We start from the raw sequence: 115343 nt of genomic DNA, 5'->3' as shown, positions 1-115343 counted from the left end.
TATACGGAGGATCATCCAGGGCTGGCTGCTGGCACAGTTTAAGATCATGTTTGTCGTCTTCCTCGTGCTGGCGATCGGCTTCCTCCTGCTGCGTGTGCGCTATGCACTTCCGCTTGCTGCATTGACCGCTTTTCTGGACTTCCTGCCGATGCTTGGGGTCGGCTTCATCTTGTGGCCATGGATCGTGCTCGACCTCTTCAGCGAGAATCTGGTGCAGGCGCTCTGGCTCGTCGTGATCTATGTCGCGACCCAGATCGTGCGCCAGTTCATGCAGCCGAAGATCATGGGTGATACGATGGGGCTCTCCCCGTTCCTGACGATTCTGTTCATGTACCTCGGTTACCGCTTCTATGGCTTCGTCGGGCTGATTTTCGCGGTTCCGGTCGGTATGCTCGTGATGTGCTTTTACCGCTATGGCGCCTTTAAGAAGATGACGGCCTCGATCCAGGCACTCTATCGGGACCTGATCTCCTTCCTGTAAACGCATCTCCGGGTATCCGTGTGCAGTGATTTATTCATGGAAAACGTGAGAGAAGTTTTACAGGCAGATCGCGGGATTCATACACGCTTCCCGGCGAATACATTGACAAATCAGATGGTACGAAATATAATTCTTAAAAATTAAATATTTTTTTATAGTTATTTTAGAAGGAGATAATCAAATGGAGAAGAAGACAAAGGCTACAGAAGCAAAGAAGGACGCAGCTCTGAAGGAGTCTTTCACTGAGATCAAGAAGGCTGTAGCAGAGACTGCGAAGGCTGCTGAGAAGAAGGCCGCTCCTGCAAAGGAAGCAGTTAAGGAAGAGGCTCCGAAGAAGGAAGCCGCTCCGAAGAAGACCGCTCCAGTGAAGAAGACAGCTCCAGCAAAGAAGACAGAAGAGAAGAAGCCGGCAGAGAAGACCGCTCCGGCGAAGGCAGAAGTGAAGACAGCTGTTACATTACAGATCGATGGCAGAGATTTCGATCCTGCAAAGATCGTTGCAGACGCACAGAAGGCGGCTGAGAAGATCAAGAAGGATGTCAAGGATGTACATATCTACATCAATGTAAACGATCAGGCTGCATACTTCACCGTCGATGGTGAGGGTAAGCCGGAGTACAGAGTAAACCTGTAATTCAGCATTTCGATCATAGAGAACGATTCATCGAAGGGTGAATCGTTCTTTTTTATATACACAGGATGCCGTTATCTGATAAAATACGAGCGTTGCAACAGGCTGTGATCACAGGAACGAATCATGAGTGAGAGGTGAATATGAAGCAATTACCGGCGGAGTTCTGTACCCGCATGAAAGCCCTTCTTTCCGAAGGGGAATATGACGCATTTCTCGAGAGCTTCGAAAAGCCGGCCGTCCGCGGGCTGAGGCTCAATCTTCATAAGCTGATGGAGCTCGAGGAGAGCGGGAATCCGGAGGCGATCCGCTACGCGAAGCTCGTCGCGGACTGGCATCTCGAGCCCATGCCGGAGAGCAGCAGTATCTCCTTCCGTGGACAGACGATGTATGCGTCCTTCTATCTCGACGACCATTATCTCGAGTCCATCGGTATCCGTCCGGGAAAGCATCCCTATCATGAGGCCGGACTCTACTATATCCAGGGACCGGAGGCGATGCAGGTCGTACAGCATATGCAGATCCGTCCCTTCGACCGGGTGATTGACCTCTGTGCGAGCCCTGGCGGAAAATCAACCCAGGCTGCGGATCTGCTGTCGGGTGATGCCGGTGGCTTCCTGATTTCCAACGAATACGTCGCCCTGCGCGCCCGGACACTGAGCTCAAACATCGAACGTATGGGTATACGCAATGCGGCCGTACTGAACGAGGATACAGGGAAAATTGCAGATCATTTTCCTGAGTTTTTCACGAGGGTGCTCGTGGATGCGCCGTGCTCCGGAGAAGGTATGTTCCGAAAGGATGATACGGCGATCACAGAGTGGTCACCGGAGAATGTCCACATGTGTGCAGAGCGTCAGCGGGAGATCACGGCTAATGCATATCGCATGCTGGCACCGGGCGGTATCCTCGCCTACAGTACCTGTACCTTCGAAAAGGAAGAGGATGAGGATATACGGGATTACCTCCTCAGCTCCTTCCCGGAGTTGAGCCTTCTCTACGAGAAGCGTGTGTGGCCGCACCGTGAGCCTGGGGAGGGACACTATATGGCGATCTTCCGTAAGTCCGGCAGCGATCCGCTGGCCGCACTGGAGAAGACGTATGGTACGTGCATTTCGGGACCGGATCGAGCATTCGAGGAGAAGGACTACCGAAGGCAGCAGGTGAAGGATCAGGGGTACCTCGTACCATCGATGCTGCCGGAGCTTCGTGGCCTGCGCTGTCTCCGTGCCGGCATCCAGTCGGAAATGAGTCTGAAAAACCGAACAGAGCCGGCGCATGCGCTGAGCCATGTGCTGAATCCGGCGGATGTCGCCGGGCTTCGGCAGTTTGATCTCGAGCGTTGCAGCTATCCGGCGACCGATCCGCGCATCGACCAGTATCTTCGCGGACTGCAGATCACGGCACCGGAGGGCGTCGACGGAAAGGGCTGGTGCATCGTCTGTGCAGACGGCGTTGCCCTCGGACTCGGGAAGCTGGTGAACGGACAGGTGAAGAATCATTTCCCGAAGGGACTGCGCTTCGTATAAAAAGACACAGCGGGCAGAAAGGAAGCGGCATCTTGCTGCTTCCTTTCTGCCTGGGATTCAGGATAAAAAATAGAACGGTAAAAGCCGCTGAAAATGAAAATAAATTCCATTTCAAAACGTCAAAAATATGTGCATGTGTTTTGCGAAAAGCCATAATTGTATAAGGAAATCCTTATAAACCCTATATTCTCGGGCTTATCATGTCAGCATTATACCTGATATTACTTTCACGAAGTTTGAAAAAAGCACCCATTTCGGGTTGAATTATAAATGTGCTTCATATACAATATAGACGTCATAAACCGGGGATTTTTCCCCTTGTTTAGATACGAAATGGAGGATAAAAAATGGATAATCAGTCAACATCATCCGCTCTGACGAGAATTCAGTCACTGCTCGATGAATTCAGCTTCGTTGAAGTTGGCCGTCTTGTAGAAGCAAGATCAACAGACTTTAACATGGCTGAGAAGAAGGCACCATCTGACGGTGTTGTTACCGGTTATGGAACCATCGACGGCAACCTCGTGTATGTATATGCACAGGACGCTGCAGTTCTGGGTGGTTCGATCGGTGAGATGCATGCGAGAAAGATCGCCAGCATCTATTCTATGGCCATGAAGAATCAGGCTCCGGTCATCGCTCTTCTCGATTGCACCGGCGTACGTCTCGAGGAGGCAAACGACGCACTTTTCGGTCTCGGCCGTATCTACAAGAAGCAGACGCTCGCCAGTGGTCAGATCCCACAGATCACAGCCATCTTCGGAAACTGTGGTGGCGGACTTACGGTTCTCGCTGGTCTTTCCGATTACGTACTGATGGCAGAGGGCGCAAAGGCATATGTCAATGCTCCGGATGCCGTTCTTGGTAACAAGGACGACGCGATCGCACAGGCTGCAAAGCGCGAGGAGTATGGTCTCGTAGACTTCGATGGCACAGAGGATGAGGTATTCGCTCAGATCCGTAAGGTCGTTTCCGTACTTCCGGGCAACTGTGAGGACGGCGGCGTACTCGACGAGTGCACCGATGATCTGAACCGTGCCGTAACCGGCTTCGATACCCTGTCTGCAGACGAGGCTGTACAGCAGCTCGCAGATAACGGTGTATTTATCGAGACCAAGAAGGGCTATTCCCATGATGTCGTAACCGGCTTTGCACAGATCGGTGGCGAGACCGTTGCGATCGTTGCAAACAAGGAGAAGGCACTTACATGGAAGGGCGCAGAGAAGGCAGCCAAGCTGGTTACTTTCGCCAATGCTTATGACCTTCCGGTCATCACGGTCGTTGACGTGACTTCCTATAAGAATACAGAGTGCACAGAGAGCCATATGCCGACCTCTGCTGCCAAGCTTGCATATGCATATGCAAATGCAGATGTTCCGATGATCACCGTTGTAAAGAACGCACTCGGTACAGCAGGCCTCAGCTTCGGTGCAAAGGCACTCGGCGCGGACGTGGTTTATGCATTTAACAGCTCAAAGATCGGTGTTATGGACGCTACACAGGCTGCAAAGGTAGTCGCTGACGGCGATGCAGAGGCAGAGAAGAAGTTCGCCTCTGAGAATACGGCACTCGCTGCTGCAAAGCGTGGTTATGTCGATGAGATCATCGCTCCGGAGGAGACCAGACAGAGAATCGCAGCTGCTCTTCAGATGCTCGGCTATAAGAGTGTATACAGACCTGACAAGAAGAGTGGCACCGTTTAATGAGAGGAGACAGAATGAAACAGTGGTTTAGAAAAGCTGCTCTCTGTTTTGCTCTTGCACTTTCCGTTCTTACACTGGCAGCTTGCGGAAACTCATCGAAGGACACGGTTGAGCCGATCGAGCCATCCGTAAAGTCCGCACTTGAGGAGCAGGCAAAGCAGTATGCGGAGCAGAGCATCTATGCTCTGAGCGATGCTGAGATCGAGTCTCAGATCAAGTCCGCATACAAGACAAAGGATGAAATCACCTATAACGGCCTTACCAATTATCTGAATGATAAGGATCGTCTCGGTGCTTTCGTCAGTGTAGACGATGCAGTTGCATCCAAGACAGAAGATGGCTATTCCATCGTAATTAATTCAACTTTTGAGAAGAGAACCCTGAAGCTTACCCTCGGTCTCAATGAGCTGACCGGTAAGACGACGGAGATGACCTTCGAGCCGCACTACTCACTCGCTGAGCAGATGGAGGATGCAGGCGCGAACCTTGCGGTAGGTATGGGTACCGTCTTCGTAGTTCTCATTTTCATCGCCTGGGTGATCTCCATGTTCAAGTACATCAGTGTATTTGAGAAGAAGATGAAGGGCAAGAAGGCACCGGCAGAGGCACCAAAGGCTGCCGCACCGGCACCGAAGGCCGCAGCTCCAGCTCCGGCTGCAAAGCAGGACGATGTGATGCAGGCGGTTATCGCCGCAGCGATCGCCGCTTATGAGGCAGATACCGCCGGCGCGCAGAATGAGAACGGCTTCGTACCAGGACCGACACTTCAGAATGGTCTCTTCGTACGTCCGCTTCGTTCACGCAGCTTCGCACCAGCCGCTTCCGAAGCCGCAGTTTCCGCACCGGTTGTCACTTCCGTGGCTCCAGCGGCTGCACCAGTCGCAGCTGCCGCTCCGGCTCCGGCCGCAGCACCTGCAGGCGCACAGGGATCCGTAAAGGTGGAGTCCCCGATGCCAGGTAAGATCCTCGCAGTAAAGAAGAGTGTCGGCGACACGGTGAAGAGCGGTGACGTCATCCTCATCCTTGAGGCGATGAAGATGGAGAACGAGATCGTGGCTCCACAGGATGGTACCGTAGCATCGATCAATGTTTCCGTCGGTGATTCCGTAGAGTCCGGCGCAACACTTGCAACATTAAACTGAGATGGGCGATAGCCCTTTAGAATTCGAGAGGTATTAAGATGAAGAAATATACTATTACCGTAAATGGCGTCGCTTATGACGTAACCGTAGAAGAGGGTGGCAGCGTAGCATCTGCACCGAAGGCAGCTGCTCCAGCAGCACCAGCAGCAGCTCCGGCTCCAGCCGCAGCACCTGCAGGCGCACAGGGATCCGTAAAGGTAGAGTCCCCGATGCCAGGTAAGATCCTCGCAGTTAAGAAGAACGTCGGCGATGTTGTAAAGAGCGGTGATGTGATCCTCGTTCTTGAGGCGATGAAGATGGAGAACGATATCGTAGCACCTCAGGATGGCACCGTAGCTTCCATCAACGTTTCTGTTGGTGATTCAGTAGAGTCAGGTGCAACCCTTGCAACTCTGAACTGATCTTTGATCAGATCGTGTCAAGTGTTGATTTGATTTTGCTGTACTGGAGGTTATAAAAACATATGAATATATTAGAAACCTTAACAAACCTGCTCCAGCAGACAGCATTCGTAAGCATGACATGGGGAAATGTGCTGATGATCATCGTCGCATTCGTCTTCCTGTATCTTGCCATCGCTAAGGGCTTCGAGCCACTTCTTCTGGTTCCGATCGCCTTCGGTATGCTGCTCGTCAATATCTATCCGGACATCATGCTGAGCCCGGAGGATTCGATCAATGGAACAGGCGGACTGCTTTGGTACTTCTTCCATCTGGATGAGTGGACGATTCTTCCGTCCCTGATCTTCATGGGTGTAGGCGCACAGACCGACTTCTCCCCGCTGATTGCAAACCCGATCACCTTCCTGCTCGGTGCTGCTGCTCAGTTTGGTATTTATGCCGCTTATTTCATGGCGATTTTTATGGGCTTCAACGGAGCCGCTGCGGCAGCCATCTCCATCATCGGTGGAGCCGATGGACCTACCTCCATCTTCCTGTGCAACAAGCTCGGACAGACCTCTCTGCTCGGACCGATCGCCGTAGCGGCATATTCCTATATGTCCCTCGTTCCGATCATTCAGCCGCCGATCATGAAGGCGCTGACCACCGAGGAGGAGAGAAAGACCAGAATGCCACAGCTTCGTCCGGTATCGAAGCTCGAGCGTATTCTCTTCCCGATCATCGTTACGACCATCGTATGTATCCTTCTTCCGACCACGGCTCCGCTCGTAGGTATGCTGATGCTCGGTAACCTGTTCAAGGAGTCCGGTGTCGTAAAGCAGCTTACAGAGACCGCATCGAACGCGATGATGTATATCGTCGTTATCATGCTCGGTACGTCTGTCGGCGGTGCAACTTCTGCGGAGGCCTTCCTGAACCTGGATACCCTGAAGATCGTTGCACTCGGACTGATTGCCTTCGCATTCGGTACCGCTGCTGGTGTTGTGCTCGGTAAGATCATGTATGTCGTTTCCGGTCATAAGATCAACCCGCTCATCGGTTCTGCCGGTGTATCTGCCGTCCCGATGGCAGCGCGTGTATCCCAGAAGGTGGCTTCTGAGGCGGATCCTACAAACTTCCTGCTTATGCAGGCCATGGGCCCGAACGTAGCAGGTGTTATCGGTACTGCTGTAGCAGCCGGTACCTTCATGGCTGTTTACGGCGTGAAGTAATGAAAGAGGAGATAAAATGGCTAAAGTAAAAATCACTGAGACTGTGCTGCGTGATGCACATCAGTCATTAATTGCAACCCGTATGCCGAGCTCCGAGATGGAGCCGATTCTGGACACCATGGATCAGATCGGTTACAACGCCGTAGAGTGCTGGGGCGGTGCGACCTTCGATTCCTGCCTTCGTTTCCTGAAGGAGGATCCATGGGAGAGACTTCGTATGCTTCGTAAGCACTTCAAGAACACGAAGCTTCAGATGCTCTTCAGAGGTCAGAACATCCTCGGCTACAATCACTATGCAGATGATGTCGTAGAGAACTTCGTAGAGCGTTCCATCGCAAACGGTATCGATATCATCCGTATCTTCGACTGCTTAAACGATATTCGTAACCTCGAGACGGCTGTAAAGGCAACCAAGAAGGAGGGCGGTCACGCGCAGATCGCACTCTGCTATACACTGGGTGATGCGTATACCCTCGAGTACTGGGAGAACCTCGCACGTGATGTTGAGTCTCTCGGCGCAGATTCCCTCTGCATCAAGGATATGGCAGGCCTTCTGCTTCCGCAGGCAGGCTATGACCTCGTGAAGGCACTCAAGAAGGGGACCTCCCTTCCGATCGAGATCCACACCCATTACACCTCCGGTATGGCTTCCATGACCTACCTCAAGTGCGTAGAGGCGGGTGCAGATATCATCGATACCGCTTCCACTCCGTTCGCTCTTGGTACTTCTCAGCCTTCTACCGACGTTATGGTAAAGGCGTTTGAGGGTACAGAGTACGATACTGGTATCGATGTAAACAAGCTCATCGAGGTTTCCAAGTACTTCGAGCCGTATCGTGAGGAGTGCCTGAAGTCTGGGCTTATGTCCACGAAGGTGCTTGGCGTTAATGTCAACACCCTTCGTTATCAGGTTCCGGGCGGTATGCTCAGTAACCTCATCTCTCAGCTTGACAAGGCTGGCCAGATCGATAAGCTGAACGCCGTTCTCGAGGAAGTTCCGAGAGTTCGTAAGGACTTCGGTGAGCCACCTCTCGTAACCCCGTCTTCTCAGATCGTGGGTACACAGGCGGTGATGAACGTCCTGACCGGCGAGCGCTATAAGATGGTTCCGAAGGAGTCTCATAAGCTCGTTGCCGGTGAGTTCGGCCGTACCGTAAAGCCGATGGATCCGGAGATGATGAAGAAGGTTCTGAAGCCAGGTGAGACCCAGATGACCGACCGTCCTGCAGATCATATCGCTCCGCAGATGGCTCAGTTCACCGAGGAGACCAAGAAGCTCGTGAAGAACCCGACACCGGAGGACGTACTTGATTATGCTCTGTTCCCGGCTGTAGCGAAGGATTTCTTTGCTTACCGTGACGCACAGCAGACCGGCTTCGCCGCAACCGCTGGTGACAAGGAGAACAAGGCGTATCCAGTTTGATCTGAACTGATTTATCCTTTCCATATCGAAGCCCCGGACCTTTCGGTCCGGGGCTTCTTTGGCTACTGTTCTGACGGCGGGGCCCGAAACGCTTACGGATCCCTACGGCGACGGGGCAGATTTCCTGACAAATTCTTTACAAAAACTGATCGCTTATATTAATAATTCGTTTTGCGATTGAAGCATGCTGCAGAAATCGATATACTGTAGAGGTGATTTTGGGCGTTTTCGTCCGTTTTTCGAACGCCTCGAAGTACGAGACTGGATCGAAAAGCCTGGAAGTGATGCCTACGTGCGGACAGAAGAACATCCGCCTAGCACTTCTTTTTACGTAATCTATAGTAATGGAGCATATATTCATGAAAAAACATAAAACGAAATCCCTTCAGCACAGCGTCGGTACGGCACTGCTTTCGCTCTGCCTTCTGCTGACACCGGCCGGCACTGCGCTGAATGCACTTCCTTCTGCCTATGCGGCACAGGCGGCGGTCATCCGCGGGACGAACGTCAATGTCCGTGCGTCCGCCAGTACCTCGAGCCAGCTGCTGACCTCCCTCGGAAACAACACAACGGTCTCGATTCTGAATCAGACGACGGGCAGTGATGGCAAGGTCTGGTATCAGATTTCAGCCGGCGGAGTGACCGGTTACGTTCGTTCGGATCTCGTGTCTACGCAGAGCGTGGCCTATACCACGGATGCAAATTTCGAGGCGTACCTCGCACAGCAGGGCTTCCCGGAAAGCTACAAGGCTGGACTTCGGACGCTGCATGCACAGCATCCGACCTGGATCTTTAATGCCGTACAGACCGGTCTCGACTGGAATACCGCCGTCGCTTCCGAGCTGCAGGGTACCTCGAGTCTGGTCGAAACCGGATCGAAATCCTCCTGGAAGTCGACCGACGCCGGGAAGTTTGACTGGACGAGCTCGACCTGGCCTGGCTTCGATGGCGCGACCTGGGTCGGCGCATCGCGGGAAATCGTCGCCTATTTTATGGATCCACGTAATTTCCTGGATGACAGCTATGTCTTCCAGTTCGCGGTGCATGATTACAATGCAGAGCTTCAGACGATCGATGGACTCCGATCCATGCTGCAGGGTACCTTCCTCAGTGGGCAGGTCGCGATCGATGCTTCGAGTCCGCTCTATGCGGCGGCGGTCGCAGCACAGGGACTGAGTGCGTCCACGAACGCGGTGGGTGGTCAGACGGTGACGGACGCCGGCAGTGGCACAACGACACAGACGGGCAGCGGAGAGTCCCTGCTCGGCTATGAAGGACCGGGGGCCACGAGCGCGGCCAATGCCTCCAGCGATACACAGGCGCCAGCCGGGACAACAGCCATTACCGCCACGAATGTGCTCGAGGGCACGGATTCGATGTCGACGAGCGTGATGCCAGGCACCAGCGGTCCGGGTATGGGGAACGCCGCGATGGGGACGACGAACGCAACGAACATGATGGGCGGCACCGTGACCGTTTCGTATGCCGACATCCTCATGGAGGCAGCGGAGCAGTCGAAGGTGAGCCCGTACATGCTCGCAGCGATGATCCTCCAGGAGCAGGGCAGTAAGGGTACATCCGGCTCGATCTCCGGAGCGACCGGCTACTATAATTATTTCAATGTCGGTGCCTATGCGGCGAACGGTATGACCGCGGTCGAGCGCGGCCTCTGGTATGCTGCGCAGTCCGGCAGCTATAACCGTCCATGGAATACACCGGAGAAGGCCATCGTGGGTGGTGCGCTCTTCTATGCACAGAACTACCTCTCAGCCGGACAGAATACGCTGTATCTCAAGCGCTTCAACGTCCAGGGCTCCAATATGTTCAAGCATCAGTACATGACGAACACCGCCGGAGCCGCTGAGGAGGGCAAGAACCTCGGGAAGGCCTACACCGACACGATGCGTGCCGGGATCCTCGTTTTCAACATCCCGGTTTATAACGGCATGCCGGAGACTCCGTGTCCGATGCCGACGAAGGATGGCAACCCGAACAACAAGCTGCAGTATCTCGCGGTCGATGGCTTCACCCTGACCCCGAGCTTCAACCTCGATACGACATCCTATACGCTCGTCGTCGATCCGTCCGTACAGATGGTCAATGTCTCTGCCGTGGCTTATCACAGCGCTGCACAGATCAGCGGTGCCGGACAGATCCTGCTGGATACGCCGACGAAGGTCGTGACGATCACCGTGACCGCACAGAACGGGGATCAGCGGAACTATCAGATCACGATCAGCCAGTCCGCAGGCGGACAGCTTGGAAATACGCTGCAGATGGGCATGACCGGCAGCAGCGATGTCAGCCTCCAGACGGGTACGTCGATGCCGGGGATGACGACGACCGTAACGGGTGCACAGACACCGGCGGTCGGCGTGAGCCCGACCGGAACCGTCGTGACGGATGTGGTTGCGGGAACAAACGGCCCGATGTAAAATAAAAGCATGTGGTAAACAGCTGGGCAGCGGAGGATGCTGCCCGGCTTCGCCATATGTTCCGTCCGCCGCTGTGAAGGCGGCATGATCTACGATGATAATCCACTTAAGATAGAGGTACGCATGAAACGTTTTTCATATTTCATAACAACCGTTCTTTTCACACTGCTTTTGTCGATGCAGGCACTTGCGTCGAGCGCGGCCATCACCTTCTCGGACCCGAGCGTCACGGTCGGGTCGGATGTCAATGTCACGATGAAGGTGTCGAGTGGCGAGACGACGCTGGCCCGTGCCGACGTGACCCTCGCCTATGATGCGAATCTGCTTGAGTTTGTCAGTGGTACAGACGCATCGGGAGGCGCCGGCACCGTACGTATCAATGGCGGCACCAATGGCAGCGGCACCGGAACCCTCGAGTATAATCTGAAGTTCCATACCCTGTCTGCCGGCACCGCTACCCTGACGATTCAGAATTACAACATCTACGATGCCGATGAGAGCTTCGCAGAGCTCGAGCACCAGGGCTCGTCCACCGTGACGATCAGCTCGGCAGCCGCCGCATCGACGAATACACAGCTGTCGTCGCTCGTGGTTTCACCAGGCACCCTGAGCCCGGCATTTTCAGCCGATACGACCAGCTATTCACTGATCGTCGGTACAGAGGTTGATACCCTGGCAATCAATGCGATCGCCGCAGACAGCACCGCCTCCGTTCAGGTGAGTGGCAATGAGCAGTTAAGCATGGGCGAGAATACCGTGACGATCACAGTGACGGCCGCCGATGGTACGAGCCAGGCGGTTTATACACTGGACGTTACGAAGCAGGAGGGTGGACCGAATGTCGGTGATACGACGACCGCAACGACGAACGAGGGTGTAAAGCTCAGCGCAAAGGATAAGACCATCACCATCATGAATCCGGGCTCCGATGTCGAGATTCCGGAGGGCTTCGCAGAAAGCACGATCGACATCGACGGGCATCAGGTGAAGGGCTGGGTATGGAAGCTCGATACCGATCACCAGTACTGCATCGTGTATGGCATGAACGAGGCGGGCGAGCTGAATTTCTACCGCTATGACCTGACGGAGAAGACCATCCAGCGCTATTTCGAGGATCCGGTCGAGCAGCAGCTGAAGGCGGATGCAGAACAGTACCCTGAGCTGGTATCCCGCTATGACGCACTGGTTCGTCAGTATAATCATATGTTCATCCTGACCTGTATCCTGGCGGTGGCTGTCCTGGGCCTGCTGGTATTTGTGATCGTACTCGTCACCAGACGTCATGATGGTCAGGGAAGCAGCACGGTTCGACGCATGAATGCGTCTGAAAAGAACCGTGTGAAGCCGGTCTCCATCGAGGATGAGGGTATGGATGCCGTCGGAGCTGAGACTACCTCACTGGAGGAGACGATCCCGCTTCATAAGCTCGGAGAGCTTCCGAAGCGAAGCACAGACCTTCCGGACGACCGTGATACGGAGGAAAGCGAGCTCGATGCAACACGCGTCCTGAAGCCGGAAGACCGTGCTGCGATCTCGGACAGCGATGCTTCCGAGCGCACGCATGGCCTCGATATCGAGGACCTCGACGACGTCGATGAGCCGACGATCGCACTCCATGATCTCGGTGGCGTGCAGCACGCACCGACGGAGCCGGAGGAGGAGAAGGAGGATCTCGAGCACACAAGAGCCTTCCAGATGCCGAAGGATCCCGGACTGGATATCGAGGATCTTTAAATCATAAGAGCAGAAGGAGAGCCTGCAGCTGAAGCTGCAGGCTCTCCTTCTTAAATCAAGATTGATTCAAATCCTGAAATGCACTAGAATATCCTTCATGAAAGGTGGTAAAGCATGAATCAGTTTACGATACAGGCACAGCGTGCGCTGCAGCTCGCGATCGAAGCGGCAGAGGAGCTGGGCCATCAGTACATAGGAACCGAACACATCCTTCTCGGTCTTCGTCGTGAGGGCACGGCGGTGGCCGCGAAGGTCCTGCAGTCCAATGGCATCGATGATCAGAAGATCCTCGATATGATCGCGAAGTTCATCTCTTCGGATACGAAGGTGACGATCCGTGAGCGTGCAGGCTATACGCCATCGGCGAAGCGTCTCATGCAGAATGCGATGCAGGAATCGCTGCGCGCCGGGGCCCGTCTCGTCGGGACAGAGCACATCCTGATCGCGATGCTGAAGGATACAAACTGCGTCGCTTCACGTATCATCGCGACACTCGGCGCGAACGCGCAGCGTATGTACCAGCAGATCATGGCGGTCATCGGGGACGATGTCGTGATCGATGATCAGAGCCGCCCGCAGGCAGCACAGCAGCCGGTATCGGATACACCGACGCTGGATCAGTATGCGCGGGATCTCACGGCGATGGCAGCGGAAGGAAGGCTCGACCCGGTGATCGGTCGGGAGCGGGAGATCATGCGTGTCGTCCAGATCCTGTCCAGACGCACGAAAAACAATCCATGTCTGATCGGTGAGCCGGGTGTCGGCAAGACCGCCGTGGTTGAGGGACTGGCGGAGCGTATCGTCGCCGGTGATGTCCCGGATACCATCCTGCAGAAGCGTGTCATGTCTCTCGATATCTCCAGCATGGTCGCGGGCTCGAAGTACCGCGGTGAGTTTGAGGAGCGCATCAAGCGCGTCATCGCCGAAACCGTGAAGAACGGACAGGTTCTGCTCTTTATCGATGAGCTGCATACCATCATCGGTGCTGGCGGTGCTGAGGGTGCACTCGATGCGGCGAATATCCTGAAGCCGGCCCTGGCCCGTGGTGAGCTCCAGATCATCGGTGCGACGACCCTCGATGAGTACCGGAGGCACATCGAAAAGGATGCAGCGCTCGAACGTCGTTTCCAGCCGGTGACGATCGATGAACCGAGTGAAGAGGAGAGCTATGCGATCCTGCAGGGCATCGTATCGAAGTACGAGGAGCACCATCAAGTGCTGATCGACGAAGCAGCGCTGAAGGCAGCCGTCACCCTTTCGGTCCGCTATATCAATGACCGTTATCTGCCGGATAAGGCCATCGACCTCATCGATGAGGCAGCGTCGAAAATCCGGATCCTTCACTCCGGCGAACCGGAGAACATAAAGAAGCTCCGTGCGAAGATCGACGCGATGGATGCGGAGAAGGAAGACTGTATCCGCCGTGAGGATTTCGAAGCGGCTTCCCAGATCAAGAAGAAGCAGCAGCGGGAGAAGGCAAAGCTGGAGCGTGCACTACAGAGCTGGCAGTCGGAGAAGGAGGAGCATAAACTTCACGTCACCGAGGCCGACATCGCGCGTGTGGTCTCCGAGTGGACCCGTATCCCGGTAGAGAAGCTCACGGAGGGTGAGGCAGAACGCCTCATGCGTCTCGAGGAGACGCTGCATAAACGCGTCATCGGACAGACTGAAGCGGTGTCTGCCGTTGCGAAGGCGATCCGTCGCGGACGTGTGGGTCTCAAGGATCCGAAGCGTCCGATCGGCTCCTTCATGTTCCTCGGACCGACCGGTGTCGGTAAGACGGAGCTCAGTAAGGCACTGGCCGAGGCGATGTTCGGCTCCGAGGCGGATCTCATCCGCGTCGACATGTCTGAGTACATGGAGAAGTACAGCGTTTCTAAGATGATCGGATCGCCGCCAGGCTATGTCGGCTACGATGAGGGTGGTCAGCTCAGTGAGAAGGTGCGCCGGAACCCATATTCCGTCATCCTCTTCGACGAGATCGAGAAGGCACATCCGGATGTACTGAACGTGCTTCTCCAGTTGCTCGATGACGGTCACATCACCGATGCCCAGGGCCGGAAGGTTTCCTTTAAGAATACGATCATCATCATGACGTCAAACGCCGGCGCCGAGCAGATCGTGAGCCCGAAGCGGCTCGGCTTCGACACCGGTGGGGATGAGAAGGCGAAGAACTACCAGATCATCCGATCCCGTGTGATGGAAGAGGTGCATCGTCTTTTCCGCCCGGAGTTTCTGAACCGTGTCGATGACATCATCGTCTTCCAGCCGATCACGAAGGAGGACCTCCGTGCGATCCTCGACATCATGATGAGGGATATGGTGAAGAACGCACTCGAGGAGCTCAATATCCGGCTTCACCTCGATGCGGATGCAGCGAACCTCCTCATCGAGCGTGGCTACGATCCGAAGTACGGTGCACGTCCGCTGCGCCGGGTGCTTCAGACTGAGCTTGAGGATAAGCTCGCAGAGGAGATCCTGAGTGGACACATCGCGAAGAATTCCAGTGTTCGGATCGGCGTCGATAAGGATGGCAAGACCCTGAAGTTTCAGGGGCGTCGTCTGCCATCTGCCGGCGCTCGTCATGCGAAGAAGGAATCGACGACTGCTGTGAAGGATCAGGCTATGGAAACGCAACCGATCGATGCGACGCAGATCGCGGCGGAACAGGCAGAAAACAAGTAAATCTGTATCATATGCACAGCTACGCACGAACATCTCGATGTCCGTGCGTGCTGTTTATAAGAGGAAATACTATGGCGAAAAGTACATCGCGCTACTTCTGTAAGGAATGTGGCTATGAATCTGCGAAGTGGCTCGGTCAGTGTCCGAGCTGCCGCGCATGGAATACCTTCGTGGAGGAACCGGTCGTAAAAGCATCTCCGGCTTCCGGCTTCAGCCGAAACACCGGCACGCGTCCGCCTCGGCAGCGACCGGTGCGTGTCGATGAAATCGCCCTCGAAAAGGAGGATCGTATCTCGACCGGTTTCCAGGAGCTCGATCGTGTGCTCGGCGGTGGTATCGTCGTGGGCTCGATGGTATTGCTCGGTGGTGACCCGGGCATCGGAAAATCGACGATCCTGCTCGAGGTATCGCGAAATCTGGCAGCGGACGATGGAAAATCGGTTCTCTATGTCTCCGGTGAGGAGAGCCTCAAGCAGATCAAGCTGCGTGCAGAGCGCATTCGGCCGATCTCCGGAGATCTTCACTTCATGACGGAAACGAATATCGAGAACATCATCGAGACCATCCGGGAGGAAAAACCGGACTTCGTCGTCATCGACTCAATCCAGACGATGTATACCGAGAGCGTCACGGCGGCTCCGGGCTCGGTCAGTCAGGTGCGTGAGTCGGCCGCTCAGCTGCTGCGCACCGCGAAGGAGTGCGGCATCGCCATCTTCCTCGTCGGTCATGTGACGAAGGACGGGACCGTCGCCGGTCCGAAGATCCTCGAGCATATGGTTGACGTCGTCCTCTTTTTCGAGGGCGAGTCCGGAAGCAGCCTCCGCATCCTGCATGGGCAGAAGAACCGTTTCGGTTCGACGAACGAGATCGCGGTGTTCGAGATGGATGGTGCCGGGCTGCATGAGGTGCTGAACCCGTCCGAGCTACTGCTTTCCGGTCGACCGATCGGCGCCAGCGGTTCGGTCGTCACCTGTGGCATGGAGGGCACGCGCCCGCTGCTGATCGAGATTCAGGGCCTGCTCGTACCGAGTGCCTTTAATCTGCCGCGACGTACGGCGAACGGCATCGATTATAATCGCCTGAACCTGCTGATCGCCATCGTCGAAAAGCGGCTGAATCTCGAGATCGGGAAGTACGATGCCTATGTCAATATCACCGGCGGACTGCGTATCGCCGAGCCGTCCATGGACCTCGCCGTTATCATGGCGCTGATTTCTTCTTATATGAATATCGAGATCCCGGAGGATGTGATGATCTTCGGTGAGGTCGGACTGAGTGGCGAGGTACGTGCCGTATCGAACGCCGACCAGCGGATCGAAGAGGCGGCCCGTCTTGGCTTCCATAAGATCGTGCTTCCGGCCTTTCATATGAAGAAGCTGCGTCAGCCGAACCTGTCGGCCTGCGAGCTCGTCCCGGTGCGCAGCATCCGGGAAGCGGTAAAAATTCTCAAGAAATAGTGCTTGACTTACAGGTGCAAAATGAGTATTATAAACGAGTCGTCAAAACGACGGCTCATACAGGGGTTTCATCCAATGGTAAGATATCGGTCTCCAAAACCGCTCATGGGGGTTCGAATCCCTCAACCCCTGCGAAGGAGAAGGAATCAGACGTTGGTCTGGTTCCTTTTTTTTATATGGTCTGCTCGTGTTGTAGCTGCAGTACGAGCGGGCGAACACAGCAGGGATTCTGAAACAACGGATGTTTCAGAATCATCATTTCCATCCGGATATCGGATCACCTCTTTACGACGGAGTGTAGCATGACGAACAAAGCAGAGCTTTATACGGAAATTCTTCCTGGCATTTATCGTGTGAGCCTTCAAGATATGACGGTTCAGCAGGGCGTAAATCGAGTTCAGATTTTTATCATCAAGGGATCACCGACTGTCCATGACGGCCGCAGCCTGATGATCGACGCGGGCTTCAAGGACCCGGGCTGCTATCAGAAGCTGAAAAAGGCACTGGCGGAGCTGGAGATTCCGGTGGATCAGCTGGATCTCTACCTCACACATCGTCACCATGATCACTCCGGTCTCGCCGAGACCTTTGCTGCCGATGGTGTCCATCTGTTCATGAATCCGGCGGAGGAGCGTCATCCGTACGACTGTCTGTCCTATCGTGTCAGTGGCGACAGCCAGCGTGCACAGACGAAGGTCATGCGATGGGTCGGTATCACGCCGGATCACACGCCGTATGCCTGGGAGAATTTTCTGCGCTTTTCGAAACGGGTAAAGGACCATGGCGAGTGGGCGCTGTCGATCAGCGGCTTCCCATATACGCCGGTGAAGGAAGGGGATGTCTTCTGTTATGGCGACTACCGTTTCCGTAGTATCCCGCTGAAGGGACATACCTATGGGCAGATCGGACTGATCGAGGAAGAGAAGCACATCCTCTTTACCGCGGATCAGCTGATTCACGGTATCTCTCCGATCGTGGTCACGACCTATCCGGATGAACACCTTCTGGAGGGGATGTTCGCATCGCTTCGAAAGATCAAGGAGGAGCATGCCGACTGGACGATCATCCCATCCCATGGTGAGATCATTCAGGATGTCCCTGCAGATGTCGACAGCATCGTCTACAGCTATCTCAATAAGAGCACGGTGGCACTCGAGTATTTAAGAGCCAGGGCGACTGCCTGCCGGACGGAGACATCGGCCGAAGGAAAGAGTGGAAGCGAGCTCAGTCAGGCGAAGGACGAAATCGATGACGGGCATCAGCCGCAGGAGCGGACGGTACGCCAGGTTGCGAAGGCCATCTACCGGATGGAGGACCATCCGGAGGACGAGGAGGTCTTTTTCTCCTATAAGATGCTGATCACGAAAACCTTCAGCCTGCTGGAGTACCTCCATGATGAGGGCTTCGTCCGGCGGATCGACCGGAATGGTGTGCTCTACTGGAGTGCGGTGGAACCGACGGAATAAGAATCTCCGAGAGCGGCAGTTTCAGAACAGTTCAGATACAGAATTGTGTGCACAGCGGTCTCCCGAAAGGGAGGGTGTGCGCACCGACAGGATCCCCGGTTCGTCCGGGTGAAGTAAGGAAGGGTATGGCACAGAACAACATCGTTACGATCGAACATCTCAGCAAGGTCTATACCGAGCGGCAGATCTTTCAGGATACAGATTTTTCCATCAACGAGGGCGAGAAGGTCGCGCTGATCGGCGTGAACGGCACCGGTAAGTCGACACTTCTCCGCATCATCGCGGGGCTCGAGGAGCCGGATGAGGGCAGCATGGCGATGCGCCGCGAGCTCGAGATCCGCTTTCTTCCGCAGACGCCGTCCTTCGACCCGGAGGATACCATCCTGGAGGCGATCCTGCATGATAACGAGGGGCACCAGCATGTATGGGACCTGGAGACAGAAGCGAAGAAGTTCCTGTCAAAGCTCGGTGAGAACGACTTCAGTCGGAAGATCAAGGAGCTCTCGGGCGGACAGAAGAAGCGTGTGGCGCTCGCGAGTACACTGCTCAGTACCGCTGATCTGCTGATCCTCGACGAGCCGACGAACCATCTCGACGGCGCGATGTCCGAGTGGCTCGAGGAGTACCTGAAGCGCTATAAGGGGACACTGCTGATGGTCACCCATGACCGTTATTTCCTCGATGAGATCTGCGACCGCATCGTCGAGCTCGATCAGGGCAAGCTCTACAGCTATAAGGCGAACTACGCCGGCTACCTCGAGCTGAAGGCCGAGCGTATGGACATCGCCCGTGCGAAGGAGCGGACACGTCAGAATATTCTTAGGAACGAGCTGAAGTGGGTGATGCGCGGTGCGAAGGCACGTACCACGAAGCAGAAGGGACGCCTCCAGCGCTATGAAAAGCTCTCAGCGATGCACGGACCGACGGAGGAAGAGGAGCTGAAGCTGAGCTCCATCCGGACCCGCCTCGGCAAGTCGACGATCGAGCTCGTCGATGTCTCGAAGGCGTACGACGGGCATGTGCTGCTCGATCACTTCAACTATAATTTCCTGCGCAACGACCGCGTCGGCATCATCGGGCCGAACGGCGCGGGCAAGTCGACCCTCGTCAAGATGATCACCGGCTGGGAAACACCAGACAGTGGTGAGATCAACGTCGGACAGACCGTGCGCATCGGTTATTTCAGTCAGGAGAACGAGGCGCTCGATGGAAATCAGCGCGTCATCGATGCGATGACCTCCATCGGCGAGTACGTGCACACCGTGGACGGTCTCATCAGTGCGAGCAACATGCTCGACCGTTTCCTGTTCCCACCTTCCGTGCAGTATATGAAGGTCGAGAAGCTGAGCGGCGGCGAGAAGCGTCGCCTCTATCTGCTCCGCGTCCTCATGTCCGAGCCGAATGTCCTCATCCTCGATGAGCCGACGAACGACCTCGATATCCGTACGATGACGATCCTCGAGGATTATCTCGATCACTTCGACGGGATCGTCATCACGGTATCCCATGATCGCTACTTCCTCGACCGTGTCGTGAACCGCATCTTCGCCTTCGAGGGCGATGGCCGGATCAGCCAGTATGAGGGTGGTTACACCGATTATCAGGTCGAGTATCTGCGTCGCCACCCGGAGGAGGACCCGAGCTTTGCGAAGGCCGGCTCGATCGGAGGTACCGGCGGGAACAGCCTGGCGTCTTCGAAATCGTCAGTCAATGCCGGCGACCGCGGTGTCGTCACTGCTCAGGACGGAACGACCAGCAGCGCCTCCGGTGATACCGCAGCTGCGGCGTCCGGCGACAGCAGCCCGTCAAGCTCCAATCGTGACCGTCACCAGCTCCGCATGTCCTACAAGGAGAAGAAGGAGTGGGAAACCATCGAGGCCGACATCGACGCTCTCGAAACCCGCATCGCCGCCATCGACGACGAAATGATGAAGTACGCCCAGGACTTCATCAAGCTCCACGAACTCACACAGGAGAAAGAAGAAAAAGAAAATCTCCTGGATGAAAAGATGGAACGCTGGGCATATCTCTCTGATCTTCAGGAACAGATCGATAAAAACTGATTGTAAAATGTTAAGGAATTTAAATGGCTGGTATCGAGTGCTGTTTGGTTGACAGACCCGAAATGCGTAATCAATAAACAGCACCGGTACCAGCTTTTTCAGTGGTAACGTGGGACGTCACTAGCTGCCTTGTGGGGACAGACATCGAAATGCTCTACAGTAAAAAGCACTCGACGCCTGTTTTCTTATGAATCCAAGATGAATAAATAAATTTTATGTATTGCATTACTATTGTAAAAATATATTTATAGACATACAAAAATGTGTCTAATAACTCGTTTTTGATATAACTTAATTGATTACTATTCATATGCGTTATATTTGCTTTTACTAATCGCTATGCTTTTACGAATTCATGCGCTGGACTTTAACGGTGTAAAGTTATATACTTTCATCATCGCGCAATGGAGTGCTAGTTTTTGACCGGTGAAGCCATTGCGTTTTCTACTTTTTAAGGAGGAGTAAGTTATGAAAAAGACAAGAGCACTTGTTGCGACCGTAACTGCTGGTGCGATGGTCCTCAGCATGGCGGCTTGTGGATCTTCTGCATACCAGGAGACGACCGCCGCTGCTGCGACTGAGGCTGCCGGCACTGCAGCAGCTGGTGAAACCGCTGCCGCTCAAGAGGCGACCGGAACCGTTTCTTCATCTGACCTGAAGGTTATGCTGGAGACCCCGGTTATGTCCCTCGATCCGCAGCAGGCAACCGATGGAACCTCTTTTGAGGTGATGGCCAACTACACCGACGGTCTGACACAGATGGACGACAGTGGTGCAGCTGTAGCTGCCATCGCAGAGAGCTGGGAGACCTCCGACGATGGTCTCACCTGGACCTTCCACCTTCGTAAGGATGCGAAGTGGTCCAATGGCACACCGGTCACTGCGAAGGATTTCGTATTCGGCTGGCAGAGAGCCGTGGATCCGGATGTTGCTTCCGAGTATGCATACATGCTTTCCGACATCGGCCAGGTAAAGAATGCCGCTGAGATCATCGACGGCACGAAGGACAAGTCTGAGCTCGGTGTAACTGCGGTCGATGACAACACCTTACAGGTGGAGCTGAACGCGCCGGTTTCCTACTTCCTGTCCCTGATGTACTTCCCGACCTACTATCCGGTCAACGAAGAGTTCTTCAACACCTGCCCGGATACCTACGGTACATCTCCGGAGACCACCCTTTCGAACGGTGCCTTCGTGCTCGACTCCTATGAGCCGGCAGCGACGGAGATTCACCTCACAAAGAATGCGGATTATTACGATGCAGACAAGATCAAGCTTGCCGGTATCGATTATCAGGTGATCCAGGATTCTCAGCAGGCACTTCTTTCTTACCAGAGCGGCGACCTCGATCTCACTCTTCTCAACGGTGACCAGGTTGACCAGGTACAGGACGACCCTGCATTCAAGGCGGTCGGTGCCGGATACCTCTGGTATGTAACACCGAACATCAGCGCTGTTCCAGAGCTGGCCAATGACAACATCCGTAAGGCACTTACCTTCGCGATCGATCGTACCGCCATCTGTGAGGACGTGCTGAAGGATGGCTCGAAGCCGACCTACACCGCTGTTCCGATGGACTTCGCAGCAGGTCCGGATGGATCTGATTTCTCCGCAGACCAGACCAAGTTCCAGGATGTATGTGCAGATGATACCGCAAAGGCAGCAGAGTACTGGCAGAAGGGACTCGACGAGCTCGGTATCACCTCCCTCACCCTTGATATGGTTGTCGATGCAGATGATGCACCTCAGAAGGTTGCTACCGTTCTTCAGGAGCAGTGGCAGACCGCTCTTCCTGGCCTCACCATCAACCTGACGGTAGAGCCGAAGAAGCAGAGAGTACAGGATCTTCAGGATGGTAACTACCAGCTCGGTCTTACCAGATGGGGTCCGGACTACGCAGATCCGATGACCTACCTTGGCATGTGGACGACCGGCTGCTCCAACAACTACGGTTTATGGTCCAGCACCGATTACGATGACATCATCGCAAAGTGCACGACCGGCGAGCTTGCAACCGATCCGGAGGGTCGCTGGTCCGCAATGTACGATGCTGAGAAGATCGTTATGGATCAGTCCGTGATCTTCCCGCTGTACACACAGTGCAATGCAGAGATGCTGAGCACCAATGTCACCGGCGTTGCATTCCATCCGGTAGCCCTCAACAGAGTTTACAAGAACGCTGTAAAGACCGAAGGCTGATTATCTGATTGTTTGAAACAGTTCTTTTGATAGCAGGCCGCATGAAAATGCGGCCTGTATCATTTCAGGCTTATGCCATAGACAGGCTCAGAAACGCACTGCTTCGACGTACGGAGACGTACATCCCGGAGTGCTCCTGCAAAACAGGAAAACTTTGGAGGAAAATCGAAGACGGCCGCGCTTTCGAGCGTGTCTACGGCTTAAACCGTAGTACGCAGGGCAGAAGAGTGTACGCACTCTTGTCCAAAGGGAGGTAATTGTGAAAAAGTATGTAACCAAGCGAGTGTTAACCTCGATCTTCACCCTCCTCGTCATCTTACTGGTGCTCTTTATCCTGATGCAGCTGATGCCGGGATCACCGTTCAATGATGAGAAGCTGAATGATGCACAGCGCGCCGCACTGTATGCGAAGTATGGACTCGATCAGCCCGTCGTCGTGCAGTTCTTCCGCTATGTAAAAAACATGCTGACCGGTGATTTCGGTGTCAGCTACAATATCTCGAAGAACACCCCGATTTCCCAGCTCATCGCAACCCGTCTTCCGATCTCCATCCGTATCGGTGGTGCTGCGGTCAGCCTCGGTGCTGTCGTCGGCCTCATCCTCGGCCTCATCGCGGCGCTTCGCCACGATACCTGGGTCGACACCCTCTGCACCGTGATTTCAGTCATCGGTGTATCCGTACCGTCCTATGTATTCGCACTGCTCCTCAGCTACCAGCTCGGTTTCAACATGAAGCTGTTCCCGATGCTGTTCGATGCGAAGCGGGCGATGGCCTCGAGCGTACTGCCGAGTATTTCACTCTCGATGTTCACGATGGCCTCCATCGCACGTTTCACCCGTTCTGAGATGATGGAGGTCCTCGACAGCGACTACATGCTGCTCGCGGAGTCGAAGGGTATCTCCGGATTCGCCCTGATTTTCCGTCATGCACTTCGAAATGCCCTGATCCCGATCATCACGGTCCTGGCACCGCTGATCGTCGACCTCATGACCGGTTCCCTCGTCGTCGAGAAAATCTTCGCCATCCCGGGCGTCGGCTCACTGCTCGTAAACGCGATCCAGTCGAATGACTACAACGTCGTCATCTCCCTCGCGTTTATCTATTCGGCGATGTACATCGGCATCATGCTCGTCGTTGATATCCTCTATGGCATCATCGACCCGCGTATCAGACTCGCAAAGGACGGTAAATAAGTATGTTTGGAAAGAAAAAACAGCTCATGACAGCCCAGACGGCTGGTACGGTCAATGTTTATGTCCCGGTCGACAGTGACTTCGTCCGGAAGGATAATGCCGGCGAGATCGCGATCGACAGCAATTTCTCCTCCCAGTCCTTCTGGAAGGATGTGACGACGCGCTTCATCCATAAGAAGAGTGCCGTCATCGGTCTCGTGTTCGTTCTCCTGATCACCCTCATGGCGATCATCGGGCCGAAGATCTCCGGCTACAGCTTCTCTGCACAGAATCTGCAGATGAAGAACCTCGCACCTCGTATGCAGGTGATCGAGAATCTCGGCATCCTCGACGGCTCCGAGAAGATGAAGACCACCACCGGCACGAAGCTCGTGAACGAGTATGCAGCGAAGAAGCTCTACGATACCTTCTACTGGTTCGGAACCGACCGGTATGGCCGTGATATCTTTACGAGAACCTGGTCCGGTACCCGTGTGTCCCTGATCATCGCCTTCGCCGCGACCATCATCGACATGGTGATCGGTATGTCCTATGGACTGATGTCCGGTTACTTCGGCGGGAAGACCGATATCATCATGCAGCGTATCCTCGAGATCATGAACGGTATCCCGCGGCTCGTCATCGTGACCCTGCTGCTTCTCGTGCTGAAGCCGGGTATGGTGACCATCATCTTCGCGCTGATGCTCACCGAGTGGGTCGGCATGAGCCGGATCGCGCGGGCCGAGATGCTGAAGCTGAAGGAGCAGGAGTTCGTCCTCGCCTCGAGAACCCTCGGTGCCGGTGCGTTCCATATCATCTTCAAGGAGATCCTGCCGAACATCATCGGACCGATCATCACCCAGGTCATGTTCTCGATCCCGACCGCCATCTTCACCGAGGCGTTCCTGAGCTTCGTCGGACTGGGTATCCCGGTTCCGCAGTGCTCCCTCGGCTCCCTGATTTCTGATGGCTATAACAGCTTTACGACCCATCCGTATCAGATCATCCCGCCGATCATCGTCATGGCGCTGTTGATGCTTTCGTTTAACCTGATCGCCGACGGTCTCCGTGAGGCGCTCGATCCGAAGATGAAGGAGATGTAAGATGGCAGAACAGAGAGAAAAAATTCTCAAGATCGAGAATCTTGATATCAGCTTTAAGACGACGGCCGGAATGGTGCATGCCATCCGTGGCGTAGACATTGACCTTTACAAGGGGGAGACGGTCGCCATCGTCGGTGAGTCCGGCTCCGGTAAGTCGGTGACGATGAAGGCCGCCATGGGCATCCTCGCGAAGAACGCGACGGTCAATGCAGGCTCCATCCGCTTCACCTACACCCACGCAGATGGACAGACCGAGACGGTCGAAATCCTCGAAAAGGATAAGAAGTGGATCCGTACACATATCAACGGTAAGCGGATCTCCATGGTGTTCCAGGATCCGATGACCTCCCTCGATCCGACGATGAACATCGGGAAGCAGATCATGGAGGGCATGATCTGGCACTATAAAACGAAGAAGGAGGATGCCTGGAAGCGTGCCGTCGAGCTGCTTCGAGAGGTCGGCATCGAGGAGCCGGAGAAGCGGATGAAGAACTATCCGCACCAGCTCTCCGGTGGTATGCGGCAGCGTATCGTGATCGCGATCGCGCTGGCCTGTGATCCGGACCTGCTGATCTGCGATGAGCCGACGACCGCACTTGATGTGACGATTCAGGCGAAGATCCTGGAGCTGATTAAGAAGATCCAGGAGGAGCGCGGCATTTCCGTTATCTACATTACCCACGACCTCGGTGTCGTGGCGAAGGTTGCGGATTATGTCAATGTCATGTATGCCGGAAAGATCGTCGAGAAGGGTACGATCAACGAGATCTACTACGATCCGCGCCATCCGTACACCTGGGGTCTCCTCAGTGCGATGCCGGACCTCGACACCGCCGACGAGCGTCTCTATACGATCCCGGGTTCACCGCCAAACCTTCTCCACGAGAAGCAGGGCGACGCCTTCGCACCGCGTAACCGGTTTGCGCTCGAGGTCGACGACAAGGCCGATCCGCCGATGTTTAAGATCAGCGATACGCACTATGCAGCCACCTGGCTTCTGGACCCGCGTGCACCGAAGGTAGAGATGCCGGCGGAGCTTCGCGCAAGAATCGAACGTATGAAGAAAGGAGCCGGCATCGATGGCAGTGAATTATAATCAGGAGCCGATCCTGAAAGTGGACGGCTTAAAGCAGTATTTCAAGGTCTCGAATTCCTTCACGGTGAAGGCGGTCGATGACGTCAGCTTCGAGATCTATCCGGGCGAGACCTACGGCCTCGTCGGTGAGTCCGGTTCCGGTAAGTCGACGATCGGCCGTTCCGTGATCCGTCTCTATGATCCGACCGCAGGAAAGATCCTCTTCGAGGGGAAGGATATCAGCGGAAAGATGAGTAAGGATACGCAGAAGCTCCTCCGCAACGATATGCAGATGATCTTCCAGGATCCGATGGCTTCGCTCAATCCGCGTAAGAAGGTCGAGGACATCATCGGAGAGGGCCTCGATATCCATCATAAGTTTGCGAGTGCGGCAGAGCGTGATCAGATGGTGAAGGCGATCCTCCGAAAGGTCGGCCTCGCACCGGAGCATGCGACCCGTTATCCGCACCAGTTCTCCGGTGGACAGCGTCAGCGTGTCGGCATTGCCCGTGCACTCATCATGAACCCGAAGCTGATCATCGCGGATGAGTGTATCTCCGCGCTCGACGTTTCGATCCAGGCGCAGGTCGTGAACCTCATGAAGGACATCCAGGAGGAGACCGGCACGGCGTACCTCTTCATCGCGCATGATCTTTCGATGGTCAAGTATATTTCCGACCGCATCGGCGTCCTCCATCTCGGACATCTGCTCGAGACCGGTACGACCGAGGAGATTTTTAACCATCCGGTGCACCCGTATACCCGCTCACTGCTGAGCGCGATCCCGAGCCCGAACCCGGTGGTCGAGAAGAAGCGTGTCGCGGAAACCTATGACTATAAGACCTCCGGCATCGACTACACGAAGGGTACGAAGCACCTCGTGGAGGGAAGCCACTATGTACGCTGCACGGACGAAGAGTTCAGCGAGTGGATGAAGAAAGCACCACTGGTCTATGATTAAGTGAGCATGTCTCGAGCCGGTGACCCGGATGGGCGGCAACGGAGGCACAGTACTCCGTTGTCGCCCCTCTGGGTCCCCTTAGCTGAACTGTTACTTGCTGTCCGAAAAATATTTTAATTAGTGCTTGACGTGGGCGTGGTGCTTTGCTATTATAAACGAGCTGAATTGATGCAGCACAACACATGACGAGGTGTGATAATTGGTAGTCGGCCAGCCTGGAAAGTTGGTGCCCGTGTATGCGGGTTGTGAGTTCGAGTCTCATCCTCGTCGCTTGAAAAAACCGGTTCATTTGAACCGGTTTTTTTGTTATACTAGTCACGATTTAAAATTATGTTTAGAAACCCTGGGTTTGTACAGGCTGAAATTTCATTTCATGCAGGGGTATATGAACCGGATGAGACGGACGTGTTGTTTCGATCCTGATGGAACGGATCGGATTTCATCTGGAGAAGAGCGGAGGTGTTCTGTATGTGATGTGTATCGCATGCAGGCTTCTTCCGGGATGCATGAGCGGAGAGCGACTGTACTGAAGTATCTGCGGGACGCAGAGGCTGGAACCCATGAGGGAACATCAGCGAAAGCAGAAGGAGCTACAGTGATTATTTTAGTTGATTTTGAGAATACCCATGCATCGGGACTCGAGGGCTACACTTACCTCAACGAGAGTGATACGCTCGTTATATACTACAGTGATGAGAACAGTGCCGTGACGAAGGGCGTCGTGGATGATCTTCGGAAGAACGGGGTGCATGTGCGTCTCGTGAAGCTGCTGAAGCAGCACAGCAACGCGCTTGACATGTACATCGCGTCGACGACCGGCATGTTCCTGGATTCGGGCGAGAAGATCTGTATCGTATCGAAGGACCATGGCTATGCCGCCGTACGCGATTTCTGGCACAGCCTGCGCGGCGCAGAGATCCTGCTCGGCGAGACGATCAAGCAGTGCCTTCTGAGCTCGGAGCTGAACGACGAGGCACGGATCCGTCTCTGCAAGGAGCGCGAGCAGAAGGCGATGCTCGTCGATACATTCACGACGATGAACACCATTCCGACCCGTCCGACGCTCAGCCGCAGCAACCAGCGCCGTCGTCGCAACGATACCCGGAATTTCATGGAAGTGAGTGAGCCGGTGGCGATCCTGCCGAATCCGCTCATGACCGAGACCCCGGCCGATCAGCTCGCGAAGGAACTGAGCAGTGCCGTAGCGAAGTCCGAGAACACTGCACGTGAGGCACAGTCGGAATCTGCAACACAGCAGGAGACGGCGATGACCGCGTCCATATCCTCGGACAATACTTCCGACGTGGTTGCGGTCACGGAAGCGGAGGCTTCGACCGCTGTAGGACGCAGTGAGCGTGGCGGCCGTGGACGGAATGGCCGCAACCGTCGCAATGATCAGAATAACCGAAATGACCGGAACGATCGACCGGAGCGCGATGACCGGAATGCGCAGAATCGTTCGGATGCCACTGCAGCAGAGAAGATCGACAGTGAGCAGCGGACAGGTCGTGAGCCGGATGCACGGACACAGAACGCGCGCAGCACACGTGAGCAGGAGAATAATCGCCGGGAGCAGAACGGCACAGCGGAGCAGAACACGACGAGTGAGACAGTACAGGAGCGTTTCGGCGGGTATGATGGCATCATGAAGATGAACGAGGCTTCCCGCATCGCCCTCGATAAGCGTCAGGAGCGCGATGAGCGGAAGGACGAGCAGGACGAACCGTCTGCCGCAAGGAACAGAAATCATCCGAAGCAGAATGCACAGCCGGCAGAGAAGAACCGCAGGGATGCAAGGTCGGTAAACGATGAGAAGCAGCGCACTTCTGAGAACCGAAAGCAGGAAGAGAAGAGCGCTTCCGAGGATCCGAAGAAGAACATCGCAAATAGTACTTCCGGAAATATGCCACAGGACATCGCGAACGCTGCGACACGGACACAGGTGACGCAGGAAACGACGGCGCTTGTGAAGGCCGAGAAGAAGACGACGGCGGTAGCAAAGGTCGATCCAAACCGCGTACAGTTCGTCTGGGATCCGGTCACCCGCTCCATGAAGAGAGTCGGCGGCCCGGCAGAGGAAGTAAACGCAGATAAGAAGGAAGACGCACAGAAGGCAGATGCTGCTGAGAAGAGAGATGAGGCTGAAGTAAAGGTAAACGCAGATGCCACGGAGAAGAGCGTTGCAGATGCTGTGAAGAATACGGAAGCAGTGGCGGAGAGCACTGCGGACCATACGGCAGAGAAGGACACAGCGGCGGATACAGAAAACAGCCAGGGCGCAGCAGGCACGAAAACCGCAGACGTTTCCGGTGCTGCTCCAGCGAAGGATGAAGTAGCAGAAAAAGAGCGCCTGATCGCTGTGACAGCGCAGGCTGGGGAAGCTGCAGCTGATCTTCGGGCAGACGTCTCAGACGATGCAAAGACTACGATGGAAGAAAAAACAGCTGTAGATGCTTCGAAGCCAGAAAATGTAAAGAAGCCAGCTGCGGAAACTGCATCAGAGCAGCTTGAAACCGCTCCGGAGAAGACACTGGAAACGGTCATTACAGAGCATGCTGTAACGGCGACGGAAGAGAAGGCAGACTCAGAACATGTGCAGGCAGGACAGGATGTAGCAACGGATGACATGAAACCGGATGTCGAGACGAAGAAGTCCGGTGCACATCGTAAGTCGAAGAGGTCCGCTTCTGTAAAGAAGGAGTCCGACGCTTCGGAAAAGCCTGCAGATACAAAAAAGGCTGCGACCTCCAGTAAGCCGAAAGCGAAAAAGAAAGCCGCTGTAAAGCGCGAAAAGGCTTCGGACAAGGATGCCAGTGCTTCAGTAAAGACGTCTTTAGAGGATGCAGCGAACGCTTCGGAAATGACGCAAATGAAGTCGGAGTCTACGGCTCCCGCTTCGAAGAAGTCTGGAAAATCATCGAAGAAGATGGAAGACGACGTGACCGTAGATGCTGCGGAGGCTCAGCCGGCTCTTCAGATGACGGAAGAAGACATCCAGCTCACGAAGAAAAAGTACAGTGAAGGCATCAACACCTTACACACCTACTACGTGCGCCTGATGAAGGCCTTCGGTCGTGAGCAGGGCCGTGCCATCTACGAAAGCACGAAGAAATCCGTTCAGGAGGACATCAAGGCCCGCAAGGCACAGCTCGCCGCGCAGCCGACCACGACGGAAGCAGAAGAAAATTAACGAGTGGCCCACGGGTCAGACCCCCGGGAGACGAAGAAGTTCCGGAGCAAAAACGAAAAATGAAAAAAGTTGTTGCCAACCGGCTTCCGCTGTGCTAATATACACCTTGTCGCGCGGGAGTGCTGAAATTGGCAGACAGGCAAGACTAAGGATCTTGTGTCCGATAGGACGTGTGGGTTCAAGTCCCATCTCCCGCAGGAATGAACCGGAAGCTGTAGAGCTTCCGGTTTTTTTATGCCCTAGTCCGTATATCGCGCAGCATGCCGACCACCACGGAAGAGAAGGTTTTATGGCGGAAATGATTCTTTAACGGGATGGCATTGCGTCGGCATGGTATACTGGGTATCAAAGAAAAGAAGAGGTGCAGATATGAAAATTGCGATCATCACCGGCGCAAGCTCCGGTATGGGCCGGCGTATGGCCATCGAACTGAACGATACCATCCCGAACATCGAGGCATTCTGGCTGTTCGGACGTCGCGTTGAGCGCCTGGAAGCCCTCGAGAAGCAGCTCACGAAGCCGTGCCGCTTCTTCACCGACGACCTCCAGACGAGTGCCGCACGGGATACTCTGCAGCGTGCCCTCGCGGAGGAGGCACCTGAGATCGTCTTCCTTGTGAACGCCGCGGGCTTCGGCCAGATCGGCACCATCCGGGGATTAAGCCTCGAGGATCAGCTCGGCATGGTGGACCTGAACATCGGCGCACTCACCTCGATCACGCGCCTCTGCCTGCCGTTCATGGCCCCAAAGTCCCGCATCCTGAACTTCGCGTCCAGCGCTGCCTTCCTGCCGCAGCCGAATTTCGCCGTCTACGCCGCGTCGAAAAGCTACGTGCTGAGCTTCAGCCAGAGCCTCGCCGAAGAGCTCAGGACGACCGGCATCCGTGTCACCGCCGTCTGCCCTGGCCCGGTGAAAACCGAGTTTTTCGAGCGCGCCGAGACCAGCGGCCACATCCCGTTCTATAAGTATCTTTTCATGGCGAACCCGGAGAAGGTCTGTCACCTCGCGCTGATGGACAGTGTGCTCGGAAAGGGCATGTCCGTATATGGCGTGAGCATGAAGCTGTTCCGCATCCTCAGTAAGCTCCTGCCGACGAAGCTGATCATGCTGAGCATGCGACTCCTGAACGGCCGCTGTGCCTACGACGGTGATGCGGCCAATGCAGGCGACCAGCTCGTCACCGGCTCCGCCTTCCATCATTCAAAGCCGGAAGGAAACGATCGCGCTGACGTGAAGGCCTGACGCAGTCAGGGACGGAACCCGGAGGAGCGGTAACGGAGGCACAGTACTCCGAGACCGGTGAAATATCTAAGCCGGGGTCCCTGCCTGATCTGTTACAACCAAGGAGAAAACGAGCGCACATCATAAATTGACAGTGAGGAACCTCTGTGAGAGAAATCAACGTATCGACCAACGAAGCCGGGCAGCGCCTCGACAAGCTGCTGCGGAAATATCTGAAAAATGCGAATACCTCCTTCATCTATAAGATGCTTCGGAAGAAGAACATCGTGCTGAACGATAAGAAGGCCGAGGGGAAGGAAATCCTGAACCTAGGAGACTCCGTGAAGATGTACTTCTCCGAGGAAACCTTCGCCACCATGACGGGGCGGACGGGGCAGTATTTCGGAAGTGCTGAAAAGAACCGGGAGGCGAGAGCGAATGCATCCGCTAAGTGTGCCTGTCCGGCATCGGATCAGACATCATCCGCAGGAAAGAGCTACGCACAGATGTACCGTAACGGATCTTCCGGAAATACTTCTGAAAGAAGAGAGAAGCGTGCTTTTGACGGCAACGCACAGACGTATCGTAACGGATCTTCCAGAAATACTTCTGAAAGAAGAGAGAAGCGCGCGTTTGACGTAGAGGGATTCCGAAAGCATATCGTCTACGAGGACGAAAACCTGCTGGTGCTGAACAAGCCATCCGGATGGCTCAGCCAGTCGGATGCTTCCGGTCTTCCGTCAGTGAACGAGCGCTGTCTCCAGTACCTGATGGCGACAGGAGCCCTCACGGAAGCACAGCTCCAGACCTTCAAGCCGGGCATCGCAAACCGCCTCGACCGGAACACCTCCGGCCTCATCCTCTTCGGCAAGACCCTCCCGGCGCTGCAGGCGCTCGCCACGCTGCTCCGTGACCGAACGATGGAGAAGTACTACCTCGCCATCGTAAATGGAGACATTGACCACGCACAGCGCATCGACGGCTACCTCGCGAAGGACGAACGTACGAACCGCGTCGAGATCCGCCCACAGCCGTTCCCGGACGCCGTCGAAATCCATACCGCGTACGAACCGCTGAAGCGCAGTGCGGAATACACCGTTCTGAAGGTCCACCTCATCACCGGTAAGACCCACCAGATCCGTGCACACCTCCGTGCCATCGGCCACCCGATCATCGGTGACCCGAAGTACGGCCGGAAGGACGCCAATGCTTACTACCGTACCCATGGTGGCGTGCAGTCACAGCTCCTCCACGCGTGGGAACTGCACTTCCCGGAAAACCTTGACGGCCCGCTCCAGAAGCTCGCCGGCCAGACCCTCACCGCCGAACCACCGAAGGACTTCCGCCCGTTTCTCCAGTAATCCCCGGCTTGTATGACCTTCCGGGAGGCCAGGGGGTCTGACCCCATAAGTGACGAGGTTTCATTTCAACTCGACTTTCAATGAAGTATTTGGCACACGGGGTCTGACCCCGGTCACTCCGGCGGGGGCTGATCTCGCCTTGCATGACCTTTCGGGCGGCCAGGGGGTCTGACCCCATAAGTATCGAGATTTCGTTCCGACCAGATATTCGAAGAAGTATCTGGCACACGGGGTCTGACCCCGGTCACTCCCGCGGAACCGCTACCTTCTGGCTAACAAAATATTTTTTGGGGATGAAAAAGTGGCGTCTGGCCCGGAAACCCGCCACTTTTTCGCGTCTGTTTTCAGACTATAGTCCACTTAACGACCTTACCAGGAATCTGATTCCATGGTAAGGTCGTTTTAGTTTCTGAATCGCCGGAAAGAGGAATTCTATGCTGGCAAAAATTAATAGTGCAGGTTTATCCGGACTGGATGGTTATTCTGTGTCCGTAGAGGTCGACGAGAGTCATGGGCTTCCCAGGTCCGTCATCGTCGGCAATGTCTCGCCCTCGGTGCGGGAGGCGCTGGAGCGCTGCGATGTCGCACTTCGGAACGCGCAGATTTCCATGCCGCCACGCCGGCTCACCATCAACCTCGCCCCGGCAGACCGGCGCAAGGACGGGACCTGCTTCGACCTGGCCATCGTGACCGGGATCTTACGTTCTGTGTTTTTGACCGACAGCTTTTCACTCGATGCATACGGATTCATCGGTGAGCTCGGGCTGGACGGCTCCATCAAGCATGTGAATGGCGTGCTGTCGCTCGTTTCCGAGATGAAGCGGGCCGGACTGCGCGGGGCGGTCGTGCCGCTCGTCGACATTCAGGAGGCACTGGTCGTCGAGGACATGGATATCATCGGCGTCGAGCATCTCGTCGATCTCTGTAATCTCATCGAGTCAAAGGAGCGCTTTCTCCGTTACCCGCGCGAGGAAGCGGTGCAGACCGAAGTCCACGAATCCTATGCTGTGGACTTCGCCGAGGTGCACGGTCAGAGCTACGGTGTCCGTGCAGCCCTCATCGCGGCCGCGGGTGGCCACAATCTGCTCCTGTCCGGTGTCGCCGGCTCCGGGAAGACCATGATCGCGAAGCGCATCCCGACGATCCTGCCACCGCTCAGCCGTGAGGAAAATATCGAGATCACGAAGGTGTACTCAGTGGCGGGGCTGCTTCCACCGGGGCAGTCACTGCTCAATCACCGCCCGTTCCGGACCCCGCATCACACGATCACGACAGCAGCGCTCGTCGGCGGCTCCGCCCAGGGTGGCGTCGTGCCCGGTGAACTCGCCCTTGCATCGCGTGGAGTCCTCTTCCTCGATGAGCTCCCGCTCTTTTCAAAGGCCTCGATCGAGTCACTTCGGCAGCCGATCGAAGAGAAGCAGGTCATCATTTCACGTCTGAACGGCACCTTCCGCTATCCGGCAGACTGCCTTCTCGTCGCGGCGATGAACCCCTGCCCGTGCGGCTACTTTCCGGACCGGAATAAGTGCCAGTGCACCGAAAGCCAGATCCGTCAGTACCAGCGCGGCATCAGTAAGCCGATCCTCGAGCGCATCGACCTCTGCGTCGAAGCCTCACCGGTGGCCTTCGCAGATGCAGTTTCGAAGGACAGTGGTCCGAGCTCGGCAGAACTCCGCGCACAGGTGCTCCGGGCGCGGGAGATCCAGACGGCACGCTTCCGTGGAGAATCGAAGATACGGGTGAATGCAGAGATGGGTATACGGGAAATCGAACGCTACTGCACGCTCGGATCGAAGGAACTCGCCTTTATCGGGCGTATTTTTCAGCTTAGATCGATGTCGATGCGCACCTATCATAAGGTCCTGAAGGTCGCCCGGACGATCGCGGACCTCGAAGAGGAGGAACGGATCCAGATCGCCCATCTGAGTGAGGCCGTGAACTACCGCGGCATCGAGGATCAGCTGTACGGGACAGGAGGAAAACCATGACGGTGAGAGATTTACATTTTAAACAGGAGATACGAGAACTGACGCCGCTGGATGCGGATTATCCGGAGCGTCTCCGAAACATACCGGATCCGCCACGGACACTCTATGTCCGCGGCAGCCTTCCGCCGGACGACAGGCCGACCGTCGCCATCATCGGCGCACGAAGCGCGAGCGATTACGGGCTGCAAGTCGCCCGCTCCTTCGGTCGAGCGCTGGCGATGCAGGGGATCGGCATCATCAGCGGGATGGCGGCGGGGATCGACAGTGCAGGGCAGTGGGGTGCCGTCGATGCGGAGGCGAAAACCTATGCCGTCTTCGGCTGTGGCCTCAATGTCTGCTACCCGGCCCGCAACTTTCTGCTCTACGACAAGATCCTCGAGTATGGCGGTGGCGCGATCTCGGAGCTTCCGCTGGATGCGCCGCCGATCGGAAAGCAGTTCGCAAGCCGGAACCGCATCATCGCCGGCCTCGCAGATGCCGTGCTCGTCCTCGAAGCCCGTGAAAAATCCGGTACCTTCATCACCGTCGGGGATGCCCTCGACCAGGGGAAGCAGATCTTCGCTCTGCCCGGGCGGGTCACGGACGGACTCTCGAAGGGCTGCAACCAGCTGATCCGGCAGGGGGCCGACATCCTGACGAGTCCGGAGGATGTGCTCGAGTACCTGCATCTGACATATCATAAGGAACAGCAGATGCTCGAGAAGGATGTCTCGATGCTGAATCCGAAGCAGCAGAAGGTCTATGCGGCCCTCGATGTCGAGGCGAAGCATCTCGACCAGCTGATCGGAAAGCTCGCGATGTCGGTACAGGAGCTCAGCTCCATCCTCCTCGAGCTTGAGATCCTCGGCTTCTCCGAGAGCCCGAAGCTGGGATTCTACCGGCGACGAATTTAGAAACAGACAGTACAAGGGTCCCACCGGGTTCCCTGCTGAATCCAAACCGGTTTTGCGACGCCGGAATGCCTTGTATACCAGATGCGCGTCTTGCAAAACAAAAAAGAGTGTTGTATATTGTCTGAGATTTACCCTTTCGGGAAAGAACGTTTATCTGCACCGGTATACCGATTTCTGTATGAAATCAGCCATCCGGCGCAGATCTTGTATAAATAAAAGGTGAGTCTGAATGGCAAGTACAAACAATCTGATTATCGTAGAGTCGCCTGCAAAGGTGAAAACGATCAAAAAATTTCTCGGCAAGCAGTATACGGTCGATGCCACCATGGGACATCTCATCGATATGCCGAAGAGCTCCCTCGGCGTCGATGTCGAGCATGACTATGAGCCGAAGTACATCACGATCCGCGGCAAGGGCGAGCTCCTCGCAAAGCTGAAGAAAGAAGCGAAGAAGGCGGATCGCATCTATCTCGCAACCGACCCGGATCGTGAGGGGGAGGCCATCAGCTGGCATCTCCGTAACGAGCTCGAGAAGGATGAGAAGAATAAAGCGAAGATTACGCGTATCACCTTTAACGAGATCACGAAGAATGCCGTTAAGAACGCGCTGAAAAGTCCGCGCGATATCGATATGGACCTCGTGGATGCGCAGCAGGCGCGTCGTGTCATCGACCGTCTCGTGGGTTATACCATCAGTCCATTATTATGGAAGAAAATCCGTAAGGGCCTCTCTGCCGGTCGTGTACAGTCCGTCGCACTCCGTATGATCTGTGACCGTGAAGCCCAGATCGCGGCCTTCGTACCGGAGGAGTACTGGTCCCTCGATGCGATCCTCCTGCACGGAAAGAAGAAGCTCACCGCCGCCTTCTACGGTGGCGAGAAGAAGCAGGCACTGAGTTCAGAGGCTGAGGTCGATGCGATCCTGCAGAAGATCGGAAAGGATGATTTCATCGTGAGTGACATCCGAAAGTCCGAGCGTCGCAAGAAGGCACCCCTGCCATTTACGACCTCGACGATGCAGCAGGAGGCGGCGAAGTCTCTCGGCTTCGCCACCAGTAAGACCATGAAGCTCGCACAGACCCTGTATGAGGATGGTTATATCACCTACCTGCGTACCGATAGTACACGTATCGCCGACGAGGCGGATGCGGCGGCCAGAAGCTTCATCGCGGCACAGTTCGGCGAGCATTATGTGAACGGTGGTTCCAGCGTACAGTCGAAGGCACAGGCCGAAGTGAAGATCCAGGACGCACACGAGGCGATCCGTCCGACGAGCCTAGAGCTTAGTCCCGAGGAGGCGAAGGCGAAGCTCCCGCGTGACGAGTTCCGCCTGTACCAGCTGATCTATAAGCGCTTCCTCGCGAGCCGTATGTCGGCTGCGCTCTACAGCACCGAGTCCGTAAAGCTGCGTGCTGGCGAGTATGTCTTCACACTGAACGGCTCGAAGCTCAGCTTCGATGGTTTCCTCTCGGTCTACATGACGGAGGAGGATAAGGCGGAGAAGGATGTTTCGCTCCCGGAGCTTACGGTCGGCGAGCAGCTTTCGCTCGACAGCTTCGATAAGGAGCAGCACTTCACACAGCCGCCGGCACACTATACCGAGGCTTCACTCGTGAAGGCCCTCGAGGAGGATGGCATCGGTCGTCCGTCAACCTATGCACCGACCATCGGCACCCTGCTGGCGCGCCGTTATATCGCGAAGGAAAAGAAGAACATCTTCGTCACCGAGCTCGGTCTCGCGGTCGACGATATGATGCAGAAGAACTTCCCGACCATCATCGATACCGCATTCACCGCGAATATGGAGTCCCTGCTTGATAGTGTCGCAGCTGGTAAGACGAAGTGGAAGACGATCGTCGAGAACTTCTACCCGGATCTCGAGGAAGCCGTCGAGAAGGCACAGGCGGAGGTCGAGAAGATCACGATTCGTGATGAGGAGACCGATGTGCTCTGTGATAAGTGCGGACGCCACATGGTCATCAAGTACGGTCCACATGGCAAGTTCCTGGCATGCCCGGGCTTCCCGGAGTGTCGGAACACGAAGCCGTATGTCGAGTATGCCGGCTTCACCTGCCCGGACTGCGGCGCAGAGTGCGTGAAGCGTCGTTCGAAGAAGGGCCGGATCTTCTACAGCTGCTCCCGCTATCCGGAGTGTGAATACATGACCTGGAGCAAGCCGAAGGAAGCCGTCGTCGGTGAGAAGAAGGATGGCGACATCTTCGTGGCACCATCCACCGATACGAATCCAGAGCCGGTGATGCCGGACTGATCGAGGATTCGTTACCGTTCAGATATGGCTCGGCGGACAGTAGCGAGGATTACAAATTCACGAAAAATCGCCCGTCTAAAATATTGACAGCAATCAAAGCTTTATGTTATATTACAAGTCGCGTCTTTTTGAGACGCGGCTTCTTTTATAGAAGAACATAAACAGCACATCTCAGCAAACACCGGAAGGTACCCGCACAGGGCGAAAGCCGGTAAGCACGAAGGCTGAGATGGAAGAAACAACCAGGAGGTATTAAAATGAGTGCAATTGGAATGAAGCAGCTCCTTGAGGCTGGCGTACACTTTGGTCATCAGACCAGAAGATGGAACCCTAAGATGGCTCCGTACATCTACACACAGCGTAACGGTATCCACATCATCGATCTTCAGCAGACCGTAAAGATGGTAGACGATGCCTACAACGCGATGGTAAAGATCGTACAGGACGGTGGTACTGTTCTTTTCGTAGGTACCAAGAAGCAGGCACAGGATGCTGTAAAGGCAGAGGCTCTTCGTTGTGGTGAGTTCTACGTAAACGAGAGATGGCTCGGCGGTATGCTTACAAACTTCAAGACCATCGAGACTCGTATCGAGCGTCTGAAGCAGATCGAGAAGATGGCAGAGGATGGCACCTTCGACGTTCTTCCGAAGAAGGAAGTTGCGCTGATCAAGAAGGAGTGGGAGAAGCTTGAGGCTAACATCGGTGGCATCAAGGAGATGAAGGTTCTTCCGGACGCGATCTTCGTTGTAGATCCTAAGAAGGAGAAGATCTGCGTGAAGGAGGCTCATAACCTCGGCATCACCCTTTTCGGTATCGCAGATACCAACGCTGATCCTGAGGAGCTTGATTATGTAATCCCGGGTAACGATGACGCTATCCGTGCGATCAAGCTGATCGTCGGCAAGATGGCAGATGCTGTCATCGAGGCTAAGCAGGGCGATATGACAGAGGAAGAGGCTGCAGCAGCAACTGCTGGCGACGAGACTGTCGTTTCTACTGAGGCTTAATTAATTGATAACGCCAGCATTCGACAATTTCATAAATTGCAGAATGCTGGCTTTTCTTGTTTCAAAGGGAGCCGGTGGGGCTTCCATCAAATAAACATCCAGGAGGATAAAAAGATGGCAATTACAGCAGCTCAGGTTAAGGAGTTAAGAGATATTACCGGTGCAGGTATGATGGCTTGTAAGAAGGCACTCGCTGCTACCGAGGGTGACATGGATAAGGCCGTAGAGTTCCTTAGAGAGCAGGGCCTTGCAGGCGCTGAGAAGAAGGCCGGCAGAATCGCAGCAGAGGGTGTTTCCTTCGCAAAGGTTTCTGAGGACATGCACACTGGTGTTGTCGTAGAGGTTAACGCTGAGACCGATTTCGTAGCAAAGAACGCAAAGTTCCAGGCTTACGTTGATCAGGTTTGTGATCAGGCTCTTACAACTTCCGCTGCAGACATCGACGCTTTCCTCGCTGAGAAGTGGAACCTCGATGAGACCAGAACCGTCGCTGAGCAGCTTTCCGAGGAGATCTCCATCATCGGTGAGAACATGCACATCCGTCGTTTCCACAAGCTCGTTGAGAACGAGGGTCTCGTATCCGCTTACATCCACGCTGGTGGACGTATCGGTGTCATCCTTCAGGTGAAGTCCGACGTTGTCAACGACGCTGTCGCTGAGATGGCGAAGAACATCGCGATGCAGATCGCTGCTCTGAACCCGAAGTACACCACTCGTGCAGAGGTTGACCAGGAGTATCTCGCACACGAGACCGCTATCCTTACAGAGGCTGCCAAGAACGAGAAGCCGAACGCACCGGAGAAGGTTCTCAACGGTATGGTTCAAGGTCGTCTCAACAAGGAGCTCAAGGAGATCTGCCTCGTAGATCAGACCTACGTAAGAGCAGAGGATGGCAAGCAGAGCGTTCAGCAGTATGTTGATTCTGTAGCCAAGGCTCAGGGCGCGAAGATCCAGCTCGTAACCTTCGTACGTTATGAGACCGGTGAGGGCCTCGAGAAGAAGAGCGAGGACTTCGCAGCAGAGGTTGCTGCACAGCAGGCAGCTGCAAAGAAGAACTAATCTTCAAAGATGATAATTTCACCAGAGCTTCGGGCATGTCCCGAAGCTCTTTTGTTACTCGCCTACTGTTCAGATCGAATCCCCAGAGGGCCTAGTGCCGCTTAAGGTCCCCGGCTTAGATTGAACCGGTCTTGGAGTACTGTGTTTCTATTGCTGCCCTTCGGAGATTCGAATGAACATTGACCGGATTTTGTAAATTGACCTTCACCGCCCGAGTGCGCTACAATGTTCCCAAACAAAAAAACGGAGCATACTATGACCAGAAACTATAAGATGATTCTAAGCTACGACGGTTCCCGCTACTATGGCTGGGAGCACCAGCCGAACACCGAGCTCACGATCCAGGGAAAGCTTGAGCAGGTGCTGACCCGCATGATCTACGGCGACCAGTATCAGGCAGCGGACTGTGCCTCCTTCCCGATCACCGTCATCGGCGCGGGACGGACCGACGCCGGTGTGCATGCACGTGCGATGACTGCCAATGTGCTGCTCGATACCGATAAAACAGAAGAGGAGATCCGGAGCTACATGAACCAGTACCTCCCGGATGATATCAGCATCAACGAGCTGAAGCTCTGCGCAGATCGCTTTCACAGCCGCTTCAAGGCGTCAGGCAAGACCTACCGCTACAGCTGCTGGTACAGTGATCAGAAGCCGGTCTTCGAGCGGAAGTATGTCTCGGTTCTCGAGAAGCACCCGGACCTCGCAGCGATGCGGGAGGCTGCCGCGTACCTCATCGGGGAGCATGACTTCAGGTGCTTCTGCGGTAACAGCAAGATGAAAAAGTCGACCGTGCGAAAGATCGATACCGTGGAGATCACGGAGAACGGCCCTTACATCCGTCTCTACTTCCATGGCACCGGCTTCCTGCAGAACCAGATCCGCATCATGACCGGCACCCTCCTCGAGGTTGGCTTCGGAAAGCGGAGTCCGGAATCGATGAAGGACATCATCGCCTCCCGTGACCGGAAGATGGCCGGCGTCACGATGGAAGCGAAGGGGCTCTGCCTGATGAAGGTGGATTATGACTGATTCGCATGGGGATGAGATCATCGCAGACCATACGGATGCTTGTATCCCATTTCATCGTCGGTGATATGAGACGGATGAGAACATGGGATGCAGGATATGGACTATAGAGGATATACAGTATGAAAATGAGAAAGAATTTCATCGGCACCTGTCTGATCGCAGCGTTGCTTTTCGTAAGTAGCGCATTTACTTCACTGGCAGAGTTCGGACCAACCATCATCGATACCACGGGGCCTGTGACGAGCGCTCCGAGCGGTGACGATGCGAAGGCAGAAGCATTGGCGAAAACGCTGACCGCACAGATCACAGACCAGATCATCCTCGTCGTGGACCACAGCCTCGCCCTCTATAATAAGCAGGCGGACGGCAGCTGGCAGAAGGCGATGGAAACCTACTGCGGCTATGGGCGAAACGGACTGAAGGCCTGGAACGAGCGGCACGAGGGCGACCAGACGACGCCGGTCGGCTCCTTCCCGATCCTCCATGCGTTCGGCATCTCCCCGAATCCGGGCACGCAGATGAGCTGGCGCGATGTGACGCCGAACTCCTACTGGTCCGGCGAGCAGGCGACGTATAACACATGGGTCGAGAGCGCGACGCCGATCAGCGGAGAGCATCTCAGCGAGTACACGATCTGCTATAAGTATGCGATGGCCGTCGGCTTCAATGTGAACCCGACCGTCTACAAGCGCGGGTCTGCGATCTTCCTGCACTGCAAGAATCCGGCAGACTGGGGCTCGGCAGGCTGCGTTTCCGTCGAGGAAGCGGATATGATCGCGCTGCTGCAGCAGTGTCATAACGGCTGCTACATGATGATCGTGCCGAACGAGGCGTCGATCGCGAATTTCTAAGGAGCTCGGTAGCCTGTTCCGGCGGAAATCGTCCGCCGAATGAAAAAGATGTCGTGAGGCGAACCGTCCAGACAGGAGGATCCGGTCACGGCGTCATAAGCCGGGCCGGACAGCTCAGGCAGGAGAATTTCGTTTCCGCATAAGAGACGGAGCAGAAACAGACGGAAAAGTGGAGGCAGAAGGATGGAAGAAGAAAAGACGGTCCGTACGGGCCTGGTATGTGAAGGCGGCGCGATGCGCGGGATGTTCACCGCGGGTGTGCTCGATGTATTTTTGGAGGAGGGGATCCGCTTCGACGGTATGGTCGGAGTGTCGGCGGGTGCCACCTTCGGCTGCAATTTCAAGTCGCGGCAGATCGGACGCACGATCCGCTACAATAAGCGCTTCGCGAAGGACCGCCGCTACTGCAGCATTGAGTCCCTGCTGAAGACCGGAAACCTCTACAATGCCGAGTTCTGCTATCATACGCTTCCGGAAACGATCGATCTCTTCGACTGGGACAGCTTCCTCGCGAATCCGATGAAGTTCTACATGGTCGCGACGGACTGTGATACCGGGCGTCCGGTCTACCATGAGTGTAAGAGCTCGAATCCGGAGGAGATGGAGTGGTTCCGTGCGAGTGCCTCCATGCCGCTCGTGTCGAAGCCGGTCGTGATCCGTGGCCAGACGCTCCTCGATGGCGGTATCAGCAACGCGATCCCGCTCTCCTTCATGGAGCATATCGGCTATGAGCGCAATGTCGTCATCCTCACACAGGACCGGAGCTACCAGAAGAAACCGCAGGCGGGCATGCAGGCCTTCCGCAAGCTGCAGAAGCAGTATCCGCTCTGCTATGAGGCGATGAAGAATCGTCACTTCATGTATAACGATCAGCTCGCGGATGTGCACGCGAAGGAGACCACCGGTCAGGTACTGGTCATCCAGCCGCCAGCGCCTCTCGGCATACACCGCGTCGAGCACGATCCGGAGGCACTCGAGCGCGTATACCAGATCGGACGCAGCGAGGCAGAGAAGCGACTGGAGGAGGTCCGTGCCTTTCTCGGCTGAGATGTGCACAGTGATAGATCATTGCAGTTCAGCCAAGGGGCCGGAGGGGCGGCAACGGAGGCACAGTACTTCGAGACCGGTTCAATCTAAGCCGGGGACCCTAAGCGGCACTAGGCCCTCTGCAATCACTGAGTTTTCTTTATGAAAACTCAGCGTTGCAGAGGGTGCTAAGGAAAATAGTACCAAGTGCCGCTAAGGGTCCCCGGCTTGATTTCACACGGTCTCTACGTATGGCCACCGTTGCCGTCCCTCCGGGCCACGCCTTGACTTAACTACATCTGAACCATAACTCCGCCTATTGCAAACAAAAGGATTTACTTTATGAACTTCTATTTCGCACCGATGGAGGGCGTCACCGGCTATTATTTTCGGACCGCGTACAACGCCGCGTTCCCAGGCCTCGATCGCTTCTATACGCCGTTTCTCTCGGCGAATGATACCTTCCAGTTTACACACCGTGAGGAGCGCGATGTCGCACCGGAGCATAATCTCGGCATGCGCGTCGTGCCGCAGATCATCACGAATAACGCAGAGATGTTCGTCTGGGCCATCCGGGAGATGGCGAAGCTCGGTTATACCGAGGTGAATCTCAATGCAGGCTGCCCGAGTGGCACGGTCGTCGCGAAGGGGAAAGGCGCCGGTCTGCTCCGGGACCCGGATCGCCTCGACGAGTTCCTCGATCAGACCTTCGAGCTTCTGGAGAAAGAAGGTATCTGCTATGATGTCGCGGACGCACCTGAGGTACCGCTCTTCGTGAAGATGCCTTCGGCAGAGACATTGGACTCGAAATACGCGGAGGCATCCGAGGCATCGCGCGACGAGATGAACGAAGCGGCAGAGACATTGGCCTCGGAAGAGGGAGACGGCGCGATCCGCCCGAAGCCGGTGAAGACCACAGATGGCCGGACGCATGTCTGCATCTCCGTGAAGACCCGGATCGGCGGCTGGGAACCGGACGAAGCCGGCGAGCTGATCCGTGTCTACAACCGTTACCCGCTGAAGGATCTCATCGTTCACCCGCGTGTGCAGAAGCAGATCTACCGCGGAGAGGTGCATCTCGACGTCTTCCGGCAGTTCGTCGAGGCGTCGAAGCATCACCTCGTGTATAACGGAGACATCGTCACCGTCGCAGACTATGAGCGGATCACCCGGATGTTCCCGGAGATTGACAGTATCATGATCGGCCGCGGACTCCTCACAAATCCGGCGCTGGTGCGTGAGATCCGGGGCGGGGCAGCGGCGACGCTCGAGGAGCTGAAGGCCTTCCACGAGCAGCTGCTCGAGAATTACATGACGGAGATGCAGAGTGAACGGAACACCCTGTTTAAGATGAAGGAGTACTGGAACTGGCTGAGTCAGTCCTTCGAAGGCAGCGATCGCTACATGAAGGAGATCCGGAAGGCAGATACTATCGTGCGCTACCGTGCGGCGGTACGAAATCTGCTCGCGAACTGTCCACTGAAGGGAGAGGTGTAAGACATTATGATCATCGAATATCCATCCTACTATGAAAAGTTCCGCTGCATCGGAGGCCACTGCCCGGACACCTGCTGTGCCGGCTGGGAGGTCGACGTCGACGAGGCGTCGAGCGCATACTACCGCAGCGTGGAGGGCAGCTTCGGAGACACGCTGCGCGCCCATATCCAGGAAGAGGACGGCGACTGCTTCTTCCCGCTCACGAAGGAAGGCCGCTGCCCGTTTCTTCGGAAGGACCTTCTCTGTGAGATGTATATACAGCTCGGGGAGGAGAGTCTCTGTCAGACCTGCACGGAGTACCCGCGCTACTTCATGGACATCGGAAATTATGAGCAGATCGACATGAGCCTGAGCTGCATGGAGCTCGGCCGCATCTTCTTCACGGAGTGTGCGCGGATCAAGTATATCCGCTCCGAGAATGAGATCCCGGGTGAGGAGATCAGTGAAGAAGAACAGGAGACCCTCATCGAGGTGCTTGCACTTCGAAACCGCTGCATCGCGCTTCTCCAGGATCACGACGGTGCCTTCCTCGATGCATGGCAGGCCGTACGCGCCCTCGTCGCCGAAGCGCAGGGCCTCGATCCGAAGGAAGCCGACGCGGAGCGAAGCTATCTGAAGGAGGATTTCCCGGCCCTCGTCGAGTGCATGAAGCATCTCGATTCCCTCCGTCCGGAGTGGGATGCCCTCGTCGAAGACTACGAGCAGAAGATCGCAGATCCGCACTTCCTCGATGCACTTCCTCTGTTCATGCAGGCGGAAGCCGCGCAGCTCGACCGCTGGTTCACGAAGCTCGCCGTCTACTTCGTCTACCGCTACTTCATCCACACCTGCATCGACGGCGATATCGAAATCGAGCTCTGCCTCGTCCACCGTAGCCTCATGATGATCCTCTTCATGCTCTACAGCCGCTGGACCGGACAGCAGCAGCTCGACGTCGCGGACATCATCGACGTCGCGCACCTCTTCTCGAAGGAGGTCGAGCACGACGAAGGCAATGTGAATCTGCTGAAATCAATCTGATGACCGGAGCCCCGGAGGGGCGACAACGGAGGCACAGTACTCCGAGACCGGTTCAATCTAAGCCGGGGACCCTAAGCGGCACTAGGCCCTCTGCAATCGCTGAGTTTTCTTGATGAAAACTCAGCGTTGCTAGAGGGTGCTAAGGAAAATAGTACCAAGTGCCGCTAAGGGGACCCGACTTGATTTCACACGTTCTCTACGTATGGCCTCCGTTGTCGCCCCTCCGTGGCTCCGGTCATTCTGCACAATCAACTTGCCCGAATCAACGTTCTACGTTAAAATGATTAATAGGAGCGTCTCGCATCCCTGAGACGAAATAGAGCGTTGAAAGAATTCTCAAGAAAACATATCCATATCATCCTGTGTACCCTCTCGGCCGGCTTTATCCTCTGTGGCCTCGTGATGCTCATCCAGGACTTCTACAACTCGACCTATGCGCCGGATACGTCTGCTGCCACCGTGCAGGAGGCTTCTTTTTCGAGTGCGGACGTTCTCTTTCTGAGCTCCTACAGCCGGAGCTTCATCACCGTGCCGGATCAGGAGAAGGGGATGCTGAAGGTGTTCGACCAGTACCCGGGGATCAACGTGACCGAGGAGTTCATGGATACCCGAAACTACCCGGCGGAAGGGAATCTGCAGAATGTCTACAACAGTCTGCTCTATAAGTATCGGAATCAGGATGCGTTTGACGCCATCATCCTCGCGGATGATGCTGCACTGAAGTTCGGTCTCCGCTATCGCGATACCCTCTTTAAGGGCAGCCCGATGGTCTTTATGTGCATCAATGATTTCGACCACGCACGTGGCGCGATGAACTATCATGATGTCACCGGTAAAACGGAGAATTTCGACCTGAAGGGCACGATCGAAGTCGCGGCGAAGCTTCTTCCGAAGGCGGATACGATCGTCACCATCTATGATGAAACCGACTCCGGACTCGGTGACTTCAAGCAGATGCAGAAGCTCGAAGCTGATTTCCCGGACTATAGCTTCCAGTATATCAATACCTCGATGCTCTATACCGACGAGCTGACACAGCAGCTCGAAAGCATCGACCAGGATTCCATCGTAATCTTCATGGATGCCTTCGAAAATGCAGATGGCTCGATTTATGATGTCGAAACGAGTGCAGCGTTCATCGCAGAGCACTGTCCGGTGCCGGTTTTCCGTGCCTCGATCGGCGGTCTCGGCTGCGGCCTCGCCGGCGGACATTACTTCGACTACGAAGCGGCAGGAGAGATCGCTGCGCGTACCGTCATTGACATCCTGAATGGTGCATCGGCGGATGCTATGCCGGTGGACTATGAGAACGTCAGCCACTATGCCTTCGATTATGATGTCCTGAAGAAGCATGGACTGGGCACCTATGTCCTTCCGAAGGATACCGAATTCATCAACGAGCCGCTGAGCTACTTCAGGCAATATAAGGCGATCATCCTGCCGAGTGCCTACATCATGACCGGCCTCTTTATCGGGCTGATCGTTCTCGAAATCTCAAACGAAGAGAAGCGGCGCAAGACCCGCGAGCTGACCTACTCCAGAAACAAGCTGCAGTATATGTATGAGCATGATACGATGACACAGCTGCCGAACCGGAGCCATGCCGATGTGCGCATGCAGGAGCTGCTGCAGGAGGGCGGCACCCATACCCTCATGCTCATCGATATCGATAACTTTAAAACCCTGAACGATACCTTCGGCCACGGCGCTGGCGATTATGTACTGAAGGAGATGGCCCGTCGCCTCCGCCTCGTCGCGGTGAAGTACCAGGGCTTCGTTTCCCGTTACGGCGGTGATGAGTTCGCCATCCTGTTTGCGAATGAAATCAACCAGGACAGCGGCGAGATGCTATCGTATCTCCGAAACATCCTGAATGAACCATACATCTATGAAGAGCAGCATCTGACCGTTACCCCCAGCATCGGTGTAACGACGTCGGCCGGGAAGGAACGCCTCATCAATGAGCTTTTCTCCGAGGCAGACAAGGCGCTGACAGAGGCGAAGAGCCGCGGCAAGCATACGGCGGTATTCTTCGATGCGACGATGCATGAGCGCATCCTCGAGGAGGACAATATCGTCCTGACCCTGCATGATGCCTGTGATCACGACGGTTTCCGGATCGTCTACCAGCCGCAGATCTCGACGAAAACCGGCAAAGTCATCGGCTACGAGGCCCTCGTACGCCTGAAGAGCGGTGCATACTATCCGGACCGCTTCATTGCCCCAGCAGAGAAGTACGGCATGATCATCCGGATCGGCCGTATCGTCACCGAAAAGGTCATCCATCAGATGGCCGTCTGGCGCGCCCAGGGCGTGGAGCTTCAGAAGGTGTCCATCAACTACTCGGCGAAGCAGCTGCAGGATGAAGAGTACGTGCAGTACTTGAAGTCCCTGCTTCAGAAGGAAAACATCTCGCCGGATCTCATCGAGATCGAGGTTACGGAGAGTCTCTATATGGAGTATAAGGAGCAGACGAACATGCTCTTCCGGCAGCTTCGGGAGCTCGGGATCGGCCTCGCCCTCGACGACTTCGGCACGGGCTACTCGTCGCTGAACTACCTCACCTTCATCCCGGCGGACCGTATCAAGCTGGATAAGAAGATGACGGACACCTACCTCCAGCAGGGAAAGACCAACATCATCAAGAACATCGTCAACATCGCGCATGACCTCAATATGACACTCTGTATCGAGGGTGTCGAGAATCGCGCGCAGTATGACCTCGCCACGGCCCTCGGCTGTGACGACGTCCAGGGCTACTTCTTCAGTCGCCCGATGGATGGCAACGCTGTCCCATATTATAGAGTGGAGTTTCTGGATTCATGACAGAGAAGAGAATTGAACATTTGACCAGTGATACACAGGAGGACAATGCCGACATCCGGCACGACGCGGAAGCAGGTGCCAGCGCACAGTCAGCGGACAATGCTGACACAATGATGTCTGCCACTACTTCTACGGCAGGCGGAGAGCCAGTGAAGCATCAGCGGCGGAAGCGCTACAGCGGGAAGTATCCGCGCCGCTTCGACGAAAAGTATAAAGAGCTGAACCCGGAGAAGTACCAGGACGACATCGTGAAGATCATCCAGAAGGGGAAGACTCCGGCAGGGATGCACATCTCGATCATGGTGAAGGAGATCCTCGATGTGCTGAAGATTCAGCCGGGCGAGATCGGCATGGATGCCACCCTCGGCTACGGCGGGCACACGGAGAAGATGCTCGAGCAGCTCCATGGACAGGGGCACCTCTACGCGACGGACGTCGATCCGATCGAGTCGGCGAAGACCGAGAAGCGTCTCCGTGAGAAGGGCTACGGGGAGGATATTCTCACCATCCGTCATCTGAATTTCCGGGACATCGACCAGGTCACGGGGAATGGCGACAAATTCGATTTCGTCCTCGCGGATCTCGGCGTCTCCTCGATGCAGATCGATAATCCGGAGCGGGGCTTCAGCTATAAGACCGACGGCCCGCTGGACCTGAGACTCAATCCGGAAGCCGGCGAATCGGCTTCCGAGCGCCTGCGCACGCTGTCCTATGACGACATGGTGAACATGTTCATCGAGAATTCCGATGAGCCGTATGCTGAGCGTATCGCGAGGGAGATCGACCGCGGTCTCCATAAGGGGATGAAGTTTGAAACGACGACTGAGCTTCGGGGCACCATCGCGAAGGCCCTCGCCTTCCTTCCGGAGAAGGAGCAGAAGGACGCCGTGAAGAAGTCCTGCCAGCGTGTCTTTCAGGCACTGCGCATCGACGTAAACAGTGAGTTCGAGGTGCTCTATGACTTCCTCGAGAAGCTGCCGGATTGTCTGAATCCGGGTGCCCGCGTCGCCATCCTTACCTTCCACAGCGGTGAGGACCGTCTCGTGAAGAAGTTCTTCAAGGAGATGCAGAAGGCCGGCATCTATCGCGAGGTCTCCCGTGACGTCATCCGCCCGGGAAAGGAAGAGTGCTTCATCAACCCGCGGGCGCACTCGACGAAGCTCCGCTGGGCGATCAAGTAAAGATCATATAAATCCAGAACAGCCCGGAGGGGCGGCAACCGAAACACAGTACTACGAGCTCGGAAGACTCTAAAATTCCATCCCTAAGAAGTACTAGGCCCTCTGCAATCGCTGAGTTTTCCTGATGAAAACTCAGCGTTGACAGAGGGTTCTAAGGAGAGATACACCAAGTACTTCTAAGGGATGGAATTTTGATTCTTCACGAGCTCTTCGTATGGTTTCGGTTGTCGCTCCTCCTGGCCGCTCTGTATCCAATATGAATTGACAAGACAGACTGACTTTTTTATACTAATTGCGATTTGTTTTTTGATATTTAATAACGGTGGATCGGTGCAGGGTGGCACCGGCGAAGCAGGGAATAAGAGGGAGTAGTACGATGTTTAAAAAGGGTTTCGATAACGATAAGTACCTTAAGATGCAGTCGGAGCATATCCGTGAGCGTATTTCGAAGTTTGGCGGTAAGCTCTATCTTGAGTTCGGCGGCAAGCTGTTCGATGATTACCATGCATCACGTGTGCTTCCGGGCTTTCAGCCGGATAGTAAGATCCGCATGCTGCGTGAGTTGAAGGATGACGCGGAGGTCGTGATCGTCATCAATGCCGGCGACATCGAGAAGAACAAGGTCCGTGGGGATCTCGGCATCACCTACGATATGGACGTGCTGCGACTCATCGATGCGTTCCGCGGCTATGGCCTCTATGTGGGCTCCGTCGTGCTCACCCGCTTCGATGGGCAGGAGAGTGCGATCGCTTACAAGAAGAAGCTCGAGTCCCTCGGTATCAAGGTCTACCGTCATTACCCGATCTCCGGGTATCCTGGCAACGTACCGCTCATCATCAGCGAGGAGGGCTTCGGCAAGAACGACTACATCGAGACGACCCGCTCCCTCGTGGTCGTGACCGCACCGGGCCCGGGTTCCGGAAAGATGGCCGTCTGCCTGAGCCAGCTCTACCAGGAGAACAAGCACGGCGTCAAGGCCGGCTACGCGAAGTTCGAGACCTTCCCGATCTGGAACATCCCGCTGAGTCATCCGGTCAATCTAGCCTACGAGGCGGCGACCGCCGACCTCAACGACGTCAACATGATCGACCCGTATCACCTCGAAGCCTATGGCAAGACCACGGTCAACTATAACCGTGACGTCGAGGTCTTCCCTGTCCTGAACGCGATGTTCCAGCGCATCTACGGCGAGAGCCCGTACAAGTCCCCGACCGACATGGGTGTCAACATGGCCGGCTACTGCATCGAAAACGACGAGAACTGCTGCTATGCCTCCCGCCTCGAGATCATCCGCCGCTACTACACGGCGCTCTGCGATCTTCGCAAGGGAAACGGCGCACAGTCCATCGTTGATAAGCTCGAGCTTCTGATGGAGAAGGCCAATGTCTCCACGAACGACCGCCCGGTGATTTCAGCGGCCAAGCAGAAGGCGGCGCTGACCGGCGACCCGGCCGCAGCGATTGAGCTCCCGGACGGCACCATCATCACCGGAAAAACTTCCTCGCTGCTCGGCGCGGTGAGCGCGATGCTCCTGAATGCCCTGAAGGTTCTCGGTGGCATCGACGACTCCGTGAACCTCATGTCCCCGGAGATCATCGAGCCGATCCAGCACCTGAAGACGGCGCACCTCGGCAACCACAATCCGCGTCTCCACCTCGATGAGATGCTGATCGCCCTCACCATCTGCGCGACCCATGACCCGAACGCCGAGACCGCGATGCAGCAGCTCGAGAAGCTCCGCGGCTGTGAGGCACACAGCTCTGTCATCCTGTCTGAAGTCGACGAAAACACCTTTAAGAAGCTCGGCGTCAACGTGACCTGCGAGCCGCAGTACCAGACGAAGAAGCTCTTCCACAAGTAAATTCCAAACTGTGCCGGCAACGGCACAGTTTTTTGTAAGCATTGAGATCAATCGTAGGCATGATGAGGCGGGAAAATGCACACCATGCCTACTATAGAGTGAAAAATATGACCAGAACCAGTGAACTAAAAGAAAACAGCGGAAACAGTCGGATCACCGTCTCCCTCGGGGCAGATGTCAGTGAAGGCTATGTGCTGCGCTATGAGCTGCACCCTGCAGAGCACTTCACATTCACAGCGATGACGCTGGGGCTCGAAACGCCGCAGCAGCTCGGGGAGCGCCTCGCTGCACAGGTCATCGCAACCCTCGATGAGAGAGAGGAGCAGCCGGATCGCATCGCCTGCGACCTCTACCCGAAGTTCCCAACGACCTACGCCGCTGAAGTCCTCGCGGAGCACTATCGGGTGCCGATGCTTCGTATGCAGAAGTGTCACCGCGCGATTCTCGACGCGATGGATGCCAGTATGCAGTCCGATGCAACGCGAACTCCATCGCTTCGCGAGGATGGGCAGATGAGCGCAGATGCAGAGAAGATGGATACAGCGTCCCATCGCATCGAACAGCTGAAAACGCACAGCACAGCCGCAGCAGCGGACGTACGTAACGAGAGCACTGCCGTGCTCGGCATCTGCCTCGATGACCTCAGCTACGGCTCCGACGGCACGCTCTGGGGCGGTGAGATCCTCGAGATCTCCGGCGAGAGCTTCACGCGTCTCGCCTCGATCCATCCCTATCAGCTGATCGGCACGAATATGGAGCTCCACAGCTCGACGCCATGGCAGACTGCCGTATCGATGCTCTATGACCTCGCGCGTATGGCCCATAACGAGGACGAAGCCATCCGGGACTTCGTCGCGAAGCAGGCGGCCTCCGAAAAGGTTCACCTCCTCGATCTCTGCAGCCTGAACGACGCCCGCGCCCAGTATATCGCGCAGGATCGAAATAAAAACACCACCCGCTCCACCTCGGCGAGCGGCCTCTTCGACGCCGCCGCAGCCATCCTCGGTTTCCAGCGCATCAGCACAGCGACGGGAAGAACAGCGATGGAAGCATTGACCGAAACCGCGGAAGCGTTCGAACAGCAGGCGGTTTCGGGAAACACCGAGCCATATGTAGAAAATGACCTGCATGGATCTACGGATATCCGAAATGCAGCACAAAGCGAAATGAATGGATGCGCCGAACAAGACCGAAAATCGATCATTCTGCGTGGAAAATATAAGGCGCAGATCGACGCGCTCTACGCGAAGCTCGAGAAGCTCATCGCGGCCGCCGAAGAGATGGACGACCCGACCCTCGAGCCGGGCGACCTCTGGGAAGACACCGACGAAGGTGCCTTCAGCGAAACCAACGCCGACGACCATCCGGACATCCTCCACACAGAGCAGCTGATCCGCCTCCTCGCCGACGAACGGATCCGCTACCTTACAAGCCTAGGAAAACGCAATTACGACCACCCGCTGAATCGGAAGCACCCGGACGCAGGCAGCGCCGACGACAACAGCCGCCTCCTCGCCTGGTTCCTCCTCGACGCCCTCGCAAAGATCTGCGTTCAGTATTGTGCGGGAAAGCACGTTGTGCTTTCAGGGCATTTCCTGAAAGCAACGCGCTTAAGGGAACGATTCGAAGAAAAACTTAAGCTAGCACGCGGCCCTGTAGTATGGTAGAATACTTCAGATAGAAGCTTGTGGGGGATCGTGATACGCGTCGTTTCCGTACGCCCCGCGCGCACTATGAAAAGGAGATACTATGGCAGAGAAGAATAGAAGAGTCATGCTGAAGCTGTCCGGTGAGGCACTGGCAGGTGAAAAGCATTTCGGCTTTGATGATGATACGATTCGGGCCGTCGCACAGGAAGTGAAGACCGCAGTCGATGCCGGCGTACAGCTGGCCATCGTGATCGGTGGCGGTAACTTCTGGCGTGGTCGTCAGTCCGTGGAGGTCGATCGCTATAAGGCAGATCAGGTCGGCATCCTCGCAACCGTGATGAACTGCATCTATGTTTCCGAGATTTTCCGGACACAGGGCATGAAGACGAAGGTGATGTCTTCGATCCAGATCGGCGACATGGCCGAGCTCTTTAATAAGGATAAGGCGATCAAGGCGATGGAGAAGGGCACAGTCATCTTCTGTGCCGGCGGCACCGGCCACCCGTACTTCTCGACCGACACCGGCGTCGTACTCCGTGCCGTCGAGCTGAACTGCGAGGAGATCCTGCTTGCGAAGGCCATCGACGGTGTATACGATTCCGACCCGAAGACGAATCCGAACGCGAAGAAGTTCGACACCATCCGTATCCAGGATGTCGTCGACCAGCGCCTCGGCGTCATCGACCTTTCCGCATCCGTCATGTGCATGGAGAACCACATGCCGCTCGCGATCTTCTCCCTGAACGAGAAGAACGGCATCTCAAACGCACTGAAGGGAAAGATTACCGGCACCCGCGTAAGCGCAGACTGAGGATGCCCACCATGTCCGACGAGAACGCCGCGCGAAGCATGCACAGCACGGTGCTGTCGATGACGCAGCGCGAAGAGATACACAGCACAGCCCAGCCCAGCGCAGTGCTGATGATGACGCAGCGCGAAGAGATGCAGCACGAGGACAGAAGCATTGGCCCACAGGCCGAACTGAACTTATCAACAACCCGAAAAGGGTAACAATAGGAGGACCAGATCATGGATGATCAATTTACCATTTACATCGAAAAGATGCACAAGACCCACGATAATCTGATGGACGAGCTTGCGACTATCCGCGCAGGCCGTGCGAACCCGCACGTACTCGACCGTATCACGGTGGACTACTACGGCACACCGACCCCGATCCAGCAGGTGGGCAATGTTTCCGTCCCGGAGGCACGTCTCATCCAGATTCAGCCATGGGATAAGAGCATGCTGAAGGAGATCGAGAAGGCCATCAATGTGTCCGAGCTCGGTATCAATCCTGTAAACGATGGTACCGTCATCCGTCTCGTATTCCCGGAGCTCACCGAGGAGAGACGTAAGGAGCTGACGAAGGATGTTAAGAAGAAGGGTGAGGCAGCGAAGATCGCCATCCGTAACATCCGTCGTGATGCCATGGATCTCGCAAAGAAGCTCGAGAAGTCTTCCGAGATGACCGAGGATGATCTTACGAGAGCGACCAAGGACATCCAGGAGCTCACGGATCACATGTGTGAGAAGATCGACTCCTCTGTCGAGGCGAAGAACAAGGAGCTCATGACCGTTTAATCGGTGGCTTCGTAACGAGCACAGCGATCTGGAGAGACAGAAGGAGGATTGCGACACGCTCCGTGCGTGTTCGCGGGCCTGCGCACCCTGTCTTAGAGGAGATTTCAGTGGATATCATCAATTCTGAGGGCCGGAACATCCCGGCCCATATCGCCATCATACTGGATGGCAATGGACGCTGGGCGGAGCATAAGGGCCTCCCGCGTGCCATGGGCCATAAGCAGGGCTGTGAGACGCTGGAGAAGACCGTCGCCGACTGTGCGCGTCTCGGCGTGCAGTACCTGACCGTCTATGGCTTCTCGACTGAGAACTGGAAGCGCTCCGAGGAGGAGGTCGCTGCCCTGATGAAGCTCTTTCGCTTCTACATGGTGAAGCTCATCAAGGTCGCGAACGAGCATAACGTACGCGCCCGCATGATCGGTGAGCGCAGCCGCTTCGCACCGGACATCCAGGAGGGCATCCGCCGTCTCGAGGAGGAGACGAAGCAGAACACCGGCATGACCTTCGTTTTCGCCGTGAACTACGGCTCACGCGACGAGATCGTCCGTGCGGTTCGTAAGTACACGATCGAGGCGATCCGCGCAGGAAAGAGTGAAGAGGAGATCGAGGCGCTGACCGAGCAGGCCTTCGCCGGCTACCTCGACACGGCCGGTATGCCGGATCCGGATCTCGTCATCCGCACCTCCGGTGAGTTCCGCATATCGAACTACCTGCTCTGGCAGAGTGCGTACGCGGAGTACTACATCACGCCAGTGCTCTGGCCGGATTTCACGAAGGATGAGCTTCTGAAGGCGATCGACAGTTTCAACAGCCGGGAGCGACGCTTCGGTGGTCGGAAAAAGTGATGTGCTTCTGAAGGTCTACAATGCTCCCGTCAGTCGGGCGTGACGCTTCGGCAGCAGAAAATATAAATATCCGAGCGGAACAGGCTTCCTTTTGCGTTGTATCAACAGTGTGTAAGGGTGGCCTGTCCTTTGTATTTTGAGGTACACTATGGCAGAAACTGAGAACTTAAAGAAAGATCAAAATGAAAAGAAGATGAAGTCCTTCGTCACGCGGCTTCTGAGCGGTATCGTGCTCGTCCTGATCGCGATCCTCACCGTCCCACGCGGCGGACTCCCGCTGTTTGTCCTGACCTTTCTGATCTCCATGATCGGACTCTTCGAGCTCTACCGCGTCTTCGGCATCGAGCACACGTCCCTCGGACTGGTCGGCTATCTCACGACCATCGGCTACTACATCATCGTCTGGTTCCATGTCGAGGAGTACTACCCACTGATGATCGTGCTCAGCCTCATGGCGCTGATGGCCTTCTACGTCATCACCTACCCGGCCTACAAGATTTCTCAGGTTGCGAAGGCCTTCATGGGCTTCTGCTATGCCGGCATCATGATGAGCTACATCTACCAGACCCGTACGCTGCCGGACGGCAAGTACCTCGTCTGGCTCATCTTCCTCGCGAGCTGGGGCTCCGACACCTGCGCGTACTGCGCCGGCATGCTCTTCGGGCGTCATAAGATGACTCCGATCCTGAGCCCGAAGAAGACCGTGGAGGGTGCCCTCGGCGGTGTCCTCGGTGCAGCGCTGCTCGGCTGTCTCTATGCGACCGTCTTCCGGCGCGGCTTCGCTATCATCGCAAACCCTGGCATCGCATGCGGTATCTCCTGTGCGATCGGCGCGCTGATCTCCATGGTCGGCGACCTCACCGCCTCCGGCATCAAGCGCGATTACGAGGTGAAGGACTACGGGCACCTGATCCCGGGCCACGGCGGCATCCTGGATCGCTTCGACTCTGTCCTGTTCACGGCTCCGGCGGTCTACTTCGCCCTGAGCTTCCTGATCTGACGCCGTCGCTGTCTGTGGCCAATGCAGCCGCCAGGAAGCATATACCCATCCGCTGCCTGCATCAGCCACGGCAGGATGCGTGGTCTCTGTGAAAGCAGTGAAGGATATTGAAATCTTTATGAATCGAGGAAAATTATGAGAAGATTAGTCATACTGGGATCAACGGGCTCCATCGGAACCCAGACCATCGATGTGATCGAGGGGGATCCCGAGATCCAGGTCACCGGACTCGCCGTCTATGGCTCCATCGAGCAGCTGAAACCGCAGGTGGAGAAGCTCCATCCGGAGGCCGTCTGCATCTATGATGAAGCGAAGGCGGAGGCCTTCCGAAGCTACGGACTCCCGGTGAAGGTGCTGAGCGGGATGGACGGGCTGATCGAGCTCGCGACCATGGCGCACTGCGATGAGGTCGTGGTGTCCGTCGTCGGCATGATCGGTATCCAGCCGACCATCGCAGCACTGAAGGCCCATAAGCAGGTCGCCCTCGCGAACAAGGAGACCCTCGTCTGCGCCGGTCACATCATCATGCCGCTGGCCGCGTCGTGTGGTATCGAGATCAAGCCGATCGACTCCGAGCACAGTGCCATCTGGCAGTCCCTCACCGGCGAGCCACATGACGCCATCGAAAAGATCCTGCTCACGGCCTCCGGCGGACCATTCCGCGGAAAGAAGCGGGACGAGCTTCGCGGGAAGACGAAGGAGGATGCGCTGAAGCACCCGAACTGGTCGATGGGACGGAAGATCACGATCGACTCCGCGACGATGGTCAATAAGGGTCTCGAGGTCCTCGAAGCCAGCTGGCTCTTCGATGTACCGGTCGATGAGATTCAGGTCGTCGTGCAGCCGCAGTCCATCGTGCATTCTGCCGTACAGTATGTTGACGGCGCGGTGAAGGCGCAGCTCGGCCTGCCGGACATGCGTATCCCGATCGAGTACGCCCTGTATGCGCCGAACCGCCGTGCGCTGAAGGAGGACGAGCGACTCGACCTCGCAGCACTGATGCAGCTTACGTTCGAAAATCCGGATATGGAGACCTTTAAGGGCCTCGCCCTCGGCTACCGCGCCGGCCGGACCGGCGGCTCCATGCCGACCGTCTACAACGCCGCGAACGAAGAAGCGGTCGCGATGTTCCTGCAGGACCGCATCGACTTTCTGGAGATCGCCGACGTCATCGAAGAAGCCATGGACGCCCATGAGGGCCACGTCCTCGCGGCACCGACCCTCGCGGAGATCCTCGAGATCGAAGCCTGGGCCCGCGACTTCGTACGGACACACTCACAAATCGTACGAGTGTAGGTATCTGCTTCGGCTAAGTAACAGTTCAGCTAAGGGGACCCGGCTTGATTTCACACGGCCTCTACGTATGGCCTCTGTTGCCGCCCCTCCGGGACCCTTTTTATTAAGGAGTTTATGACTATTATCAGTATTATCATCGCTATATTCGGCCTCGGCTTCCTGGTTTTCTTCCATGAACTCGGTCATTTTCTGGCTGCGAAGCTCTGTCACGTCGGTGTCCTCGAGTTTTCCATCGGGATGGGGCCGCGGATTCTCAGCCGTGTCGTCGGAAATACACGATACTCCCTCAAGCTTCTGCCGCTCGGCGGAAGCTGTGCGATGCTCGGAGAGGACAACGCCGGCTCCGGCGATTTCTCGACCCCGCAGGGCCGCGCGGAGGAGCGTGCTGTCACTGGCGATGATGCAGGCATAGAATGTCGAGATGATGTCCAGCCTGAGGCCGGTCGTCCTGCATCCAGCACAGATGCCGACACGTTTTCGAACCGGGAAGCCGGTTCAGAACTGCACTGGATCGACTACGACGGTGTCCGTTTCCGAAGTGACGAGATCGCGAAGTACAGCTTCAACGAGAAGTCGACGCCGCAGCGCTTCTTCATCTGCATCGCCGGTGTGCTGAACAACTTCATCCTCGCGACCATCCTCGCCTTCGTGCTGGTCGGCTTCTGTGGCTATGACCGTCTTTACGTCATGGACACGACGCCGGATACACCCGTGGCGGAGGCCGGCTTCGTGCGCGGGGATGCACTGCAGTCGATCGGCTATGAGGGAAAGTCGAAGAGTGCAGTACCGGGCTACCGGGACCTCTTCATCTGGCTCTATGTAAATGCCACCGACTTCGATGAGAACACGAAGCTGGAGGCCGTGGTGCTTCGGGATGGAGTGAAGAAGACGCTCGACTTTCAGCCGTACTATGATGCAACGCAGCAGAAGTATAAGCTCGGTATCAGCTTTTACGGTGGTCGCTTCCTGCCGTCCGACCCGCGAGAGTTCGTCGAGGATGCCTTTTACGAGGTTCGCTACAACACGACCGTCGTGCTCCAGAGCCTGCGACTTCTGTTCCATGGCCGCGTACAGCGCCAGGAGGTCATGGGACCGGTCGGCACGGTGACGGTCATGGGCTCCACGGTCGAGCAGTCCTCCCAGTACGGTGCGCTCAATGCTTTCCTCGTACTGCTGGAGCTCCTCGTGATGCTCTCGGCAAACCTCGGTGTGATGAATCTGCTGCCGGTGCCGGCTCTCGATGGCGGACGCCTGCTGTTCATCCTGCTCGAGATGATTTCGAGACGACGCCTCGACCCACAGCTCGAGGAGCGCATCAACCAGATCGGCATGATCCTGCTGCTGCTTCTGATGGCCGTGGTCATGTCGAACGATATACTGAATCTGTTCACCGGCGCATACAGCGCGATGCTGGGGCACTGAAAGCACTTGTCCGCAGGATAAAAAGCAGGAGAGGCGTGCGCAAAGCGGCTACCGCGATCGGAACCGCAACGCGAAGTGAAGATATAAAAGGCCGGAGCATTGGCCGCATATACAGGAGGAAATGTGATGTTAGCAAGAGAGAAGACCCGTGTGGTTTCGATCGGAAATGTAAAGATCGGCGGGGAGAACCCGATCGCAATCCAGTCCATGTGCAACACGAAGACCGAGGATGTCGCGGCGACCGTCGCGCAGATCCACCGCCTCGAGAAGGCCGGCTGCCAGATCATCCGCTGCACCGTGCCGACCCACGAGGCCGCGCTGGCGATCCGCGAGATCAAGAAGCAGATCTCGATTCCGCTCGTGGCCGACATCCATTTCGACTACCGCATGGCCATCGAAGCGATGGAAAACGGCGCGGATAAGATCCGCATCAACCCGGGCAACATCGGCTCGAACGAAAAGATCCGGACTGTCGTGGACTGCGCGAAGGAGCGGAACATCCCGATCCGTGTCGGCGTAAACTCCGGCTCCCTCGAGAAGGACCTGATCGCGAAGTATGGCGGTCACGTCACAGCTGAGGGCATCGTGGAGTCTGCGCTCGATAAGGTCCATCTCATCGAGGACATGGGCTATGATAATCTCGTCATCTCCATCAAGTCCTCCGATGTCCTGATGTGCACCCGCGCGCACGAGCTCATCTGCCAGCAGACGGACTACCCGCTCCACGTCGGCATCACCGAAGCCGGCACTATGTGGTCCGGCAATATCAAGTCCGCTCTCGGCCTCGGGATGATCCTTTCCCAGGGGATCGGCAATACCATCCGTGTATCGCTGAGCGCGGATCCGGTCGAGGAGGTCAAGTCCGCGAAGCTCATCCTCCGTACCCTCGGGCTCCGGAAGGGCGGCATCGAGGTCGTGTCCTGTCCGACCTGCGGCCGTACGAACATCGATCTGATCGGGCTCGCCAATCAGGTTCAGACCATGGTGGAGGAGTTCGATGATAAGTCACTGAAGGTTGCGGTCATGGGCTGCGTCGTGAACGGCCCGGGTGAAGCGAAGGAAGCCGACCTCGGCATCGCCGGCGGTAAGGGCGAGGGCCTCCTCATCAAGAAGGGCGAGATCATCCGCAAGGTACCGGAGGATCAGCTGCTCGAAGTGCTCCGGGAGGAAATCGCAAAATTCTGATTTTGAAGTGGTTGACAGACAGGGGTCTGACCCCCTTTGTGGGGTCAGACCCCTTGAATTGCTTTACACAACGATAGATTGTGAGGGTGTGATGGCAGGCAGTGAGGGCGGAGAACCGTAAAGCAGTTCTCCGCACCACCGCCTGTCCATCAGCACTTAAAGGAACGTTATGAAGAAATTTTTGGAAGTTTTCGACAGCTTGAATCTGCCGAAGGAGATCGAGGCGCTGGTGACGGATACGTATGTGACGCGGGTGACGATCACGCGTGACCGGAAGCTGATCCGTATCCATATCCTGAGCGCGCATCTCATCGATAAGCGGAGCGTCTACGCGCTCGAGAAGGCGATCAAGGAGCAGCTGTTCGGCCGGAAGGAGATCACGGTCCGCATCGCCGAGGAGTTCCACCTGAGTGCGCAGTATAATCCGCGTACGCTCTACGATCTGTACCGTGATTCGATCCTTCTCGAGATGAAGAACTACGACATCGTGCTCTACAACATGCTCACCCGTGGGAAGCTTTCCTGGACTGCGGATGACACGATGTCGCTGACCGTGCCGGAGTCAAATCTCTATAAGACCGCCGCAAAGAAGCTCGAGGCGGCGCTTCACAGTATTTTCGAGAAGCGCTGTCATCTGGAGTTTCTTCTTGACATGCACTACGAGGCGCGGAAGATGGTGGCCCCGGAGCAGCTCGCGCGCGATTATGTGCCGGGCGCAGAGGTGGACGAGGAGGCGGCTCAGCGCCGTCGTCAGGCGCTGCAGCAGAGCGAAGACTTCATGGATACCCACGACCCGTTCAATCTGAGCGGCATGGCCCATGCTGCCGGCGACGCCATCGACGGTGGCGGTTCCTTTGGATTGACCCAGGGGAATGCTGCGTCGGCGCAACGTTGTGCGAATCCGGCTTCGGAAGCTCCGGCGGCCAATGCAAACGCCCGGAACACAGGCGCTCCGCAGCGGGAGGGCGGCTCCGGAAGCCGTTTCGGCGGCATCGGGGGCGGTAACGGCTCCTTCCAGCGGCGGAAGCGTGCGTTTAAGATGTCCGAGAACGAGGAGGTGCTCTACGGTCGTTACTTCGAGGGCGATGCTGTGAAGCTCGAGGACGTCGATGCGAGCTCCGGTAACGTCATCGTCGCCGGTCAGATCTTCCTCGTGCACGATCCGGTGCATACCCGTACCGGTAAGAACATCCTCAAGTTTGACGTCACGGATTTCACCGACTCGATCTCCGTGAAGATCTTCGTCGAGGACGAGGATATGGAGCTCGCGCAGAGCTTCGTAAAGCCGGGCACCGCGCTGAAGATCAAGGGCACCGTGTCCTACGACTCCTTCGATAAGCAGGTCGAGATGAGCTTCATCGACGGCATCGTGCGCTATCAGCTGAACCGCGCGAAGCGGGAGGACCGCTCACCGGAGAAGCGTGTGGAGCTGCATCTGCATACGAAGATGTCGGATATGGACGGTGTTACGGATGTCAATGACTACATCGACACCGCAATTTCCTTCGGTATGAAGGCGATGGCGATCACCGACCACGGCGTCGTGCAGGCCTTCCCGGATGCCAACATTTACCTGAAGAAAATCAAGCACGATAAGGATTTCAAGCTGATCTACGGCTGTGAGGGCTATCTCGTCGATGACCTCGAGACCATCGTGCAGAACGAAAAGGGGCAGGGGCTTGACCACGACACGGTCGTCTTCGATATCGAGACCACCGGCTTCAGTGCCGAGACCGACCACATCATCGAGATCGGTGCGGTGAAGCTTCGGAATAACGAGATCGTCGACCGCATGGATGTCTTCGTGAACCCGGGCGTGCCGATTCCGTTCCGCATCACCAAGCTCACGAGCATCGACGACAGCATGGTCATGGACGCAGATCCGATCGAGAAGGTTCTCCCGGACTTTCTTGACTGGTGTGGGGATGCTGTGATCGTCGCGCACAACGCGGGCTTCGATACCGGCTTCGTTGCGAAGAACGCGAAGCGGCTCGGACTTCCGTATGCCCCGACGATCCTCGACACTGTGAGTCTCAGCCGTCTGCTGCTGCCGCAGCTGAACCGCTATAAGCTCGACACCGTCGCGAAGGAGCTCGGGGTCTCGCTCGAGCATCATCACCGTGCCGTGGACGACGCGGCATGCACAGCGGAGATCTACATAAAGGAGATCGAGATGGTGCGGGCACGGGGTGCGAAGCTGCTGTCCGACATCGATCATCTCGAGTTCGATCATGCCGCGAACGTCATGAAGCTCCCTTCCTATCATATCGTCCTGCTCGCGAAGAACGACGTCGGCCGTATCAATCTCTACCGACTCATCTCCGAGAGCCACTTAAAGTACTTTAAATCCCGTCCGCGTATCCCGAAGTCCCTGCTCCGGGAGCTGCGGGAGGGCCTCATCATCGGCAGCGCCTGCGTCGCCGGTGAAGTATTCCAGGCGATGACCCGTGGTGCGGATGAGCAGCAGCTCATGAACATCGCCTCCTTCTACGATTATCTGGAGGTGCAGCCGCTCGGAAACAACAGCTTCATGATCGCGAGTGACAAGTACACCGCGAACAGTACGCAGGACCTGATCGATTATAATCTGAAGATCATTGACATCGCATCGCAGCTCGGGAAGCCGGTCTGCGCGACCTGCGACTGCCACTATGTCGATGAGGAGGATGACATCTACCGGAAGATCATCCAGGCCGGCCGTGGCTTCGACGAGGAGGAGAGTGATGCGAAGCTCTACTTCCGTACGACGCAGGAGATGCTCGACGAGTTCAGTTACCTCGAGCCGGAAAAGGCGAAGGAAATCGTCATCGACAACCCGAACATGATCGCCGACATGTGCGATAAGATCCGTCCGGTCCGTCCGGATAAGTGTCCGCCGGTCATCGAGCACTCCGACGAGACGCTGCGCCAGATCTGCCACGAGACCGCGCACCGCATCTATGGACCGGAGCTCCCGAAGATCGTATCCGACCGTCTCGAGACGGAGCTGAACTCGATCATCAGTAACGGCTACTCCGTCATGTATATCATCGCGCAGAAGCTCGTAGATAAGTCGAAAGAGGACGGCTACCTCGTCGGCTCGCGAGGATCCGTCGGCTCGTCCTTTGCGGCGACCATGGCGCACATCACGGAGGTTAATCCGCTGAGTCCGCACTATGTCTGTCCGAAGTGCTACTGGTACGACTTCGATTCACCGGAGGTCAAGAAGTATTCCGGTATGGCGGGCTGCGACATGCCGCCGAAGAAGTGCCCGAAGTGCGGTACGGAGCTCAACCGTATGGGCTTCGATATCCCGTTCGAGACCTTCCTCGGCTTCAACGGTGACAAGGAGCCGGATATCGATCTGAACTTCTCCGGTGAATACCAGGCGAAGGCCCATGCCTACACCGGTGTCATCTTCGGCGACGGCCACACCTTCAAGGCAGGCACCATCGGTACCCTCGCCGACAAGACGGCCTTCGGTATGGTGAAGAAGTATTATGAGGAGAAGGGCATCGATAAGCGAAGTGCGGAGATCGACCGTCTCGTACAGGGCTGTGTCGGCGTGCGCCGGACCACGGGCCAGCACCCGGGCGGTATCGTCGTACTGCCGCATGGCGAGGAGATCAACACCTTCACCCCGGTACAGCATCCGGCCAATGATATGCAAAGCCCGATCATCACCACCCACTTCGATTACCATAAGATCGACCATAACCTGCTGAAGCTCGACATCCTCGGTCACGATGATCCGACCATGATCCGGCGTCTGCAGGATCTGACGGGGATCGATCCGGTTAACGACATCCCGCTTGATAACAAGGAGGTGATGAGCCTCTTTGCTTCGACGGAAGCATTGCACATCCGACCTGAAGACATCCACGGCGTCAAGCTCGGCTGCCTCGGGATCCCGGAGTTCGGTACCTCCTTCGCGATGCAGATGGTCGAGGATACGAAGCCGAAGTACCTCTCGGACCTCGTGCGTATCTCGGGCCTTAGCCACGGTACCGATGTCTACCTGAACAACGCACAGGACCTCATCAAGAACGGCACGACCACCCTGCAGGAGGCGATCTGCTGTCGAGATGATATCATGGTCTACCTCATGCATAAGGGCATGGACCCGGGTGAGTCCTTCACCATCATGGAGTTCACTCGAAAGCATAAGGGCCTGAAGGACGAGTGGTGTCAGGACATGCTCGATCACGGTGTCCCACAGTGGTACATCGATGCCTGCAAGAAGATCAAGTACATGTTCCCGAAGGCCCATGCCGCCGCCTATGTCATGATGGCGTGGCGTGTCGCCTACTGTAAGGTATTCTATCCGGTCGAGTACTACACTGCGTACTACAGTATCCGTGCGGACGGCTTCGACTACGATAAGATGTGCGGCGGTATCGACAAGCTCCGCTACTACATCGATGAGTATATGAAGATCCCGCATCCGACGAATACGGAAGCGGTGTGTCTCCGCGATATGAAGATCTGCGAGGAAATGTATGCGCGCGGCATCGAGTTCGCGCCGCTCGACATCTATAAGGCGAAGGCGAAGGACTTCACGATCACACCGGACCGGAAGATCATGCCGAGCTTTACCTCCATGGCCGGGCTCGGCGAGGCCGTAGCACAGGGCATCGAGGACGGTGCGAAGAGTGGTGCGCGCTACCTCAGTAAGGACGACTTCATGAACCGGACGCACTGCCCGAAGGGCTTCGTCGATAAATTCTCGGAGCTTGGACTGCTCGGCGACATCCCGTCGTCGAACCAGATGAGTATTTTTGATATGCTGGGATGATGCCCGTAATAAAAGACCCCGGAGGACAGACTGTCCTCCGGGGTTCCTGTTTCTTAAGAATTTCGTAATGGGGTCAGACCCCATAAACTTCAGTTTAGATTCTGTTTAGAAAAATTTAATGGGGTCAGACCCCATTAAATTTTTATTAAGCGCGGATGTCGTAGCGGTAGCGCTCGAGAACCTTGCGGGCCTTCTCTTCGGATTCTTCGTCGTAGAAGGAGATGCGGAGCGCGCCTTCGCCGTGGTCGCGGCTGTTGTTGATGCCCATGTTCTTGATGGAGACGCCCTTCGATGCGAGGATGACGGAGATGGTCGAGATCGCACCGACTTCGTCTTCGATGTCGACGGAAAAGCTGTAATCGGCTGAAAGGACACCCTTGTTCTTCGCACTGATCGAGTTCCGGTACGCACGGGAGGACTCGAACATATGGAGGATCTTCTGGTCAGACGCATCCTTCTTGAGGGAGGCCGAGATGTCCTGCAGCTCCGTGATGTAGCGGTCGAGGAGTTCAACGAGCGGCTTACTGTTTGTGTCGCAGATCTGCTCCCACATCTCCGGGCTGGAGCTGGCGATTCGTGTGATATCACGGAAGCCGCCGGCAGCGAGGGTCTTCATGAGCTGGGTCTCATCATCGGAATCCTTCACGATGTTTACGAGAGAGCTTGCGATGATATGCGGAAGGTGAGAAACCGCTGCGGTGGCTGCATCGTGCTTCTCCGCATTGACCACGATCGGAATCGCACCGAGGGTCGTCGCGACGTTGCGGAGTGCGTCCACGAGGGCCGGATTCTCCGAGATCGGCGTGATGATGTAGTAGGCGTTTGAGAAGAGGTAGTCGGTCGCCGCAGCGTAGCCGGTCTGCTCGGAGCCGGCCATCGGATGACCGCCGATGAACTTGTCCCCGAGACCAAGCTCGATGGCCTTCTCACAGATAGCAGTCTTCGTGGACCCCACATCCGTAAGAACCGCGCCGTCCTTCATGAGCTTCGCCACACCCTCCATGTAGGAGACATTGACCTCGACCGGAGCGCAGAGGAAGATCATGTCTGCTTCCTTCAGACGCTCGCTGTACGGCGAATCGAGCACGACGTTTACGATCCCGTCCTCCTGCGCCACCTCGACACTGGATTTATTACGCGCATAGGCGAAGATTCTGGTCGTCGGGTCCGCCTTCTTGAGACCCTTCGCGATGGAACCACCGATGAGACCAAAACCGATAAATGCTACTGTTGTCATATCGTTACACTCCCTTTGATAGTGATCATATATCACATGATAACATAAGATGTGATTATTCCAAACACACGAGACTTTAGCACTAAAAAGTGCTAAAGTCAACCAAATGAAAGGTATTCGATAAGTTTATCAAGCATATATTATTACAGATGTGCAGAGGGTCAGACCCCATAAACTTCAGTTAATAATCTGTTTATAAAAAATTAATGGGGTCAGACCCCATTAATTTTTCGCGAGGTCCATCCGTCCCCACACCGGCGGCGACATGGAGGAGATGCCTTTCACTGGCGCATCTCCGTTATTTTTATAGATGTGCGGGAGGTCCTTCTGGATGACGGTCGTATCGCCGGGATTCAGGATCACATCGGTGTCGCCGATCTGCACCGTGAGCTGTCCTTCCGTGACATAGACCATCTCTTCGGAATGATGGCGGATCGGCAGCTGCGTGTCCTGCGCGTGCGCAGCAATCTCAAACTGGATCAGCATCACCTCCGGTGAATAGGCCGGTGACGGGAATGGGGTCAGGAAGCGATAGGAGACCTTATGATCTTCAGAGTAGGTGATCACCTGCTGTTCCTTGCGGATCGTCAGATTGCCCATGACGCCGACATCGTCCAGCAGCATATGCATCGGTACCTGGAGCCCCGCGGCGATTTTCCGAAGAGAAGAAAGAGACGGATCGATCTCACCACGTTCGATCTGGGAAATGTAGCTGATGGACATGCCGGACAGCTCCGCCAGTTCCTTGATGGTCATTTTCTGACTCTTTCTGAATTCACGTATCTTTAACATAGCAAACCTCAGTTCTAAAACATTGTATACAGTATAGTATATAGGAATTCTATCGAAATCAAAAGACTAATTAAATGAAAAACAGCCTGATTCAATCAAAAGCAGGCTTCCAAAACAGCCTGAACCAGGCCTGCGTCATGTCTAAAGAAGCCGGCATAATATCAAAAATAACATATGGTTATTTGACAATATATTTCCGCAATAGTAAAACTTCAATTAAATTTCATCGAAAAATATCACTCATAGTGAAATTTGGAAGGGGTTAAAATGAAAATCACAGATCTGAAAATTGAGAAATTCCATGTCGAGCTGACCGAGCCGTTTAAGATCGCGTTTGCAGAGATTCATCATACAGAAAGCCTGCTCATCAAGATCACAACCGATGAAGGGATCGAAGGCTATGGTGAAGCGGCACCATTTGCACCGGTCACCGGTGAAACCACCGAAGGCTGTCTCTCTGTGCTTCAGATGTTCCGTCAGGGACTGATCGGTATGAATCCGATGGACATCGAAAAGGTACACGTGATGATGGATGGTCTCGTGCATGGAAACGGTTCCGCGAAGTGTGCTGTCGATATCGCGCTTCACGATATCAAGGGTAAGGTGATGGGCGAGCCGCTGTACCGCGTACTCGGTGGATATCAGGATACCGTGCAGAACGACATCACGATCGGTATCAGCACACCGGAGAAGATGGCCGCAAGTGCTGCACACTACGTAAAGGATATGGGCTACCGCATCCTGAAGATCAAGGCCGGTATCGATCCGGAGGAGGATCTCCGCACACTGGCGCTGATTCGTCAGGAGGTTGGACCAGATGTACGTCTTCGTGTCGATGCGAACCAGGGCTACGATATCGCGAAGGCAGAGTTCGCACTGGAAGGGATGAAGAAGTACGGCATCGAAGCGGTCGAGCAGTGCCTCCCGGACTGGGATCTGGAAGGAACCGCCTATCTTCACAGCATGGTGTCCGGTATTCAGCTGATGCTGGATGAATCGATCCATACACCGAAGGATGCCGCAAGAGCATGCCGTCTGAACGCAGCGGATATCTTTAACATCAAGCTGATGAAGTGCGGCGGCCTGTACAGAGGCTTACAGATCAGCACACTGGCAGAGAACTTCGGAAAGACCTGTATGGTCGGCTGCATGCTGGAGACGAAGATCGCCATCACCGCAGGACTCAGCCTGGTAGCTGCTCGTAAGAACATCACAGAAGCAGACTGTGACAGCTTCATGTATTACAAGGATGCAGACACCGGTATGCCGGGTGGCTTCACAAGAGAGGGCGATATGTTCCGCCTGTCCGACAAGCCAGGTCTCGGCCTCGACATTTCATTCTAAATAGCATCAAGGAGAAAAACTATGTTTCCGATTTTTCAAAGCACACCAAGTATGCTGGCGGTGATCCTGGTGATGGTCGCCTTTGCCTTCTGGGTTCAGAAGTTCAGGGGCTTCAAGACACTGGGCCCGGCACTGATCGTCATCATCACCGGTATCATCCTCGTAAATCTGAAAATCGTTCCGGGCAGCTGTGAAATCTATGGTACCATCAGTACCTACTGCATCCCTATTTCCATCTCACTGTACCTGCTGGATGTGGATCTCCAGCAGATCGTCAAGATGTCGAAGCAGCCACTGCTCGCCATCGCATCCGCGGTATTCTGCGTCAGCATCGTGTCGATCGTGTTCGGCAGCATCTTCGGTGATAAGGTAGCCGAGGGCTGGAAGGTGGCCGGTATGTTCGTCGGAACCTATACCGGTGGAAGTTCGAACCTGACCGCGATTGCAACCGGGCTCAATGCTTCTGGCGATACGATCGCCGCAGCCAATGCCGCCGACTATGTCATCGGTATGCCATCGCTGATTCTGATGTTCCTGGCACCGACCTATATGAAGACCTCGAAGTGGTTCCAGAAATTCTGGCCATATTCCTTCACCGAGAAGGAGCTGGAAGGAAGTGGCGATACGAAGGAGCTGATGGAATCCGAAGAGTGGAGCATCAAGGAAATCGCAATCCTCCTCGCGGTTTCGACCTCTATCGTCGCCATCTGCACGAAGCTGGCAACATTGTTCCCAGCTGATTTCCAGAGTGCCGGAAGAATCCTGCTGATTTCAACGCTTTCGATCATCGTCGCACAGGTACCGGCTGTGAAGAAGCTGAGAGGCTCCATGAATCTCGGCCTGTTCTTCGGTATGATGTTCCTCGCGGTCGTCGGCTTCTCTGTGGATATCAAGGGCTTCCTCGGATCTGCGTTTTACATCACCGTGCTCTGCCTGTGCATCATTTTCTTCAGTACCGTGCTGCATCTCACGATCACCAGAATGCTGAAGATCAAGTCCGAGTATGTACTGCTCGGCCTCGTCGGTGCGATCGCAGATGGAACGACCTCCGCGCTGGTGGCTTCCGGCGCACGCTGGAAGAGCCTCGTCAATGTCGGTCTTCTGATGGGTATCATCGGTGCGGTATGTGGTAACTACTGCGGTATCGCCGTAGCATATATCGTTAAGATGATCATAGGAGCTTAAACATGACACAGTGGAATTTCTACTTTTCCGGTATTTTATATGGGAAGATCAGAGAAGATGAGCAGTCGCTGACACTGCAGAAGCGAAGCATCGAAACAGGAAAGTGGGCGCCGTGGCGTCCATTTTCCGAGGAAGATGATCAGGCGTTTGCGCTGCTGTGCAATCGCAGTCTGCTCACGTTTTTCGGCAGAAAAAAAGAGTACGAGCAGCAGATCACAGACAGGCCGGAGACATTTACCACGACGGAGGGTGAACGCTTCGCACGTCGCGGAGAGGATTCCTATATAGAGCGCGGGATCAAGTTCCCGAAGGATTTCTTCTATGACGAAGACGGCATCTACAGTGTCGTCATGTGTGCCCGCGATGTGACCTCTGTGCTCGTAAAAAAGGGGATGGAGCGCCGGACGGTGCTGAGAGACTGGAAAGAAGTCTATCCTGGGATGACCGAGGAGGACGGCGAGTATCAGCCGGGTCCGGTCTATGGCGTAAAAGCAGCCGGCACCTTCATGGTTCCGACCAGAGATGGCGAGCAGCTGGCGACGGATGTCTATCTGCCAACCGGTACGAAGGAGACCCGCTTCCCGACCGTCCTGGTTCGTACACCGTATGGAAAAGGAAAAGACAAGGAGCAGTATTACCGTTTCCTGCAGAGAGGCTATGCGGTCGTCGTGCAGGATACCCGAGGCCGGGAGGACAGTACCGGTGAATGGAGGCCGGAGTACTACGAAATCGAAGATGGTGACGATACCCTGAACTGGATCGCCGCACAGCCGTTCAGTGACGGACAGGTGAGCATGACAGGCGGATCCTATCTCGGCTATGTTCAGTGGGCCGCAGCGGCCAGTGGCAACCCGCATCTCAAGGCGATGTTGAGCAATGTCTGCGCCGGCAGTGCCTTCATCGATATCCCGCGTCGCGGCGGCTGCTTCAACTCCGGTATGCTGGCCTGGGCATTCATGATGACGGAAAAACGTTTGCGCGCGGATCTGGTGGCGCAGGATAACTGGGACGAGATCCTCGATATCCGTCCGTTGAACCAGATTCCGAAGCAGGCACTGGGACACGAGGTACCGTTCCTCGAAAAATGGCTCGAGCATACGGATATGGATGACTTCTGGGAAAGGGGCAACTGGTCGAAGCGTTACAAGGGCGGCCAGGTGCCGGCACTCATCATGTCCGGCTGGTTCGACGATAACGGCATGGGCACGACCGAAGCGCTCGACCTCGTAAAGTCCTGGGAAAAGGGTACATGGAAGGCCGTGCTCGGTCCGTGGAAGCACAGCGGCAATGCACAGTACGATCTGCATGCACTCCGCCTGGGCGATAACGCACTCCGCTACGATATGGATATCCTCTGCATGAAGTGGCTGGAGCATTTCCTGAAGGGCGTCGAGAACGGCATTGAAAAGACAGCTGCCGTCGAGTACTACACAATCGGTGAAAACCAGTGGAAGACCGCGGAGAGCTGGCCGGTGGAAACGAGCGAACGGAAAATGTTCTATCTGGACGGCGGAGACATGAGCCTCGGACAGGAGAGCAGTGCACGCGGTACCGGGGAATCGTGCGGTCACGGTGTGCTGAGCGATACGCTTCCGAAGACGAGCGGAGCGGAGGACTATGTCTATGACCCGGATCATCCGTCCGTGCATATCATCGATATGTCGGAGAATGAGCTTGAGGTGCCGGAGGACTATACCGACGAAGAGAAGCGGGCTGATATGCTGAGCTTCTCCACGCCGGTGCTCACCGAGCCGCTGACCGTCACCGGCGATATGCAGGCGGAGCTTTACGTGTCCTGCGACTGCCCGGATACGGATTTCGTCGTCCGCGTGACCGATGTCGATGAAAACGGACACTCCGTGAAGCTCGCGGATGGTGTGATCGGCGCGAAGTACCGGAACGGTTTCGAGCATCCGGAGTATATGGAGCCGGGCGAGATCTATAAGATCACGATCCGCACCACCAAGCTGTCGAACACCTTCCTCCCGGGGCACCGGATGCGTGTCACGATCACATCCAGTGCGAAGAACTTCATCTTCCCGAACAGCAACACGAAGGACGGCTTTAACAGTAAAACCCGCCAGAAGGCACACATCACGATCTACAGAGGCGGTGAGCATGCCTCCGGCATCTGGATGCCGATCGAAAAGGCGTGAGGCAGTGCGAATGGGGTCTGACCCCATAAACTTCAGTTTAGATTCTGTTTAGAAAAATTTAATAGGGTCAGACCCCATTAACTAAAAAACGGCACCGCAGCAGGGATAAACCTGTCGTGGTGCCGTTTTTCAATTCATCATTTTATAAGGCGAGCAACGCATCTTAAGAATTTCGTAATGGGGTCTGACCTCTTTTTAGATTTCGCAAAATCTGCGTTTTAGCCTTCCTGGACATTTGAAATCAATAATTATTATCACTTTCTATTGACCAAATCAGGCTTATGCAGTATAACATTAATAGGAATAGTTCTTAATAAAAAATAGTAACAAAGCATAGTTAGATACCCATACAGGGTTAAACAGAAAATGGAGGTAATGTCTATGTCAGCCATCAATATGAATAAAGCTCAGTTTGAACAGTCCATGCATGAAGAGAAGCCGGTCTTAGTTGACTACTGGGCACCGTGGTGTGTCTACTGCCGCAGGATCGCGCCGGCCTATGAGAAAATCGCGGAAGAGTACGGTGATCAGCTTGTCATCGGAAAGGTAAATATCGATGAGGAGTCGCAGCTTGCAGAAGCGGAGAAGATCGAAGTGATTCCGACGCTGGTTTTATATCGCGGCGGAAAGGTGGTCGATTCGATCGTTGCGCCGGATTCGAAGGCTGCGATCGAGCGCTTCATCCAGACCGCTATGGAAAGAGCGTGATCGCATCAGTGATGTCGCCACAGGTGGCCACTTCATCCAGGACGCTATGGAAAGAGCGTGATCGCGTCAGTGATGTCACCTTAGGTGGCTACTTCATCCAGGACGCCATAGAAAGATAGAAGCGCAGGTAACGTGAACGAAAGTGAGCAGGAGGGAAGTTCTATGAAGCCGAATCATGTATACGATATGATCATCGTGGGCGGCGGTCCGGGTGGCTATACATCCGCACTCTATGCCGCCAGAGCCGGTCTCGACACGGTGGTGCTGGAAAAGCTGTCCGCAGGTGGACAGATGGCCCTGTCTCAGCAGATCGATAATTATCCTGGTTTCGAGGATGGCATCGACGGCTTCACGCTGGGCGAGAAAATGCAGCAGCAGGCGGAGAAATTCGGTGCCGTTACAGAGTACGCGGAAGTCTCGAAGCTGGAGTTAAGCGAAACGCCGAAGCGAGTGGTAACCAGCTCCGGCACCTATCTCGGAAAGACGGTCGTGATTGCGACCGGCGCGACACCCCGGGTGCTCGGAATCCCCGAGGAGCAGGCCCTGGTCGGCCGTGGCGTCGCTTACTGTGCGGCCTGTGATGGGATGTTCTACCGAGGAAAAACCGTGGTCGTCGTAGGCGGTGGCAACTCCGCCGTCGCCGACGCACTCCTTCTCAGCCGTATCGCGCAGAAGGTCATCCTCGTTCATCGCAGAGACAGCTTACGTGCAGAGAAAATCTATCATGACCAGCTCATGCATACGGCCAATGTTGAGTTCCGGTGGAACAGCACCGTCACGGAGCTGCTTCATGACGAGCACTTGACCGGCGTCCGCCTGAAGGATACCGTCACGGGCGAAGAGTCAACACTCGCCTGCGACGGCCTGTTTGTCAGCGTCGGTAGAAAGCCCGCCACCGAACTCGTCGACGGACAGCTCACGCTCGACGATCACGGCTATATCGCAGCCGGTGAAAGCACGGAAACCAGCATCCCAGGCGTGTATGCCGTCGGCGACGTCCGGACGAAAGCCCTTCGCCAGATCGTCACCGCGGTGGCCGACGGTGCCGTCGCCGTACACATGGCGGAAGAGTATATCGCGAGAAACGCAAAGTAATACACTATAAAAAGAATGTCACAAAGACGGAGGAATACATAATGCTGGACGTAGGAATGAACGCACCGGATTTCGAGTTACCTGATCAGAATGGAACGATGCACAGATTATCAGATTATGCTGGTAAAAAAGTAATTTTATATTTTTATCCGAAGGATAATACCCCTGGTTGCACGAAGCAGGCATGTGGTTTTTCTGAGAGATATCCTCAGTTTACGGAGAAAGGCGCTGTCATCCTGGGCGTCAGTAAGGATTCTGTAGCTTCGCACAAGAAATTCGAAGAAAAATATGGCTTAGCGTTTACACTATTAGCGGATCCGGAGCGCAAGGTAATCGAGGCATACGATGTTTGGAAGGAAAAGAAAAACTATGGCAAGGTCTCTATGGGCGTCGTACGAACCACATATTTGATTGATGAAAATGGCGTCATCATAAAAGCCAACGATAAAGTCAAGGCTGCTGATGACCCAGAAAAAATGCTTCAGGAATTAAGCTGATGATAATTATACTGTCTCCTGCAAAAAAGATGATTTCAAATGATGACTGCATAGAAGCGGAAGGATTACCAGAATTTCTCGACCATACAGCTGAGATACTCAACTGGATGAAGCATACATCCAAAGAGGAACTGAAAGACATCTGGAAATGTAACGACCAAATCGCAGACGAAAACTTTCACCGACTGGAGTGTATGGATCTTCATCACAGGTTGACGCCGGCGGTCATCGCCTATGATGGCATCGCATACCAGTATATGGCACCATCGGTTTTTGAAGACCATCAGCTGGAGTATATACAGCATCATCTAAGAATACTGTCCGCCTTTTATGGTGTTTTAAAGCCGATGGATGGCGTGACACCATACCGCCTTGAAATGCAGGCCAGGGTCGGAATCGGCGGTACGAAAAACCTGTATGATTACTGGGGAGATACGCTGTATCTCTCCGTGATCGATGACAGCAGAACCATCATAAATCTGGCATCAAAAGAATACTCGAAATCCATCGAAAAATATCTGACACAACAAGATCGGTACATCACGATTACCTTCTGCGAGCGTTCCGGCGATAAAATGGTCACGAAAGGCACCTATGCCAAGATGGCACGCGGTGAAATGGTCCGCTTCATGGCGGAAAATGGCATCGAGAATCCGGAAGACATCAAAAAGTTTGACCGACTTGGCTATATATTCAGAGCTGACTTATCAAGCGATACCGACTATGTTTTCGAACGAAAAATCGCCTCTAGTCTGGCAAACTGAGGCGATTATTTTATCAAATCAGTATGCGGACTAAGTTTCGTTTGTCGTCAGTCCGTAGTGCGTGATATCGTTCCAGTGTCTTCGCAGGACAATGTCGGCGGTAAGGTCGGTGTTGTTGTAGGCGATAGACCATTGCGTGTTGCTCGTGATATCTTCGGGATCTGGCTCCTGCGAGGCTGCAATCAGAGCCGCCCATACGGTATCGTCCGTATAATTTCCGCTTTGCTGTTCAAATACATCTAATACGGCATCATAACGTTCTCTGCCGTGACCGTAAATACCGTTTTTCTGATTCGGCAGCACCTTTTCTTTGTATAAGCCGTAAAAGTTTGTTATGGCGTTTATCGGCGTTGCGACAAACTCACGCGCTTCGCTCTCGCAGTCGTATTCGATCACTCTGCCGTCGCCTGTGGCATCGGTGATATAGAAATGATAATCCCTGCCGCTCGAAGCAAACATATCGTATTGCCTGAGAAGCTCAACCGCCTCCTCCGTGCTTGCCGCCCGATCCAGCACCAGGCGGATTGCAAGCGTGGTCGCGATGACGGGCTTCCCCGTATCCTGATGTACAGGCTCACTGTCAAGCGTCAGGACAGCGATGGATACGCCCTTTTCATTTATTCCGTCGAGGCAGATGAACGGAGCAGTCAGGGTTGCGAGCCTTTTTTGCATGCTTTCGTCAGGGGCATTTGCCGATATATTATCGAGTGCCGCGCAGGCGACCGATTTATACCCGCCCTTTGGAGTGCAATAAACAAGCATGCCCGAGCTGTCATTCTTGAAATCGTAGTTGCGCCCCATATGGACATCGCCGTCGGTGTCCGTCAGCGTAAACGCCGTGCAGCCGAAGTCGGGAACCTTGATACTCACGGGGAGCATTGGAAGCGCCTCGTTCAGAATGGCATCGATCATCGTCTGATTATCGGTAATGCCGTAATTAATGACGTCGTCAAGGCTGTAATTGTATTTTACATCCATTCGGTAAAGGTTGTACCCATCGTCATAACTGGTTAGCTTCTCTATGCTGCCAGCTGTTTGAAAACGGGTAAAATACACGCCCGTAAACACAAGCACGCCAGCGAGTAAAACGGCAAGAACCGCACCCAATGAGATCAATGTGATTTTAAGCGGCTTTTTCATCATATTCTTTCCTTTCCGCCGTCTCCGGCAGGGCGTTCACATCCAATCGCTGTAGATAGATGCGCTCACAGTTCCATAAAAAGTATACCATATCCTAAAGGAAGTTTACGGCTTGAACCCTCGTTTTAAAACATTTTTTGCGAAGCGGCATCAGGTCAGAGATAATTTTTTCTTTATAATATGAGAATTTCGTTCCGTGTAGCATGTACAGGAGTGGTTCTGAAATCTGGTGAATGTGTAATCCAACAGCATAGGGCTTCGGCTCTATGCTGTCCTGTGTCTTTTTCGTTTTGACACAAGAGAAAAAGCGTGTTAAGATGAAACTACAAAAGGTGCTACCGATAGACGGTTAGTCCGCATACTAATTTGATAAAATAATCGCCTCAGTTTAGCAGACTAGGGGGCGATTATTTTTTGTGTGATTTATGACCTAGTGTATAGCCAAGCTCAAAGCAGGTTAAGCCGAAGCTTAATACAGCAATGAGACTTTCAATGGTTAACATTGGCACCCCTCCTTTACAAAAGATTTTGTCTATGTAATCAGAGGGTCACAGTCCCTCTGTCGAAGGACTAACCGCCTACCGTATATGATAGCACCTTCTATTATACTACCATAAAACAAACACATGTTCAAGTTGTGGGATATAAAACAACCATATAAAAAATGCATAAAATAATCTTAATAGGGTCATACCCTATAAACCAGCGTCAGGTGCTATCATGAGCATAACGAAAAAATAGAATGTAAGGAGTCTAGTACAATGAAGAAAAAAGTATTGATCATTTCCTCGAGTCCGCGTAAGGGCGGCAACTCTGAAACGCTTGCGGCGTCCTTTGCGAGAGGCGCGCAGGAGGCCGGGCACCTGGTAGAGACAGTGTATCTGCGGGAAAAGCAGATTGGTTTCTGCAAGGGCTGCTTTGCCTGCCTCAAGCTCGGTCGCTGCGTAATCAATGATGATGCCGTGGACATCGTCGCCAGAATGCACGATGCCGATGTGCTGGTGTTCGCAACACCTGTCTACTATTACTGCGTGAGCGGTCAGCTGAAGACCATACTGGACCGCGCCAATCCGCTGTATGATACCGATTATACATTCAGAAAAGCCTACCTGCTCGCAACTGCAGCAGAGGACGCAGCGGAGACCTTCGAGGGCACCGAGAAGGCTGTCCAGGGCTGGGTCGACTGCTTCCCACGCTGCACACTGGCCGGCACGGTGTTCGCTGGCGGCGTAAACGAAGTCGGCGATATCACCGGTCGCCCAGCATTGGAGCAGGCGTACCAGATGGGCCGGGAGATCTGACACCTGGTCGTTCCCGCCGTGTAACTTGAACAGGAGTTGTTCTAAAATCTGATACATTTGATCACACAGCATAGAGCTTTGGCTCTATGCTGTTATCGGCGATTTGACTGCTAATTCCAGAGAAGAATTGCCGGAATATGTAGAACGTAGTTATCACGAAGCTTAAAGTACAACGTCCCTGAGAAATAATTAAGGATGATTAAAAATATGATGAAAGTATTATTCGTTTGCCACGGCAACATCTGTCGCAGTGTTTCTGCGCAGTACATTTTTCAGGATCTGGTGAACCGGCGGGGGCTGGCATCGGAGTTTGTGATCGATTCAGCGGCGACGTCGACGGAGGAGATCGGGAATGCGATTTATCCGCCGATGAAGGCGGCGCTGGAGCGGAGGGGTGTGCCGGTCGGCACGCATCGGGCGCGGCAGCTGAAGCGCTCGGATTACGAGGCGTATGATCTTCTGATCGGGATGGATGAGGAGAATATGTTCTATATGAAGCGCATCCTCGGGGAGGATCCGGAGGGGAAGATTCATTATCTTATGGAGTACTCCGGTCGCCCGGACGAGATCATCGACGATCCGTGGTACACGCGGAAGTTCGATGCGTGCGCAGCGCAGATAGCAGAGGGGTGTGACGGACTGCTGGCTAAGACATTGGCCTGATGCTAGATGATGTGTAAGACAGAAGAACTGGTTGTGGCATTTTGTCCTAGAAAGTAATTTGTGCAATTTTTGCACGAGTTGCCGATAACGAAAAAACGACGAACAACAGAAGCCTGCCAGAATCACTCCAGCAGGCTTGATACTTATGACAGTTTACGGAGTTGACAGAAATAAACTTAGAACTTATTCTAATGTCCGAAAATGACATTGCTGAATTTAAGAAAAATGTACAGTGTGCATTTTAAAAAGGATTTGAAGATGTGTTTGGTAAATGTGAAGAAACGATTCTTCCAGAAAAGGACATAGACCAATCCTTAAATGGTAAAGCGGTAATTGAACAGAGTTTGAAGAGAAAAAACGTATGAATCAAATTGTTTCGTTGTTTATGTTTAGTCGTTGTGATTATGAGAAAGTAAAACAGGATGTATGGGAAGAAAACTGGAAAGCCATGCGGCTGTATTCTGTTGTGGCGCTTGTTGCCTTTGGAGTCATAACGCTGGTGAGTGTGTTTTCTCTGAGTATCGGAAAATATGAATGGGTGTATCTGGTCTATACGTTCCTTTCTTTGGTCTATTTTTGCATTTCTCGTTGTCAAATTAGAAGCTTCTTGGGGAAAAAACTGGTTGTATACAGCTTTTTTGCCGCGCTGCTGCTGTTCGGCATTATTACGGGAACGCTGATTGCACCGGAGGAGCTCACTGTTAACTACATTGTGTTCATACTGGCAGCGCCGCTGCTGTTTACCGCCAGAACGGCGGTCATGAACGGGCTGATTCTGAGCAGTATGCTGCTCTATATCGGACTTGCTTTCTTTGCGCAGCACACCCCAATTCTATCCAAAAACCTAGTGAATGTTATTCTGTACGGGGTGCTGAGTATGCTTCTGACTGCCACGATGATGCGAAGCAAGCTCCAGAAAATCCTGTACCATAAGGAAAAGGAAATGTTGGAAGTCAGCAAGCGCGAATCGCAGGAACGAATCCTGAATTACGAGAGATTCCTCACGGACATGGTTCGGTATGCCGCTTCAGAAGAAAATCCGGACAAAGTACTGAATCAACTGGTGGAGTATATCGGACAGCGTATGACCGCCGATCGAGCGTACATCTTTGAACAGAATGACCGCGGAACGTTTGACAACACCTACGAGTGGTGCAAAGCGGGCGTATCCAAAGAAAAAGATAACTTGCAGGATGTGCCGTATGAAGGCATCATTGAAGCGTGGTTTGCACAATATCAAGAATCCAACAATGTCATCATCCATGACATTGAAGAATGCAAAAAAACAAGCGAAGCCATCTATGAACGGCTGAAACCTCAGGGTGTCAATACCCTTGTGACAGGGCCAATCAAAATCAACGGCAAGATGGTCGGATTCTACGGTGTGGACAATTCTCCCGAAGAGAAATTGCATGAGATCTCGAATCTGATAGATATGATCGAGTTTATGATCTCTTTTATGATAAGACTGCGCGATAATGCAGATGCACTGGAGCACAGTGCATTATATGACCAGCTCACAGATTGTAAAAACAGAAAAGCTCTGGATTGGGCGTACACAGAAAAGCTGGAGAAGTACTTTCCCCTGGCGATTGTCATGTGCGACATAAATGGCCTAAAGGAAATAAATGACCAAAAGGGACATGACGCCGGTGATAAATTCATTGTGCAGACCGCACAGACGCTGAAATCTGTGTTCGGAAAGCGTCATGTGTATCGGTTTGGCGGAGATGAGTTCATTGCGGTTCTGCCAAACATCACATATCCGGCGTTTCAGAAACTACTGGAAACGGCAAAAAGCCAACTGGGTGCTACCGCGTCCCTCGGTACGACGATAAGCGGTACAAAGGACACGGATTTTGAGTCGCTTCTGAAAGCCGCAGATGCGGAAATGTATGAAAACAAGAAGCAATACTACATCGTGACAGGAAAAGATCGGAGAAAGCACAGCTTGTGAGAGGGAAAGTCTTGTTTTGATGCTTTATCGCCTTGGTTCACATTCTGAGCTGTTTAAGAGAAATACGTACAAATTGGAAGTTGTGGGAATAAAAAATATGGAATTAAGACTATTGCGCTATTTTCTGACGGTGGCAAAAGAACAGAGCTTTACAAAAGCAGCAGAACAATTGCATATTACCCAGCCAACGCTATCCAGACAAATGGCGGCATTTGAAGAGGAGCTTGGAGTAATATTATTTATTCGAAGCGGGAAGAAAATTTCGCTTACTGAAGAGGGGATTTTATTAAAAAGGCGTGCCAATATAAGCATTAGACATAATAAAAATATCAGGTATAAAATAGATGTATAAGAGAGATTCAAATCTTATACATCTATTTTTATACGAAAAATTCGCAAAGAAAGGGGATTTTTATTATGAGTAAAAATTTAGTCGCATTTTTCAGTGCAAGCGGGACAACAAAAAAAGTAGCAGCAATGATTGCAGAGGAAGCAAAAGCGGATTTATTTGAGATTGAGCCAAAAGTTCCATATACAAGGGCTGATCTTGACTGGATGAATAAAAAATCCCGCAGCAGTGTGGAAATGAGTGATAAGAAATACAGACCGGAGATTATGAAGAAAAAGATGGATATGAGTTCTTATGACGAGATCTTTCTGGGATTCCCAATCTGGCGCTTTGCAGCAGGTGCGATTTTCAGCCAGTCTCCCGTTGAAAGACTGATTTCTTCTCCATCAATTATGGCTTTGCCGTTACCTGAAAGAATTCCATAGATTTCTTCATTTTCTTTATGAGAATGAACGAATGGGACACTTGCTCCTGCAGGTAGTTCGTTTAAACTGATTTCTGCACCAGTTAAAGACAGCTTTTCATGCAGCTCAATTCGATTTTCCTTTCCAATCGTTGTTTTTGTGTAATTTGCCATAATAATGCCTCCATAGCGAATTTGTAGTTTCTGATTGCCAGGTATTGGTATGGTGTGAGACACATACAAAAACAAGTACGCACCTTTTTATAACTGCACACTTAAAATTGAATGTGTTACAATAGACGCGGAGGTAAGAATTATGCGAACAAAAGAAGAATTACCAGAATGCCCAGTTGCAACAGCAGTATCTCTCATCGGAGGAAAATGGAAACTGCTGATTTTGCGTAACTTGAAAGATCGTCCATGGAGATTCAATGAGCTACAACGAAGTCTAGATGGTATTTCACAAAAGGTTTTGACAGATAGTTTAAGACAAATGATGAGTGATGGACTGGCATATCGCCACGATTACCATGAACAGCCACCGAGAGTTGAATACGGTTTAACAGAACTCGGAACAAAAATGCTTCCAATTATTAATTCACTTGCTGACTTTGGTAACTACTATAAATCAATTATTGAACAGAATTTGGCATAGCTTGTGAGGTGACAGTTAAAATGACATCTATTCAATACTATGATTCGCCGTTGGGGCGCATACGAATGGAGGCAGATGAGGTCGGTCTGACAGGACTATGGTTTGAAGGCTCAAAATACGATCGGATACCGAATGAATACTTAGAGCAGGAGACGGAGATTCTGTTGGAAGGGAAGCGATGGCTGGATCAATACTTCTGTGGGCAGAAACCGGATTTCCTACCGCCATTACATCCGAAGGGATCCGCGTTCCAGATGACGGTCTGGGATATACTTCTGAAGATTCCATATGGTGAGACGATAAGCTACGGCGAGATCGCACATAAAATAGCTGAGAAGCGAGGGATTTCCAGGATGTCAGCGCAGGCCGTCGGCGGAGCAGTCGGACATAATCCCATCGCGATCATCATTCCATGTCATCGGGTCGTGGGCGCAGATGGCAGCTTGACGGGGTATGCCGGCGGGCTTGATAAAAAAATCAAACTGCTGGAACTGGAGCATACTGCCTCTGTATTGTGAGATGATGAACATTCCATGGTGTGCATGGAATTGACAAGAAGAATCAACAGTACAAATTGGAATTTATGGAGGTGTTTAGAATGAAACAGAAAGTACCTATGATATGCAACATTGTGAGTCTCATTCTGTTGATTGTATTTGTTATTAAGAGCATCGTTGATTATACTCAATACTCAACATCGCTAAACTCTGCGCCTTTTTATTTGTGGGTGTTAGTAAATGCTTTGTTTTTGGTAATTCCTGCAATTATTGTGTTCGTTATTGGTTTCGTTGTAAAGAAGAAACAGTAAACAATTTTCAGCTTGTCTCTGCCACGCTGATGAAAGCGTCTGGAAGTCAAGTGGAAGTTCATCTATTCCTATGGTATATTGAACGAGGTGCTTCTGAATCGAATACGGTGAAATATGGAGCACAGAGCATTTTCTACCCTGTGCTTCTTTTTATAAAGACCTATCGTTAAAAATGCAACCCCCTAGAGAAATTTTGCACCCCCTAGGGTAAAAAACGGGAAGTCTACCTTATAACGATAGAAAATGCGAAAAATGCGCGGTATTCCTGCACCCCCCTTGGAGACTACGATTTGACTACTATCGACTTCCGCATTTTGCTCGTTTACGCCCTTTTATGCGGTTTCTGTAAAAGAACGCAGATGTCGAGCAAATGCAGACGCTGCGCATAAAGCGCCAAAATACGTCGTTTTAAGGCATAGAAGGAGAAAAATAATGAGACATCGCATACTTTTCGTGTGCCACGGCAACATCTGTCGCAGCGTTTCTGCACAGTACATTTTTCAGGATATGGTGAACCGGCGGGGGCTTGCCGGAGAGTTCGTGATCGATTCGGCGGCGACGTCGATGGAGGAGATCGGGAATGCGATTTATCCGCCGATGAAGGCGGCGCTGGAGCGGAGGGGTGTGACGGACTGCTGGCGGAGACATTGGCCGAAGGTGTATGATAGGGGCATACGCTTTCAGAAAGCGCAAAGGAATGACTTGAATGGAGGCTAGGTTATGTGGGTTGTTTTCGCGTTACTGTCTGCGGTGTTTGCGGCGCTGACATCGATTCTTGCGAAGATCGGGATCGAAGGTGTGAATTCGAATCTTGCGACGGCGATTCGGACGATGGTGGTTCTCGCGATGGCATGGGGAATGGTGTTTCTGACGCATGCGCAGAGTGGGATCGGATCGATCAGTCGGAAGAGCTGGCTGTTTCTGATTCTGTCCGGACTCGCGACCGGTGCGTCGTGGCTCTGTTACTATCGTGCGCTGCAGGTCGGAGAGGCCTCAAAGGTGGTGCCGATCGATAAGCTGAGCGTGGTCATCACCCTCGTGCTGGCATTTTTGCTGCTGCATGAAGAGGTATCCGTGAAGGATGTTGTAGGCTGTGTACTGATCGGGGCAGGTACGCTGATGATGGTACTATGAGATAACTTGGAATTTATCAAAAAATGAGGAATAGTTGAAATGGAGGCGCTATAATAACATGAAGATTGAAGGGAACCAGAAAGAACTGGATGCAATGGTAGAATTTCATAAGGGAAACCGTGTCGAGGGGCTGAGACTGCAAGAAGAATTTGCAGCGGAATTTCGTAAGGAGTATAGAGACAAAGATCACTGTCCTTGCCTGAAAGCCTGTCGTTACCACGGAAACTGTAAGGAATGTGTAGCAATCCACAGAGCCCATCAGGAACATGTTCCAAATTGTATGCGACCATTGATTAATAAAAAGTTGAAATTGATGTCAGAATTGACAGAGCATACCCTGGCAAATGAAATAGAAGCTCCACATGAGATTTTAAGAAAATAGGCAAGTCAGATTCCAGCTTGTCTCTGCAATGCTGATGAAACACGCTGATGAAAGCAGATATGATCGAAAATGCGCTGGGGATAACAGACGCAGATCGCGAAGGGATGTGACGGACTGCTGGTGAAGACATCAGCATAAAAGCCTTGAGCTCAGATGGTAAAATCAAGAGAAAAAAGCTGATACCATGTTATAATAAATGCAGGTAGGAATTCAGACTTTGCAGAACAGGAGGCAGCATATGAAGAAACTGGTGATTGCAGCGGGCGGAATCGTGATCGTCATCGTAGCAGCTTTCTTCCTGTACCGTCATTTTGTTATAAACAGCATTATGGATGGACCATTCATGGAAAATATAACCCCGGATGAAAGCGAGGCGGAGCATGAGTCAGCAAGAGAACCAGAGGCAGCGTCAGCACAGAAGCCAGCGCCAGCGTCAGCGCGGGAGCCGAAGCAGGCGATGACGCTGGCGCTTTCAAAAACAGCAGCTCTGGTGGAGCTTTCCTGGCATCAGAGTGCGATGAATCATGACGAGTGTTTCGATTTCTGTTTGAAGACCACGGAGGAGAATCCGGAGCAGCCGTATCTCTACTGCTCCTATACAGATCCGGAGACGCGTGAGCGCATCGAGCTCGGAGATGAGATGTTCATCTACAAGCTGGAGCGCTGCCCGCGTATCCCTCATGAGCGCTGGCAGGAGCTGGCGAACTATCTGCGAAAAGCAGAACTCGCTCCATATCAGTCACCGAACCCGGAGCTTCTCGACGGCACCGACAGTAAGCTGGAGCTCACCTGGTCTGCAGACGGACAGCAGCTCACGGAAAGCTTCGATGGCAGATCTGCCGACGGCCTCCTCGAACTGCTGCAGGACATCACGAAAGGGGTCTGACCCCATTAAATATTTCTAAACAAAATCTAAAATTCAAGTTTATGGGGTCAGACCCCCTTACAAAATTCTTAAGAAAAGAAGTGCGGAGATCCGTTTCCGGCACTTCTTTTTCGTATCTTAAAAATCTGTAAAACGAGGTGAAATTTCTTAAGAAACTATGGTGAAACTGTAAGATGTGCGATATTGATATTAAGAATTTTCTTCTGTAATATGGATGATAAAAGAAGATATTTCTATCTATCATGTTCGCAATTGCAGGTTCGATGCGAAGCCGACACGCAGCAAGCCCTCTCGCTTACTTATGCCGACTGCCTTTGCACTCTATGATGAAAGGAGCATCCTATGAAGCACCGTACATTTAAACTTTTCGCTTCGGCTGTTGTTTTCGCGGCATTGACCTCATTCACCGCACTGGCAGCTACGGCGATCAACTCCGTGAATTTCACCTTTACGATCGACGGCGACACGAACATCGCGGATGGATACAACGAACCGACGATCGACATCAGCTCCCAGTATGGCTATGAGGTGTACGACTGCACCGTATCCGCCAGCGACACTTCCCTCGCTTCAGGTAAGAACCCGGTGAGCTATACATTGACCCTCACCGCAGACCGGGGCTACTACTTCCCGAACGCGAACAGCATCCAGGTGACCGGAAACGGCATCACGGAAATCACGAAGAAAACGACGAGCGGCTGGGACGACAGTGAACTGACCATCAAGTTCAAGGCCTATCCGTATGTCCGTCTCGCGGCACCGTCCTTCGAAACAGATTTTGACAGTGTGAAGGGCAGCAAATCGAAGACCCAGTCCAGCGGGCGGGACACCTCTGTAAGCATTAACAAAAACGGCGCTTCGAAGATCGAGTTCGTGGTGAGCTACGTCGATCAGGACGGCGAGTACCGGACGAAGGGCGGCAGCGTCACCGGCTCCACGATCCAGGTCAGCAGCTACAACAAGCAGTACACCGGCAGTAACAAGTATAAGCAGTCCGCCTATATCCGCGGCATCGCGATCCGGGCGGCGGATGCGAAGAGCTCGAACCCGCACCTCGCGCCGAGTAAATGGGTTTACATCTCCAGCGGCATCACCGGTATCGACACCGACGAGTACTTCACCGACTATGCGACCTGGTACGATGTACTCGCACGCAGCGGCGGCTCCGGCAGCACCACCTCCCCGTCGACCGGTGGAAGCGTAGGCAGCAACGGCTGGCAGGTGATCAACAACTACTGGTACTACTTTAGTAACGGTCGCATGATGACCGGCTGGGTTTACGACGGCAGCAACTGGTACTACTGCAATCCGCAGAGCGGCGCGATGATGGCAGGCTGGATCCAGGATCCGACGGGGCACTGGTTCCTTCTGAATCAGGCACATGACGGCAGCTACGGACGCCTCCTGTCCGGCTGGCAGCAGGATGGCGGTCGCTGGTTCTACCTGAATCCGAACCACGACGGTACCTTCGGCGCCCTTCAGACGGGCTGGCTCAATGTAAACGGCCAGTGGTACTATCTCAATCCGAATCATGATGGCAGCTATGGGGCCGTGATGACCGGATGGCTGAACCTGAGCGGTGCGTACTACTACCTCGACCCGAACAGCGGTAACCCGCGCGGTGTGATGACGACCGGCACGAAGTACATCGACGGACGCGTCCGCGTCTTCGGATCGAACGGCGTACTGATCCGTTGAGATCAACATAGAACGGTTTATAAGAAAAGAGGGATGCGTCGCATCCCTCTTTTTTTCTTCGTCATGGGGTCTGACCCCATTAAATTTTTATAAACAAAATCTAAAGTTTCAGTTTATGGGGTCAGACCCCATAAACTGCCGGTGGATATAGATTACTCCTGTACCGCTTCCATGTTGGCCGGGAGGATCAGGTTCAGAATGATCGCCACGACGAAGACGACCGCGACGCAGTTCTGCGCGAAGACGGTCTGGATGATATCCGGGAAGATCGCGAAGAGGTCCTGGCACTGGGTGAAGCCGAGTCCGATACTGAGCGACAGGGCCGCGATGACGGTGTTCCGCTGTGAGAAGCCGCACTTACTGATCATCTGAAGGCCGCTGACGACGATGGTGCCGAACATCATGATGGTGCAGCCACCGAGTACAGCATCCGGAAGGGTCGCGAGAAGCGCACCGAACATCGGGAAGATCCCGGCGAGAATCATGATCACAGCGCCGGTCGCGATGGTGAAACGGTTGACGACCTTCGTCATCGCGACGAGTCCGACGTTCTGGCTGAACGAGGTGATCGGCAGGCAGCCGAAGAGCGAGGACAGCGAGCTGATGAAGCCGTCGCAGCAGATGGAGCCGGAGGTTTCCTTTTCCATCGCATCACAACCAAGGCCAGACGCTGCCAGCGCTGAAGTATCACCGATGGTCTCTGTCGCGGACACCAGGAAGATCAGGATGGTCGAAAAGATCGCATCCGCACGGAACTCCATATGGAACGGCATCAGCTGCGGGATCGCGATGATCGAGGTGCCCGCAAGAGAAGAGAAGTCGACCGTGCTCTGCGTCCATGCTCTCGACGATGGCGAGCGACTCGAGCTGATATCCGAGGTTACGGATGATCCGTCCGCCCTGCTGGAAGCCCTTCTCAACCGCGATGCCGATGCCCTCGACCGTGCCGCCGGCCTGTGCGACGATGGACAGGAGGCCCTGCAGCGCACACCCGTTTGCGAGGAAATCGTCGATGATCAGGACATGATCCTCTGGGCTCAGGAACTTCTTCGATACGATCACCTGGTTCTTACGCTTATGGGTGAAGGACTCCACCTCTGCGGCATAGACATCGCCATCGATATTGAGGCTCTGGGACTTCTTCGCGAACACCACCGGTACATGAAAGTGGTTCGCTACGATGCAGGCAATGCCGATGCCGGAAGCTTCGATGGTGAGAATCTTATTGATCGGCTTCCCTTCGAAACGGCGTTTCGAAAGTTGACAGACTGTGCTATACTTATAAAGGTATAGTCTGCAAAACGGGCAGACGTTTCTACCAGGCGCCAAACAGCTTGACTACCATCACGATAGTCAGCTTTTTTTATGCCATTTCACACGCATGCAGAGCGTCTCGAGGGGGCTTCACGCCTCCGTAAAGAAGTGATGAATCCGAACGAAACCGCTCGCAAACAGCAGCGATACGTCTCGCGTCCGTAACGAAGCGCAGGCGGTAGTCTGAAAACCGGCATATATGAATGATTTTTATTTTTGGAGGTAATCCTATGAGTATGTATGATGTCTTAATTATCGGTGCGGGCCCGGGTGGTATTTTCACTGCCTACGAGCTGATCGAGCGCCGTCCTGATCTGAAGATCGCGATTTTCGAGCACGGTCACGAGCTCAGCCATCGTAAGTGCCCGATCGATGGTGAAAAGATCAAATCCTGTATTCACTGTAACTGCTGCTCGATCATGAGCGGTTTCGGTGGTGCCGGTGCTTTCTCGGATGGAAAGTACAACATCACGAACGATTTCGGCGGCACGCTCTACGAGTATATCGGAAAGAAAACTGCCATCGAGCTGATGGAGTATGTCGACAAGATCAACCTCAAGTTCGGCGGCGAGGGTACGAAGCTCTACTCGACAGCCGGCACGAAGTTTAAGAAGACCTGCATGCAGCATGGTCTCCATCTCCTCGATGCCTCCGTACGTCATCTCGGCACCGACATCAACTATGTCGTGCTCGAGCATCTCTACGATCACCTGAAGGATAAGGTCGATTTCTACTTCGACTGCTGCATCGACACCGTCGAGAAGACCGAAGAGGGCTATAAGATCTACAGTGGTGAGCGCTCCTTCGAAGGAAAGAAGTGCGTGATTTCAGCTGGTCGAAGCGGCAGTAAGTGGATGGAGAAGGTCTGTGCGGACCTCGAGATCCCGACGAACTCGAACCGTGTGGACCTCGGCGTACGTGTCGAGCTGCCGGCCGAGATCTTCTCAGACCTCACCGACGAGCTCTACGAGAGTAAGATCGTCTACCGTACCGAGAAGTACGAGGATAACGTCCGTACCTTCTGTATGAATCCGAAGGGTGCCGTGGTCAATGAAAACACCAACGGGATCGTCACCGTAAACGGCCACAGCTATGAGGATCCCGCGAAGCAAACGAAGAATACGAACTTCGCCCTGCTCGTGGCGAAGCACTTCTCCGAGCCATTCAAGGATTCGAACGAATATGGTGAGAGTATCGCGCGTCTCAGCAACATGCTCGGCGGCGGTGTGATCGTGCAGCGCTTCGGCGATCTTATCCGTGGTAAGCGCAGTACCGAGCAGCGTATCCGGGAATCCTTCACGGTTCCGACGCTGAATGCTGCTGCCGGTGACCTGAGCCTCGTGCTTCCGAAGCGTATCCTCGACGGCATCATCGAGATGATCTACGCCCTCGATAAGGTCGCACCAGGTACTGCAAATGACGACACCCTGCTTTATGGTGTCGAGGTCAAGTTCTACAACATGGAGGTCGAGGTCGACGAGAACCTCATGACCCGTCACGACGGACTCTACGTCATCGGGGACGGCAGTGGTATCACCCACTCCCTGTCGCACGCCTCCGCCAGTGGCGTATATGTCGCACGTCAGCTGACGAAATAAAGAGAGCACCGGACCGGCAACTGTAGTTCTTTGCTGCAGTTGCCGGTCTTTTTACGCAACCATCTCGAATATAACAGTTCAGGCAGGGGTCCTTGCCTGAACTGCTGTGTTTAAGCTATAGAAGACAAAAGTAAATTTCATGCAAAGCCTTGTTTATAACTTCTCTTTATGTTAATGTTTGACTTTAGTGCTTTAAATTAAAGGGAGACATGTGATTATGAATCAGCATAAAAAGAGAAGCTCGTTCTCCGGCAAGATCGGTTTCGTTCTGTCGGCAGCAGGCGCTTCGGTAGGACTTGGTAATATCTGGCGATTCCCATACCTCGCGGCGAAGTATGGTGGAGGTATCTTCCTGATCGTCTACATTTTTCTCGCGATGACCTTCGGTTATACGATGATCATCGCTGAGACCGCACTCGGTCGTATGACGAAGAAGAGCCCGGTCGGTGCGTATGACAGCTTCGGAAAGTCGAAGTGGCTTTCCCTCGGTGGCTGGATCAATGCGATCATTCCGATCCTCATCGTGCCATATTACTCTGTCATCGGCGGCTGGGTCATCAAGTACCTCGCCGAGTACCTCGGCGGGCAGACACAGCTCGTCGCGCAGGACGGTTATTTCGGCGAGTTTATTTCCAACGGGCTTTCACCGGAAATCTGCTTCATCGTCTTTTCCGTCGTCGTCATCGCCATCATCTATGCCGGTGTACAGAACGGAATCGAACGTGTTTCGAAGTTTATGATGCCGATTCTCGTCGTGCTGTCCGTGATCATCGCCGTCTATTCCGTGACGAGACCAGGTGCCTTCGAGGGCGTGAAGTACTTCCTCGTACCAAATGTGAAGAACTTCTCCTGGATGACCGTCGTAACCGCGATGGGCCAGATGTTCTACTCCCTGTCGATCGCCATGGGTATCCTTGTCACCTTCGGCTCCTACATGCGGAAGGAAACCGAAATCGAAGCGGCGACCGAGCAGGTTGAGATCTTCGATACCGCGATCGCCATCATGGCGGGTCTCATGATCATCCCGGCGGTCTTTGCCTTCAGCGGCGGAGATGCCGCGACCCTTCAGGCGGGTCCGTCTCTCATGTTCATCACGATCCCGAAGGTCTTCGCAAGTATGGGCTTCGGAACCCTGACCGGTGTGATGTTCTTCGTGCTGGTGCTCTTCGCAGCCCTCACTAGCTCCATCGCGCTGACCGAGAGTGCGGTTTCGACCTTCGAGGATGAGTTCAAGTGGAGCCGTAAGAAGTCGACGACCATCATCGGCCTCATCATCGTATCCCTCGGCACCCTGTCCGCCCTCGGCTACGGTCCACTCGCAGAGGTCACCATCATCGGCATGCAGTTCCTGGATTTCTTCGATTTCCTCACGAACACCGTCATGATGCCGATCGCCGCGATCGCCACCTGCCTGCTCGTCTCAAGAGTGATCGGTGTAGAGAAGATCGAAGCGGAGGTCACCGCAGACGGTGCACCGTTCAAGCGGAAGAAGATCTTCGCTTTCATGATCCGCTTCCTCTGCCCGGTCTTCGCCGCCATCATCCTGATCAGCTCGATCGCAAACGCCTTCGGCTGGATCTCGATGTAAGATTTTACCTCGTAACGATTAAAAAGCTGACGCTTCTGCGCCAGCTTTTTTTGTTCACGGATCCGATTCCGGCCACCTGTCTGAACTCTAATAAACCTCCATCTGATTTGGTATAAAATTCACAAATTTCTTGTATTAGGCTTTAATTTTTAGTAGAATACTAACTAATGAATACTTCGTATGCACAGGAGGGAAAGACTTATGAAGGTATATGACACCGGAAACATACGTAACGTTGTTCTTTTGGGACATGGCGGCGCAGGTAAGACGACCGTAGCAGAGGCTCTGGCCTATGTCACCGGCACCACCACCCGGATGGGAAGCGTCCCTGAGGGCAACACAGTTTCGGATTACGACAAGGAAGAAATCAAGAGAAAGTTTTCGATTTCCGCGACCACCGTTCCGATCGAGTATAAGGGTGAGCACGGAGATCTCAAGATCAATATACTGGACACTCCGGGTTATTTTGATTTCGTGGGCGAGGTGGAGGAAGCGGTTTCTGTAGCGGACGCTGCCATCATCGTGGTGAACTGTAAGGCAGGCATCGAGCCTGGCACCCTGAGAGCATGGGACATCTGTGAGAAGTTCCGCATCCCACGTCTTTTCTTCGTGACAAACATGGATGACGATCACGCATCCTTCCGTCAGCTGGTACTGAATCTGGAGAAGCAGTTCGGACGTTCCGTCGCACCGTTCCAGATCCCGATCCGCGAAAATGAGAAGTTTGTCGGCCTCGTAAACGTCGTAAAGATGGAGGGCCGTAAGTTCACAAAGCCGAACGAGTATGAGCCTTGTGAGATCCCTGAGTACGTTAAGAAGAACCTCGGTATCGCAAGAAATGCTCTTCTTGAGGCCGTTGCAGAGACCTCCGACGAGTTCATGGAGAAGTACTTCGGTGGTGAGGAGTTCACCGTCGAGGAGATCCAGACCGCACTTCGTCAGAACGTGAAGACCTGCAGCATGGTTCCAGTGCTCATGGGCTCCGGCGTAAACGTACAGGGCTTCAATGTCCTTCTTCAGGTCATCGACAAGTACTTCCCGGCACCGGACGAGTTCGAGACCGTCGGCGTCGATGTATCGAACGGCGAGCGTTTCACCGCGAAGTATAATTCCGATGTAACCCTGACTGCGAAGGTATGGAAGACCATCGTGGATCCGTTCCTCGGAAAGTACTCCCTCATGAAGGTCTGCACCGGTACCCTGAAGCCGAACACTGAGGTCTATAACGTAAATAAGGAAACCACCGAGAAGATCGGTAAGATCTACGTTCTCCGCGGTAAGGAATCCATCGAGGTTCCGGAGCTTAGGTCCGGTGATATCGGTGCCGTTGCGAAGCTCAGCGTCACGGCGACCGGTGATACGATGGCGGTTCGTAATGCGCCGATCATGTATCACGGCCCGCAGTTCTCGACACCATATACCTTTAAGGCATACGCTGCCGAAAACAAGACCGAGGAAGATAAGCTCGCGACCGCACTCGCTCGTATGATGGAGGAGGATAAGACGCTCAAGACCGTTTCTGATCCGGAGAACCGTCAGTCCCTCATCTATGGTATCGGCGATCAGCAGCTCGATGTCGTCGCTTCCGAGATCAAGGAGCGCTACAACGTAACCCTCGTTCTGTCGAAGCCTCGTTTCGCATATCGTGAGACCATCAAGAAGAGCGCGAAGGTACAGGGCAGATATAAGAAGCAGTCCGGCGGACACGGCCAGTTCGGTGATGTCATCATGCAGTTCGAGCCGTCCGGCGACCTCGAGACAGCGTATGTATTCGAGGAGCAGGTATTCGGCGGATCCGTTCCGAAGAACTACTTCCCGGCGGTTGAGAAGGGCGTACAGGAGGGCTGTGAGAAGGGTCCTCTGGCCGGATATCCGGTAGTCGGTGTGAAGGCGACCCTCCTCGATGGTTCCTACCATCCGGTTGATTCCTCCGATATGGCGTTCAAGACGGCTTCGAACATGGCGTTTAAGGATGCCTTCATGAAGTGTCAGCCGATCCTTCTCGAGCCGATCGCGTCCATCAAGGTCACGGTTCCGGATGCCAATACCGGCGATATCATGGGTGATATGACGAAGCGCCGCGGCAGAGTCCTCGGTATGGAGTCGATCGGCCATGGCAAGCAGGTCATCCAGGCGGAGGTTCCGATGTCCAATCTGTACGGCTACGGCACCGACCTTCGTTCCATGACCGGCGGTACCGGCGATTATGAGTACAGCTTCGCTCGCTATGAGCAGGCACCGGGCGACGTTCAGAACCAGATCGTAGAAGAGAACGCAGCACAGGGAAACTAAGCCACTGTCATACGTAGTAAACCATATTCGGGCAATGTCTACATCAGGCATTGCCCGTTTTTTGCCGAATAAACAGGGCACAGCGGGCGGTGATAGACGCTCCTGCAGAAACATTGGCCAAACAACTGCCTGTTTTTTCACGTAAATTTCTGCATTCGAATTGCATTAAAGGCGTCGAAATTTTATACTTTAAGAGCAAAAGTGTCGATTTACTGAATGAAATAAAGAGATTGAGCAGGACAAAACTATGATTTTTGAAGAGATTTTTATGGTGAATGGCACCGCTATCATCATGATGGCGTTTCTGTTGTATTGCCGCCATCGAAACAGAGAGAGCATACATGGGGATGATCGAATCTATGACTGGATGACGCTCATCACGCTGCTGGGGGCCGTGAATGACACCCTCACGTTCCTCGTGGATGGGCAGAGCTTCGTCGGCGCGCGCTTCCTGAACTATCTCACGAACAGCCTTGCGTATATGGGCACGGTCGTTATCGGTTTCCTCTGGTGTCTCTATGTCGACCTGCATATCTATAAGAACCATGCGCGGTATCGGCGGAACCTCCGCTACGTCGCGCTCCCGCTCCTGTTTGAGTTCGGCTGTCTCCTGTATAACCTGTGCGGGAACGGCTTCATGTTTACGATTTCAGCGGACAATATGTACAGCCGCGGCTTCTACTCGATCATCGGTTTTACCTCGGTTTATCTGTATCTGCTCTACAGCATTTACCTCGTATATCACTCGAGGGAAGTGGGCATAAACCTCGATTTCTTCCCGATTTTCTACTTCATAGGACCTTGCGTGCTCGGTATCGTCATTCAGTTCCTGTGCTATGGCATCACGAGCTCCTGGATTTCGGTCGCCATTTCGCTTACCTTCGTGCAGATGCAGGTGTACTCCGAGAATATCTCGACGGACTCGCTGTCGGGACTCTATAACCGACGTTACCTCGACCGTGTGCTCGCAAATAAGGAAAGACTATCGCGTTTATCCGTCTTCGGGATCATGATGGATGTCAATGACTTCAAGCAGATCAACGACCACTACGGTCACAGCATGGGGGACCAGGCGATCCGCGTGATGGGCAATATCCTCTCGAAGGCTCTTCCGGACGGGGGAATTCCGATCCGCTATGCTGGTGATGAGTTCGTGGCGCTGCTGATCTGCGAGGACTCGAACGAGGTCTTCGCGACCATGACGGAAATCAACCGTCGCCTCGATGTCTTCAACCGCTCCGGTGCGGAGCCGTTTAAGATCAGCGTCTCGATGGGTTATGCGAAGCTCGACCCGAGTGACACCGAAACCTTCCTCCGCGAGATGGACGAGCGGATGTATGAGGAGAAGCGACGCTATCATCAGCTGATACATGCGTGATTACGTGATTTCATGCTTTCAGAGCCCCGGAGGGCCTGCCTGAACCTTAAATGCAATTCTTGCAAAAGGACTGTGTTCATATTAGAATAAAATGATGTTTTGATGTTAAATTCGAGATGTTTGCATCCAGAGTCTGAGCGATAGCGATGAATAGCAGCACGAAATTCCGGATACGGCAGTTCTCGAACAAAAAGGAGTATTATGGTCAGAATAGCAATCGACTGTATGGGTGGTGATCAAGCGCCTTCCGCGATCATGGATGGTGCGCTTCGTTCCCTTGCAGCTACGAAAGATACGAAGCTTTTTCTTTTCGGTCCGGAGGGACTTCTGAAGGAGGAGCTTCAGAAGAGTGCGAAGTCAGCCGGGGTGTCGGAGGCGGATCTCGCGGCGCGTGTCGAGATCTGTGATGCGGCGGAGGTGATTTCTCTGCATGAGGCACCGGTGCTTGCAATCCGTCGCAAGAAGGATTCCAGCATCGTGAAGGGTCTTCATTTCGTGAAGGAGGGCCATGCGGATGCCTTCATTTCCGCGGGCTCCAGTGGCGCGATTCTCGCCGGTGGTCAGCTCATCATCGGACGTGCGAAGGGTGTGCCACGTCCACCGTTCGGCGCACTGATTCCGACCAGCAGGGGCGTGACCTTGCTTCTCGACAGTGGTGCCAATGTTGACGCCAAGCCGGAGTGGCTGGTCCAGTACGCGAAGATGGGCTCCATCTATATGAAGGAGGTCTGCGGTATCCAGAACCCGACGGTCGGCCTCGTCAATGTCGGTGCCGAGGAGGAGAAGGGCAATGCCCTCGTGAAGGAGACCATGCCGCTCCTAAAGGAAGTGAAGGACATCAACTTCATCGGTTCCTGCGAGGCACGTGAGATTTCCTTCGGTGCCTGCGACGTCGTCGTATGTGACGCCTTCGTCGGCAACTGTATCCTGAAGATGTATGAGGGCGTCGGTAAGATGCTCCTTGGTGAGATCATGAGTGCCATCAAGTCCACCCCGATCTCACTCATCGGCGGTGCCCTCATTAAGGGCACCCTCAAGGGTACGCTGAAGAAGTTTGATGCGAAGCAGTATGGCGGTGCACCGATCCTCGGTCTCCGTGGCCTCGTCGTAAAGGTGCACGGTAACACCGACGGTCGCGAAATCACACACGCCATCCAGCAGTGCTACGACTTCGTCCACGCCGACGCGGTGCAGAAGATCGCCGCCAGCATCGAAGCCGAGAACGCCCGCGAATCTTAAGAATTTCGTAAGGGGGTCTGACCCCATTAAATTTTTATAAACAAAATCTAAAGTTGAAGTTTATGGGGTCAGACCCCATAAACAGATAGGAGAAACCATGGAATTTGAGAAGCTGAAGCAGATTATCGTGAATGAGGTACCGCGTGTGGATCCTGCGAAGATCACCCCGGAGGCTCGCTTCGTGGATGACCTCGAGATGGACTCCCTCGATGTCGTACAGGTCGTGATGGCCATCGAGGATACCTTCGGTATCCAGGTACCGGATGACGCCACTGAGCACATGAGCACCGTTCAGGATGCGGTCGACGCTATCCGGGAAGCGGTCAATCAGTGATTTCATCATATATCGTCAATCATTAATTTTGAATTCTTGAACTGAAGAAGCAGGAGCTTGGAGGGCACAAGCTTGCGCATTCAAAGAACAGGTTCCAGCGTAGTGTCCGCGTCAGGCATGCAGACTTGCTCTGCATAGACGGACACGGACACTACACTGGGTTCTGTACTTGGAACTAAGGTTTATCACGGGGGTGCCCGTAGGGTGGGGGCCCCCGTGATGCCATAGTGGCGAACGTATTCATAGTTTTGCCATATGCAAAACTACCTTACGCTGTGCCCTCCATGTCATGCTTCTGGAGTAAAGGAGATTTATGGAACAGAATTTAGATGTTTTACAGGATGCGATCGGTTATCGCTTCCGTGATGTGTCTCTTCTGAAGCATGCGTTGACGCATCCTTCGTATAGTAATGAGAGCGGGGAGCCGAAGGAGGCTTCGAATCAGCGTCTTGAGTTTCTCGGAGATGCTGTGCTGGAGCTGGTTTCCAGCGTTTTTCTTTTTAACCGCCGTCCGGTGATTCAGGAGGGTGTCATGACCAAGATTCGTGCCGCACTGGTATGTGAGCCGACGCTCGCAGAGGCAGCCCGAAAGGTGAACCTTGGTGATTACATCATCCTCGGAAAGGGCGAGGCGCGCGAGGGCATCAATCGTCGGGATTCCGTCATTTCCGACGCCTTCGAGTCTGTGATCGGCGCGATGTACCTCGATGGGGGCTTCGCACCGGCGGAGAAGTTCGTGCGTCGTTTCGTGCTCTGCGATATCGAAAACGCAGGGCTCTATCGTGATGCGAAGACGGTGCTTCAGGAGTACGTGTCGCAGAACAAAAAGTCCCTCGAGTACCGTGTCATCGAGGAATCCGGTCCATGTCACGACCGCTACTATCGAGTCGAGGCAGTGATTGATGGAGAGGCCTACGGGATCGGCGAGGGCTCCAGTAAAAAGAAGGGCGAGCAGGGCGCAGCGTACCAGACACTCAAGCGCATAAAGGCGGAAACAGGTTATGTATTTAAAATCTATTGAGATTCAGGGCTTCAAGTCCTTTGCGAACAAGACCGTCCTGGATTTCAGTAAGGGCATCACGGGCATCGTCGGCCCGAACGGCTCCGGAAAGTCGAACATCTCCGACGCGGTGCGCTGGGTACTCGGTGAGCAGAAGGTGAAGCAGCTGCGTGGAAGCTCCATGCAGGATGTCATCTTCGCCGGCACACAGCTCCGCCGCCCGCAGAGCTCGGCCTTCGTGGCGATCACCCTCGATAATTCGGACCGCATCCTGAACATCGATTACGATGAAGTCACGGTTTCCCGTCGCCTCTACCGCTCGGGCGAGTCCGAGTACATGCTGAACGGCACCGAGTGTCGTCTGAAGGACATCAACGAGCTTTTCTACGATACCGGTATCGGTAAGGACGGCTACTCCATCATCGGACAGGGGCAGGTCGACAAAATCCTCTCCGGTAAGCCGGAGGAGCGTCGTGACCTCTTCGATGAGGCCGTCGGTATCGTGAAGTTCAAGCGCCGGAAGGCCCTTGCCGAGAAGAAGCTCAGCGACGAGGAAGCGAACCTCACGCGTGTGACGGACATCCTCACCGAGCTCGAGCGCCAGGTCGGCCCGCTGAAGCGCCAGTCCGAGCAGGCCCGCGAGTACCTTTCGATCCGTGACGAGCTCGTAAACGCCGACGCGAACCTTTTCGTACGCGACATGGAGGACACGCTGAAAGGCCTAGACACGGTAAATGCCAATGCAGACACCGTCGAGCAGGACCTCGCCGCAATCAAGCAGGAGTCCGAGCAGCTGAATGGCAAGTACAACGCGCTCGAGGAGCAGATTCACGCCCTCGATGAGAAGCTTCAGCAGGCGAAGGATACCGTCAGTCAGTCGGATGTCCTGAAAACAAACCTCCAGGGACAGATCGATGTCCTGAACGAGCAGATCAACACCGAAAAGAACAACGCACTGCACTACACGCAGCGAATCAACGCCCTCGGAAAGGACGTGTTCGACCGTATCGCGCAGATCGAGGATAACCGGAGTCTTCTTCGCTGGATCCGTGATCAGATCACCTTCATCCGTGACAACAAGGCGGCGACCGACGAGATGATGGAAAACATCGATCTCGATCTCGAGATGATCGGCTCCACGATGGACGAGACCGAGCTCACCGTGTCGAGCTGCATGGGCCCGGACTTCGAGCTCGAGGAGCGTCCGGTGAAGGAAGCCGAGTCGAGCTCCCCGGTGAAGAACGACCACTTCCTCACGAACATCGAGGACCAGCGGAAGGAGCTCGCCGCACTCGGTCAGCGCCTCGAGGAGGTCAATGCCATCATCGCGAGTGATACCGCGCTGGTGGATCGGCTCGGCACCGAAAATCAGCAGCTGCGTGAGCGGATCGTCGAGAAGAACCGTGAGCTCGATCGTCTCAAGAACCGCCTCGAGACCCTTCGTAACCTCGCGGAGCGCTATGAGGGCTACGGCAATGCGGTCAAGATGGTCATGGACCAGCGTGACCGGAGACGCGGCATCCTCGGCGTCGTAGCAGACCTCATCGAGGTCCCGGCGAAGTACGAGACGGCGATCGAGACGGCCCTCGGCGGCGCGATTCAGAACGTCGTCACCGAGGACGAAGCGACGGCGAAGGACATGGTCCAGTTCCTGAAGCAGCACCGCTACGGACGTGCCACCTTCCTCCCGCTCAGCAACATTCGCGGACGCCGCGATAACAACTGTGAGCAGGCGTCGCATGAGCGCGGCGCCATCGGACTCGCGTGCGACCTCATTGACCTCGACAAAAAGTACATCAGTCTCGCAGAGTTCCTGCTGGGCCGTGTGCTGGTGGTCGACAACATTGACAATGCACTGCAGATCCAGCGGAAGTACCGGCAGAGCCTCCGTATCGTAACGCTCGAGGGCGAGCAGCTGAATCCGGGCGGTTCGATCTCGGGTGGTGCCTTCCGCAACAGCTCGAATCTGATGGGCCGGAAGCGCGAGCTCGACGAGATCGAGGCGCAGATGCTCGAGGGCGAGAAGCAGGCTGCGGAGCTGCGTGCGAAGCTGAGCGAGGGCGAGAACCGTCGTGCGCTCGCGAAGGCGTCCGTGGAGGCGCATCACGAGGAGATCGAGCAGTTGAAGCTCGATCAGAACACGAAGACGATGGCGATCGCGTCCCAGATCAATGTCGAGTACTCGTCCCTGTCGACCCGTACCGACTTCGTGACGGAGACCCTGCACCGCCTGAACGGCGAGCTCGAGGCCCTCACGACCGAGAAGGGTGAGATGGAGGATGCGCAGCAGAACAGCGACCAGGTGCTCGCAGAGAAGGCGGATCGCATCACCGAGCTCCAGGATCTGATTGCCAATGCAGACAACGTGGCGGCAGAGGCCCAGGCGGAGACAGCGCGGGCCACGGAGGAGAAGGAGAAGCTCGTCGCCGAGCGGAAGTCCTTCTTCGGCCGCAAGGATGAGATCTCGCAGCGACTGCTCAATATAGAGAAGGAGTCGATGCGTGTGCAGAATAAGAAGGAGAAGCTCGACGAAAAGATCGACAAGCTCACGAGCTACATGTTCGACGAGTACGGGCTCACCTTCGATGAAGCGAAGAAGCGCTATTCCGAGGAGTATAAGAATACCTCGGAGGTGCGTTCCCTCGTGTCGAAGCTGAAGAATCAGCTGAAGGCGCTCGGTCCGGTGAATGTCGACGCGATCGAGCAGTATAAGGAGGTCAGCGAGCGTTACGAGTTCCTGAATAATCAGTACCTCGACCTCACGGAGTCCGCGAAGTCGCTCGGGAAGGTCATCGAGGAGCTCGACCAGGGCATGCGGAAGCAGTTCAATGAGAACTTCCAGCGCATCCAGGTGGAGTTTGACAAGACCTTCAAGATCCTCTTCGGTGGCGGACAGGGCCGTCTGGAGCTCGACACTTCGGATCCGGATGTGCTGACGACCTCGATTTCGATCATCGCCGAGCCGCCTGGAAAGAAGCTGCAGAACATGATGCAGCTGTCGGGTGGCGAGAAGGCGCTGACGGCGATCGCGCTGCTCTTTGCGATCCAGTGTCTGAAGCCGTCGCCGTTCTGTCTCCTCGACGAGATCGAGGCGGCACTCGACGACTCGAACGTTTCGCGTTTTGCCGAGTACCTGCATAATCTGAACCAGACGCAGTTTATCGTCATCACGCACCGTCGTGGTACCATGGAGAATGCGGATCGCCTGTTCGGAATCACCATGCAGGAGAAGGGTGTGTCGACGCTCGTGTCGGTGGATCTCGTCGCGGATCAGCTCGACGCGTGATTTAACCGGACGGATTCTGGACCACCCCCAGAGAGCACTCACTCAGTTCAAAGTACAGAACGGAGTTTAACCGAACGGAAAATTCGACCGTCATATGGGGCACTCACTCAGTTCAAAGTACAGAACCTTCCGCCTTGTTCGTGCCTGCCATTACAGGCAAGCCTGTATGGCAGGACACGTACAATTCGGAAGAACCTGTTCTTTGAATTCGCAATCAGCCCCATATAACGGCTCGAATTTTCCTGTTGGTTTATAAAACAGCATTTGTTTTGATTTAAATAAATACAAAAGAGACAGTTACTTTCTGTTGTTTGATAAATATATTACGAAAGACTAAAGGAGCTTCTATGGCAAATTTTTTCTCGAGATTAATTAATAATATATTCCAGTCAAATGAGGTCGCGGATGACGCGTTCTACGAGGATCTGGAAGATGCGATGATCATGTCGGATGTGGGTGTGACGACGACGCTGAAGATCATTGATGCGGTGAAGTCGGAGGCGAAGCGTCAGGGTGTGAATACGACGCGTGAGGTGAAGAAGATTCTGAGGGACTATCTGTATGAGCTGATGCGTGTGGATGAGTCCTACTATGATTTCGAGCGGCAGAAGAGTATCATTTCGGTCATCGGTGTCAATGGCGTGGGCAAGACGACGTCGATCGGTAAGATGGCGTACTTCTTCCAGCGTCAGGGAAAGCGGGTAATCCTGGCGGCGGCGGATACCTTCCGTGCGGGTGCGATCGAGCAGCTGAAGGAGTGGGGTAAGAGGATCGATACGGATGTCATCGCGCAGAAGGAGGGTTCTGATCCGGCGGCGGTGGTGTTTGATGCGCTGCAGTCCTTCAAGTCGAAGAACGCGGATCTGCTGATCATCGATACGGCGGGTCGTCTTCATAATAAGAAGAATCTGATGCAGGAGCTGGGAAAGATCAACCGTATCATCGATAAGGAGTTCGCGGAGGGCTTCCGTGAAACCCTGGTCGTACTGGATGCGACGACGGGGCAGAATGCGATGTCACAGGCGGAGATCTTCAAGGATGCCTGCCAGGTGACCGGTATCATCCTGACGAAGATGGATGGCACCGCGAAGGGCGGCATCGCCCTCGCGGTCCAGTCCGAGCTCGGTATCCCGGTGAAGTACATCGGCACCGGCGAAAAGGCCACCGACCTGCGCCGCTTTGATGCTAAGGAGTACGTCGACTCGATCTTTGCGGATTAACAGCTTTAGAACGGGCCACGGGACATTCATATGCTGTCAACAAAAATAGTTGACAGCATATTTTTATGTGCTATACTAGCAAAGGTTTGAGGGTGATTATGGATGAATTTGTAGTGCGCGGCAACCTTTTCGAGCTGTATGGCGGGTTGCTGAATGAAAATCAGCGGAAGGTATATGAGTACCATGTCATGGACGACATGAGCTTCACCGAGATCGGTGAGGAGCTGGGCGTCACACGGCAGGCAGCGCAGGAGCTGTTCCGTCGCGCGGATAAGAAGCTGCAAAGCACAGAGGAAATCCTCGGACTTCAGCATAAGCTGGTGAGCATTCGTGAGAAGGCGGAGCGGATCTTCGATCTAAGCGGAGATGACGCGATTCGAGCCATCGCGGGTGAGATCATAGATGGCGTCTGAGACTGCGTAAAGGCCAGAAGCATTGGCCGGACGAGGGGCGGACGCAGATGCACAGAGACGTTTGAAAATGCAGGAGAGTATATGGCATTTGAAAATCTGACAGATCGATTAAGTAATGTATTTTCAAATCTCGGTCGGAAGGGAAAGCTTTCCGAGGACGATGTCAATCAGGCGCTCCGCGAGGTGCGTATGGCACTGCTCGAGGCCGATGTCAACTTCAAGCTGGTGAAGGAATTCATCGCGAAGGTGAAGGAAAAGGCCATCGGTGAGGAGGTGCTGAACAGCCTCACACCGGCGCAGACGGTCGTGAAGATCGTCAACGACGAGCTGACCGAGATGATGGGCTCGGAGACCACCGAGATCACACTTCGTCCGGCGAGCGAGATTTCCGTCATTATGATGGTAGGTCTTCAGGGTGCCGGTAAAACCACGACGGCAGCGAAGCTGGCCGGAAAGTTCAAGTCGGCGGGCCGGACGCCTGTCCTCGTCGCCTGCGATATCTACCGTCCGGCGGCGATCGATCAGCTGCGTGTCAATGCTGAGAAGGTGAAGGTTCCGTTCTTCTCCCTGGGCGACAAGATCAGCCCGGTCGAGATCGCGCGGAGAGCCATCGAGGAGGCGAAGGCCCAGCACTACAACGTGGTGATCCTCGATACGGCGGGTCGTCTTCAGATCGACGAGAAGCTCATGGATGAGCTCCAGAACATCAAGAAGGCGGTCGATGTACAGTGGACCGTCCTCACAGTCGACGCGATGACCGGTCAGGAAGCGGTCAATGTTGCCGAGACCTTCACTGAGAAGGTGGGCATCGACGGTGTGATCCTCACGAAGTGTGATGGTGATACCCGTGGTGGTGCGGCGCTTTCCATCAAGGCGATGACCGGGAAGCCGATCCTGTACTTAGGTATGGGCGAGAAGCTCGACGACCTCGAGCAGTTCTATCCGGATCGTATGGCGGGTCGTATCCTCGGCATGGGTGATGTCCTTTCTCTCATCGAGAAGGCACAGAAGAACATCGATGAGGATAAGACGAAGGAGACCATGGGAAAGATCACCCGTGGCAAGTTCGACTACAACGACTTCATGGATCAGATGGAGCAGATGAAGAAGCTCGGCGGCTTCGGCGGTATCATGAAGCTGCTGCCTGGTATGTCGGGGCTCGGTGACATCGATACAGACGATGCTGAGAAGAAGATGAATCAGGTGAAGTCGATCATCCAGTCCATGACACCGAAGGAGAGAGCGAACCCGGATCTCATCAATCCGTCCCGTAAGCGTCGGATCGCGCGCGGTGCGGGTGTCGATATCGCAGAGGTGAACCGCCTTGTAAAGCAGTTCGAGCAGATGCGGAAGATGATGAAGCAGTTCGGCGGTGCGATACGCAGCAAGCATGGCCGCGGCGGTTTCGGAAACCTCGGCGGACTCGGAAATCTCGGCGGCTTGGGCCGTGGCCGGTTTCCGTTCTGATAAAGATTCTTAATAGGAATCGCAGTTTTCGGAATCGGGACGGAATTTCCGTTCGTATAAGCCTTCCGGACAGCGTACGCAGCACGGAAGGCAACCGCACCGTCCCCGGGCGGGTACGTGCACAGAGGCCGATGACATTGGCCTCCCGATAAGTAACAGGATTCAACAGCACTGCTGTTAATCATATATATGTACATTTATTTTTAAAACAGGAGAAAAAGACATGTTAAAGATCAGATTAAGAAGAATGGGACAGATTCACGCACCGTTTTACAGAGTTATCGTAGCAGATTCCAGATCCCCGAGAAACGGCCGTTTCATCGAGGAGATCGGTACCTACAATCCATGCGTAGAGCCGTCTGAGATCAAGATCGACGCTGAGAAGGCGAAGCAGTGGATCGCAAACGGTGCACAGCCGACCGAGTCCGTTGCAAAGCTCCTCAAGAAGGCTGGTATCTGCTGATTATTTAGCCGAGAGGAGACCTCATGAAGGAATTACTCGAAACGATTGCCCGGGCGCTGGTGCAGAATCCGGACGACGTCAAGGTCGTCGAGGAAGATAAGGACGGCGAGATCGTGCTCACCCTCTCTGTAAATGAGCAGGATATGGGAAAGGTCATCGGTCGTTCCGGTCGCATCGCCAAGGCGATTCGCTCAGTGATGTCTGCCGCTGCCAGCAAGGCTGACGTTAAGGTTTCCGTAGACATCCGCTGAGACCATCCGATTACGGATCATAAGGATTTAATATGCAGGAAAAACTGAGAGTTGGTACAGTTGTTACCACCCATGGCCTCAAGGGCGAGGTGAAGGTTTATCCTACGACAGAGGATCCAGACAGATTTTTCGATTTAGATAAAGTCTGGCTGGATCTTTCCGGTTCTATGGAAAACCTGCGCGAGCTCCACGTCGAGCGCGTGCGCTTCTCGAAAAACCTGGCCATCGTAAAATTCGAGGGCATCGACTCGATCGATGATGTCCTCCCGTTCCGCCACGGCGAGCTGTACGTGGATCGCGCCGATGCGATCCCGCTCGAGGAAGGCGAGTATTTTGTCGGCGATCTGATCGGCATCGACGTCCTCGACGATGTGTCCGGCGAGTGCCTCGGCACCGTCAAGGACATCCTCGAAACCGGCGCGAATAATGTGCTGATCGTGAAGAATCAGAAGAAGGACCTCATGATCCCGTATGTACGCGGCCAGTTCATCACGGACGTACAGCCGGAGCAGGGATTTCTGAAAGTGCATCTGATTCCGGGCATCCTCGATCTCTGATACCTGGACCAGGCTATGCCAAGTTTCCGACGGACAGCAGATGGCTGTCCGCTGCAGAACCGGCTTCATCCATCTATGCGGCTGGTTTTCGGCGGACAGAACACTCCTGTCCGTCGATGATTTCTTATCCCCAGAAAGGCGGACGAATGAAAAACTACTATGTGATGACCCTCTTTCCGGAGATGATCGAAAACGTCGTCCGCGAGAGCATCAGCGGTCGTGCTATCAAGGCAGGACTTATGAATGTCGAGGCCTTCAATATCCGCGACTATACGAAGGACGCGCATAACCACGTCGACGACTATCCGTATGGCGGCGGTGCCGGCATGCTCATGCAGGTGCAGCCGATCGTCGACTGCTATCAGCATATCGTCGATCAGATCGGCCATCGCCCGGCCCGCGTGCTCTTCATGTCGCCGCAGGGACGCACCTTCGATCAGAGGATGGCCGAGGAGCTCGCTGCGGAAGAGGATATCCTGTTCCTCTGCGGACACTATGAGGGCATCGACGAACGCGCCCTCGAGATTCTCGACGTCGAGCATGTCTCAATCGGTGATTACATCCTGACCGGCGGTGAGCTGCCGGCGCTCAGCATGATCGATTCTATCTCGCGTCTCGTGCATGGTGTCCTGAATAAGGATGCCTCGCATGAGATCGAAAGCTTCTCCGACGGCCTCCTCGAGTACCCGCAGTACACGCGCCCGGAGGTCTACGAGGACCGCCGCGTTCCAGCGATTCTCCTCTCCGGAGATCATAAGAAGGTCGATGAGTGGCGCCACCAGATGAGCCTTGACCGCACGAAGGAACGCCGCCCGGATCTGTATGAGGCGTATGTCGCCTCGCATGCGAAGGAGTTCGCACCGAAGAAGCCGAAGCGCCGCCGGAAACGTGCTGAATAGTAGCTGACTACTTCCGGAAAAAGAATTGCCATTTGATTGATTAATGGTAAAATTATTTATATAAGTTGATCAAGAGAAACGGACGGAAGGAGTAAGCGTATGGCTACACAGAACATGGGTATGGATATTCTCACGAGGGTAAATGGAATTCGCGCTGCAAACGGATTGAAACCACTTCGGTACGATACGAATCTGGATGCGCCTGCACTCGTAAGAGCGACCGAAGCTTCTACATTTTTTTCTCACACAAGACCAAACGGAACCGAATGGTACACTGTAAATGAGAACCTTATGTATGGTGAGAATCTGGCGGAGGGCTACCACACTGCAGATGAAGTTGTCAATGCATGGATGGCATCTCCTGAGCATAAGGCCAATATCTTAAAGCCGGATTTTACCACGATGGGCATCGGAATCGCAAATAAGAACGGAAAGAACTACTGGGCTCAGATTTTTGGCATGGCCTGAATGCCAGCATGCCTGCGTGGCGAAGAGCACAGCGTATAAAGTACGGAAAATCCCATGATGGAGCCTCTGTCATGGGATTTTAAATGAGTTCAAAAGACTCGTCCGGAAGGTAAAAACCGCTTGCAATTCCTCCGTATCTATGGTAAATTGTCAAGGTTGTGACTAAGAGAGATATTCCGCTGACGGTTCCATCTGCTTGGAATAGGTGATTCGGCTCGGGCCGAACGAGAAACTCCGTGAATGAATGTCGAATAGTACTAGGAGGTACACAATGTCTAATAACGAGATTATCAAGAACATCGAGCAGGGTCAGCTCAAGGCTGAGGTTCCAGCATTCAACACTGGTGACACCGTTCGCGTTTACAACAAGATCAAAGAGGGTAACCGTGAGAGAACTCAGATCTTCGAGGGTACTGTTCTGAAGATCCAGGGTGGTTCCAACAGAACTACTTTCACCGTTCGTAAGTCTTCCAACGGCGTAGGCGTAGAGAAGACCTGGCCGCTTCACAGCCCGATGGTTGAGAAGGTTGAGGTCGTTAGAAAAGGTAAGGTAAGAAGAGCAAAGCTCACATACCTTAGAGAGCGTACTGGTAAGGCTGCCAAGGTTAAGGCACTGTAATCAGAAGCGATGAATCATTGGGGGCGTTCCGTTTTACGGGATGCCCCTTTTCAATGGTTTTATTTACTGGTAAAATCCCAGTTATGAAATGGTTTATGGGAAGGGGTCTGACCCCATACGGGGTCAGACCCCTTGGCCTCCCGGCAGGTTATGGAGGGCGTTTTCCGGCCTTCGGATGAGTTTGCCAGCCAGGCAGAAGATCCGGTCGGTGACTGGATTATCGTTGCGGGAAAGGGGTCACCCCTGGCTTCCCAATATTGTTATGAGGTGAAGAATGCGAGAGAAGAGTCCGATTCAGAAGTTTGTCGGCACGGTTACGAACGTGATCGTCGTGATCGCGCTTGCGTGGTTTCTGGTGCACAGCTTTCTGACGACCGAGGAGATTTCCGGTCACAGCATGGAGCCGGCGATATCCGCGAGCGATCTCGTGCTGGTCGATCGGCTCACGTATAAGTTCATGAAGCCGAAGCGTATGGATGTCGTCATCTTCCAGCGAAGCGACGCGACACGGAACGTGAAGCGCGTCATCGGACTGCCGGGCGAGACTGTCGTGATCCAGAACGGTCGCATCTACATCGACGGTACCCTGCTGGAGAGTGATCAGATCTCCGACATCTCCCTCGGCGGTATCGCGGAGAAGCCGGTCGAACTGATGGAGGACGAGTATTTCCTGATCGGGGACAATGCAGACTCCTCCGAGGACAGCCGCTTCATCAATGTCGGTAATGTCAAACGCTCACAGATCCTCGGACGCATCTGGTTCCGGCTGTTGCCGTTTAAAAAGATCGGTTTCATCCGATGATGCTGCCCACTGCATCCGCAGCTTAAAGTGCATCTGGTTCCGGCTGCTGCCGTTTAAGAAAATCAGTTTCATCCAATGATGCAAGGTAATGTACATATAAGAAGTATAGAAGACAGGTGAATTATGACGATTCAATGGTATCCAGGCCATATGGCCAAAGCAAAACGAAACATCCGTGAGGACCTGAAGCTGGTCGATCTCGTCATCGAGGTCATCGACGCCCGCTGCCCGGAATCCTCCCGTAATCCGGACGTCGACAGCTTCGCGAAGGATAAGGCCCGCATCCTCCTTATCAATAAGGCGGATCTCGCGGATCGTCGTGAGACGAAGCGCTTCGCAGACTACTTCGCCGCCCGCGGCTACTATACACTCGAAATCGATGCGCGAAACAAGGGCAGCCTGAAGAAGCTGAATCCGCTCATCGATGAGGCGACGAAGGCGCTCGTCGAGAAGAACCTGAAGCGCGGCATCAAGACCCCGGTCATCCGTGCGATGGTTCTCGGTGTGCCGAACGTCGGCAAGTCCACCTTCATCAATTCCTATGTCGGAAAGTCCATGGCGAAGACCGGAAACAAGCCGGGCGTCACCCGTGGTAATCAGTGGATCAATGTCAATAAAAAGCTGCAGCTGCTCGACACCCCGGGTATCACCTGGCCGAAGTTTGAGCGCGAGATCGTCGGCCTGAATCTGGCCCTCATCGGCTCCATCAACGACCAGATCCTGAACATTGACGAGCTCGTATTCTACCTCATCAAATACCTCGTGCGCTATTACCCGGAGGCACTGATCGCGCGCTACGGCAGCTCCCTCGAAGGCCTCGAGGAAGCGATTCAGGTCTTCGACGAGATCGGCCGCCGTCGCGGCTGCATCATGAAGGGTGGAAACATCGACTACACGAAAACCGCGAAGATCATCCTCGACGACTTCCGCAGCGGACGCCTCGGCGCCATCACCCTCGAGCACGTTCCGACCACGGCCAGCCAGGAGACGGCAGAAGCAGACGCAGTGGAAAGCCAAGGGGTCTGACCCACGCCTGAATTCTGTGACCTCCTTGCGGCTTTCGGAAGGGGGTCAGACCCCTTTCCCAACACCATTTCACAACGATACCAGTAACAACCAGAAAGAGGAATTTCATGTCGAGAGAACTGAAGGGCGAGCGTCTGGAGAAGGAGCTCGCGCGTTTAGCAGCGATGCACGAATATGAAAACGCACATGCCGATGTCCGCTTCATCGCCGGCATCGACGAAGCCGGCAGAGGTCCGCTGGCGGGCCCAGTCGTGGCCGCCTGCTGCATCCTCCCGAAGGATGCCGTGATCCTCTATCTCAACGATTCGAAGAAGGTGACCGCACTCCGCCGCGAAGCGCTGCTGCCGGTAATCCAAGAAAAAGCCATCGCCTACGGCATCGGCATCGTGGATGAGAAACGGATTGATGAGATCAACATCCTTCAGGCGGATTATGAAGCGATGCGCATCGCAGTTCAGAAGACGAGCGCGATGCTCCAGGCGAAAGGACTCGCCGACGCACCAGGTCTCCTGCTGAACGACGCCGTCACGATCCCAGGCCTCGAGATCCCACAGGAGTCGATCATCAAGGGCGACGCGAAGTCCGTCTCCATCGCCGCCGCCAGCATCCTCGCGAAAGTGACGAGGGATCAGCTCATGGAGGCGTACGACGCGCAGTATCCGGAGTACGGCTTCGCCCGTAATAAAGGCTACGGCACGAAGGAGCACATCGAAGCCCTGAAACGCCTCGGCCCATGCCCGATCCACCGTCGCTCCTTCATCGGCCATTTCGTCTGACCCCTGTTGCTCACCGATTCCCGAGAGGCCAAGGGGTCTGACCCACGCGTGAATTCTGCGACCCCCTTTCGGCTTTCGGAAGGGGGTCTGACCCCTGAAACTAAAGGAACATCATGTACTTCAAAGAACTCCCCAAAATATTCACCGAGAAAATCGAGGATCCGAAACCTAGTCAGAAGCGCTCCGACGCGCGTCGTGGCAACCACGCAGACGGTGTCCGCGGGGAGGACATGGCCGCAGCATACCTCGAGACGGCGGGCTACCGGATCGTCGCACGAAACTGGCGCTTTCACCGGAACGAGATCGACATCATCGCGATGGACGGCGACACGCTCGTCTTCGTCGAGGTGAAGAAACGCCAGGACAGCGCCCACGGCTACGGTTGCGAGGCCGTAGACCATGCGAAACAGCAGCGGATCCGCCGGGTAGCGGAAGCCTATCTCGCCTGCACGAAGCGCTCACAGGCCGACACGAAGTGCCGCTTCGACGTCGTCTCGATCGACGATGACAAGATACTACTGTTTAAAAACGCATTTTAGTATGCTATACTCATAATAAGTTTGTGCATTTTATGGAGGCAGGCATGTTAGCAAAAGATTGTAAGCGTAAAGTTATCCTGACGGGCGATCGTCCGACCGGAAAACTTCATTTAGGACACTTTGTGGGTTCTCTCCAGCGGAGAGTAGAGCTTCAGAACTCTGGTCAGTTCGACGAGATCAACATCCTCGTCGCGGACGATCAGGCCCTGACCGATAACTGGGATAACCCGAAGAAGGTACGTGATAACATCATCGAGGTCACCCTCGATTATCTCTCCGCAGGTATCGACCCGGATAAGTCCTTTATCTGCATTCAGTCCGGCATCCCGGCACTGCACGCACTGACGTTCTACTATATGAACCTCGTAACTACCCAGCGTCTGTCCAGAAACCCGACCGTCAAGTCCGAGATGCTCATGCGTGGCTTTAACGGCAGCGAGTCGGAGGATGACAATGTTGCCGGCCTTCCAGCCGGATTCTTCACCTATCCGGTATCGCAGACCGCCGATATCACAGCGTTCAAGGCGACCACCGTACCAGCCGGTGAGGACCAGATGCCGATGATCGAGCAGGCACGCGAGATCGCACATCGTTTCAACACGATCTACAAGTGCGATGTCCTCGTCGAGCCGGATATCCTGATTCCGGAGAATGCGGCACAGCGTCGTCTCCCGGGTATCGATGGTAAGGCGAAGATGTCGAAGTCGCTCGGCAACGGTATCTTCCTGTCCGATGACGCCGCGACCGTAAAGAAGAAGGTCATGAGCATGTACACGGATCCGACGCATATTAACGTTGCGGATCCTGGTCATGTCGAGGGCAATATGGTCTTCACCTACCTCGACGCCTTCCTGCGTGATGACAGCCAGTTCGCGGACTATCTCCCGGATTATAAGAACCTCGAGGAGATGAAGGAGCACTACCAGCGTGGTGGTCTCGGCGATATGAAGTGCAAGAAGTTCCTTCTCAAGGTCATGGAGGATCTCCTTCAGCCGATTCGTGAGAACCGTGCGAAGTGGGAGACAAACATCAACGACGTCTATGACATCCTGAAGGCCGGTACGGATCATGCGGTGCAGGTAACGAACCAGACCCTCCACGAGTGCCGTGATGCGATGCGCATCAACTACTTCGATGATAAGGACGCGATGGTGAAGAGCTGGGAGTCCTGGCTGAACGAGAGCCATACGAAGAACTGATGGGCACCTGGAAGTCCCGCGGGCTCCGTGGCTCACAGCTGGAGGAGCTCATCAACCGGACGAACGAGGCCTACCTAGAGAAGAAGCTGGCGGTCGTGCAGAAGATTCCGACGCCGATCACACCGATCAACATGAACGAGGACCATACGCAGATCACACTGGCCTACTTCGATCAGAAGTCCACGGTCGACTACATTGGCCTCGTACAGGGCATCCCGGTCTGCTTCGACGCGAAGGAATGCGCCACGAATTTCTGGCCGCTGCAGAATCTGCATCCGCACCAGGTCCGATTCATGCAGGCCTTCGAGGAGCAGGGCGGCATCAGCTTTATCATACTTTCATTTACGACCCGGAAGGAGATGTACTACATTCCCTTCCGGGATATTCAGTATTTCTGGAACCGTATGCAGAACGGCGGTAAGAAATCCTTTAATATTCAGGAGATCGATCTGAACTACCGGATCCGGTCTCACAAAGATATGTTTGTGCATTATCTGGAGCCGCTGCAGCGGGATCTCGACGAGCGGGACCGCGCCGGATCGGCAGAAGAGGATGGTGCAGACATCCCGTGACCCGAACCGCCTGGGTGGATCGTACGGATATCCTCAGGATGGATGCCGGTCGACACGGATCAGTTCGATAGACGATGGAGGAGCGTAGAGCTATGAACATTATTGTGGTTGGCTGTGGTAAGGTGGGATATTCTCTCGCCAGTCAGCTGAACAGGGAGAACCATAACGTAACGATCATCGACAACAACGAGAAGGTTCTTCGACATGCGGTAGATTCACTGGATGTCATGGGTATCAACGGAAACGGCGCGATGCTGGCGATCCAGCAGGAGGCCGGTGTCAAGAATGCAGATGTCCTCATCGCCGCAACCAACTCCGATGAAATCAACATGCTGTGCTGCCTGATCGCAAAGAAGGAAGGTAACTGTAACACCATCGCGCGTATCCGTAACCCGGAGTACAAGGATGAGATCACCTACCTCCGTGATGAGCTGAACCTCGCGATGGTCATCAATCCGGAGATGGCGGCCGCAAAGGAGGTCGAGCGTCTGCTTCGCTTCCCGTCGGTCATGAAGATCGACAGCTTCTCCCGTGGCAAGATCGACCTGATCCGCGTCAAGGTGCCGGAGAACAGCAACATCGTCGGTATCCGCATGTATGACATCCCGCGTATTCTGAAGGTCAACGTCCTGATCTGCTCGATCGAGCGTGGCGACCAGGTCATCATCCCGAGTGGTAACGACGCCATCATGAACGGCGATGTCATCAGCTATATCGCGAGTGCGGATCAGTCCAACGAATTCGTCAAGCAGCTGGGCGTCGATTATAAGCCGATCCGCAGCTGCATGATCGTCGGTGGCGGCAGGGTCACCTACTACATCGCGAAGTACATGCACGACTCCCATATGAAGTGCAAGCTGAAGGTGATCGATCACGATCGTGACCGCTGCGAGTTCCTTGCCGGCGAGTTCCCTGATGCGACCATCATCAACGGTGACGGTACCGACCAGGATCTTCTGATCCGCGAGGGCATCGAGAAGACCGACGCCTTCTGTTCCCTGACCGGCTTCGACGAGGAGAACATCATGCTGTCTCTCTATGCAGGCAAGCTTTCCAACGCGCGTCTCATCACGAAGATCAACCGTATCGCCTTTGAGAACGTCACCTCTGAGATGAACCTCGGCTCTGTCATCTACCCGAAGCAGATCGTCGCGGATCACATCGTACAGTATGTACGTGCGCTGAAGAACTCTGAAGGTTCGAACGTCGAGACCCTGTATAAAATCGCCGATGGAAGAGCAGAGGCCCTCGAGTTCAAGGTGGGCAATGATCCCGCCCTCTGCAATCATACCTTCGCGGATCTGACATTTAAGAAGAACGTTCTGATCGCGGCCATCGTCCGTGAAAACCAGATCATCACGCCGCGCGGCTCCGACTTCATGCTGCCGGGCGACAGCGTCATCGTGATCACCACGAATACCGGTTTCAACGATCTCAAGGATATTCTCGCATAAGGAGCGTTCGGTAATGAACTTTAGTATGATTATTTACGTGCTCGGATGGGTGCTGAAGCTGGAAGTCGTCATCATGATCCTGCCGATCATCTGTGCACTGATCTATCAGGAATTCTGGGCTGTACAGGCCCTGGCGGTTTCCGCCGTGCTAGCGCTCGTCATCGGTACCCTGGCCACCATAAAGGGACCGAAGCGTACCGACTATTATGCGCGTGAGGGCTTCGTCATCTGTGCACTGAGCTGGATCGTAATGTCGCTGATCGGCGCATTGCCGTTTTATCTGACCGGCACGATTCCGTCCTACATCGATGCGGTCTTCGAGATCGTATCCGGCTTTACGACGACCGGTGCCTCGATTCTTGCGGAGGTCGAGCACCTTGGCAAGGGACTGCTTTTCTGGCGTTCCTTCAGCCACTGGGTCGGCGGCATGGGCGTTCTCGTCTTGGTTCTGACGATCCTTCCGCTCGGCGGCGGCTACAATATGATGATCATGAAGGCCGAGTCCCCGGGACCGGATGTCAGCAAGATTGTGCCGCGTGTTGCAGATACCGCGAAGGCACTGTATAAGATTTATGCTGCATTGACCCTCTTCTGGATCATCCTTTTCCTCCTGAGCGGCATGAGCATCTATGACTCGATCTGTATCGCCTTCGGCAGCGCCGGCACGGGTGGATTCGCCGTCCGTAACTCCGGTATGGCCGACTACAGCATGCTGAGCCAGTTCCTGATCGCCGTGTCGATGATCATGTTCGGTGTGAACTTCAATGTCTACTACCTGATGCAGAAGCGGAAGTTTCACGATGCGTTCCAGTGTGAGGAAGCGCGTGTCTACCTCGGCATCGTCGCTTTCAGTACCTTTTTCTTCGCGTTCAACATCGTGAAGATGTACGGCGGTGACTTCCTGTATGCACTGCATCACAGCTTCTTCACAGTCGGCGCGATCATCACGACCACCGGTTACGCGACCCTCGATTTCGCGACCTGGCCGCAGGCGAGCCAGATGCTCCTCCTGTTCCTGATGTTTACCGGTGCCTGCGCAGGCTCCACCGGCGGTGGCTTCAAGATTTCCCGACTCATCATCATGGTGAAGGAGATTGGAAAGGAGCTTCTCGTACTGGTACACCCGGAGGCCGTCAAGCACATCCGCCTCGAGCATAAGAGCCTCGAGCACAGCGTCGTGCGTTCCGTCAACTGTTACCTCATCATGTACGTGGTGATCTACATGGTCTCCGTGTTCCTGATCGCATGGGCAGATGATTTCGACTTCACGACGAATTTCTCCGCCGTAGCTGCGACCTTCAACAACATCGGACCGGGCCTCGCAGCCGTAGGTCCAACCTGTAATTTCAGCGCATATTCCGATTTCAGTAAAATCGTCCTGACCTTCGATATGCTCGCCGGAAGACTGGAGATCCTCCCGATGCTGCTTTTATTCCTGCCGAGAACCTGGCGGAAGTCGAACTGATGCTTCGGCATCCAGCTGGGAAACCCGGTGGAAGGCGAAGCAGATCCGTTGGCATGTACGCCATCGACAACATGCTTCATGATACGTTATATTTTGAAAGAAGGATGCATCGCGCATCCTTCTTTTTTTCGAGATGTTGTTGACTGCCTAGATTGACTTCGGGCTGATCTGCTTGCGTGTCACGAGATTGATCTATATACTGTCATGAGATTAAAAAGAAAGAAGGTCCGGGGTACCCTCTTTGTACGTCGTGTCCCCCGAACCTCTGGTATCAAAACCATGTTCAGTGTATCAAACTTCGAGCTCAGACACAATGAGGTAAACGGTTTTTTATGTTGAGAGCAATGATGCCATCCCTCCGTGCCCGTCCTGTCGTGGCAAGCTGGTCTACCGTGATCGCAAGCGCCGTATCATGAAGGGCGAAGGCGGTACCCGCAAGTGGCTGATGATCCGCCGGTTCCGGTGCAGCAAATGCATGAAGCTTCACAATGAACTGCCTGGTGTGGTGCTGCCGTATAAGCACTACGACAGTGAGGTGATCAGCGGCGTTCTCGAAAAGGTCATCACACCGGATGACCTGGATTCCGAAGACTACCCATGTGGTGAGACTATGCTGCTCTGGCTCCAGTGGCTGCAGAAGAATCTGGAGCGCATCGAGGGATATCTCCGCGCTGTGGCGTATGAGCTGTCCGACTACGACAGCCGCATTCTTCATGTCGGTGCATCATTGCTCGCCTCTCTCCAAAAATCAAACAGACGGTGGCTGGAACAGGTCATCCGGACGATCTACAACAGTGGTGGGTTTCTGGTCCCGTTCCGGCGATGAATCTATGCACCTACTTTTGTTTTCCGGTCACAGATCATGACGGTATAGTGAGCTTCATGAAGGAGGTTTACTACCATGATGACGAAAAACAAAGACTGGCAGGACGAGGTCGCGCTCCAGCGCTACACTATGATTACACCACTCCTTTCGGAGGACCTCGATAATGCAAAGCGCATAGCGATGCGGGAAAAGATCGCACAGGACAACTTAACGACCGCAAGATCGCTCTACCGA

93 protein-coding genes, 3 tRNA genes and 4 pseudogenes (1 of these 100 running past the window's edge) are annotated in these 115343 nt (G+C 54.4%); 94 read left to right on the top strand and 6 right to left on the bottom strand.

Annotation, left to right across the window (positions count from 1 at the left end; translation table 11 throughout):
• The 49 genes and pseudogenes from ytvI to ACTNC3_RS01630 all read left to right on the top strand — a co-directional run.
• Window positions 1-481, top strand: partial view of a sporulation integral membrane protein YtvI gene (ytvI, locus tag ACTNC3_RS01870; protein ID WP_441226276.1) — the 3' end only. It extends 659 nt beyond the left edge of the window; the window shows 481 of its 1140 coding nt (coding positions 660-1140); its start codon lies off the left edge, out of view; it ends in the stop codon at window positions 479-481.
• 181 nt (window positions 482-662) lie between these two features.
• Window positions 663-1115, top strand: coding sequence for a DUF6465 family protein (locus ACTNC3_RS01865; RefSeq protein WP_410043010.1), 453 nt, complete (start codon window positions 663-665; stop codon window positions 1113-1115).
• Window positions 1116-1255: 140 nt separating this feature from the next.
• A complete protein-coding gene (locus tag ACTNC3_RS01860; RefSeq protein WP_441226275.1) occupies window positions 1256-2641 on the top strand; it encodes an RsmF rRNA methyltransferase first C-terminal domain-containing protein in 1386 nt (461 codons plus the stop codon).
• Between the two features lie 347 nt (window positions 2642-2988).
• Entirely contained in the window at window positions 2989-4344 is a 1356-nt protein-coding gene (locus tag ACTNC3_RS01855; RefSeq protein ID WP_441226274.1) for a carboxyl transferase domain-containing protein, read from the top strand.
• Window positions 4344-5051 (top strand): annotated as a pseudogene (locus ACTNC3_RS01850) (OadG family protein); the annotation flags it as partial. The gene ACTNC3_RS01855 and the pseudogene ACTNC3_RS01850, both read left to right, overlap by 1 nt.
• The gene (locus tag ACTNC3_RS01845) at window positions 5043-5486 is read left to right on the top strand and encodes a biotin/lipoyl-containing protein (protein WP_441226376.1); all 444 of its coding nucleotides are present in this window, start codon (window positions 5043-5045) and stop codon (window positions 5484-5486) included. The pseudogene ACTNC3_RS01850 and the gene ACTNC3_RS01845, both read left to right, overlap by 9 nt.
• 38 nt (window positions 5487-5524) lie before the next feature.
• On the top strand, window positions 5525-5887 hold the full coding sequence (locus ACTNC3_RS01840) for a biotin/lipoyl-containing protein (protein ID WP_410043007.1): 363 nt from the start codon (window positions 5525-5527) through the stop codon (window positions 5885-5887).
• Between the two features lie 62 nt (window positions 5888-5949).
• On the top strand, window positions 5950-7098 hold the full coding sequence (locus ACTNC3_RS01835) for a sodium ion-translocating decarboxylase subunit beta (protein ID WP_410043006.1): 1149 nt from the start codon (window positions 5950-5952) through the stop codon (window positions 7096-7098).
• A 16-nt stretch (window positions 7099-7114) separates the two neighbouring features.
• Complete coding sequence (locus ACTNC3_RS01830; protein WP_410043005.1) at window positions 7115-8521, top strand: pyruvate carboxylase subunit B; 1407 nt, start codon at window positions 7115-7117, stop codon at window positions 8519-8521.
• A 359-nt stretch (window positions 8522-8880) separates the two neighbouring features.
• A complete protein-coding gene (locus ACTNC3_RS01825; RefSeq protein WP_441226273.1) occupies window positions 8881-10956 on the top strand; it encodes an SH3 domain-containing protein in 2076 nt (691 codons plus the stop codon).
• A 123-nt stretch (window positions 10957-11079) separates the two neighbouring features.
• On the top strand, window positions 11080-12690 hold the full coding sequence (locus ACTNC3_RS01820; protein ID WP_441226272.1) for a cadherin-like beta sandwich domain-containing protein: 1611 nt from the start codon (window positions 11080-11082) through the stop codon (window positions 12688-12690).
• Between the two features lie 114 nt (window positions 12691-12804).
• Complete coding sequence (locus ACTNC3_RS01815) at window positions 12805-15375, top strand: ATP-dependent Clp protease ATP-binding subunit (RefSeq protein ID WP_441226271.1); 2571 nt, start codon at window positions 12805-12807, stop codon at window positions 15373-15375.
• Between the two features lie 71 nt (window positions 15376-15446).
• Complete coding sequence (gene radA / locus ACTNC3_RS01810; protein ID WP_441226270.1) at window positions 15447-16832, top strand: DNA repair protein RadA; 1386 nt, start codon at window positions 15447-15449, stop codon at window positions 16830-16832.
• 61 nt (window positions 16833-16893) lie between these two features.
• Window positions 16894-16964: transfer RNA gene (locus tag ACTNC3_RS01805), tRNA-Trp, on the top strand.
• A 170-nt stretch (window positions 16965-17134) separates the two neighbouring features.
• Window positions 17135-18298: an MBL fold metallo-hydrolase gene (locus tag ACTNC3_RS01800; RefSeq protein WP_410043000.1), complete on the top strand. Its 1164-nt coding sequence runs from the start codon at window positions 17135-17137 to the stop codon at window positions 18296-18298.
• A gap of 125 nt (window positions 18299-18423) precedes the next feature.
• Complete coding sequence (locus tag ACTNC3_RS01795; protein WP_441226269.1) at window positions 18424-20361, top strand: ABC-F family ATP-binding cassette domain-containing protein; 1938 nt, start codon at window positions 18424-18426, stop codon at window positions 20359-20361.
• Between the two features lie 468 nt (window positions 20362-20829).
• Window positions 20830-22560 (top strand): peptide ABC transporter substrate-binding protein, encoded by a 1731-nt coding sequence (locus ACTNC3_RS01790; RefSeq protein WP_410042998.1) that lies wholly within the window; start codon window positions 20830-20832, stop codon window positions 22558-22560.
• A gap of 259 nt (window positions 22561-22819) precedes the next feature.
• Window positions 22820-23755: an ABC transporter permease gene (locus ACTNC3_RS01785; protein WP_410042997.1), complete on the top strand. Its 936-nt coding sequence runs from the start codon at window positions 22820-22822 to the stop codon at window positions 23753-23755.
• Between the two features lie 2 nt (window positions 23756-23757).
• Window positions 23758-24837 carry an ABC transporter permease gene (locus ACTNC3_RS01780; RefSeq protein ID WP_441226268.1) on the top strand — a complete coding sequence of 360 codons (1080 nt, stop codon included), beginning with the start codon at window positions 23758-23760 and terminating at the stop codon, window positions 24835-24837.
• Between the two features lies 1 nt (window position 24838).
• Entirely contained in the window at window positions 24839-25933 is a 1095-nt protein-coding gene (locus ACTNC3_RS01775) for an ABC transporter ATP-binding protein (RefSeq protein ID WP_441226267.1), read from the top strand.
• Window positions 25917-26873: an ABC transporter ATP-binding protein gene (locus tag ACTNC3_RS01770; RefSeq protein ID WP_410042994.1), complete on the top strand. Its 957-nt coding sequence runs from the start codon at window positions 25917-25919 to the stop codon at window positions 26871-26873. Before ACTNC3_RS01775 ends, ACTNC3_RS01770 begins: the two co-directional genes overlap by 17 nt.
• A 184-nt stretch (window positions 26874-27057) precedes the next feature.
• A tRNA-Ser gene (locus ACTNC3_RS01765) sits at window positions 27058-27143 on the top strand.
• A gap of 325 nt (window positions 27144-27468) precedes the next feature.
• Window positions 27469-30063 (top strand): PIN domain-containing protein, encoded by a 2595-nt coding sequence (locus ACTNC3_RS01760; protein WP_441226266.1) that lies wholly within the window; start codon window positions 27469-27471, stop codon window positions 30061-30063.
• A gap of 113 nt (window positions 30064-30176) precedes the next feature.
• A tRNA-Leu gene (locus tag ACTNC3_RS01755) sits at window positions 30177-30260 on the top strand.
• A 172-nt stretch (window positions 30261-30432) separates the two neighbouring features.
• Complete coding sequence (locus ACTNC3_RS01750; protein WP_410042992.1) at window positions 30433-31305, top strand: SDR family NAD(P)-dependent oxidoreductase; 873 nt, start codon at window positions 30433-30435, stop codon at window positions 31303-31305.
• 146 nt (window positions 31306-31451) lie between these two features.
• A complete protein-coding gene (locus ACTNC3_RS01745) occupies window positions 31452-32645 on the top strand; it encodes an RluA family pseudouridine synthase (protein ID WP_441226265.1) in 1194 nt (397 codons plus the stop codon).
• Window positions 32646-33079: 434 nt separating this feature from the next.
• Window positions 33080-34633 carry a YifB family Mg chelatase-like AAA ATPase gene (locus ACTNC3_RS01740; RefSeq protein WP_441226264.1) on the top strand — a complete coding sequence of 518 codons (1554 nt, stop codon included), beginning with the start codon at window positions 33080-33082 and terminating at the stop codon, window positions 34631-34633.
• The gene (gene dprA, locus ACTNC3_RS01735) at window positions 34630-35526 is read left to right on the top strand and encodes a DNA-processing protein DprA (RefSeq protein WP_410042989.1); all 897 of its coding nucleotides are present in this window, start codon (window positions 34630-34632) and stop codon (window positions 35524-35526) included. The genes ACTNC3_RS01740 and dprA overlap by 4 nt, the downstream gene beginning before the upstream one ends.
• Window positions 35527-35755: 229 nt before the next feature.
• Complete coding sequence (topA, locus tag ACTNC3_RS01730; RefSeq protein ID WP_441226263.1) at window positions 35756-37795, top strand: type I DNA topoisomerase; 2040 nt, start codon at window positions 35756-35758, stop codon at window positions 37793-37795.
• Window positions 37796-38052: 257 nt separating this feature from the next.
• Window positions 38053-38802, top strand: coding sequence for a 30S ribosomal protein S2 (rpsB, locus tag ACTNC3_RS01725; protein WP_410042987.1), 750 nt, complete (start codon window positions 38053-38055; stop codon window positions 38800-38802).
• A gap of 114 nt (window positions 38803-38916) precedes the next feature.
• A complete protein-coding gene (tsf, locus tag ACTNC3_RS01720; protein WP_441226262.1) occupies window positions 38917-39861 on the top strand; it encodes a translation elongation factor Ts in 945 nt (314 codons plus the stop codon).
• Between the two features lie 255 nt (window positions 39862-40116).
• Window positions 40117-40893: a tRNA pseudouridine(38-40) synthase TruA gene (gene truA, locus ACTNC3_RS01715; RefSeq protein WP_441226261.1), complete on the top strand. Its 777-nt coding sequence runs from the start codon at window positions 40117-40119 to the stop codon at window positions 40891-40893.
• 119 nt (window positions 40894-41012) lie between these two features.
• Window positions 41013-41744 carry a L,D-transpeptidase family protein gene (locus ACTNC3_RS01710; RefSeq protein WP_441226260.1) on the top strand — a complete coding sequence of 244 codons (732 nt, stop codon included), beginning with the start codon at window positions 41013-41015 and terminating at the stop codon, window positions 41742-41744.
• Between the two features lie 183 nt (window positions 41745-41927).
• The gene (locus tag ACTNC3_RS01705) at window positions 41928-42791 is read left to right on the top strand and encodes a patatin-like phospholipase family protein (protein WP_410042983.1); all 864 of its coding nucleotides are present in this window, start codon (window positions 41928-41930) and stop codon (window positions 42789-42791) included.
• Window positions 42792-43112: 321 nt separating this feature from the next.
• A complete protein-coding gene (locus ACTNC3_RS01700; RefSeq protein ID WP_441226259.1) occupies window positions 43113-44267 on the top strand; it encodes a tRNA dihydrouridine synthase in 1155 nt (384 codons plus the stop codon).
• A 6-nt stretch (window positions 44268-44273) separates the two neighbouring features.
• Window positions 44274-45287: a flagellin lysine-N-methylase gene (gene fliB, locus ACTNC3_RS01695; protein WP_441226258.1), complete on the top strand. Its 1014-nt coding sequence runs from the start codon at window positions 44274-44276 to the stop codon at window positions 45285-45287.
• 324 nt (window positions 45288-45611) lie between these two features.
• Window positions 45612-48113: an EAL domain-containing protein gene (locus ACTNC3_RS01690; protein WP_441226257.1), complete on the top strand. Its 2502-nt coding sequence runs from the start codon at window positions 45612-45614 to the stop codon at window positions 48111-48113.
• Window positions 48114-48226: 113 nt separating this feature from the next.
• The gene (gene rsmH / locus ACTNC3_RS01685) at window positions 48227-49294 is read left to right on the top strand and encodes a 16S rRNA (cytosine(1402)-N(4))-methyltransferase RsmH (RefSeq protein WP_441226375.1); all 1068 of its coding nucleotides are present in this window, start codon (window positions 48227-48229) and stop codon (window positions 49292-49294) included.
• A 376-nt stretch (window positions 49295-49670) separates the two neighbouring features.
• The gene (locus tag ACTNC3_RS01680; RefSeq protein WP_441226256.1) at window positions 49671-51155 is read left to right on the top strand and encodes a DUF1846 domain-containing protein; all 1485 of its coding nucleotides are present in this window, start codon (window positions 49671-49673) and stop codon (window positions 51153-51155) included.
• A gap of 107 nt (window positions 51156-51262) precedes the next feature.
• Window positions 51263-52822, top strand: a complete 1560-nt coding sequence (locus ACTNC3_RS01675; protein ID WP_441226255.1) for a Kae1-like domain-containing protein — start codon at window positions 51263-51265, stop codon at window positions 52820-52822.
• A gap of 82 nt (window positions 52823-52904) precedes the next feature.
• Entirely contained in the window at window positions 52905-53615 is a 711-nt protein-coding gene (gene pyrH, locus ACTNC3_RS01670) for a UMP kinase (protein ID WP_410042977.1), read from the top strand.
• An 11-nt stretch (window positions 53616-53626) separates the two neighbouring features.
• Entirely contained in the window at window positions 53627-53815 is a 189-nt protein-coding gene (locus ACTNC3_RS01665; protein WP_441226254.1) for a hypothetical protein, read from the top strand.
• Window positions 53816-53833: 18 nt separating this feature from the next.
• Window positions 53834-54388 (top strand): ribosome recycling factor, encoded by a 555-nt coding sequence (gene frr / locus ACTNC3_RS01660; RefSeq protein ID WP_410042976.1) that lies wholly within the window; start codon window positions 53834-53836, stop codon window positions 54386-54388.
• Between the two features lie 107 nt (window positions 54389-54495).
• Window positions 54496-55233, top strand: coding sequence for an isoprenyl transferase (locus tag ACTNC3_RS01655; RefSeq protein ID WP_441226253.1), 738 nt, complete (start codon window positions 54496-54498; stop codon window positions 55231-55233).
• 148 nt (window positions 55234-55381) lie between these two features.
• Window positions 55382-56233 (top strand): phosphatidate cytidylyltransferase, encoded by an 852-nt coding sequence (locus ACTNC3_RS01650; RefSeq protein ID WP_410042974.1) that lies wholly within the window; start codon window positions 55382-55384, stop codon window positions 56231-56233.
• Between the two features lie 135 nt (window positions 56234-56368).
• Window positions 56369-57529 (top strand): 1-deoxy-D-xylulose-5-phosphate reductoisomerase, encoded by a 1161-nt coding sequence (locus ACTNC3_RS01645; RefSeq protein WP_441226252.1) that lies wholly within the window; start codon window positions 56369-56371, stop codon window positions 57527-57529.
• A gap of 114 nt (window positions 57530-57643) precedes the next feature.
• Complete coding sequence (locus tag ACTNC3_RS01640) at window positions 57644-58951, top strand: M50 family metallopeptidase (protein ID WP_441226251.1); 1308 nt, start codon at window positions 57644-57646, stop codon at window positions 58949-58951.
• 126 nt (window positions 58952-59077) lie between these two features.
• Window positions 59078-60136, top strand: coding sequence for a flavodoxin-dependent (E)-4-hydroxy-3-methylbut-2-enyl-diphosphate synthase (ispG, locus tag ACTNC3_RS01635; RefSeq protein ID WP_441226250.1), 1059 nt, complete (start codon window positions 59078-59080; stop codon window positions 60134-60136).
• A 169-nt stretch (window positions 60137-60305) separates the two neighbouring features.
• Window positions 60306-64910 (top strand): PolC-type DNA polymerase III, encoded by a 4605-nt coding sequence (locus tag ACTNC3_RS01630; protein ID WP_441226249.1) that lies wholly within the window; start codon window positions 60306-60308, stop codon window positions 64908-64910.
• Window positions 64911-65055: 145 nt separating this feature from the next.
• Here the strand turns inward: ACTNC3_RS01630 and ACTNC3_RS01625 are convergent, their stop codons facing one another.
• Window positions 65056-66147 (bottom strand): prephenate dehydrogenase, encoded by a 1092-nt coding sequence (locus ACTNC3_RS01625; protein ID WP_441226248.1) that lies wholly within the window; start codon window positions 66145-66147, stop codon window positions 65056-65058.
• A 222-nt stretch (window positions 66148-66369) separates the two neighbouring features.
• Window positions 66370-66939 (bottom strand): helix-turn-helix domain-containing protein, encoded by a 570-nt coding sequence (locus ACTNC3_RS01620; RefSeq protein ID WP_441226247.1) that lies wholly within the window; start codon window positions 66937-66939, stop codon window positions 66370-66372.
• Window positions 66940-67206: 267 nt separating this feature from the next.
• Between ACTNC3_RS01620 and ACTNC3_RS01615 the strand changes: the two genes are divergently transcribed.
• The 7 genes from ACTNC3_RS01615 (at window position 67207) to yaaA (ending at window position 74688) form a co-directional block, all read left to right on the top strand.
• Window positions 67207-68283 carry a mandelate racemase/muconate lactonizing enzyme family protein gene (locus ACTNC3_RS01615; protein ID WP_441226246.1) on the top strand — a complete coding sequence of 359 codons (1077 nt, stop codon included), beginning with the start codon at window positions 67207-67209 and terminating at the stop codon, window positions 68281-68283.
• Window positions 68284-68304: 21 nt separating this feature from the next.
• Complete coding sequence (locus ACTNC3_RS01610; protein ID WP_441226245.1) at window positions 68305-69468, top strand: DUF819 family protein; 1164 nt, start codon at window positions 68305-68307, stop codon at window positions 69466-69468.
• Between the two features lie 2 nt (window positions 69469-69470).
• Window positions 69471-71624 carry a CocE/NonD family hydrolase gene (locus ACTNC3_RS01605; protein WP_441226244.1) on the top strand — a complete coding sequence of 718 codons (2154 nt, stop codon included), beginning with the start codon at window positions 69471-69473 and terminating at the stop codon, window positions 71622-71624.
• Window positions 71625-72005: 381 nt separating this feature from the next.
• A complete protein-coding gene (trxA, locus tag ACTNC3_RS01600) occupies window positions 72006-72332 on the top strand; it encodes a thioredoxin (protein ID WP_441226243.1) in 327 nt (108 codons plus the stop codon).
• Window positions 72333-72494: 162 nt separating this feature from the next.
• Complete coding sequence (gene trxB / locus ACTNC3_RS01595) at window positions 72495-73427, top strand: thioredoxin-disulfide reductase (protein WP_441226242.1); 933 nt, start codon at window positions 72495-72497, stop codon at window positions 73425-73427.
• Between the two features lie 41 nt (window positions 73428-73468).
• Window positions 73469-73924, top strand: a complete 456-nt coding sequence (gene bcp, locus ACTNC3_RS01590) for a thioredoxin-dependent thiol peroxidase (RefSeq protein WP_410043551.1) — start codon at window positions 73469-73471, stop codon at window positions 73922-73924.
• Window positions 73924-74688 carry a peroxide stress protein YaaA gene (gene yaaA / locus ACTNC3_RS01585; RefSeq protein ID WP_410043552.1) on the top strand — a complete coding sequence of 255 codons (765 nt, stop codon included), beginning with the start codon at window positions 73924-73926 and terminating at the stop codon, window positions 74686-74688. The genes bcp and yaaA overlap by 1 nt, the downstream gene beginning before the upstream one ends.
• Window positions 74689-74718: 30 nt before the next feature.
• On the opposite strand, the gene ACTNC3_RS01580 is transcribed toward yaaA, so the two are convergent.
• Window positions 74719-75831, bottom strand: a complete 1113-nt coding sequence (locus tag ACTNC3_RS01580; protein ID WP_441226241.1) for a linear amide C-N hydrolase — start codon at window positions 75829-75831, stop codon at window positions 74719-74721.
• A 758-nt stretch (window positions 75832-76589) separates the two neighbouring features.
• Between ACTNC3_RS01580 and ACTNC3_RS01575 the strand changes: the two genes are divergently transcribed.
• The 5 genes and pseudogenes from ACTNC3_RS01575 to ACTNC3_RS01555 all read left to right on the top strand — a co-directional run.
• Window positions 76590-77129, top strand: coding sequence for a flavodoxin family protein (locus ACTNC3_RS01575; RefSeq protein ID WP_441226240.1), 540 nt, complete (start codon window positions 76590-76592; stop codon window positions 77127-77129).
• Between the two features lie 207 nt (window positions 77130-77336).
• Window positions 77337-77792 carry a low molecular weight protein-tyrosine-phosphatase gene (locus ACTNC3_RS01570; protein WP_441226239.1) on the top strand — a complete coding sequence of 152 codons (456 nt, stop codon included), beginning with the start codon at window positions 77337-77339 and terminating at the stop codon, window positions 77790-77792.
• 361 nt (window positions 77793-78153) lie between these two features.
• Window positions 78154-79749 (top strand): sensor domain-containing diguanylate cyclase, encoded by a 1596-nt coding sequence (locus tag ACTNC3_RS01565; protein ID WP_441226238.1) that lies wholly within the window; start codon window positions 78154-78156, stop codon window positions 79747-79749.
• Window positions 79750-79846: 97 nt separating this feature from the next.
• Window positions 79847-80098 (top strand): annotated as a pseudogene (locus tag ACTNC3_RS01560) (LysR family transcriptional regulator); the annotation flags it as partial.
• Window positions 80099-80166: 68 nt separating this feature from the next.
• Window positions 80167-80451 (top strand): annotated as a pseudogene (locus tag ACTNC3_RS01555) (flavodoxin); the annotation flags it as partial.
• On the opposite strand, the pseudogene ACTNC3_RS01550 reads toward ACTNC3_RS01555, so the two are convergent.
• Window positions 80421-80675: pseudogene (locus tag ACTNC3_RS01550) on the bottom strand (cupin domain-containing protein); the annotation flags it as partial. The pseudogenes ACTNC3_RS01555 and ACTNC3_RS01550 sit on opposite strands and share 31 nt — an antisense overlap.
• A gap of 142 nt (window positions 80676-80817) precedes the next feature.
• Here ACTNC3_RS01550 and ACTNC3_RS01545 point away from each other — a divergent pair.
• The 7 genes from ACTNC3_RS01545 to ACTNC3_RS01515 all read left to right on the top strand — a co-directional run bounded on the left by ACTNC3_RS01545 (window position 80818) and on the right by ACTNC3_RS01515 (window position 86064).
• On the top strand, window positions 80818-81156 hold the full coding sequence (locus ACTNC3_RS01545) for a winged helix-turn-helix transcriptional regulator (RefSeq protein ID WP_410043557.1): 339 nt from the start codon (window positions 80818-80820) through the stop codon (window positions 81154-81156).
• Window positions 81157-81176: 20 nt separating this feature from the next.
• Entirely contained in the window at window positions 81177-81674 is a 498-nt protein-coding gene (locus ACTNC3_RS01540) for a methylated-DNA--[protein]-cysteine S-methyltransferase (protein WP_441226237.1), read from the top strand.
• Window positions 81675-82396: 722 nt separating this feature from the next.
• Window positions 82397-82681 carry an arsenate reductase/protein-tyrosine-phosphatase family protein gene (locus ACTNC3_RS01535; RefSeq protein ID WP_441226236.1) on the top strand — a complete coding sequence of 95 codons (285 nt, stop codon included), beginning with the start codon at window positions 82397-82399 and terminating at the stop codon, window positions 82679-82681.
• A gap of 3 nt (window positions 82682-82684) precedes the next feature.
• Window positions 82685-83098, top strand: coding sequence for an EamA family transporter (locus tag ACTNC3_RS01530; RefSeq protein ID WP_441226235.1), 414 nt, complete (start codon window positions 82685-82687; stop codon window positions 83096-83098).
• Between the two features lie 58 nt (window positions 83099-83156).
• The gene (locus ACTNC3_RS01525) at window positions 83157-83480 is read left to right on the top strand and encodes an LPS biosynthesis protein (protein ID WP_441226234.1); all 324 of its coding nucleotides are present in this window, start codon (window positions 83157-83159) and stop codon (window positions 83478-83480) included.
• Between the two features lie 238 nt (window positions 83481-83718).
• The gene (locus ACTNC3_RS01520) at window positions 83719-84366 is read left to right on the top strand and encodes a hypothetical protein (protein ID WP_441226233.1); all 648 of its coding nucleotides are present in this window, start codon (window positions 83719-83721) and stop codon (window positions 84364-84366) included.
• A 342-nt stretch (window positions 84367-84708) separates the two neighbouring features.
• Complete coding sequence (locus ACTNC3_RS01515) at window positions 84709-86064, top strand: hypothetical protein (protein ID WP_441226232.1); 1356 nt, start codon at window positions 84709-84711, stop codon at window positions 86062-86064.
• Window positions 86065-86216: 152 nt separating this feature from the next.
• On the opposite strand, the gene ACTNC3_RS01510 is transcribed toward ACTNC3_RS01515, so the two are convergent.
• Together ACTNC3_RS01510 and ACTNC3_RS01505 are read right to left on the bottom strand one after the other, a co-directional pair.
• A complete protein-coding gene (locus ACTNC3_RS01510) occupies window positions 86217-86849 on the bottom strand; it encodes a uracil-xanthine permease family protein (protein ID WP_441226374.1) in 633 nt (210 codons plus the stop codon).
• A complete protein-coding gene (locus ACTNC3_RS01505) occupies window positions 86752-87393 on the bottom strand; it encodes a xanthine phosphoribosyltransferase (protein WP_441226231.1) in 642 nt (213 codons plus the stop codon). Before ACTNC3_RS01505 ends, ACTNC3_RS01510 begins: the two co-directional genes overlap by 98 nt.
• 215 nt (window positions 87394-87608) lie before the next feature.
• Between ACTNC3_RS01505 and ACTNC3_RS01500 the strand changes: the two genes are divergently transcribed.
• The 26 genes from ACTNC3_RS01500 to ACTNC3_RS01375 all read left to right on the top strand — a co-directional run bounded on the left by ACTNC3_RS01500 (window position 87609) and on the right by ACTNC3_RS01375 (window position 115109).
• On the top strand, window positions 87609-88976 hold the full coding sequence (locus ACTNC3_RS01500; RefSeq protein WP_441226230.1) for an NAD(P)/FAD-dependent oxidoreductase: 1368 nt from the start codon (window positions 87609-87611) through the stop codon (window positions 88974-88976).
• 217 nt (window positions 88977-89193) lie between these two features.
• Complete coding sequence (locus tag ACTNC3_RS01495) at window positions 89194-90564, top strand: sodium-dependent transporter (RefSeq protein WP_441226229.1); 1371 nt, start codon at window positions 89194-89196, stop codon at window positions 90562-90564.
• Window positions 90565-90765: 201 nt separating this feature from the next.
• Window positions 90766-92856 carry an elongation factor G gene (locus ACTNC3_RS01490; RefSeq protein WP_441226228.1) on the top strand — a complete coding sequence of 697 codons (2091 nt, stop codon included), beginning with the start codon at window positions 90766-90768 and terminating at the stop codon, window positions 92854-92856.
• A 247-nt stretch (window positions 92857-93103) separates the two neighbouring features.
• Window positions 93104-94234 carry a GGDEF domain-containing protein gene (locus ACTNC3_RS01485; protein WP_410043566.1) on the top strand — a complete coding sequence of 377 codons (1131 nt, stop codon included), beginning with the start codon at window positions 93104-93106 and terminating at the stop codon, window positions 94232-94234.
• 201 nt (window positions 94235-94435) lie between these two features.
• Window positions 94436-95473 (top strand): phosphate acyltransferase PlsX, encoded by a 1038-nt coding sequence (plsX, locus tag ACTNC3_RS01480; RefSeq protein ID WP_441226227.1) that lies wholly within the window; start codon window positions 94436-94438, stop codon window positions 95471-95473.
• Window positions 95474-95570: 97 nt separating this feature from the next.
• Window positions 95571-95807 (top strand): acyl carrier protein, encoded by a 237-nt coding sequence (gene acpP, locus ACTNC3_RS01475; RefSeq protein WP_410043568.1) that lies wholly within the window; start codon window positions 95571-95573, stop codon window positions 95805-95807.
• Window positions 95808-96120: 313 nt separating this feature from the next.
• Entirely contained in the window at window positions 96121-96828 is a 708-nt protein-coding gene (gene rnc, locus ACTNC3_RS01470) for a ribonuclease III (RefSeq protein ID WP_441226226.1), read from the top strand.
• Window positions 96809-100093, top strand: coding sequence for a chromosome segregation protein SMC (gene smc / locus ACTNC3_RS01465; RefSeq protein WP_441226225.1), 3285 nt, complete (start codon window positions 96809-96811; stop codon window positions 100091-100093). The genes rnc and smc overlap by 20 nt, the downstream gene beginning before the upstream one ends.
• A 347-nt stretch (window positions 100094-100440) precedes the next feature.
• Complete coding sequence (gene ftsY / locus ACTNC3_RS01460; RefSeq protein WP_410043571.1) at window positions 100441-101313, top strand: signal recognition particle-docking protein FtsY; 873 nt, start codon at window positions 100441-100443, stop codon at window positions 101311-101313.
• Between the two features lie 98 nt (window positions 101314-101411).
• The gene (locus ACTNC3_RS01455) at window positions 101412-101726 is read left to right on the top strand and encodes a sigma factor-like helix-turn-helix DNA-binding protein (RefSeq protein ID WP_441226224.1); all 315 of its coding nucleotides are present in this window, start codon (window positions 101412-101414) and stop codon (window positions 101724-101726) included.
• A gap of 81 nt (window positions 101727-101807) precedes the next feature.
• Window positions 101808-103193 (top strand): signal recognition particle protein, encoded by a 1386-nt coding sequence (ffh, locus tag ACTNC3_RS01450; RefSeq protein WP_410043573.1) that lies wholly within the window; start codon window positions 101808-101810, stop codon window positions 103191-103193.
• Window positions 103194-103416: 223 nt separating this feature from the next.
• Window positions 103417-103656 (top strand): 30S ribosomal protein S16, encoded by a 240-nt coding sequence (rpsP, locus tag ACTNC3_RS01445; RefSeq protein ID WP_410043574.1) that lies wholly within the window; start codon window positions 103417-103419, stop codon window positions 103654-103656.
• Window positions 103657-103679: 23 nt separating this feature from the next.
• Entirely contained in the window at window positions 103680-103907 is a 228-nt protein-coding gene (locus ACTNC3_RS01440; RefSeq protein ID WP_410043575.1) for a KH domain-containing protein, read from the top strand.
• Window positions 103908-103939: 32 nt separating this feature from the next.
• Entirely contained in the window at window positions 103940-104464 is a 525-nt protein-coding gene (gene rimM, locus ACTNC3_RS01435; protein WP_441226223.1) for a ribosome maturation factor RimM, read from the top strand.
• A 146-nt stretch (window positions 104465-104610) separates the two neighbouring features.
• Window positions 104611-105363 carry a tRNA (guanosine(37)-N1)-methyltransferase TrmD gene (gene trmD, locus ACTNC3_RS01430; protein WP_441226222.1) on the top strand — a complete coding sequence of 251 codons (753 nt, stop codon included), beginning with the start codon at window positions 104611-104613 and terminating at the stop codon, window positions 105361-105363.
• 99 nt (window positions 105364-105462) lie between these two features.
• Complete coding sequence (locus tag ACTNC3_RS01425) at window positions 105463-105831, top strand: CAP domain-containing protein (RefSeq protein ID WP_410043578.1); 369 nt, start codon at window positions 105463-105465, stop codon at window positions 105829-105831.
• Window positions 105832-106102: 271 nt separating this feature from the next.
• Window positions 106103-106450: a 50S ribosomal protein L19 gene (rplS, locus tag ACTNC3_RS01420; protein WP_410043579.1), complete on the top strand. Its 348-nt coding sequence runs from the start codon at window positions 106103-106105 to the stop codon at window positions 106448-106450.
• A 274-nt stretch (window positions 106451-106724) separates the two neighbouring features.
• A complete protein-coding gene (gene lepB / locus ACTNC3_RS01415) occupies window positions 106725-107252 on the top strand; it encodes a signal peptidase I (RefSeq protein WP_410043580.1) in 528 nt (175 codons plus the stop codon).
• A gap of 123 nt (window positions 107253-107375) precedes the next feature.
• Complete coding sequence (gene ylqF, locus ACTNC3_RS01410) at window positions 107376-108278, top strand: ribosome biogenesis GTPase YlqF (RefSeq protein WP_441226221.1); 903 nt, start codon at window positions 107376-107378, stop codon at window positions 108276-108278.
• Between the two features lie 107 nt (window positions 108279-108385).
• Window positions 108386-109054, top strand: coding sequence for a ribonuclease HII (locus ACTNC3_RS01405; RefSeq protein WP_441226220.1), 669 nt, complete (start codon window positions 108386-108388; stop codon window positions 109052-109054).
• Window positions 109055-109167: 113 nt separating this feature from the next.
• Window positions 109168-109593, top strand: coding sequence for a YraN family protein (locus ACTNC3_RS01400; protein WP_410043582.1), 426 nt, complete (start codon window positions 109168-109170; stop codon window positions 109591-109593).
• Between the two features lie 44 nt (window positions 109594-109637).
• Entirely contained in the window at window positions 109638-110792 is a 1155-nt protein-coding gene (trpS, locus tag ACTNC3_RS01395) for a tryptophan--tRNA ligase (RefSeq protein ID WP_441226219.1), read from the top strand.
• On the top strand, window positions 110792-111364 hold the full coding sequence (locus ACTNC3_RS01390; protein ID WP_410043584.1) for a Holliday junction resolvase RecU: 573 nt from the start codon (window positions 110792-110794) through the stop codon (window positions 111362-111364). Before trpS ends, ACTNC3_RS01390 begins: the two co-directional genes overlap by 1 nt.
• 92 nt (window positions 111365-111456) lie before the next feature.
• Window positions 111457-112818 carry a Trk system potassium transporter TrkA gene (trkA, locus tag ACTNC3_RS01385; RefSeq protein WP_441226218.1) on the top strand — a complete coding sequence of 454 codons (1362 nt, stop codon included), beginning with the start codon at window positions 111457-111459 and terminating at the stop codon, window positions 112816-112818.
• A gap of 13 nt (window positions 112819-112831) precedes the next feature.
• Window positions 112832-114283 (top strand): TrkH family potassium uptake protein, encoded by a 1452-nt coding sequence (locus tag ACTNC3_RS01380; protein WP_410043586.1) that lies wholly within the window; start codon window positions 112832-112834, stop codon window positions 114281-114283.
• 352 nt (window positions 114284-114635) lie between these two features.
• Window positions 114636-115109: a DUF6431 domain-containing protein gene (locus ACTNC3_RS01375; protein ID WP_441226373.1), complete on the top strand. Its 474-nt coding sequence runs from the start codon at window positions 114636-114638 to the stop codon at window positions 115107-115109.
• Window positions 115110-115343: the final 234 nt, after the last annotated feature.

It is taken from the genome of Oribacterium sp. HCP3S3_B9, from assembly GCF_052064255.1.
GTDB lineage: Bacteria > Bacillota > Clostridia > Lachnospirales > Lachnospiraceae > Oribacterium.
The sequence above is the reverse complement of the archived record's forward strand: the minus strand, read 5'-3'. Positions and strand labels throughout refer to the sequence as shown.

What these genes read in the sequence shown, in the direction of transcription:
- ACTNC3_RS01610 (WP_441226245.1), top strand. Translation starts at nt 68,305, where the DNA reads ATGTTTCCGATTTTTCAAAGCACACCAAGTATGCTGGCGGTGATCCTG.
- ACTNC3_RS01625 (WP_441226248.1), bottom strand. Translation starts at nt 66,147, where the DNA reads ATGACAACAGTAGCATTTATCGGTTTTGGTCTCATCGGTGGTTCCATC.
- ACTNC3_RS01495 (WP_441226229.1), top strand. Translation starts at nt 89,194, where the DNA reads ATGAATCAGCATAAAAAGAGAAGCTCGTTCTCCGGCAAGATCGGTTTC.
- ACTNC3_RS01820 (WP_441226272.1), top strand. Translation starts at nt 11,080, where the DNA reads ATGAAACGTTTTTCATATTTCATAACAACCGTTCTTTTCACACTGCTT.
- ACTNC3_RS01575 (WP_441226240.1), top strand. Translation starts at nt 76,590, where the DNA reads ATGAAGAAAAAAGTATTGATCATTTCCTCGAGTCCGCGTAAGGGCGGC.
- ACTNC3_RS01680 (WP_441226256.1), top strand. Translation starts at nt 49,671, where the DNA reads ATGTTTAAAAAGGGTTTCGATAACGATAAGTACCTTAAGATGCAGTCG.
- ACTNC3_RS01425 (WP_410043578.1), top strand. Translation starts at nt 105,463, where the DNA reads ATGGCTACACAGAACATGGGTATGGATATTCTCACGAGGGTAAATGGA.
- ACTNC3_RS01405 (WP_441226220.1), top strand. Translation starts at nt 108,386, where the DNA reads ATGTCGAGAGAACTGAAGGGCGAGCGTCTGGAGAAGGAGCTCGCGCGT.
- ACTNC3_RS01455 (WP_441226224.1), top strand. Translation starts at nt 101,412, where the DNA reads ATGGATGAATTTGTAGTGCGCGGCAACCTTTTCGAGCTGTATGGCGGG.
- ACTNC3_RS01530 (WP_441226235.1), top strand. Translation starts at nt 82,685, where the DNA reads ATGTGGGTTGTTTTCGCGTTACTGTCTGCGGTGTTTGCGGCGCTGACA.
- ispG (WP_441226250.1), top strand. Translation starts at nt 59,078, where the DNA reads ATGTTAGCAAGAGAGAAGACCCGTGTGGTTTCGATCGGAAATGTAAAG.
- ACTNC3_RS01535 (WP_441226236.1), top strand. Translation starts at nt 82,397, where the DNA reads ATGAGACATCGCATACTTTTCGTGTGCCACGGCAACATCTGTCGCAGC.
- ffh (WP_410043573.1), top strand. Translation starts at nt 101,808, where the DNA reads ATGGCATTTGAAAATCTGACAGATCGATTAAGTAATGTATTTTCAAAT.
- lepB (WP_410043580.1), top strand. Translation starts at nt 106,725, where the DNA reads ATGCGAGAGAAGAGTCCGATTCAGAAGTTTGTCGGCACGGTTACGAAC.
- ACTNC3_RS01860 (WP_441226275.1), top strand. Translation starts at nt 1,256, where the DNA reads ATGAAGCAATTACCGGCGGAGTTCTGTACCCGCATGAAAGCCCTTCTT.
- trpS (WP_441226219.1), top strand. Translation starts at nt 109,638, where the DNA reads ATGTTAGCAAAAGATTGTAAGCGTAAAGTTATCCTGACGGGCGATCGT.
- ACTNC3_RS01640 (WP_441226251.1), top strand. Translation starts at nt 57,644, where the DNA reads ATGACTATTATCAGTATTATCATCGCTATATTCGGCCTCGGCTTCCTG.
- smc (WP_441226225.1), top strand. Translation starts at nt 96,809, where the DNA reads ATGTATTTAAAATCTATTGAGATTCAGGGCTTCAAGTCCTTTGCGAAC.
- ACTNC3_RS01390 (WP_410043584.1), top strand. Translation starts at nt 110,792, where the DNA reads ATGGGCACCTGGAAGTCCCGCGGGCTCCGTGGCTCACAGCTGGAGGAG.
- yaaA (WP_410043552.1), top strand. Translation starts at nt 73,924, where the DNA reads ATGATAATTATACTGTCTCCTGCAAAAAAGATGATTTCAAATGATGAC.
- ACTNC3_RS01650 (WP_410042974.1), top strand. Translation starts at nt 55,382, where the DNA reads ATGGCAGAAACTGAGAACTTAAAGAAAGATCAAAATGAAAAGAAGATG.
- ACTNC3_RS01840 (WP_410043007.1), top strand. Translation starts at nt 5,525, where the DNA reads ATGAAGAAATATACTATTACCGTAAATGGCGTCGCTTATGACGTAACC.
- ACTNC3_RS01645 (WP_441226252.1), top strand. Translation starts at nt 56,369, where the DNA reads ATGAGAAGATTAGTCATACTGGGATCAACGGGCTCCATCGGAACCCAG.
- tsf (WP_441226262.1), top strand. Translation starts at nt 38,917, where the DNA reads ATGGCAATTACAGCAGCTCAGGTTAAGGAGTTAAGAGATATTACCGGT.
- ACTNC3_RS01750 (WP_410042992.1), top strand. Translation starts at nt 30,433, where the DNA reads ATGAAAATTGCGATCATCACCGGCGCAAGCTCCGGTATGGGCCGGCGT.
- rplS (WP_410043579.1), top strand. Translation starts at nt 106,103, where the DNA reads ATGTCTAATAACGAGATTATCAAGAACATCGAGCAGGGTCAGCTCAAG.
- plsX (WP_441226227.1), top strand. Translation starts at nt 94,436, where the DNA reads ATGGTCAGAATAGCAATCGACTGTATGGGTGGTGATCAAGCGCCTTCC.
- ACTNC3_RS01515 (WP_441226232.1), top strand. Translation starts at nt 84,709, where the DNA reads ATGAAGCACCGTACATTTAAACTTTTCGCTTCGGCTGTTGTTTTCGCG.
- ACTNC3_RS01800 (WP_410043000.1), top strand. Translation starts at nt 17,135, where the DNA reads ATGACGAACAAAGCAGAGCTTTATACGGAAATTCTTCCTGGCATTTAT.
- rnc (WP_441226226.1), top strand. Translation starts at nt 96,121, where the DNA reads ATGGAACAGAATTTAGATGTTTTACAGGATGCGATCGGTTATCGCTTC.
- rsmH (WP_441226375.1), top strand. Translation starts at nt 48,227, where the DNA reads ATGTCTGCCACTACTTCTACGGCAGGCGGAGAGCCAGTGAAGCATCAG.
- frr (WP_410042976.1), top strand. Translation starts at nt 53,834, where the DNA reads ATGGATGATCAATTTACCATTTACATCGAAAAGATGCACAAGACCCAC.
- truA (WP_441226261.1), top strand. Translation starts at nt 40,117, where the DNA reads ATGACCAGAAACTATAAGATGATTCTAAGCTACGACGGTTCCCGCTAC.
- trxA (WP_441226243.1), top strand. Translation starts at nt 72,006, where the DNA reads ATGTCAGCCATCAATATGAATAAAGCTCAGTTTGAACAGTCCATGCAT.
- ACTNC3_RS01485 (WP_410043566.1), top strand. Translation starts at nt 93,104, where the DNA reads ATGATTTTTGAAGAGATTTTTATGGTGAATGGCACCGCTATCATCATG.
- ACTNC3_RS01710 (WP_441226260.1), top strand. Translation starts at nt 41,013, where the DNA reads ATGAAAATGAGAAAGAATTTCATCGGCACCTGTCTGATCGCAGCGTTG.
- ACTNC3_RS01665 (WP_441226254.1), top strand. Translation starts at nt 53,627, where the DNA reads ATGTCCGACGAGAACGCCGCGCGAAGCATGCACAGCACGGTGCTGTCG.
- ACTNC3_RS01630 (WP_441226249.1), top strand. Translation starts at nt 60,306, where the DNA reads ATGAAGAAATTTTTGGAAGTTTTCGACAGCTTGAATCTGCCGAAGGAG.
- ftsY (WP_410043571.1), top strand. Translation starts at nt 100,441, where the DNA reads ATGGCAAATTTTTTCTCGAGATTAATTAATAATATATTCCAGTCAAAT.
- ACTNC3_RS01740 (WP_441226264.1), top strand. Translation starts at nt 33,080, where the DNA reads ATGCTGGCAAAAATTAATAGTGCAGGTTTATCCGGACTGGATGGTTAT.
- acpP (WP_410043568.1), top strand. Translation starts at nt 95,571, where the DNA reads ATGGAATTTGAGAAGCTGAAGCAGATTATCGTGAATGAGGTACCGCGT.
- ACTNC3_RS01570 (WP_441226239.1), top strand. Translation starts at nt 77,337, where the DNA reads ATGATGAAAGTATTATTCGTTTGCCACGGCAACATCTGTCGCAGTGTT.
- ACTNC3_RS01520 (WP_441226233.1), top strand. Translation starts at nt 83,719, where the DNA reads ATGAAGAAACTGGTGATTGCAGCGGGCGGAATCGTGATCGTCATCGTA.
- ACTNC3_RS01790 (WP_410042998.1), top strand. Translation starts at nt 20,830, where the DNA reads ATGAAAAAGACAAGAGCACTTGTTGCGACCGTAACTGCTGGTGCGATG.
- ACTNC3_RS01620 (WP_441226247.1), bottom strand. Translation starts at nt 66,939, where the DNA reads ATGTTAAAGATACGTGAATTCAGAAAGAGTCAGAAAATGACCATCAAG.
- ACTNC3_RS01380 (WP_410043586.1), top strand. Translation starts at nt 112,832, where the DNA reads ATGAACTTTAGTATGATTATTTACGTGCTCGGATGGGTGCTGAAGCTG.
- ACTNC3_RS01400 (WP_410043582.1), top strand. Translation starts at nt 109,168, where the DNA reads ATGTACTTCAAAGAACTCCCCAAAATATTCACCGAGAAAATCGAGGAT.
- topA (WP_441226263.1), top strand. Translation starts at nt 35,756, where the DNA reads ATGGCAAGTACAAACAATCTGATTATCGTAGAGTCGCCTGCAAAGGTG.
- ACTNC3_RS01705 (WP_410042983.1), top strand. Translation starts at nt 41,928, where the DNA reads ATGGAAGAAGAAAAGACGGTCCGTACGGGCCTGGTATGTGAAGGCGGC.
- ACTNC3_RS01490 (WP_441226228.1), top strand. Translation starts at nt 90,766, where the DNA reads ATGAAGGTATATGACACCGGAAACATACGTAACGTTGTTCTTTTGGGA.
- radA (WP_441226270.1), top strand. Translation starts at nt 15,447, where the DNA reads ATGGCGAAAAGTACATCGCGCTACTTCTGTAAGGAATGTGGCTATGAA.
- ACTNC3_RS01700 (WP_441226259.1), top strand. Translation starts at nt 43,113, where the DNA reads ATGAACTTCTATTTCGCACCGATGGAGGGCGTCACCGGCTATTATTTT.
- ACTNC3_RS01770 (WP_410042994.1), top strand. Translation starts at nt 25,917, where the DNA reads ATGGCAGTGAATTATAATCAGGAGCCGATCCTGAAAGTGGACGGCTTA.
- trmD (WP_441226222.1), top strand. Translation starts at nt 104,611, where the DNA reads ATGAAAAACTACTATGTGATGACCCTCTTTCCGGAGATGATCGAAAAC.
- ACTNC3_RS01580 (WP_441226241.1), bottom strand. Translation starts at nt 75,831, where the DNA reads ATGATGAAAAAGCCGCTTAAAATCACATTGATCTCATTGGGTGCGGTT.
- ACTNC3_RS01525 (WP_441226234.1), top strand. Translation starts at nt 83,157, where the DNA reads ATGAAGATTGAAGGGAACCAGAAAGAACTGGATGCAATGGTAGAATTT.
- ACTNC3_RS01615 (WP_441226246.1), top strand. Translation starts at nt 67,207, where the DNA reads ATGAAAATCACAGATCTGAAAATTGAGAAATTCCATGTCGAGCTGACC.
- ACTNC3_RS01830 (WP_410043005.1), top strand. Translation starts at nt 7,115, where the DNA reads ATGGCTAAAGTAAAAATCACTGAGACTGTGCTGCGTGATGCACATCAG.
- ACTNC3_RS01855 (WP_441226274.1), top strand. Translation starts at nt 2,989, where the DNA reads ATGGATAATCAGTCAACATCATCCGCTCTGACGAGAATTCAGTCACTG.
- fliB (WP_441226258.1), top strand. Translation starts at nt 44,274, where the DNA reads ATGATCATCGAATATCCATCCTACTATGAAAAGTTCCGCTGCATCGGA.
- ACTNC3_RS01540 (WP_441226237.1), top strand. Translation starts at nt 81,177, where the DNA reads ATGACATCTATTCAATACTATGATTCGCCGTTGGGGCGCATACGAATG.
- ACTNC3_RS01865 (WP_410043010.1), top strand. Translation starts at nt 663, where the DNA reads ATGGAGAAGAAGACAAAGGCTACAGAAGCAAAGAAGGACGCAGCTCTG.
- rpsP (WP_410043574.1), top strand. Translation starts at nt 103,417, where the DNA reads ATGTTAAAGATCAGATTAAGAAGAATGGGACAGATTCACGCACCGTTT.
- ylqF (WP_441226221.1), top strand. Translation starts at nt 107,376, where the DNA reads ATGACGATTCAATGGTATCCAGGCCATATGGCCAAAGCAAAACGAAAC.
- rimM (WP_441226223.1), top strand. Translation starts at nt 103,940, where the DNA reads ATGCAGGAAAAACTGAGAGTTGGTACAGTTGTTACCACCCATGGCCTC.
- ACTNC3_RS01775 (WP_441226267.1), top strand. Translation starts at nt 24,839, where the DNA reads ATGGCAGAACAGAGAGAAAAAATTCTCAAGATCGAGAATCTTGATATC.
- ACTNC3_RS01565 (WP_441226238.1), top strand. Translation starts at nt 78,154, where the DNA reads ATGAATCAAATTGTTTCGTTGTTTATGTTTAGTCGTTGTGATTATGAG.
- ACTNC3_RS01545 (WP_410043557.1), top strand. Translation starts at nt 80,818, where the DNA reads ATGCGAACAAAAGAAGAATTACCAGAATGCCCAGTTGCAACAGCAGTA.
- bcp (WP_410043551.1), top strand. Translation starts at nt 73,469, where the DNA reads ATGCTGGACGTAGGAATGAACGCACCGGATTTCGAGTTACCTGATCAG.
- ACTNC3_RS01500 (WP_441226230.1), top strand. Translation starts at nt 87,609, where the DNA reads ATGAGTATGTATGATGTCTTAATTATCGGTGCGGGCCCGGGTGGTATT.
- ACTNC3_RS01795 (WP_441226269.1), top strand. Translation starts at nt 18,424, where the DNA reads ATGGCACAGAACAACATCGTTACGATCGAACATCTCAGCAAGGTCTAT.
- ACTNC3_RS01440 (WP_410043575.1), top strand. Translation starts at nt 103,680, where the DNA reads ATGAAGGAATTACTCGAAACGATTGCCCGGGCGCTGGTGCAGAATCCG.
- trkA (WP_441226218.1), top strand. Translation starts at nt 111,457, where the DNA reads ATGAACATTATTGTGGTTGGCTGTGGTAAGGTGGGATATTCTCTCGCC.
- pyrH (WP_410042977.1), top strand. Translation starts at nt 52,905, where the DNA reads ATGGCAGAGAAGAATAGAAGAGTCATGCTGAAGCTGTCCGGTGAGGCA.
- ACTNC3_RS01675 (WP_441226255.1), top strand. Translation starts at nt 51,263, where the DNA reads ATGACCAGAACCAGTGAACTAAAAGAAAACAGCGGAAACAGTCGGATC.
- ACTNC3_RS01605 (WP_441226244.1), top strand. Translation starts at nt 69,471, where the DNA reads ATGACACAGTGGAATTTCTACTTTTCCGGTATTTTATATGGGAAGATC.
- trxB (WP_441226242.1), top strand. Translation starts at nt 72,495, where the DNA reads ATGAAGCCGAATCATGTATACGATATGATCATCGTGGGCGGCGGTCCG.
- ACTNC3_RS01780 (WP_441226268.1), top strand. Translation starts at nt 23,758, where the DNA reads ATGTTTGGAAAGAAAAAACAGCTCATGACAGCCCAGACGGCTGGTACG.
- ACTNC3_RS01815 (WP_441226271.1), top strand. Translation starts at nt 12,805, where the DNA reads ATGAATCAGTTTACGATACAGGCACAGCGTGCGCTGCAGCTCGCGATC.
- ACTNC3_RS01825 (WP_441226273.1), top strand. Translation starts at nt 8,881, where the DNA reads ATGAAAAAACATAAAACGAAATCCCTTCAGCACAGCGTCGGTACGGCA.
- dprA (WP_410042989.1), top strand. Translation starts at nt 34,630, where the DNA reads ATGACGGTGAGAGATTTACATTTTAAACAGGAGATACGAGAACTGACG.
- ACTNC3_RS01835 (WP_410043006.1), top strand. Translation starts at nt 5,950, where the DNA reads ATGAATATATTAGAAACCTTAACAAACCTGCTCCAGCAGACAGCATTC.
- rpsB (WP_410042987.1), top strand. Translation starts at nt 38,053, where the DNA reads ATGAGTGCAATTGGAATGAAGCAGCTCCTTGAGGCTGGCGTACACTTT.